This is a genomic window from Micromonospora sp. NPDC049114 (assembly GCF_040648635.1).
Lineage (GTDB): Bacteria > Actinomycetota > Actinomycetes > Mycobacteriales > Micromonosporaceae > Micromonospora.
In genome coordinates this window covers 120,807-236,149 of record NZ_JBEZEA010000002.1, presented here as the reverse complement: position 1 = coordinate 236,149, position 115,343 = coordinate 120,807, and the positions used below count along the sequence as shown (strand labels likewise).

The window sequence follows — 115,343 nt, the reverse complement described above, 5'->3', positions numbered from 1 at the left end:
AACCTCACCACAGTGGTCGCCACCGCCGTCGCCATGGTCGCGCTCTCCTGGCAGCTCTCCCTGGTCTCGCTCGTGGTCCTCCCGCCGGCCGTCTGGCTGACCCGCCGGGTCGCCCGGATGCGCCGCGAGATCACCGACCAGCGCCAGCGTGAACTCGCCGACCTCAACGTCACAGTCGAGGAGGGGCTGTCGATCAGCGGCGTACAACTCGCCAAGACCCTCGGCACCGGCCCCGCCCTGATCGACAGGTTCACCGCCTCATCGGCCCGCCTCGTCGACCTGGAGCTGCGCAGCGAGCTGGCCGGCCGCTGGCGGATGGCCTCGATGAGCATCATCTTCGCCGCCGTACCGGCAGTCATCTACCTCGCCGCCGGCCTGCCCGGCACCGCCGGCACGCTGAGCATCGGCACCCTGGTCGCCTTCACCGCCCTGCAGGGCGGCCTGTTCCGCCCCCTGATGGGCCTGCTCAACGTGGGCGTGTCGCTGACCGCCTCGCTGGCGCTGTTCGCCCGGATCTTCGAATACCTCGACCTGCCGGTCGACGTGGCCGACCCCACCGAGCCGGTCCACCTCGACCCCGCCCAGGTCCGCGGCCACCTGCGCCTGGACGACGTCACCTTCGGCTACCCCGGCAGCGACACCGCAGCCCTCGCCGGCATCACCCTCGACGTGCCGGCCGGCACCAGCCTCGCCCTCGTCGGCGAGACCGGCTCCGGCAAGAGCACCCTCGCCGGACTGGTCAGCCGCCTGCACGACCCGACCGCAGGCCGCATCACCATCGACGGCATCGATCTGCGCGACCTGCGCCTGACCGACCTGGCCGCGATCGTCGGCGTCGTCAGCCAGGAGACGTACCTGCTGCACACCACCGTCCGGGAAAACCTGCGCTACGCCCGGCCGGACGCCACCGACGCCGAGATCGAGGCCGCCGCCCGTGCCGCCCAGATCCACGACCTCATCGCCGGCCTGCCCGACGGGTACGACACGATGGTCGGCTCCCGCGGGCACCGGTTCTCCGGCGGCGAGAAGCAACGACTCGCCATCGCCCGCACGCTGCTGCGCGACCCGCGCATCCTGGTGCTCGACGAGGCCACCAGCGCGCTGGACACCGAGACCGAACGCGCCGTGCAGCGAGCGTTCGACGTGCTCGCCCAGGGGCGTACCACGATCACCATCGCCCACCGCCTGTCCACGATCCGCGACGCCGACCAGATCGCCGTACTCGACCACGGCAGGATCGTCGAAACGGGCGACCACGACAGCCTGCTCGACCGCAACGGCCGCTACGCCACACTCGCCGCCTGAGGCGACATGACAGGCTCTGCACATGGAGAGCGTTCTGACGCAGCTGCCCGCCCTGCTCGGCGTGCTGGTCGGCACCATCGGCACGATGGTCGCCACCACGGTGACGGAGCGTGCCCGATGGCGACGCAGCCAGAACGTCCGCTGGGACGAGCGGCGGTTGGACGCGTACGCCGACTTCACCCGCGCGGTGAAGGAGATCCACCTGGTCTCCCTGGGGATGCTGAGCGGTCACCGCCCCGGCTCCCGTACGCCCATTCTGGACCGCGAGGACGGGCTGGCCCGGCTGGCCGAGGCGGACGTGCGTCATACCCTGACCTGGGAGGCGGTCCTGCTGCTTGGTGACGCGACGACCGTACGTGCGGCCTCCACCTGGCGGCATGCCGTGCGGAACCTGGAGCAGGCGGCGCGGAGTCTGCCGGCCCCACCGGACAACCTGGCCGCCATGGTCGGGCAGGCCGACGAAGCCCGCGACGACTTCTACCAGGCCGCCCGCGACGGCCTCGGCGTACGCGGCGGGACCGTGGAGCAGTTTCGGCGTCCAGTCGAGGGACGGATCCCGACGGCACGGCACTGAGCGGCACGAGCGGATTGCTCGCCGATCGTCGGCCGGCTGCGCTGATCGGCCACGGCGACCGCCCGGGGTGTCCCGGTGACGGCGGAACGACCACAATCATGCCGTGCGGCGTCGAGTGTGAGCCCAGGCGCGGAGATTTCTGTGCCGACAGCGCGCTCGACCCGCGTCGAGATGGCGGTCCTCAATCCCTGCTGACGGGCCCTAGGATCTCTGGGATGCAGGAGGGTCGGTGACGACGGTAACCCGTCAAATGTTCGCGCACGAGCGGAAGGTTGTCGGTCTCTCTTGGACCGTCGTCGTGCTGGAGCACATAGGCGACCGCGCCCTGCTTCGGAAGCTGGACGGCAATGTTGCGATCCGCCGTCTGAGGATTGCGTAGGTGTCGCCACCGTCGGTGGTGATGTCAGTTCGGGGAGGAAACAGGACATGACCACTGTTGACAGGGCGCACGTGCCGGTGTGGACTCTCGCCACGGAGGCTGTGCGGGTGCCGAGCGTGCTCCCTGAGGGTGGCATGACGCCCGCTCGACTCGCGGAACTGAGAACGGCCCTGGCTACACTCGCGGAATCCCCCATCGCCACCCTGGAAGCGCATCCGATCTCGACCAGACGTGACCGCACCAGCGGGATTCCGCTGAGTGCGACGAGCCCACTTGCCAAGCAGCTGTCGCACCTCGTGAATCAGACAGCGAGGTCAGCGCCTCCGACGCTGAACGTCGCCGCTTCCGGTGACGTGCTCTACCGGATGGTGGTGCCAGCGAAGGTCGCTGCCCAGGTCGGTAAGGGACTCGTCACGCCCATGGTTGCGAAGACGATTGCAGGGGGCATCCGTGGGCCGTTGGTCAACTCCACCGGCGGCATCGTGGGCGGCGCCACCTTCGTACCCGTCACCTGCGGGACCGCAATCGCCGGTGCGGCAACCGGCTCAGCCGCCACCGCGGGTGTTGCTGCGGTCGGTGCCGGAGCGTTGACAGTGGCCGCGCCACTCGTGTTGATGGCCGTCGCTGTCAGTGCCAGCGCCTACGCCGATCACCAGCGCCAGCAGGCGATCGAGCGCATCACCGATCTTCTGGAGCAGTTGCACGAGGACAGCCTGGAGAGAGAACGCAACGCGTTGGACGGTTGCCTCGACGCGATCGACAAAGCGACGTCGGTCCTCCTCGACCAAGGCCGTGTTGGCCTGTCGTTGGGATTGGATTCCTCGTCGTACGCGATCAACACGGCGATCGAAGGAACGAAGCGCCGGCTCGTGAAGTGGCAGCAGGCGGTCGCCGCCTTGCCCGACGGTCCGGTGGAACTTGGCGCACTAACGAAGTTGTTCCCCGGCATCAACGACGACGGCGGTACCTTCCGCGCGCACCTGGAACTGGCGCGACTCGCGATCGCGCTCAAGCGTCGAGTTCTCGTGCTTCAGGCGGTGGAGCATTCCCAGATGGTGGATGGAGACAATCCGTTCAAGAGCTTCCTCGCGGGCTTGCGCGACGACGAGCGTCGCGTCGACGAGTTGGAATCCGGCATCTACTCGGTCCTTCTCAGACTGTCGACACTCGAATTGAAGCGTCACGGCGGCATCCGGAACATCATGTTCACACAGGGTGAGGTCGACGAGCTGCTCAGGGCCGCGTATCGCCTGCGCTCATGGGGCGATGGGCTCACCGTTGGCGACCACCACGCTGACGTGGCGATCGAGATGGAACGAGGCGGCGACGGATCGCTCGTGGTGTTCCCTGCAGTTACAGCCTGACCGTACGCCGCATCGTGACGTGTGGAGACGACCGCAGGTCGTGCGGTCGTCCTCCCGCAGAAGTTGCTCGGCCCGGTTGGTGGCCGAGTCACCGAGGCCTCGCCGGTACCGCAGGGACAGCCGAGCAACGGTCACCTTCGGTAGGGTGACGTTTCCGGCGCGTACAAGGAGATGCGGCGTGGGTACGCACTGCAGCGCTTCTTCGTTTTCTGCCAGTGGGGCGACAACGTGACCGAACGTGGGTCCGTCCTGCCGACGTTGGTGGTCATCAGGTACGCCGGCAGGTTCACCGGGCCGACCGAGCGGTCAGACGAGGATCCCGTGCGACTGCAGCGGGATGGCCGGTGACCGGCGGCTTCGAGGTCGACCCCCAGTCGCTGCGGGTCCACGCTTCGGCCGTCGACGACACGTCCGACGCGCTCGACGAATGCCGTCGTGCGGCGTCCTCGATCTCGCTGGGCCGCGATGCGTACGGTCGGCTGTGTCAGCTGATACCCGGTCTGCTGCACCCGACACAAGACGCCATCATCGACAGCTTCGGCGAGACGGTGCGGGCGCTGCAGGAGGCGGCCGACGGGTTGCGCATGGTGTCGGACCGGTACGAGGGGGATGACGAACGTGCAGCCGTCCGGTTCGGCGGAGCCCCGTAGTGGACCACCCGAACCGGCTGATCGCTGCGCGGCAGGACAGCACGACGGCGTTCAGTGGCGTCTTCATCGCCGAGGACATCGACGTCCTGATGGCCGACTATACCTCCGGCGGCTGGATCGATGTCGCGATCGGCGGCGTCGCGACTTCCATGGATGCCCTCGCGTTCGTCACGGATCCGCTCGGGCAACTGGTCGCGTGGGGAGTGGGGTGGCTGATCGAGCACGTCAAACCCTTGTCCGACGCGCTGGATGAGTTGGCTGGCGACCCCGATCAGATCGCCGCGTACGCACAGACTTGGCGCAACATCGCCGAGGCCGCAGCCGAGACGGGCGGCAACTTCAGTGCGATGGTCGGCAGCCAGGTAGCCGGGTGGAGCGGCGCTGCTGCCGACGCGTACCGTCGCGGCACCGAGCAGCACCTTGCCGCGATGAACGCCCTCACCAAGGCCGCGGACGCCATGGCCGAGATCACCAGTGGCGCCGGCTTGCTCGTCGCCATGGTCCGTGGGCTGGTCCGAGACCTCATCGCGGAGTTCGTGTCGGTGCTCGCGGTCCGCCTCTGGGAGTGGCTCGCCGAGGCGGGGCTCACCCTGGGCTTGGCATCTCCTTGGGTGATCACGCAGGTGACTACTCTCGCTGGCAAGTGGGCAGCCCGGATCACCCGTCTGCTACACGGATTGATCGAGAGCCTGCGCCGGCTGGCACCCATCCTGCGGCGTCTCGAACAGCTCGTCTCAGACCTGAGGAGGCTTGTCCGGGGCACCACCCCCGGGGGAACTGCGCGGCCGAGCGCGCTTGATCGGAACACGCACTTTCTCCATGCCGACGCCGATCCGCTTCGGAAGTGGGGCCCGGCGCGACAGACCCACCCCGAGGAGTGGGAGGCCGCGATCCAGGAGGCACGGGACCTGGATGTCGAGGTCACCTTCCGTTCGGACGCGCTGGCCTACGGCCCTTCCCCAGGGCCCGGTCGCCCCGGCCAACTCGTCCTCGATCCCGACGCGTCGTACGGTGCGTTGCTGCACGAGATGCAGCACCTGCGCGACGATCAGGCTGCCGGCTGGGCGGGCATGAGAGGCTGGTTCGAAGATCCGGTCGTACGGTATGACAACGAGGTACGGGCGTATCAGAGGGAGATCGACTACGCGACGTCGATCGGTGATCACGAGTCCGTCGAGCGCCTGAACCAGGCGATACGCGAAGAGTATTCGAAGATTTTTGGAGTCGAACCATGACCGCGCCGCCCCCGCCCAACCTCCCGGTTCCGTCGGTGCGTCAGATGACCAACGGGGAGTTGGCGGATCTGGCCGCGAGCGGGGACCCGTACCGGGGTAAGGCGGTGTTCGAGCTCGTGGACCGGGCGCGCTCCGACGATGACGCCGCGACGAGGCTCGACCAGCTGAGCCGGCTACCGGCCCTGCGCAACGACCGAGCATTTCACCTGGTCTCACTCGCCTGGGCGGCGATCATCGGTCTGCTGGCCGCGGAGACCGCACACGCGCGGGCGAGGGCCTACGCCGCGTTCGAGGCACTGGACAGCACCGAGCAGGTCAACTTTCTCGCCTACGTACGCGCGGAACGCATTGAGGACGCTCATCCCCGGATCTGACGTACGACCGGGGTCTGGATCGTGTGCCCCGTGACCGGGCCGACGACCAGGCGCCGGTGTCGCTCTCATCGACCGGCGCAGGTTGACGGGTGGCATTGACACGGATCGCCTGGCATCCCATGGTCGAGGGATTCATCCCTCCGTCGAAGGGCCGCAGGATGCTCAGCAGTGAACACCGGTACGTCATCGTCGGGGCGGGGCCTGCCGGCCTGCAACTGAGCTACTACCTCCAGCAGCACGGCGCCGACTACCTGACGCTGGAGAGCGGCGACGAGCCCGGCGGTTTCTTCCGGCGGTTTCCGCGCCACCGGCGGCTCATCTCGCTGAACAAGGTGCACACCGACAGCGCCGATCCGGAGATCCGCCTGCGCTGGGACTGGAACTCGCTGCTCAACGACTCCCCGGACCTGCTGTTTCCGCGCTTCAGCGAGGAGTACCTGCCGGCCGCCGACGACCTGGTGCGCTACCTCGCCGAGTTCCAGCGGGTCCATGCGCTCAACATCCGTTTCGGCACGACCGTGGAGCGGATCACGCGCAGCGGCGACGGTTTCGTCGTGGGCACCGACCAGGGGGAGGTGCGCGCGCGCTGCCTGGTCGTCGCGACCGGCTGGGGCCGGCCCTTCGTGCCGGCCATCAAGGGCATCGAACATGCCATCGGGTACGAGGACATGGACGTCGATCCCACGGCGTACGACGGTCAGCGGGTCCTGATCATCGGTAAGGGCAATTCGGCTTTCGAGACCGCGTCGGCAATCCTCGGCCGCGCGTCGATGGTGCACCTCGCCAGCCGGCAGCCCCTGCGACTGGCGTGGAACACCAAGCACCCCGGGGACGTACGTGGCCAGTACGGCGCGATCCTCGACAGCTACCAGTTCAAGACGTTGCACTCGGTGCTGGACTGCACCATCGACGAGATCCGGCCCGTCGACGGGCGGTTCCGGGTGTCCATCACGTACACCCACGCGGAGGGGGAGACCGCCGAACTGGACTACCACACGGTGCTGCGGTGCACCGGCTTCCGGATGGACACGACGATGTTCGACGAGACGTCCCGACCCGACCTGGTGCGTGACGGCCGCATGCCCGGCCTGCGCCCCGACTGGCAGTCCAGCAACATCGACGACCTGTACTTCGCCGGCACGATCGCCCAGGCGCGGGACGCGAAGCACGCGTCGTCGCCGTTCATCGACGGCTTCCGGTACAACCTCCGCACCTTCACCCGGATCCTGCGGGAGCGCTACGAGGGCGTGCCACTGTCGTACGCGACGACGCCGGCCGATCCCGTGTCGCTGACGAAGCTGATGCTCGACCGCGTCAACTGGTCGTCGGCGCTGTGGACCCAGTTCGAGTACCTGTGCGACGTCTTCGTCCGCGACGACGCGACCGGCGACATCCACCACTACGAGGACCTGCCGGAGGACTACGCCGTGGAGCGCTTCGCGGCGGCCACCCAGTGGTACACGCTCGCGTTGCGGTGGGGCCGTGACGACTACGGCGACGTCTTCGCCATCGACCGGCACCCGACGCCCGACCGGGCCCGGGAGAGCGCCTTCATCCATCCGGTGATCCGGCGTTACCGCGGCTCGGAACTCGTCCACGAACAGCACCTGCTGGAGGATCTGCTGGCCGAGTGGCGGCGCCCGGACCGGCACGTCGAGCCGTTGGTCGAGTTCCTGACCGGGGACCTCACCAGCGGATCATGATCTCGTCGAGGGGTTTGCGGGCCAGATCGGGGACGTGGGCGTCCGCTGTGGGATAACCCACGGGCATCACGACGTACGGGCGCTCCTCCGCGGGTCGCTCGCACACCTCGTTGAGGAACCGCATCGGGCTGGGCGTGTGGGTCAGGGTGACCAGGCCGGCGTGGTGCAGCGCGGTGATCAGCAGGCCTACCGCGATGCCGACGGACTCCTTGACGTAGTACGGCTTCGGGCTGTGCGGCCCCTGATGCACCTCGAACACGACGATGACGGCCGGTGCGGTCTCCAGGAACGGTTTGCGCCAGTCGGTGCCGAGCCCGGCGATCGCACCCAGCCACTCCGGCGAGGCACGGCGGTCGTAGAAGGCCCGTTCCTCGGCCTCGGCGGCCTCGCGCAGCCGGCGTTTGCGGGCCGGGTCGGTCAGGACGACGAACCGCCACGGCTGCACGTTGGCGCCGCTGGGCGCGGTCGAGGCCGCCCGGATCGCGGCCTCGACGACCCCGTCGGGCAGCGGGTCACTGGCGAAGTCCCGCACCGACCGGCGCTGCGCCATCCGCTGTGCGAACGCCTCCGCCTCGCGCACCATCTCGGCCGCCGGTCGGCGGTGGTGCTGGATGGGCACCCTGGGTACCAGGTCGGTGTCGTTCACCTGTGGCCTCCGTGCTGACGTGTGCCGGCCTTCCGGTTCGTCCAGCATCTCGGAGCCGACGCCGCCTGTCGTTACGCAGGCGTGCCCTCTTCACGGGCGGGCACGTCGGGGGCGGTCCGGCTGACGAGCTCGTCGACCACGTCGGTCAGACGGCCGCGCACCGCCCGGGCGGCACGCTGACGGGTCGCGCCGTCGCCGTCCGCGGCGAGCCACTTCAGCCAGCCCTGCACCCGTTCGCGGTCACCGGCCGCGTCCAACGCCGGCCGGGCGCGCTCGACGAGCCGCTCGGCCAGGGCGGACGCGGGCAGCAGCCGGCCCGTGCCGACGTCGACGCCGTGGCCGCCCATCCCGTCGCGGGCGGCCCGCCAGTACGCGAGCCGCAGCAGCTCGGGAACCAGCCGCGGGCCCTCGTCGCCCTCATCGACGGCTTTCCCGGCGACGACGACCAGGGCCCGCACCAGGGCGGCGAGCGCTGCGGACTCGGCGGCGGTCACGGGGACGTCGGCCACCCGTACCTCGAGCGTGGGATGGTGTGCGGACAGGCGCAGATCCCAGAAGATCGTGCCGTGGTCGACCAGCGCGCCCGCGTCCAGGAGCATGTCCACGTGGTCGTCGTACTGCCGTGCGGAGGTCAGGTACGGCGGCGGGCCGGCCACCGGCCAGCGCCCCCACGTGATGCTGCGCCAACTCGCGTAGCCGGTGTCGCGTTCCGCCCAGTAGGGCGAGTTTGCGGTAAGGGCGATGAGCACCGGCAGGTGCGCGCGCAGGTGGTTGCCGATCAGCACGGCCCGGTCCCGGTCGGGCTGCTGCACGTGGACGTGCACGGCGCAGATCGCCAGCTCGTCGTGCAGCCCACGGAAGGTGGCGGTGCCCCGATCCTGCCGTGGCCCCTCGGTCAGCGGCGGCGGCACGGCACGGCCCACCACCGGCGAGCCGCTGGCGATCACCCGCAGACCCGCCGAACGGGCCGCCGTCTGTACGGCGGCCCGGCCCTCGACGAGCTGCGCGGCGAGATCGTCGACGCTCTGGCACGGGTCGGTGCGGGTTTCGAGCTGGAGCTTGGTGATCTCACCGCCCACCCGGGCACCGAGCGTCGGGCGCGCGCCGTCGACGACGGTGGCCGCCTCCGGTACGACCTCGCCCCGGTCGGCGTCGACGACGAGGAATTCCTCCTCGACGCCGAGCGGGGGAATGAGCGATTCCGAGTGCTGTCCCGTAGGCATGCCGAAGCCGACCCCTCGCTGCCGGTCACGCACCGGCGAGAAGCACGTTACGGGATGTCGTCGACGGGTCGCACCCTGCCATCCTCCATCGTGGACAGCGCGTCGACGAGTCCGGCGAGCAGCGCCGTCCGTTCGGGCATCCGGTCGAGGCAGACGTACTCGTCGGCGGCGTGTGCCCCGCCGCCGACCGCGCCCAGGCCGTCGAGGGTCGGTACGCCCAGCGCGGCGGTGAAGTTGCCGTCGGACGCGCCGGCCGCGTACGCGCCGGTGAGGCGCGGGATGCCCAGCCGGCGGGCGATCGACTGGGCCACCTCCAGCAGTGGCCGCGCGAGCTCCGGGGCCATCGGGTAGCGGTTGATTCCACCCTGCACGGCCAGCGTCGCCTCGGGCAGGAACGGGACGAGCCCGCGGATGGCGTGATCGACGCGTTCCAGTTCGTCCCTCGTCCAGGCCCGGACGTCGACGGCCAGGCTGGCGCGCTCGGGCACCGTGTTCGTCGTGGTGCCGGCGGAGAGCAGGGTAGGTGTGACGGAGGTGCCGCCGCTGTCGGCCGCGCCGAGCGTGCCCAGGGTGAGCACCTGGTGGGCGACCTCGACCGTCGCGTTGACGCCGCGCTGGGGTTCGACGCCGGCGTGGGCCGCCCGACCGGAGACGGTGAGGCGGTAGACCGAGCCACCCTTGCGGGCCACCTTCAGGTGCCCGTCCGGGGTGGCCGCCTCGCAGACGAGGACCGCGCCCGAGCGCCGCGCCTCGCGCTCGATCAGCTGCCGCGACGAGCCGGACCCGCTCTCCTCGTCGCAGGTCAGCAGCACGCCTACCGACGAGGTGTCCTCGATCAGGCCCAGGGCCGTGAACATCTGCACGATGCCGGCCTTCATGTCGCACACGCCGGGCCCCCTCGCCACGTCCCCGCGGACGGTGAACGGCCGGGACCGGATCGTGCCGACCGGGAAGACGGTGTCGAAGTGGCCGAGCAGCAGCACGCGCTGATCGACGGCCGGCCACAGCAGGTGCGGCAGGCCGTCGATCACGACCCGCTGGGCGGGCCGGCCGAGCACGTCCTTTCCCCAGTCGGCGAGCAGGTTGGCGCAGGACTCCAGCTCCGGCAGCGAGCCCGGCGCCGACTCGCAGGCAACGAGTGTGCTCAGCCGGTCGACCATGTCGGCTCGGAGCCGGTGGGCGGCGTCGAGCAGGAAGCGGGGACGGTCCATCGATCCCTCCTACCGCACGGCCGACGGGCTTCATCAGGCGTGCCCATCGACAATCGCAGGGGGATCGGGGTGCGGTCACCCGTGGTTGTGCTCAGACCGTCGGTGTCGCGGCCGCCGACCCGTAGCCGACGTCGACGATCCGGTGTGCCATCTGCGCGTACGCCTCCTGGCCCTCGGGTGCGAACGTGCCGAGCCCGTCGACGTACCTGTTGAACATGCAGAACGCGGCGGCGATCAGGACGGTGTCGTGGATCTCCAGGTCGGTGGCGCCCTCGGCGCGGGCGTCGGCGACCAGCTCGGTGGTGACGTCGCGGCCACTGATCTGCACCGCGCCGGCGATGCGCAGCAGCGCCCGCAGCTTGGCCGAGATGGGCGCGCTGTCGAGGTCCGCGCGTACCTGGTCGACGAGGGTCATGCCCTCGTCGAGCTGGGCGGCCGCGAACGCCGAGTGCGACGCGCAGCAGAAGGTGCACTCGTTGCGCCCCGAGACGTACGCGGCGATCAGCTCGCGCTCGCCGGGCGGGAGCGTGTGCGGGGCGCGCAGCAGCACCTCGGCCAACTCGTTGAGCGGTTTCGCCGTTTCCGGACGGTACCGCATCGGGCCGGTGACGCCGGGAAACTCCTTCTCGTCGATCCCGAGATCGATGTGCGCCATGGTGATCCGCCCTCCAACCGTGAACCGCGGCCCGACCGGGAGGACACCTCAGCCGGCGTACGACTGCCCGAGCGGGGCGGCGTGACAGGCGCCGCGCAGCCACGATCTCATCCCGTCCGACGTACGTCTTTCTTCATTCATGCTCTTTCCCACGCCGCAACGCGGCCCCGACCACCGCCTACCACAATCGGATGCGACGTGGGTCGTCGTCCACAGGTGTTGTCGCCGTCCACAGGGGCCTCCGGGCGAACACCTGTCGGCGGCAGGTCGGGGCAGGGTCGGTGCCATGGACCCGAGGCCGTGCGACAGGCTCGTGCGTGGCGGCGGGCTCCTCGTTCGTCGGGACGTGGCGCGTGTGGCGCCGGCGTGGACGATCCAGACCGCCTGGCGCGCGGGGCGGATCGTGCGACTGCTGCCCGGGGTCTACGTTGACGCCGCGCTGATCCGGGACCGCACGTCCGACCTGCCGCCTCTGGCCCGGGTCGAGCCCGAAATGGCCCGCCGGGCGGCACTCGCGTACGTCAATGGGCGTGGCGCGCTCAGTCGGCTGACCGCGCTCGACGCGTGGGGCCTGCGCCGGCAACCACCCGGTGAGCCGGTGCATCTCGACCTGCCCACCGGGTCGGGCCTGCGTAGTCGACCGCATCTCGTGGTGCGCCACCGCGTCGGGTTCGCGATTGCGCCGCCGCAGGTGGTGGTACGGGGTGGGATGCCTGTAACGCGACTCGACAGGACCCTTGTGGACTGTTGGTCGCTGCTGGCACCGGTCGACCGGCCTGGGCCCCTCATCAGGGCGGTCGATGACCGACTCACCACGCCACAGCGGCTCGTCGTCGCCCTGGCCGACCTGCCCCGGTCGACCGATCGAGCCGCGCTGCGCGGGCTGCTGGATCGGCTCGCCGCCGGTTGCCGAAGCGCACTGGAGATCTGGGGTCACGACCACGTCTTCACCGGTCCGGACATGCCGGCGTTCACCCGGCAGGCGCGGGTGCGGGTCGGAGCCCGGACCATCTACCTCGACATGTTCGCCGAGGTGGAGCGCGTCAACGTCGAACTGGACGGTGCCACCACCCATGGCGATCCGGCCGAACGCGAGATCGACCTCCGCCGCGATGCCCTGCTGGCCACCGTCGGAATCCTCGTCGTCCGTTTCAGTCACCGTCGCCTTGTGACGAGTCCCGCCCAGGTCTGCGAGGAGACCCGCGCGATCCTCGCCGCCCGCCGTCATCTCTCCATGATCAGGTGATGAGAAGTAGGTTTCAGAAGCTCTCCGGACCTACTTCTCGTCACTTGATCATGGGGGGCTAGGTGGTGGCGAAGGCGAGGGCTCCGCAGCCGATCACCAGTACGAGCACCGTCACCAGGACGATGCTCAGGATGGCGCCCGGACGCTGGATCAGCGGCTTGCCGGGGTCGAGCGGCGCCGGCAGTGACGCCGCGACACCCGGCGTGGGCTGGGGCGGGGCGAGGCGCAGGATGCGACGCAGCCGGAAGCGGTCGACGCCGAGGAAGATCGGAATGCCGATGACACCGACTCCCCACCAGCCGGCGAGCAGGGTCTTGTTCGTGTAGTGACGGAACATCGCGAGACCGCAGCTGCGGCACATCCACCCGCGCTGGGAGGAGACGACGTACAGGATGACGATGCTCGTCATCGACTGGAAGGAGACGTGGGCGGCGGGGTGGCTGCCGCAGAACTGACATTCCCCGTCGGCGGGTGGGCGTAGGGCAGGCGGCGGTACGGGCGCGGGCATTGTCGTCACGGGTCGCTCCGGCTGGCGAGAGGGCTGGCGGGTGAAAGAGCTGGCGAGTGCAGGAGTTGCTGCGAGTGTCGTCAGCCGGCCGGTGCGGGGTAGCGGTCGCCGCCGTACTGGCGCAGGGCCGCCGCGACCTGGTCGCGCGACTGCCTGGTGCTCTTCAGGTCGGCGATGCGGTAGCCGCGCAGGCCGGTCAGCTCGACGTCGGGCGCCAGCGCGCGCTCGGTCTGGTCGCCGACCCAGACGGTCAGGATGCTCGGCTTCTCCAGCTTGCCGGCGTTGGGCCTCTTCTCGATCGCCACCCGGCTCACGTCCGACCAGGCGAAGTCCACCGTCGCCTCGCCCCTGGTCCAGGTGATGCCCTGCGCACCGATGCGGACGGCGAACGCCTGGCGGCTCTCCCGCACCGCGCCCAGCCCGCCGATCAGGGCGAGCAGCGCCATCACGTAGCCGACCCAGCTGCCGAAGGTGAACTCCCGGCCCATCGCCGCCAGGATCTCCGGCGAGAACACCAGGACGACCGCCAGCACGAGCAGTGCGGGGCCCTTGGCGTACGGCTTCCAATTCCGTTCGAGTTCCATCGTGTGTTCCTCCCCCGTGCCTTCCCCGAGCGGAAGGACGGGAGGATGCTAGCCAGCCGGGCCGGCGTTGGCGATCATGGCAGAACGCGCGGATCAGGAACAATCGGCACGAAGGTCGATGCCAACCCGATCAAGATTTGGTAGCGCGGAGATGAAGAAGTTCGCCGATCCACCGCGCGGCCTCCCGCTGGGCGGCGAGCAGGTGCTGGCGGGCGTCGACCACCTCCTGGTCGGCGTCCGCGTCAAGGTGGTCGCCCAGCAGCGTCGTCCACCGTCGGCTCAGTTCCTCGGCGTACGTCGCCCGGCGCAACTGCTCGTCGAACTGGTACTCCAGTTTCACCATCCGGTCGACGTGCGGCCGCAGCGCCGGCATGATCCGTTCGTCGAGCCGGACGGCGGCGTCCGGTCGGCAGGTGATGACGACGTCACCGCGCTGGTAGCGCCACTCGGGCTCGTCGGCGAGCGCCCGCTGCAACGCCACCTCCAGGTCGGCTGCCCGGTGCGGCGGCAGGTCCCGGGCGGCGTCGGCGGCGAGCCGGGTCAGCCGTTGGACGGCGTTCGGTTGGAAGTACTGCACGTACCAGCTCAACACCTCGGCGCGCAGGCTGGCCGGTGAGGACCAGGCGAACGTGGCCCGGACGTAGAACGAGTAGACGTATCCCCGCGCGGGGACCGCGATCGGCCGGGGCGCGTCGCGCTGTTCGATGAGCGGACCCGGTGGGGACGGTCCGGCCCCCGCGCCGACGGGCGCCTCGTCCTGGAGCGCCGCCACCAGCCGATCCCACGTCCGCGCCCACCACCGCCAACCCCGGACACTCACGTCCCGGACGATGGTCAGCCCACGTACGCCCCGCCGACGCCACAGGTCCGCGGGCCTCGGCCTCTCTTCGGGAGCGTCCGTCATGGCACCCCTTCACGGTCACCGATCCGCTTGCCACGCTAACAACCAATGACCGATATGCCCGTAGCCGCGCCGATGGCCCCGGTTGGGTCGGCACTGGTCTGGGCGGGGTGCGCCCGCGGGGCCGTCGTCCGGGGTTCACCGATCATTGTGGAGCAGTTGAGGTGGCGCGGGCTGTCGCTGACGGCCCGCACGGGCGAGACTGGGTCCGGTCCGCCAATCACGCGGATCGATGGATCGGATGGTCTGGAGGCAGCCTGTGTCCACCCTCGTGTCCCCGCTGGCCACGCTCGGCGCGATCCGCCGGCGTACCACCACCCTCGCCCTGCTCCTCACCATGATCGCCGCCGCGCTGGTCGGCCCGTCCGTGGTGGCCCCACGGTTGACCGACTCCGCGTCGGCCGCGGTCTACAGCTCCTGCACCGTCAGCCGCTGCGCGGACGCGCGCACCGCCCGCTCCGGCTGGTCCGCCAAGGGCTTCCCGACCAGCCGCGGCTGGTACTCCTGGAGTGGCGGGCTGTCCAACTTCGCCGGCGGCCGGTTCTACAACAACGAGGGTCAACTGCCCGCCAACGCCACCTACTACGAGTACGACGTGTACCCGCGTACCCAGGGCGCCGCCCGCGACGCGTACCGCATCGTGGTGAACCGCAGCAGCGGCGTCACCTGGTTCTCGCCCAACCACTACACCGACTTCTACCGGCTCTGACCGACCCGAGGGCCGGCCGGTCGCGGTCGGCCGGCCCTCGAGGCGTCGCCCCGGCCGGATCGGCGCGGTCGGTGACGGCCCGCTCGCACGGGTGACCGGGGCTGGACAGCGCCGGGTCGCGCCTCCCGCCGGGACCACGCCAGCCCGACGACGCCCGGGCGGAAACAGCCGGCCCCGACTGTGCGGGTGCTCAGTTCCCGACAGTCCGGGCCGCGTCCGGGCGCGGTGACGCTGGTGGTGACGCTCGGGTGACGGCCCCTTCGCGATCCTCGTGCCCAGCCGGGCGGCGTGCCCTGGCCGGGGCAGCGGGGAGGCCGGTGCGGTGGACTTCGTCGACGGGGTGCTGGTGCGGTTGGCCGATCCGGGCACCCGCGCCGCCGTCTTCGACGACGCGTCGCTGGCCCACCTGGTCGAGGCCGCGTACGACACCGAGGCGATGCCTGTCGCGCCCCCGTACGCGGCGGTCTTCGACGAGCTGACCCTCGGCTTCGCCGCCGCGCCCGCGACGCTGGCCGAGGGGGAGTGGCTGGGCTCCGGCGGCACCACCCGTACCGAGCTGCGCGTCCGGCTGCACGGACTCGGCGGGTCGGCGCTGCGCATCGACGCGCTCTGGCGGGGCAGCCTGGTGGTGCGTACGAGCCTCGCCCGGGACCGGGTCGAGGACCTCGACGTGGCGGTGCCGGCCTTCGACGTCGACCCGCAGATCATCGCCGACCTCGGCGCGTTGCCGACCGACCCGGCGCTGTTGGAGACCGAGCGGCGCACCCGACTGGTGGCCCGGCTGCGCGCCGGCCTGCACCAGCCGGCCGCGTTCACCGACGCGCACCTGGACCGGCTGCTCGCCGGCGTCGGCGCCGCGAACGCGGGTGACCTGGTGGCGCGGATGCGCGGGCAGACCGCCGGCGCCACCGTACGGCTGCGCTACGCGGCGCCGCCGGCCGCGCCGCCCACACCCCGTCCACTGCCGTTCGCCGCCGCCGTGCTGATCCGCGACCGGGGCTTCTCCCTCGCCGACCTGCTCGTCGAGACGCGGCTGGTCCGGGCCCGCGCCGAGGAGTTGGGCCTGGACGTGCCCGCACCCGACGACGTCCGGCGGCGGCACCGGGTGGTCGCCGTCTGGGTGGTCCCCATCGAGACGTTCGACGACGACGGTTGGCCCGGCGGTGACGCCGGGACCGCCGCGCAGAAGCGGGCCACCCGGTTCGCCCGCGCCGGCCAGTGGCTCGCCCGCAGCGGCATCGGACTGGCCGCCGTGTCGACCTGAGAACCCCGACCAGCAGCAACTTCGTCCGGGAGGACCCGTGGCACCGACAGCAGCATTCCCGTTCATCGAGGTCCGGATCGTGCCGCCACCGGCGCCGCTGGCCCAGCGCTCGCCGGGCGTCATCGCCGTGGTGGGCAAGGCGCCGTCCACGGCCGACGGCGGCTCCGCAGCGGCGAACACGCCGGTCCGGATCGAGACCCTGGACGACGCGGTCACCAACTTCGCCCGCCGGCAGGCCGGCAACGTGGTCCGCAACGCCCTCTACAACTCGCTGGAACTGGCGTTCCTGCAGGACCCACGGCCGGCGAAGGTGTACGGGGTCAAGGTCGCCGGCGACGACTACGCCGCCGCGCTCGGCGGTCTGGAGGCCGCCGACGACGTGACAATGGTGTCGCTGGCCAACGAGTCGACAGTCGGCAACCCGGCCGGAGCCGGAGCGCCCACCGGGTTGCAGGCGCTCAAGGCGCACGTCGAGACGATGTCGGCCGCCGGCCAGCGGCGGATCGGCTTCGCCATGGTCAACCCGGCCACCGAGAAGAGCCCCGGCTACGTCGCCGACATCACCACCGCGGCGAACCCGCTCAAGAGCAGCACCAGCCGGATGGTGATGATCGCCGCCCGGGGCGCCGACGGCGACGCCGCCACCGCCGCGATGGCGGCCGTGGCCGGCCTGCCGGTGCACCACAGCATCGTCCTGAAGAAGATCCGTGGGGTGGCCATCCCGGTCGCCAAGCAGTACAGCCCGGCCGAGATCAAGGGCCTCTCCGAGGCCAACCTCACCCCGATCATCGACCCGACGCTGATCACCGGCGAGAGCCTGCACTTCGCCGACGGGCGGCTGTTCACCACCGACGCGAGCCTGCTGCACGTCGATCTGGTCCGCACCCTCGATGCGATCGAGTTCATGCTCCGCGCCGGTCTCATCGGCCTGGTCGGCGACGCCCGCATCACCAAGCCGGGCATGACCCTGCTCAAGACCCAGGTGGACGGCATCCTCGGCCCGCTCAAGCGGCAGGCGGTCATCGACGACTACCGCGTCGAGATCCCGGTGCTCGACATCCTCACCATCCCCGAGGTGGCCCGTACCGCCACCGACACCTCGATCGTCACCGCCGCCCGGGCCGACCGCACCGTCGACCTGGTCGTCACCGTCACGTACGGCCCGGCCGTGAGCCGCCTGCTGGTCACGCTCGTGGCCAAGTTCTGACCGGAGGAACCAGACCATGGAGTGGAAGACCCGCCTCGCGGTGCAGTACACCAAGGGCACCGAGACGGTGTTGATCAGCCCGATCGACTCGTTCAGCCCGTCCTTCTCGCTCAACGTCGAGGCGCTGCACTCGTGCGAGGTGACCCACATGGGCGTCATCCACGCGCCGGTGTCGATGAACTTCACGATGACCGTCAAGGCGATCGGGGACGTGGCCGGCCGGCTCACCAAGCTGGCGCTCGACGGCGAGCTGTTCGACATCGCCCTGCTGGAGCACACCGGCGACGACTGGGCGTTCTCGTCGTTCGTGCTGCGGGACTGCCTGATCACCAGCGCGACACCCACCACCGCCACCATCTCCGGCGCCCCGGCGGCGACCTTCAGCGGTTTCAGCCTGGCCGCCTCGGTCGACCCGAAGACCGGCGACCCGTCCGTCCTGCCGTAACCGACCGACGAGGAACCGGAGGTAGCAGATGGCGACCGGAGCTGGCCGCGCCGCGCGGGTCACCCGTACCGGGCTGGCCCTGGTGCACGCGGGTGAGCTGGTGCTGCCGGCGGCCGGCAGCGAGGCGGAGGCCGAGCAGGTGGCCGAGGACGACCGTGCGGTCATCGCGTACCACTTCCCGGTGGAGATCGAGGTGGTCGCGGCCGGCGGCGCCCTCGACGCCGACGCGCTCGCCGACCTCGCGCTGGCCCGCCTCGCCGAGCACCTGGACGGGCGGTTTTGACGGTGGCCATCTCGGTGCACGTGCCGGTGCGGATCCGGCTGGACGCCCGGTCGGTGACCGAGCGGCCGACGGTCGTGACCCACGCGCTCGCCGCGGCCCTGGCCCGCGCCCTGGAACGCTCCCGGCAGGAGGTGGTCGCGCCGCGCGGCGGCTATCTGGAGGTACGCGCCGCGGCGCCGGACTTCCGGTGGACCGGCGCGGCAGCCGAGCGGGTGTCGCCGGACGATCGGCGGGCCTTCGAGGCCCGGCTGCGCCGGCGCATCGACGAGGTGGTCGGCGCGGCGCGGTTGGACCCGGGGCTGCCCGCCGGGGTGGCCGCGCCGCTGAGCCGACCGGCTACCGAGCTGTTCGACCCGCAGCGGATGCGGCACCTCCTCGCGGTCTACCGGGTGCCGTCCTACGACGACGGTGGTGACGCGGCCGAGGTGCCGGTGGACGGCGACGAGTCGCCTCCGGTGACCTACCAGTGGCTGTTGCGACCAGCCACCTACCTGGCCGATCACTTCGCCGAGCTGGCCCGCGAGGCGGTACGCCAGCACGGCGGCCTGCCGTCGGGCGCACCACAGGGGATCATCGCGCGGGTGGTCGGCCCCGACGGCCGCCCGGTCTGGGCGATCATGGTGACCACCACGCCACTGTCGGTCCTGACCTTCGAGCGGTTCGGCGAGACGGTGTTCCGGGCGACGCCGCAGCCGCACTTCGAGGTGGAGGAGCGGGTGCCCAGCCCGCAGCCCGGAACGGTGCAGCGACGGCCGGTCGCCGACCGGAGCGCCCTGGTCGCCATGGTGGACGAGGAGCTGAGCGCCGACATCCGGCAGCGGCTGCGGACCGCCTCGCCGCGCGGCGAGACCACCAGCGCCGAGGAGTACCAGGCGCAGATCGAGCGGGCCGTCGACGCGGAGGTGACCCGGCGGGTCGACGCGATCCTCGCCTCGGTGGGCGGGGCGACGCCGACGTGCCTGGTGGTGGTCAGCATCGGCGGGGTGTCCCTGCTGCTGGTCGGCACCGAGGAGACCGACGCCACCCTGCACTGGACCGGTACGGCAAACCTGCTGCCGATCACCGTCGAGCAGCACCCGGCGGCCCCGCCGGACCCGAACGCGCCACCCGGCACCGGCACCGGCACCGGCACCGGGACGGGCACGGGCACCGGGACGGGCACGGGCACCGGGACGGGCACGGGCACCGGGACGGGCACGGGCACCGGGACGGGCACGGGCACCGGGACGGGCACGGGGTCGGGTGGGGCCGGCGGCACCGGGGACGGCAGCGGCAGTGGCCGGCGGGGCGGGTTCGTCTTCGACCCGAGCAGCCCGAGCGCGCCGGCCGGCGCCGAGGGCAGCCGGTTCCCCGTCGTCGGCGCCGGGCACTCGACGATGCCCGCGTGTGCGTCGTTCAACGGGGAGCCGGAGCTGGCCGCCCTCGGGCCGGACGGCGACGAGCTGCGTCGGCTGATGGACGACATCGCGTTCCGGCTGCAGATGGGTGAGCCGTGCCGCTACCCGGCGAACTTCTGCCTCCAGGCCGCCGCCGTGCTGCGCGGCCGGGCCGCGGCGATCAGCCTGCTCGTCGGAGCGGCCGAACGCGAGGCGTTCACCCGACCCGTCCCCGAGGGCTCCGGCCGCCTCGGTCCGCTGGACTTCCGGCCGGTCGCCTCGCCGGCCGTGCAGTTCCTGCGCCACCTGGCCGGCGTGGTGCCCCGCCTGGACCACCTCGCCCAACTGGTCATGCGCCGTTACAGCCAGCCCGAGCACTTCGCCCGCGTCCAGGGCGGCTGGATCGACACGTCCGCCTCCTGGAACCTGCACTTCGTCCAGGCGCTCAGCCCGGCCGTCAAGGCCGCGGTGGGGCAGCTGTTCGTCGTCGGCAGCCAGGCCATGCTCGTGCAACTGCTGCTCAGCTCGCAGAGCGGCATCAACGCGCGGATCACCAACTTCGACAGGTACGCGCCGATCTTCGAGCGGTTGATGGTCTCCCAGCTCACCGACTACGCCGAACTGCAGGGGCTGCGCGAGCGGCTGCGCCGGCACGAGGCGGCCCGGTGGACGGCCCAGCACACCGACGCCGGCGGCGGCGTCCTCGCCACGGTGAGCATGGCCAACCCGTCCACCGCCTGGTACGGCGCGGCCCGCGCCATCTCCACCGCGTTCCTGGCCACCGAGGCCGCCCTGACCAGCCCCGGCGCGGCCGGTGAGATCGTCGAACGCGACGGCGTCACCCGCATCCGCGACTCCCACGCGGTGCTGTGGACCCTCGCCGAGATCGAACAGGCGCTTGTCATCCAGCGCGGCGAGGCCGAGGGCGTCGACCCGCTGGTCAAGCAGATCACCGACCTGCCCGACGTGCTGGAACGCTTCGCCGGGAACCGGTCGGCGATCCGCGACGAGTTGTGGCGGGTGCTGCAGGACATGCGGCGCAACAACACCGAGATGCTGGGCCGCGCCCGCACCGACGCGCACTTCGCCTTCCGGTCCAGCCGGATCAGCGAGCACATCCCGTCGGCCACCATCGCCGGCGGACGGTTCGCGTTGCAGGGCATCCACCTGGTCACGCACCAGCAGCTCGGCGAGTTCTTCGGCGGCAACCTCTACTACGCCACGGGCGTCGACAGCCTGTTCAGCACCGAGCTGGGCCGGGAGGCGCTGAGCGCGTTCGCCATCATGGTGGGGATCATCGCGCTGTCGCTGCTCTGCCCGCCGCTGGGCTTCGTGGTCGGGGTGGCAGTCGCCGCCGTCGACGTGGCGCACGCCCACCAGCGGGCCCGCCTCTACTCCTCCATGCTCGACCCGGAGCTGGTGCTCACCCGTACCGAGGTCGAGGTCGAACTGTTCGCCGCGTACCTCGGGCTGGCCCTGTCGCTGATCCCGGAGGCCGGCACCATCGGCGGCGCGGCCGTGCGCGGCGGCCGGGTCGCGCTGCGCTTCGGCGTCCGCGCGGGGCTGCGCGCCGCCCGGGGGTACGTGGTACGCCGGGTCACCCGGCAGATCGTCGAAGCCGCCTCCCGCGATCTGCTCCAGGGGTTCCTCACCGAGATCCTGCTCAACGAGGTGCTGGAACGGGTCGTGCAGAAACTGATGGAGCCGATCCTCGCGTACGTGGAGCGCGAGGCGATGCTCAGCGGCGCGGTCGGCGGCCCGGAGGGCGCCCGGTTCATCCTCATGGTGCTCGACTCGCAACACGCTGCCGGGGCCGGCCCGCGCGTGCCTGTGGTGCGGCAGTGACCGGGCCCCGCCGGTTCCGCGCCGGCCGGTTCCTCGACGCCGCCGCCGTGCACGCCGCCGCCGACGCGAACCCCCGGCTGCGCCGGTTCATGCGGACGATCGCCGAACACAGCGAGGCCGGCGAGGTGCGGTCCCGGCGGCTGCTGGAGCACCTCATCCGCCGCATCGTCGACGACGTGGGTGACCTGCACCTGGGCAATGCGCTGAACCGGCTGGAACGCATCGCCGTCCTGCGGGACAACATCGCCGCGATCCTCGACCACGTGCTGGAGGGCGGCACCCTGCCCGACGGGGTGCGGGTGGCCACCCTCGGGGAGTACTTCGACCAGCTCAGCACCGAGATGCGCGAGCTGAGCCGACCTCGCGAAGGCATCGTCGGCGACGCGCCGCTGCGGTTGGCCGACGACGCCGGCGCGTACGCCGACTCGCTGCTGCGCGAGTTCGACGGCGGCGGCGCGGCCGGTCGGCACGTCGAACCGGCCGCGATCGTCGGCGACGCGTTCCGGGCCATGCCGGCGGACCGGCAGGCGGCGCTGCGCCGCGCCGCCGAGCTGGAACCGGCCGCGCTGTGGCGCGCGGTCGCCGCCGAGAGCGAGGGTGGCAAGCGGGCCGCAGTCGCCGCCCTGGAGACGCGCCTCGGCGGCCGGCTCACCCCCGACGAGCTGGCCCGGCTGCGCACCGCCGTCGACGACCTCGGCCGGGCCCGCTCGCGCGGCCTGCAGATGAGCGACGCCCGCCTCGCCGACGCGCTGGCCCGCATCGGCGATCCGGACCTGCGGGCTGTGGTGGCCGGCGGTGACGTCTGGCTCACCCAGCAACTCGCCGTGCACAACCCGGAGGCCCTGGCTACCCTGTGGCGGCGCTTTCGCGAGCGGGGCGGACGCGCCGACGACGGCCCCGGTTTCCGCGCCTACCTGCGCCACGACATGGTCACCTACGGCCGGGGCGTCCTGGGTGAGTACAGCGCCGCGTTCTCCCTGAGCAGCATCGAGCTGTTCCTCAAGGGACCGGACGCCAACGTCAAGGTCGCCGGCACCGACCTGGTCGGCATCGGCCACGACGGCTGGGTGTGGCTCCTCGACGACAAGTCGCACCGGGCGAGCAGCGTCGCCGGGGTCAGCGCGCTCACCGACAACCTGGCGGTCAACCTGCGCCGCGACGCCGCCGACTTCCGTGACGCCATCGCGCGGCTGCAACGCGACGACCCGGGCTTCACCCCCGACCCGCGCATCCTCGACGCGATCTCCCGGATGGAGGACGCCGCCGCCGAGATCGACCGGATCAACCGGCGCGGCTCCGCGTCCACCCGACCCGCCCGCATCAGCGCGGCGTTGGAGGAACGACGGCTGCGGCTGCGGGTCACCAGCGCCGCGGGCGAGGTCCGCGAGATCACCCAGGCGCTGCGCGACCTGGGCCTGGCCGTCGAGCCCACCGGTACGCCGGTGCCGCTGCCACCTACCGGAGGGCGTTGAGCATGGCCATCACCAGCAGCTTCATGCGCTACGGCACGGTCCCGTCGGCGATCATCAGCGACGGGGTGCTGCCGATCCCACTCTGGGCGGTCACCGCCATCTCCCTCGCCCAGACCTACCACCTGCCGCCGATCGGCTCGACGGCGCACAAGGCCATCGTGGCCACCCACGACGACACCATCACCCTGACCGGCGTGCTGGTCGGCGCGGAACGCTACGCCTGGAAGTTCGCCCTGGAGACGATGGCCGAGGCCAGTAAGCGCGGCACCGCCCTCGCGGCGTACTCCGGGGGCAAGTTCGGCGGGCTCATCCTGGTCACGTCGATGACCATCCGCACCGACATGCAGGTGCAGTCGCTGACCTTCAACGCCTCGGCCGCCCGCCGCGACGTCCTGGACACCACCATCACCCTCGTCCACGTGCCCCGTCCCAGCCTGCTCGGCAAGCTGCTCGACGTGGCCAGCATCGGAGTCGGCGCGCTCGCCGACGGGTTGGGCAACTGATGCCACAGTTTCCGATCGACCGCTACCTGCTGCCGGAGACGCCCATCGAGGTGCCCGACGGATTCACCGAGGTCCGACAGAGCCTCACCGCCGGCCTGCCGCACCGGGTCGAGCTGGGCGCCGGTGTGCACGGGGTGCTGATCCTGCCCACCGGGCTGGCCCGGCAGTGGCTGACCACCGACCCCCTCGCGGTGGTGAGCACCTCCGCCGACGACCTGACGCCCCGACCCGCGCCGCCCGCCACGCCCCGGGCGCCGGCACTGGTCGGCCGGGTGCCGCTGCGCCTGGTCGTCCGCCAGGGCACCCGGATCCTCGGCTCGGTGCCGCTCGCCGCGGGCCTGCGCCGGGTCTGCCCCGACGCCGGCACACCCGTCGACTCCGCCGGGCCCGCCCCGGTCGCCGTCGAGGTGGTCGTGCTCGCCTGGCTGCTGCACGCCGGCACGGTACGCGGCTCCGGCGACTACGGCTCCACGCTGACGGTGGCCTGGCGGCCCGCCGACCGGGCGGTCGACACCTTCGGGCCGCCGCCCATCAACGAGTTCGTCTGGCGTCGCCGCCCACCCGCGCAGCGCGTCGAGTCCGAGCTGGGCCCCGGCAGGCTGCGCTACCGCTACCTGCTCGACAAGAAGATGCGGAGGGTGCTGCGGTGACGCTCACGCCGTTCCAGACCGGCCAGGTGCGCCAGGGCGCGGTCGGCAACGACGCCGGCTGGACCATCACGTTCCACCGGGAGACGTCGACCGGGCTCAGCCCCGACGTCGCGCTCACCCTGTCCAGTGCCGACTACTACGCGGCCATCGACGCCGCGCTGCCCGACGGGCTGGGCCCCGGCGCGTACACGATCACCGTGCAGGGGCTGATCGACGAGCACTTCGCCGCGCTGCGCACCGCCGAGGGGCAGCCGCCGCTGGTGGCGAAACTGCACCTGTACTGGCGCGACGCCAACACCTCCGTCGGCGCGTTCTTCACCAACCTGGTCGGCGTCAACGCCGGCCCGACCCCGGCCGAGTTGACCCAGGCACTGGTCGCCGTGCTGCGGGTCACCAAGGTGCGCCGGCTCACCGGGGAGCGGACGTACGACACCGAGCTGACCCTCGTCGAGCAGGCGTACGCCCGGCTCGGGCAGCGCGTCGCCGAACGGTTCGAGGCGGCCACCTTCACCGCCGCGATCCAGGCCATCGGCGAGCGGACCCGGGTCGACGTGACCGGGTGGGGCGCCAACCCCGACGGCACCATGACCACCGGCGCCACCGAGGCGGCCGGCGACGAGCGGGTCGCCTTCGGGGCGGGGCTGCTCTACCGCGCCGCGCTGGAACGCATCGGCGGCGCGTTGCAGCAGTCGCTCAACGCGTACGGGCGGGGGATGCTGCTGATCCGCGACGGCACCGTGCACGTCGGGAAGCGGCCGATCCCGTACCCGCAGGGGGAGCCGAAGCCGCTGACGCTCGCCACCGGCCTGCTGGAGTGCACCGAGAACGGCACCCAGGACACCGACCCGTACGCGGCCACCGAGGCCGGCGGCACGGCCGCGCCGCGGCGCAGGGCGTGGACGCTGACCCTCAAGGGCCGCCCCGACCTGAAGCCCGGCGACCTGGTGCGCTTCGATCCGCCGGCGACCGACGAGGCCACCACGCTGGGCAGCGTCGGCGCGGCGCTGCTGGGCTCGTTCGCCGCGCCGTTCGCCCCGTCGACGGGGGAGCTGGGCGCGGGGGCGAAGGTGCTCTACCTCAGCGCGGCCCGGCACACCCTCTCGCGTACCGCCGGGTTCGTCACTGTCGTGCAGGGCGTCGAGGTCACCTCGGGCGCGAGCGCGTGGGACACCTGGAGCGACTCGTCAGGTGTGGCCACCGCCGAGCCGGCCGGCCCGGCGTCGTCGCCAGGGGTGGCCGCCGCCGAGGCGGTGCGCCGCGCGGCCCGGGCCGCCCGGGGCGAGACGCGCGGCCTGGAGATCGGCGAGGTGCGCGCCGCCGCCACCAACGCCAGCGGCGCGGTCGAGCCGCCCGCGCAGACCGAGACGGTGTGGGAGGGCCTGGTCCGCCCGGACGGCCGGCCCAACGCCGCCCGCCGCCTGCCGGTACGCCGGGAGCAGCCCGCGCCGCTGCCCGGGGTGACCTACCTGACCCCGTTCGCGTGGGGTGGCTGCGGGCTCATCCTGCCCCGCTACCCGGGCACCCGGGTGGCGCTGGCCTACCGCAACGGCGCCCCCGACGACCCGGTCGAGGTGGGCGCGCTCTGGCCCACCGGGCACGCCCCGGTGTCGCAGCCGGGGGACTGGTGGCTGTCGCTTCCGGTCGGGGTGGCCACGAACAGCCGCTCGTCGATCGGCGACACGGTGGTGCCCGCCGACCACGACGGCAAGGTCACGCACGACCTCACCGACGGCGACGGCAACCGGGTCATCGAGCTGGGCGAGCTGACCGTGCGGGTGGGCCGCGCCCAGTTGCAGGGGCGCGGGCAGCGCCCGGCCCGCGCCGACGAGGCCGACAGCATCACCATCGAGCACGCCGCCGGCGGCTCGTCGATCGTCATGAAGCAGGACGGCTCGATCACCATCACCGCCACCCGGATCGACCTGGACGCCGGCGACGGCGCGGTGAACATCAGCGGCGGCACGGTGAGCATCGCCGCCGACGACGTCGACGTCCAGGTCGACAACGCGATGAACGTCCACTGAGGAGAGCGAGATGGCATTCGTGCTCACCACGTCCAGCGACGTGCACTGCCCCAACCAGGGGAAGGTCTCCCCGACCGGGCAGAGCAAGCTCACTGTCGATCACGTCGCGGTGACCCGGCCGGACGGGATCAGCGGAAAATCGGTGGCCGGGTGCACCATCACCACCAGCAACTCCACCAAGCAGTGCGCCACGGTGACCACGGCTACCGGCTCCGCCGGCAAGCTCAAGGTCGGCGGGGCCGGGGTGGCACTGGACACCCTCAGCGGCGCCACCGACGGCTCCAGCCCCGGCCTGTCGGCCAGCGCCGGGCAGAGCAAGCTGAAGGCGGTCTGAGATGGACCGCACCGAACGCGAACGGCAGGCCGCCCAACGCCGCTACCTCGGCTGGGGCCTCGCCTTCGAACCCACAATGCCCGGCGTCGACCTGGCCCGCGACATCGTCTTCGACGACGGCCCGAACGGCCGGGCGCTGGCCCTCGTCGAAGGAACCGGCAACGTGGCGCAGAGCCTCGCGGTGGCGCTGACCACGCTGCGCGGCTCGAACGTCTTCGACGCCACCTTCGGCTTCGACGGGCTCAACGCCCTCGCCGAGCAGATCGAGCCGAACCTCATCCGCGAGCAGGTCCGCATCGGCATCATCACGCTGCTCGACCGCGACCCCCGCGTCCGCAAGATCGTCGACGTGAACCTCGACGACGGTCGACTCGGCGCGGGCCGCGCCGACGACGCGTCGGCCGCCGCGCTGCGCGCCGCACGCACCCTGCAGGTGCAGGTCCAGTTCGAAACCATCACCGACGACCGGCTCTCGGTGCGCCTCGGGGAGCTGCCCAGTGTCTGACCCGACCCTCCCGGCCGAGCTGGCCGACGTCCTCGCCGTCGACGCCGCCGCGCTGCGGGCCACCGGCTCGACCGGCTTCGGCATCGTCGAGACCGGCTTCGTGCCCAAGTCCTTCGCCCGGCTGCTCGCCGAGAAGCTGGCCACCGCCCGACTGCTCTTCGGCGAGGACGTCGACCTGACCAGCGGCGCGGTGCTGCGCAAGGTCCTCGAACTGGCCGCCCTGGAGGACGCCCGGCTGTGGGCGGCGCTCGGCGCGGTCTACGACAACTCCTTCGTCGTGTCGGCGACCGCCGACGCGCTGACCCGACTCGGCGAGGAACTCGGCATCGCCCGGCCGTACCTACCGGCGCGAGGCACGGTGAAGCTGAAGCTGAAGGCGGCTCTGCCCACCGGCCACACCCCACTCACGCTGCCCCGGGGCGCCCGGCTGTCCACCGCCGGCGGGCACCACGTGGCCCTCGACGAGACAGTGGTGCTCTCCGCCGCCGTCGCCGAGCGCGAACCGGCCGTCGCCGCCTTCTATCCCGGCCCGGCGCACAACCTCGACCCGACGCAGGCCAACCAGAAGATCGACCGCTGGAACCGGGCCGACACCCTGCTGGCCGACCTCGACGACGCCGAGCAGGCCGCCGGCAAGGAACTGGTCGAGATCACCCACACCGTCGCGCTGACCGGGGGTGAACAGCAGGTCTCCGACGCCCGCTACCGGCAACTGCTGCTGGCCGCGCCCCGCTCGATCTGGACGGCCGAGGCGATCGGCCTGGCCGTGGCCACCGTGCCCGGCGTACGTCAGGTGCAGGTCTTCGACGGCCGGGGCGGGCTGGACCTCAACCAGTCGATCTTCGGCAACTTCAACTTCATCGAGCGGGTCTTCAGCACCGAACGCGACCTGGGCAACCCGTACTACGTCACGGTGCTCGTCGCGCCCACCGCCGCCGCGATCTGGGACGGGCCGGACGGGCTGCACGCCGCCGTCGAGTCGGTCATCGAGGACCTGCGCCCGGTGGGCATCTTCGCCTCGGTGGACCGGGCCGACGAGGTCGGCATCGGCGTCGAGGCGGACCTGGTGATCCGCGGCCTGCCGCTGCCCACCGGCTCGAAGGAGACGGTGAACGCGTCCACCGCCGCCACCGAGCTGCGCGCCCGGCTGCACGCGCGGCTGCGCCGCTACGTCGACGAGCTGCCCTTCGGCGAGCCGGTCCGGGCCGCCGAGGTGATCTGGACGCTGATGAACGAGCCGGGCGTCGCCGACGTACGCGGACTGCGCCTCGTGCGCTTCCCGGCCGACTCGGCGGTGGTGGTGACCGGCAGCGCGCCCACCGGCGACGGCGTGCAGCGGTTACCGGTCGGCGACAACGCGGTGCTCGCCGCCAACCAGGTGCCCGTCTACGTCGACCGGGACGATCCCCGGCCGTTCCGGATCGTCTGAGCGGGGGCGCGATGACCGACATCCGGGTGCCTGTGGACGGCGCCGACCCGTCCGTCGAACGCAACCTCGTCGACCAGTTGGAGGGCCCCTACCCGGGAACCGTCCGCCGGGTCGTCGTGCCGCTGGCCACCACCGGGGCCGCCGCGGTGGACTGGACCAGCCGACACCCTGTGCTCACCGTCGTGCTGCGCGGCGACCTGGTCGAGGAGTCGGTCCGGGTGACGGTCACCGTCGACCCGGGCGGCGCGCACGAGCGGGTGCTGCCGCCGGTGGTCTTCGCGCCCTGGTCCGCCGCGGGCGCGTCGGTGCCGGCGTACGCGCCGGACACCGCCGACGAGCCGCTTGTCGCGCCGTTCACCGTCGCCGTGACGGCCGAGCGGGCCGTCGACGGGGCGGCCGCCACGGCGCTCACCGGTGCGGCGCTCACCGCAGTGGTCGAGCTGGCCGTCGTCGAGGGCAACCTGGGCCGGCTGCTGTACCTGGTGTCGTACGAGAAGCACCGGCTGCGCCGCGCGGCGCGGGAGGTGCACGCGTACCGGACCCTCGCGCACGCCCGACGCGACGCGCTGGACCGGATCGGCGCTGACGTCGGGGTGGCCCGGTTCGTCGACGAGCTGGTGCACGAGCCGACCAGCGGCGACGTGTACGCCCGCCGCCTGGCCCCGCCGGCCCGCGAGCCGGACGCCGCGTACGCCCACCGGTTGGGGCTCTACCGGCGGTTCCTGCTGCCCACTCCGGGCGCGATCCGCCGGCTGCTCAACGGCCCCGGCGCGGACACCGACCCGAACGCGGGGCTCTTCGCCGACCTGCCCGGCGGCTCCCGGTTCACGCTGCGCGAGGACGACGACCGGTTCGCGGTGGCGATCCGGCTGGTCGCCGCCGGTGACCCGCAGCACCGCACGAACTTCCTCGCCCAACTGCGCCGCGACCGCCTCGTGCTGCCCGCCAACACCCCGCCGAACAACACCACGCACGCCGCCCGGGCGCTGCCGTCCGGCCGGCTGGCCGAGGTCACGGCGCTGCGCGCCAGCCTGCGGCAGTCGTACGCCTTCGACAGCGGGCACGCCGTCGCGCCGCCGCTGGCCGCCGCGCTGGACCGGGCCGGGCGGGTCTGCCGGGCCCTCGGCTCGACGATCGTGTGGCAGGTGACCCGGGCCCAGGACGACGCCGGTGGCAGCCGCTACGAGCTGGGTCTCGGCGTGGACGTGAGCTGGCCGACCCCCGCGCAGGCCACCGACCTGCGCAACCGGGTGCTGGACACCGGCCGCGCGGTCACCGGCGACCGGACCGCCGAGGCCCTGATCGCCGCGGCCCGCGCCGCCGGCGTGCCCACGGTCGGGGCCGACGGCGAGGTGGCCTGGCTGTGGCGCGTGTGCGGGGTGCAGACCACGCACCGGATCAGCACCACCAGGATGTACCTGTCGCACCTGCCCACCCGTGGGCTGGCCGTGACCGCGCCCACGACCGCCACGGTCGGCGCCGACGTGGCCGTCGAGGCGCAGTTCCACGCGCCCGGCGACCCGGGTGGCAACGCGCTGCTGCTGGCCGGCCTGACCGCCGCCGCGACGGCCTGGACGGGCGCGGGGGAGTCGGCGTGGACGCCGATGACCGACGCGGCGGCCCGGACCCGGTGGGCGGCCGTACCGACCCGGCCGGCCGGGCAGCCGGTCGACGCGGTCCTGGCCGCCGCCGGCCTGCCCGCCGTGCGCGACCCGGCGCCCGTGGTGGCCGCGCTGAACCGCCTCCCCGACGAGCTGGTGGAGACCATCGAGCTGCCGGCGGCGCTGGCGTCCGCGCTGATCGCCGGGCAGCCGGCCGCCGCCGACCGGCTGGCCCGGCTGGTCGGCCTGCTGCGCGACCAGCACCTCGCCGCCGCGCTGCCGCTTGTCGACACCGGCAACCGGGTGCTGCTGGTGTGCAGCGTGATCGGGCTGCCCCAGGCCGGGCTCAACCTGGCCGAGCGGCGGGCCACCGGCTTTCGCTGGTACACCGTGGGGCTCGGCGGCGGCACCGCGGACATCAAGGCGGTCGGCGCGCGGACCACGCTGCGCCCCACCCACGCCGGTCTGGTCGCGGTGGTGGCGCTGTCCTACGTGCGGACCGGACTGACCGACCCGTACGAGTTCCGGGTGGAGCTGCCCGACGGGGTGGCGTTGACCCTGGCCCAGTACGAGCGGCTGATGAACACGCTGACGCGGGTCTGCCCACTCGGCGTGGAGATCAACACCTTCGGTATCCGGCGTGACCACGTCGACCTCGACGCCGACGGCGACGCCGAGCCGCTGCGCCCCGCGGTGGCCCGCACCTTCCGCACCTTCCAGCAGCGCCGGCACCGCGGCGTGTACGACCAGCTCTGAGAGGGACACCACAATGGCGAGCGAGATCAACTACGACGGGGTGACCGTCACCGAGCTGTACGAGGCGTTCACCAAGCACGGCATCCCGGCCTCGGACGCCAGCGTGCTGGTCTCCTCCTGGATCTACGAGAACGTGGGCACCGCGAAGCGGGTGTTCAGCTACGCCGAGCCGTTCGCGGCGGTGGAGCCGGGCTGCGCGCCACCACCGTTCGCCCGCACCTTCGCCCACACCGACTGGGTCGACGGCGAGGACGTCGTGCAGGCCGGGCAGACGCCCGGCGAGCAGGGCTTCAACGAGCGGTTCCACCGCATCGAGCACGACCTGGACCACCTCGGCACCGACCTGGCCAAGGCGTTCTCCTGCATGGCGGCGATGCGGGTGAGCCTGCGCCGGCTGCTCGACGAGATCCGCGCCGAGATCAACCGGCTGCACTCCACGGTGCACGAGACGAAGGTCAGCCCCGGCCCGTACCAGATCGAGCAGATCCCCAACTACATCGGCACGCTCGACTTCGGCAGGTACATGGGCACCACGATGTTCATGGACAAGAAGGTCAGCATCTGGCAGACCAAGGCCGGCACGATCGTGCTGCCGGCCGTCGAGACCCTCGGCGTGGACGTGGTCGCCGGCCCGAAGGTCCGGGGTGCCGCCTACCTCGACAGGTACGCCGTCGAGAACGCCGACGTCCGGCAGCGCTTCCCGCGCGAGGTGAAGGTGGTGGAGTTCATCCGTACCTTCGGCGAGGACCAGGTGGCCGACGGCCGGACGATCCGCGACGTGCTCAAGGTGCTGCCGGCCGACAGCAGCTACCCGAGCCTGGACGCGATGGTCGCCGAGGTCAGCGAACGGGAGGCCGCCATCGTCCGGACCACCGCGGGCGCCCAGTCGGCGGTCTCCGCCGCGCTCGGCATCGACGCGGAACTGGAGAACGTCGCCGACGCCGACATCGCCATGCTCGCCGGGGTGCCCACCAAGGCCCGCGCGGCGCTGACCCGCGCCGGGATCAGCACGCTCGGCAAGCTGGCCGAGGCGCCGGCCGAGCGGGTGCTCGGCATCATGAAGGAGGCCGGCGTACGCGCCGACGTCGGCGACGCCGCCGAGTGGACCGGCTACGCCCGGACGCTGAGCAAGCTGCGCTGAACGGTCGGCCATCGCTCCGGCGAACGGCTGATCCCCGCCGTTCGCCGGGTCGGTGTGACGACACTGCGCTGGCGTGCCGAACGTCCACCCCCGAGCGTGGAACTCCCACACCGGTGATCGGGTGCGAAGGGCGCAGGGATGGCAGTTCACGAGGCGACGCAGGACCTCCGCTCCGGGGCGCAGGAGGCCGGTGTGGCGCGACCAACCCGGTACACGCTGCGTCTGCTCGGCGGGTTCGGGCTGGAACGCGAGGGCCGGTCCGTCGTGGTGCCGCAGGGCGCGCGCCGGCTGCTGGCCTATCTCGGCGTACGCCAGCGGTGCGCCCGCTGGGAGGCTGCCGGCACGCTCTGGCCCGGCTCGCACGAGGAGCGGGCCCGCGCCAACCTGCGCACCATGCTCTGGCGGCTGCACCGGATCACTCCCGAGCCCCTCGTCGAGGAGGACGACCGGCTGGCCCTGGCCGCCGGTGTGACGAGCGACGTCGCCACGCTGGGCGCGGCGTCCGCGGCGCTGCTGGCCGGCGGGGCGCCGGCGGGTGTCGGCGCGGGTGTGCCGGCGCTGGCGACGGGCGAGCTGCTGCCCGGCTGGTACGACGACTGGGTGCTGACCGAGCGGGAGCGGCTGCGTCAGATGCAGCTGTACGCGCTGGAGGCGCTCGCCGAACGGCTCACCGCGCAGGGGCGCTTCAGCGAGGCGGTGCAGGTGGCGTTGACCGCCGTGCAGTTGGAGCCGTTGCGCGAGAGCGCCACCCGCGTGCTGATCGCCGTGCACCTGGCCGAACGCAACATCAACGAGGCGGTGCGCCGGCTGGAGCTGTTCCGTGCCGACCTGGGCCGGGAGCTGGGCGTCGCCCCGACCTCCTGGCTGGAGCACCTGGTGCGCGAGGGCCTGCGCCGGGACGGGTTCGCGCCCGCCCCAGGCGCCGGCGTCTGACGGCCCGCCCAGCGGCTCAGTGCGTGTGGGCCGGCCGGTCCAGGATGGCGCTGAACCGCTCCTCGGCAAGGTCCAGCTGGCCGAAGATGTGGGCCTTCACCGCCGGCGAGAGCGGGGTGTCCGCACGACCGATCAGGTCCCGGAAGAGCGGCACCAACGGCCGGTACTTGCGGGCCGACGAGACGACCTTCGGCCCGACGGTGTGGATCACCCCGACGCCGTTGTCGGTGAAGTCCGACACCTTGATCACCCGCGCCCAGGGCTCCCGGTCCAGGCTGACCGCCAGGTGCTCCCGGTACTGGTCGTTGCGGTCACGCTGCGGGTCGTACACCGGATTGGTGACCGCGGCGACCAGGGTGGCCACCCGCGACCCGAACCGCGCGGCGAGCGTGGCCAGCGCCGCGGCCCTCGGGTCGCCACCGCCCTCGGCCAGCTCGGCCGGGTGGTCCTCCACCGCGTCGTGCAGCAGGCCCGCGACGATCACGTCCACGTCGCGGACCTGGTAGTGGTGCATGAGCCGGATGGCGACCCGCAGCAGGTGGTTGAGGTACGGCTCGCGGACCCGCCGGTCGTCGCGGTGCAGCTCGGCGGCGAGGTCGAGCGCGGCGGACAGGCGGGCGCGTTCGCCGTCGTCGAAGCGTTCGACCTCCAGCCGGAAGCGCTCCAGCAGGCCCGGTTCGCCGTGGATCTCGGTGATCGCGTGCATCGGCATACTGCCCAGGTGCGGCGGGAAGTCCATGCGTCACTTATAGCCGATCTTCCCCACATCGATGGGCTCGTGCGTCGTCGACCCGACCACGGCGAGTCGTCACAGCGGCAGCCGGTCGACGCCCGCGAGCGGACCCACCAGCAGCGGGAGCAGCGCCGCCGGCAGGACCGGGTCGCGGCGCAGGGTCGGTGTCCAGCCGGTGTCGGCGCCGAGGTCGGGCTCGTGCGCCGCGTTGTACGCCGCCAGCAGGTCGACCGGCCGGGCCGGGCCGGCGCCCTGGCGCACCCAGGAGCCCCGCTCGGTGAGCGCGGTGCCGCCCCAGTCGTAGAGCAGGTCGGCCGGGTCGAGACCCGCGTCGAGGGAGAAGAAGTTGTTCTGCGCGTAGATCGCCGACTGCACGCCGACGCCCAGCGCGTACTGGAAGCCGTCGCCGCCCAGCCGGTACAGGTTGTTGTAGACGTCGACCTGACCGAACCGCACCCGGGGCAGCCGTTGCAGATCCCCGTCGAAGAGGTTGTGGTGCAGAGTGACCTTCAGCCGACCCACGTCCGGGCCGACGGTGTTGGACGAGCCGATCAGCATCAGCTTGTCCCGTCCCGTGAAGCGGTTCCACGAGGCGGTGACGAAGCTGGCGGTGTGCGTGACGTCCAGCGAGCCGTCGTGCACCTGGTACGGCCGGCCGAAGTAGCTCGGCTGGGCGCTGTCCGGGTTGTCGCCGTCGGTGAACGTGGTGTGGTCGACCCAGACGTGCTCGCTGCGGCGTACCGAGATCTGGTCGTACTGGCTGTTCCAGTTGCCGGTGTCGCCGTCGGTGGGCGACCACGCGGGGAAGCAGTCCCGGGCGTCGACGAAGGTCAGGTTGCGCACGATGACGTTGGACGCCCGGTCGATCATGAGGGTGAGCCCGGTCAGTCGAGCGCCGCGCAGCCCCACGATCGTGGTGTTCGGCCCGACGTTGATCTGGGTCTGGCGGGTCTGGTTGGCCACCGAGCGCACCCGGGCCTCCTCCAGCGGCCCGGCCGGCGCCACCCGACCCCACACCGCCGGGTCGTACGCGGCCAGATAGGCGTCCAGTTGGTACGCCGGGTCGGCCAGGTCGGCGCAGCTCAGCGGCGTGCCGTCGGGCCCGGTGAAGCCGTCGACGGCGCCGTCCACGTAGATCAGTTTGGGGGTGGCGTCGGTGGCGTTGCCGGCGTTGTCACCGCCGAGGGCGTCGACCAGTTCCGCCCGATCGTGGACCACCCTTGTCCGCTCGGGCGTCGCGGCCGAACCGCCGGTGGTGCCGATGCCCTCGGCCGCCCATCCGTCGCGCTCGGGCAGGGCCTGCCGACCGAGGTGACGGGCCGACCAGGACAGCCGATCGGCGGCGGACGTGTCGGGGCGGGGAGCGGCGGCGGCCGGTGTGGCACCGACCAGGACGGCGATCACCGTCGCCCCGATGAGGGGTGCGCGCATTGATTTTTCCATTCGCTGGTGGTGGTTCGGCATTCACCAGGAACGGTAGGTTCGCGGTTTTGTATCGGTCAATATAAATTGTTTGCAGGAATGTTGCAGTGGTGCCGGCCGCCAGTGGGCGGTCTCATTCCGCGCGAGTCGCACGTGCCCCGAAGGCGACCAGCACTGCGGTGGCGAGAGCAGCCACCAGCAGGACCCTGACGACGATGAACAGCACCGCGTCGCCCGTGGAGTGGGGCGGGAAGATGTCCTTGACGAGCCAGCCGACCCCCAGCCCCAGCCCCAGGCAGGCGTGCATCGCGGCCCGCAGGCGGGGGAGCGGCTGCGGGCGGCCGAAAATCCGGGGTGCCACGGTGCCACCGCGGCTCCTGGCGAGCAGCACGGCGGCGACGACCAGGTTGGCCACGCCGGCCGCGACGGCCAGGGCCAGGTCAACTGCTCCCATGTGGACATACGTTAGCGCACGGACAGTCGCTCCGAGGGCCGTCTCTCCTGACGTCGGTGCTCTGCCCCGAGTGCCGCAGGAGGGGCGGACACTGACCTGTCGCCTCCTTTGCTCTGCTTCAACCCAGGCAACACCTGCGGGGCAAAAGTGTTGCCTCGGTTGAAGCAGAGCAAAGGACAACAGCAGCACCCTCGCCACCGCAGGGCGCCACCACTACGCCAGGTGCGCGCGGTACGCCGGTACGGCCCACGGCACGCCCTGCTCGCTGGGCAGCGCGCCCTGCTCGGCCGCCCGACGCAGTACCTCGACCACGCCACGGATCCGCACCACCCGCTCGTCACGGTCGCCGACCACGTCGACCAGCTCCCCGTCGAGCAGTCGAGGGTCGGGTGCGGTCCGCAACGCGTCGAGCAGGGCGGTGAACGGCGCGGTACGGGCCAGCGGGGCGATCAGCGGCACTCCGGCCGGGTCGACGCGGTGGGCGAGCAGGTTCTCCAGCAGGCCCTGTCGACCGGGGACGCGGCGGGTCACCACGTCACCGGGCAGACGCAGCCGGTCCGTGGGGTACTCCAGCACGGCCTGTCCCGACGTGCCGGTCACCACCACCTCGCCGGCCACGAACTCCTCGGCTGCCAGGGTGACCGCCGCCAGCACCGGTGGGCCGGCGCGGAACCGCACCCGCAGCACCGCCGTGTCCTCCACCTCGATCGGTCGCACCCGGTAGCGCTCCACCTCGATGGCGACCGGCCACGGTGGTGCCCCGCCGAGCGTCTCGGCGACGGCCAGGCACTGCATCACCGCGTGCGCGAGCGGGTTGGCCAGCGCGCCGTCCAGCACCGGCTGGCCGTCCGCGCTGCGGCGACCGGCCCACGGGGAGCGGGCGTAGTAGGCGTCCGGCCGTTGCCACGCCGCGACTGTCGCGATGCCGGTGACCGCGCCGAGGCGGCCGGCGGCCAGCGCGTCGGTCAGCGCGGTCAGCGCCGCCGAACCGAGCGCCTGGAAACCGACCTGGGCGACCCGGCCGGTCGCCGCCAGCGCGCCGGTCAGCTCGTCGTGCTCGGCCAGCGACAGCACCGGCGGCTTCTCCAGCAGCAGGTCCGCGCCGGCCTCCAGGGCGTCCCGGGCGATCGGCAGGTGCGTGTGCGGCGGGGTGCAGATCACCACCACCTCCGGTCGGGTGGCGGCGAGCATCGCCCGGTGGTCGGTGAACACCCCGACCCCGGGCGGCACCGGCGCCTCGCGTTCGTCGCGCACCGGTTGGACGTCGACCAGGGCGACCAGCCGCAGCCGGCCACCGGCGTGCAGCGGCGCGATCACCCGCCGGTGCCAGTGGCCGTGCCCGTTGGCCCCGATCACCGCCACCGTCGGCGGCGGCACCGACCCGTTCACGAGCTACCAGCGAATGCCGACCCGCTCACCGGGCGCCGGCCAGGGTCGCCTCGACGCCGTGTCGTCCGAGCGCGGTCAGCCAGGCGGTCACGTCGGCACGTACCTCGTCGTCCTCGGCCACCTCGGCCGGGATGACCTCGCGTAGCGCGAAGACGGCGTCCACCGCGCCGGCCGGGCTCTGCGCGCCGGCGTCCAGGGCGGCCCGGATCGGTCCCGCGAGGGGGTCCTGCAACGGCAGCGGTCCGCCGTCGTCGGCGTACCCCAGGGCGAAGCGCAACCAGGACGCCACGACCAGCGCGCCCCAGCGCGCGGACCGTCCGGCCGCGCGCAGGTCGGCGATGGTGTGCAGGATGCGCTGCGGCAGCTTCTGCGAGCCGTCCACCGCGACCTGGAGGGTGCGGTGCCGGATCGCCGGGTTGGCGAACCGGGCGAGGACCTGCTCGCCGTAGTCGATCACGCGCACCCCGTCCGGTGGCGTGAAGCTGGCCGCGACGTCCTCGGCGATCAGCCGGCGCAGCACGTCGGTCAGGTGTGGGATCTCCAGGGCGTCGGCGATGGTCTCCCGGCCGGCCAGCGCGCCGAGGTACGCCACTGCCGAGTGCACGCCGTTGAGGGTGCGCAGCTTCAACCGTTCCCACGGTCCGGCGTCGCCGGTGAGCACCGCCCCGGCGTGCTCCCAGCCCGGCCGCCCGCCGGGGAAGTCGTCCTCGATCACCCACTGCGCGTACGGTTCGGCGGCCACCGCGGCCAGGTCGGTCACGCCGAGCGCCCGGCGGGCCGCGTCGATGGTCTCCGGGGTGCTGGCCGGCACGATGCGGTCCACCATGGTGCCGGGGCAGGTCACGTTGGCGACCACCCAGTCGACGAGCCCGGCGGGCACCCCCTCGGCCCGTTCGACCGCCTGGTCGACCAGGCCGCGCAGCCGCCGGCCGTTGGCCGGCAGGTTGTCGCAGCTCACCAGCGCCAGCGGCCCGGCGTCGGCGGCGGCGCGGGCGGCCAGCCCGCGCAGCAGCAGCCCCGGCACGGTCGTCGGGGCCTGCTGACCGGCGAGGTCCGCGGCGAGCGCGGCGTCCGGGGACAGCCGGCCGGTCACCGGATCGAGCTGGTACGCCTTCTCGGTGACGGTGAGCGTCACGACGCGCACCGCCGGGTCGGCCAGCAACGCCACCACGGCGTCCGGGTCGCTGGGAGCATGTCGTACGCCGCTGAGCGCGCCCACCACCCGGGTGGCGGTGCCGGCGGCGGACAGGGCGCTGACGCTGAACAGGTTGTCCTGGGCGGCGAGCGCCTCGACCACTGCGGTGCTGCGCGGGGCGACGGCCACGATGCCCCAGTCGCCGCCGGCCGCGCCGACCGCCGCCTCGGTGTAGACGGCCTGGTGCGCCCGGTGGAACGCGCCCAGGCCCAGGTGTACGACGCCCGTCGGTACGGTGCCCGGCCGGATGAGGGGACGGGACTCGACGGGCAGGTGGCGCAGCACCCCCAGGCCGAGGCGGGACGCGCCGACGGTCACCGCCATGCCGGACCGTCCGGGAAGCGGAACTCGGCGATCGACGACTGTTTCATGGTGGCGCTGTAGCCGGGCCGGTCGGGCAGCAGATAGCGGCCGCCGCGGGTGCGGACCGGGTCGACGAAGTGCTCGTGCAGGTGGTCGACGTACTCGATCATCCGACCGTCCAGGGCGGTGCCCACCCGCAGGTAGTCGAAGATCGCCAGGTGCTGGACGTACTCGCAGAGACCGACACCGCCGGCGTGCGGGCAGACCGGCACCCCGAACTTCGCCGCCAGCAGCAGCTCGGCCAGCACCTCGTTGACGCCGCCGACCCGGCACGCGTCGATCTGCATCACGCCGATCGCCTCGGCCTGGAGCAGCTGCTTGAAGATCACCCGGTTGGCGGCGACCTCGCCGGTGGCGACCCGGCACCGGCCGCCGGTCAGCTCGTCGACGGCGCGCGCGATCCGGGCGTGCCCGAGGATGTCGTCGGCGTGGGTCGGCTCCTCGATCCAGTACGGGTCCACCTCCGCGAGGGCGGTCATCGCCGTGATCGCCTCGTCGACGTCCCACACCTGGTTGGCGTCCATCATCAGCAGTGCGTCCGGGCCGATCTCGGAGCGGATGATCCGGGCCCGGCGTATGTCGTCGGCCAGCGGGCCGCCCACCTTCATCTTCATCGCCCGCCACCCGTCGTCGTACGCTTGCCGCGTCAACGACCGCACCTTGTCGTCGGGGTAGCCGAGCCAACCCACCGAGGTGGTGTACGACGGAAAGCCGTCGCGTTCGAGGGTGGCCAACCGGTCGGCCAGGCCGTCACGTCCCTTGTCAAGGATGGCGGCGGCGTCGTCGGGGGTGAGCGCGTCGGTGATGTGCTTGAAGTCGACGCTGGCGACCAGCTCGCCGGTCGGCAGTTCGGCGAGGAACCGCCACATCGGCTTGCCGGCGATCCTGGCCCGCAGGTCCCACACGGCGTTGACGAGCGCGCCGGTCGCCATGTGGATGACGCCCTTCTCCGGCCCCAGCCAGCGCAACTGCACGTCGGCGCTGAGCGAACGCCAGAACGCCACGGGCTCGGCCGCGATCTCCTCGACCGTCCGCCCCTTCACGTGGTGGGCCAGCGCCCGCACCGCCGCGCAGGTGATCTCGTTGCCCCGGCCGTTGGTGAAGGTGAACCCCGCGCCGACCGGCCCGGCGTCGGTGCCCAGCTCGACGTACGTCGCCGAGTAGTCACCCCGGTTGATCGCGTCGGACCCGTCGCCCCGAGCGGCGGTCGGGAACCGCACGTCGTGCACCTCGACGGACGTGATGGTGACACTCAATGGCCAACCCCTTCGAAGTTGAAGACCCGCTTGGGCAGCCGGTACGCCAGGTCGACGATCGTCTCGGCGGCCTCGTCCAGCGGCAGCCGGTGCTCGGCGACCAGCCGGGCCAGGAAACCGGCGTCGACCCGGCGGGCCACGTCGTGGCGTACCGGGATGGAGCAGAACGCCCGGGTGTCGTCGACGAACCCGGTGGTGTTGTAGAAGCCGGCGCTCTCGGTGACCGTCTCGCGGAACCGGCGCAGCACCTCGGGGGAGTCCAGGAACCACCAGGGTGCGCCGAGCAGCAGCGCGGCGTAGCCGCCCGCGAGGGGCGCCAGCTCGCGGGTGAAGGTGTCCTCGTCGAGCGTGTAGAGCACCACCCGCAGCCGAGGATCGTTGCCGTGGCGCTCCAGCAGCGGCGCGAGCGCGTGCACGTACTCGGTGGCCTGCGGCACGTCCCCGCCGACGTCGCGGCCGTGCCGCTCGTACAGCCAGCGGTTGTGGTTGCGCACCGCGCCGGGGTGCAGCTGCATGACCAGGCCGTCGTCGAGCGACATCCGGGCGAACTCCATCAGCATGTGCGCCCGGAACGCCTCCGCGTCGGCCGCGTCGGCCTCGCCGCGCAGGCCCCGGTCGTAGAGGCGGGCGGCCTCGGCCGGGGTCAGGTCCAGGGTGCGGGCGGTGGGGTGGCCGTGGTCCGACGAGGTCGCCCCGGCCGCGATGAACGCGGCTCGCCGGGCCCGCAGCGCGGCCAGATAACCGGTGTACGTGCCGGTGTCCTCGCCGGTCAACGCGCCGAGTCGCGCCACGTTGGACGACCAGCCCTCGTACTCCATGTCCACCACGTCGTCCGGGCGGAACGTGGTGACCACCCGGCCGCCCGGCCCGCCCCACCCGTCGGCGGCGAGCTTGGCGTGCTGCGCGAGGTCGTCCAGCGGCGACTCGGTGGTCGCGAGCACCTCGATTCCGAACCGCTCGAACAGCGCCCGGGGCCGGAAGTCCGGCTCGGCGAGGCGGGCCGCGATCTCGTCGTAGACGGTGTCGGCGGTGGCCGTGCCGAGCGGGGTGTGCACCCCGAACACGGTGCGGAAGGTCTGCTCCAGCCAGAGCCGCGACGGGGTGCCCCGGAACAGGTGCCAGTGCGCGGCGAAGCGCCGCCAGATCGTCCGGCCGTCGGTCTCGGTCGGGCTGCCGTCGCGGGTCGGCACGCCCAGGTCCGACGGGGGGACGCCCTGGCTGAGCAGCATCCTCGTCAGGTAGTGGTCGGGCACGATGAGCAGCCGCGCCGGGTCGGGAAACGGCTGGTCCTGCGCGAGCAGGGCCGGGTCGACGTGCCCGTGCGGCGAGATGATCGGCTGCTGCGCCGCGAGGGCGTACAGCTCCCGGGCGATCGCGCGCTGCCCGGGCTCGGAGGGCAGGAGCAGGTCGGTGTGGTCGGACGTCGGCACGGGGCTGGGCTCCTCGTCGATGGTCAGCGGGGGGTGAGCAGATCGGCGACCCGCACCGGTTGCCCGGTCTCGAAGGACCGGTTGGCGGCCAGGCCGGTGAGCAGGGCCAGCGCGCCGTCGTCGGCCGTCGCGGCGCGGCCCAGCGGATCGGGCTGGCCGCCCAGGAGCACCGCGGTCATCCGGGCGTCCGCGCCGCCGTGCCCGTGGCGGGTACGACCCTCGACGGGGATCTGCCGGGGCGGTTCCCAGAAGGGGCGCAGGGTGAGCGTCGCGCCGCCCCCTTCGGCCGGCGCCTCGACGCCGTGCAGCGCGGCGCCCTTGACCGCGCCCGCCGTGCCCCGGTCGACGAAGTCGTTCTCGGTCACCTCCAGTTCGAGGCGCCCCCGGCTGCCGTTGACCATCACCCGGTAACCCTCCCAGGGGGCGTACGCCGTGAGGTGGTAGGTCATCGTGGCGCCGGTGGAGTAGCGGGCGAGCACGGCCATGTCGTCCTCGATGCTCACGCCCGGGGCGAACACGTTGCGGTCGCGCTGGTAGCCGTCCTCGGCCTCGGCGTCGAGGTACAGCTCCCGCAGCCGGGGGTGGGCGTCCAGCCGCAACGCGAACGGGTCGTCGACGGCGGCGGGGGAGCCGTACGCCCGCTCGTAGTCGCGGGCGTAGCCGTGCCGGCGACCGGTCTCGCCGTAGAAGAACAGGCGGCCGGCGGCGTACACCTCGACCGGGGTGGCCCCCAGCCACCAGTTGACCAGGTCGAAGTGGTGGCTGGCCTTGTGCACCATCAGCCCGCCGGAGGTGGCCTTGTCGCGGTGCCAGCGGCGGAAGTAGTCGGCGCCGTGCCGCACGTCGAGCAGCCACTCGAAGTGCACCGAGCCGATCTCACCGACGGCGCCGTCGGCGAGCAGGCGCCGGACCTGCTCGTGCAGCGGGTTGTAGCGGTAGTTGAAGGCGACAGTCACCCGGCCGCCGGTCTCGGAAACCGCGTCCAGGATGCGCCGGCAGCGCGCGGCGTCGACGGTCATCGGCTTCTCGGTGACGACGTCCCGGCCGGCGCGCAGCGCGGCCACCACGTACTCGTCGTGGGTGACGTCCACGCTGGTCACCAGCACGACGTCGACCCGCTCCTTGTCCAGCATGGCCCGGAACTCACCGGCCGGGTACGTCGGCACCGGACGGTGACCCAGCTCGGCGAGCCAGCGGTTGTGCGCGTCCATCCGGGCCTGGTTGACGTCGGCGAAGGCGACCAGCTCGGTGGTGTCGGCGTGGTCGAGCACCAGGGCACGGACGAACATCTCGGCCCGTGCGCCGGTGCCCACGACGGCGTAGCGGACGCGGCCGTCGGATCTCGGTGACATGCGATCGCCCCCAGGTGATCCCTGCAAAGGTTTGCAGTGAAGTAACCACGATCAATGCGATGGCGTCAACGGCGACGCCGCAATCGGCGATAAATGTCCGTGTATGCGGCGTTGTATGTCACCACGGGGAGCGTCGACGCAACAGAACCGCAACCATTGACCGTTGACACTGGCGCAACCGTTTGCATTAATTGGCGGCACCCACGTGACCGTCGCCACATCGGACGAAGGGCCCGCCGTGCCAGTCACCATCCGGGACGTCGCCCGCGCCTCCGGGGTGCACATCTCCACCGTGTCCCGCACCTTCTCGGCCCCGCACCTGGTCAACCCCGAGACCCGGGTCCGGGTGCTGGCCTGCGCCGAGGACCTGGGCTACCGGCCGAACCGCGCCGCCCGGGCCCTGATCACCGGGCGGACGCACAACATCGGCCTGATCATCGCGGACATCGCGAACCCGTTCTTCCCGCCGCTGATCAAGGCGGCGGAGAGCCAGGCCCGCCATCGCGACTACCACGTCTTCGTGGCCGACACCAACGAGGACCCGACCGCCGAGGAGGAGCTGGTCCACGCGCTCGCCAAGCAGGTCGACGGGGTGCTGCTGTGCAGTCCGCGGATGAGCAACAGCCTGATCGAGCAGCTCAGCCGGGAGGTGCCGCTGGTGGTGGTGAACCGCCAGGTCACCGGCCTGCCGTGCGTCCTGATGGACGTCGGGCAGGGCGCCCGGGCGGCGATCGAGCACCTGATCGGTCTCGGTCACCGCGGCATCGCGTTGCTCGGCGGCCCCCGCAGCTCGTGGACCAACCGGGAGATGCGCCGCGCCGCAACCACCGCCGCCCGCAGCGGCGGCGTGGAGCTGACCGTGCTCGGCCCCAACGCGCCCACCGAGACCGGCGGCCTCGCCGTCGCCGACCAGGTGCGGCGCAGCGGCGTGACGGCAGTGCTCGCCTACAACGACCTGATGGCGATCGGCCTCATCGAGGGGCTGGACGCGCTCGGGGTCCGGGTGCCGCAGGAGGTGAGTGTCGTCGGGGTCGACGACATCGCCCTGAGTCGGCTCACCCGCCCCAAATTGACGACGGTGGCCACACCCACCGGGGCCGCTGGCCGGACGGCCGTCGACATGCTGCTGCAACAGGACATCGAGTCACCGCGCGGCGCGCGGGGGCCCGGTGCCGGCACGGCGCTCGGCGTCCGTCGTACCACCGCACAGGTAATGCTCCAGACCGACCTGGTCATCCGCGACTCGACCGGCCCGGGCCCGCACGCCCGACCGGCACGTCCCCTGGCCGCGCCGCCTGGCCCGGACCCGCATTGCCCTGCGGGCCCGGGCGTCCCGACCGCGGCCACCGGTGACGCCGTCGCCTCCTAATGCCGAGGAGTGAGCGCACATGCACCCCGCAACGCCCCCCACCACCGACACGTCCGTCGGGCGCCATCACGGTACCCCGGTGCCCCGGCGGCGACTCCTGCGCGGCCTGCTCGCCGCGACCGTCGCCGCGCCGCTGATGTTCGGCGCCGCGGCCTGCGGCGACGACGACGGCGCCGCCGATCCGAACGCCCCGGTCAAGCTCTCGATCTTCTGGTGGGGCGGCGACGCCCGCGCCAAGCTGACCGAGGACGCACTGGCCCTCTACACCAAGAAGCACCCGAACGTGACCTTCGAGAAGACCTGGCAGGCCAACCAGGGCTACTTCGACAAGCTCGCCACGCTCACCGCCGGCGGCAATCCGCCGGACCTGTTCCAGATCGACGACAACTACCTCGCCGAGTACGCGGCCCGCAGCACCACACTCGACCTGAAGAGCTACCAGGACTCCGGCAAGCTCGACGTCACCAAGTTCCCCAAGAGCCTGCTGGAGTACGGCGTGGTCGACGGCAAGCTGGCCGGGGTGGCCGCCGGGGAGAACACCCAGGGCCTGGTCTACAACAAGACCCTGCTGACCAAGCACAACCTGCCCGAGCCCACCACCGGGATGACCTGGGAGCAGCACATCGCCTGGGCCGCCCAGGTGTCGGAGAAGACCGGTGTGCCCGGCACGCAGGACCCGAGCGCCGACTACAAGGCGTACTGGATCTGGCTGCGCCAGCAGGGCAAGGACCTCTACAAGGGCAACGAGCTGGGCTTCGCGGCCGAGGACGTGACCGCGTGGTTCGACCTGTGGAAGGGCGCCCGGGACCGCAAGGCCACCCCGAGCGCCGACGTCATCCACGAGGGCAACTCCAGTGACGTCACCAAGCAGCTGGTGGTCACCGGCAAGGCCGGCACCAGTTGGGTCTGGGCCAACCAGATGCCCGACCTGAAGAAGAACACCAAGGACGAGCTGGGGGTCGTCGCCTATCCCGGTGACCCCAGCGCGCAGTGGGCCCGGGCCTCCATGTACTGGTCGGTGTTCAAGGGCAGCAAGAACAAGGACGTCGCGGTCGACGTGATCGACTTCTTGAACAACGACCAGGAGGCGGTCAAGCTGCTCGGCACCGACCGCGGCCTGCCGTCCAACCTGGACCTGCGCCGGGTGGTCAGCGACGACACCACCGACCCGGCGATGAAGCAGTCCATCGCTGTCGAGACCGAGCTGGCGCAGAAGTTCGGCCAGTCCCCGCAGGTGCCGATCAAGGGACACAGCAAGGTCAAGTCCGAGCTGGTCAAGGCTGCCGAGAACGTGCAGTACGGCCGGGCCACCTCCGCGCAGGCCGCTGCCCAGTTCGTCGAGGCGTGCAAGTCCGCCATCGCCTGACCGCCGCACGAGGCGAGGAGAGGAGCTGTTCGTGGCGTTGACCACGGCGCCCGACCCGACCCGACGCGGCCCCGGATCCGACCGGGCCCACGCCTCGCGGCGTGGGCCCGGCAGCATCCGGCACAGCGAAGGTCTGGCGGGGTACGTCTTCCTGTCGCCGTGGCTCATCGGCCTGATGGGTGTCACGGCGGTCCCCATGCTGCTGTCGCTCTACCTGAGCTTCACCAACTACGACATCCTCACCCCGTTCTCCGAGGTGGAGTGGGTGGGGTTCGCCAACTACGAGCGGATGTTCACCGCCGACCCGTCGTACTGGCACGCGGTGCGGGTCACCCTGACGTTCGCGCTGGTCGCGGTGCCGCTGAAGCTGGCCGCGGCGCTCGGCGTGGCGTTGCTGCTCAACCGTGCCTGGCGCGGCGTCGGCCTGTTCCGCGGGCTGTTCTACCTGCCGTCGCTGCTCGGCGGCAGCGTCGCGCTGGCCATCGTCTGGGTCAACATGTTCAACCGCGACGGCGCGTTCAACTCGCTGCTGAGCCTCGTCGGCATCACCGGCAGACCGTGGGTCAACGATCCCGACTGGGCCCTTCAGACGCTGATGGTGCTCGCCATCTGGCAGTTCGGCGCACCGATGGTGATCTTCCTGGCCGGGCTCAAGCAGGTGCCCACCGAGCTGTACGAGGCCGCCTCGGTCGACGGCGCCGGCAGGTTCCGCCAGTTCCGCAACGTCACGCTGCCGATGCTCTCCCCGGTCATCTTCTTCAACCTGGTGCTGGAGACGATCAACGGCTTTCAGGGCTTCACCGCCGCGTTCGTGCTCAGCAACGGCACCGGCGGCCCGGTCGACTCCACCCTCATGTACACGCTGAACCTCTACATCACCGGCTTCACCGACCTCAACATGGGCTACGCCTCGGCGATGGCCTGGGTGTTCCTGCTCGCCATCGCGGTCATCACCGCGATCTTCTTCAGCACCGGACGGTTCTGGGTGCACTACTCCGACGGGGAGGACCGGTGATGGTGGCGGTGAATCCGGCGGCCGACGTACCGACGCCTACCGCGCCGCCGACAGTCCGCCGGCGGCCCGGCGGCCGGTCCTTGCTGCGGCTGCTGATCCTGGTGGTGATCGTCGCCGTGGTGCTCTACCCGCTGATCTGGATGGTCGGCACATCGGTGAAGTCCCAGGAGGAGATCGTCAACAACATCGGGCTGCTGCCCGAGCGCTTCACCCCGGGCAACTACACCGCCGGGTGGTCCAACTTCGACGTCAGCTTCGGTCGGTTCTTCCTCAACAGCGCGATGGTCAGCCTGCTCACCGTCGTCGGCAACGGGCTGTCCTGCCTGCTGGCCGCGTACGCCTTCGCCCGGCTGCGGTTCCGACTGCGTGGCATGTGGTTCGCCGTCATGATCGGCACGCTGCTGCTGCCCCAGCACGTGCTGATCGTGCCGCAGTACATCCTGTTCCGGACGCTCGGGCTGGTCGGCGGCGACTGGCCGTACCTGCCGCTGCTCATCCCGCAGTTCCTGGCCACCGAGGCGTTCTTCGTCTTCCTCATGGTGCAGTTCATGCGCGGCGTCCCGCGCGAGCTGGACGAGGCGGCCCGGATCGACGGCGCCGGTCCGTACGGCATCTTCCGGCACATCATCCTGCCGCTGAGCCGTCCCGCGCTGGTCACGACCGCGATCTTCTCGTTCATCTGGACCTGGAACGACTTCTTCCGCCAGCTGGTCTTCCTGTCCCAGCTCCAGGACTACACCGTGCCGGTAGCGCTGACCCTGTTCATCGACTCGACCAGCCAGAGCGCGGTCGGGCCGATGTTCGCCATGTCGGTGCTGTCGCTGCTGCCGGTCTTCCTGTTCTTCGTCGCCTTCCAGCGGATGCTCGTCGAGGGGATCAACACCAGTGGCATCAAGGGCTGAACCGGTCGACGCCGTCGGGCGGCGGGACTGGCGCGACGTCGCCCGCGACGCCGCCGACCTCGCGCTGCTCGGCATCCTGCTGACCCTGGCGGCGGCGCCGGTGCTCACCGCCGCCGCGGCCGTCGGCACGGCCAGCGCGGCCGTGCACGACCTGACGCGTACCGGCAGCTGGCCGTCGGCGCGGACCACCGCGCGCCGGTTCGGCCGCGCGGTGCTGCCCGGCGTGCCGGTCGGTCTGCTCGCGCTCACCGTGGCCGGGCTGCTCGCCGCCGACCTGGCGGCGCTGGCCGCCGGCCGGGTGCCGGGCGGCCCGCCGACGCTGGCGGTGACCGCGCTGATCGCGGCCGGTCTGGCCGGGTACGCCGGGCTGGTCGTCGTCGAGGTGGGCGGCGACGGGGGCGGGCGGTGGCGGGTCGCGGCCCGCCGGGCCGCCCGCGCCTGCCTCGACGCGCCGATCCGCTGGGCCGCCCTCACCGGGGTGACCGCGCTGGCCGGGCTGCTCGCCGTCCTCGTCACGCCGGTCGCGGTGCCGATCCTCGCCGGCTACACCGTGGCCGCCCTGCACGCCGTCGCCGGCCGCCGACCGGCCCCCGCCGGTGTCGACGGCGCCCGGCCGGCTTGCGTCGGTGTCCACGGCGCCCGGCCGGCCCCCGCCGGGCCCCGGCCGGTCTCCGCCGCGCCGGAGCTGCCGTGAGCGCCGACCCCGCCGCCGGCGGCGGCGCGGCGGCCCGCACCGGCTCCGACCCCGCCGAGGAGCCGGCGCGGCTGCTGGTCGGCGGGACGGAGGTGGCCCGGTACGTGGTGGACCCGGCGCTGGACGCGCGGCACGGACCCCGGCCGTACCTGCACCCGGTACGCACCCTCGGCGGCACTGTGGTCACCGACGCGCTCCCCGCCGACCACGTGTGGCACCTCGGCGCGTCCCTCGCCGTGCAGGACGTCAACGGCACCAACCTCTGGGGCGGGCGCACCTACGTGCGCGGCGTCGGCTACACGTGGCGCGAGGACCACGGGCGGATCGCGCACGCCGGCTGGTCGCAGCGGTCCCCGGACCGGCTGGCCCACCGGCTGCAATGGCGCGACCCGGGCGGGGCGGTGCTGCTCGACGAGCGCCGCCACCTCGCCGCCGTCGGCCTGACCGGCACGGGGCCGGCGGGGGAGCTGCCGGCCTGGCGACTGGAGGTGGACTACACGCTCAGTGCCCCCGCTGGGCGGGACGTGCGGCTGGGCAGCCCGGCCACCAACGGTCGCCCCGGCGGGGCCGGGTACGGCGGGTTCTTCTGGCGGGCGGTGTCGGCCGAGCCCGCCAGGGTGTTCAGCGCCGGCGCGACGGGGGAGGAGGCCGTCAACGGTTCCGCCGAGCCGTGGGTCGCCCTCGTCGGCACCGGGGCGGGCGGTGGGGCGTACACCCTCGTCTTCGACGGTCTCGGCGACGGCGACCGATGGTTCGTGCGGACCGCGATGTATCCGGGGGTGGGGGTGGCCTTCGCGTTCGAGCGACAGGTGACCATCGCGGCCGGCGCGACACGGCGCGGCCGACACCGGGTCGTCGTCGCCGACGGTGCCCTGGACGTCGCCACCGCCGGTGCCCTGGTCCGATCGGCCGGGGGTCACCGCGTTCGGTAGGCAGCCGCGTGGTCAGGACCGGCCGGCCAGCTCGGCGACCGCCACCTGGTACGCGGCCTGCGTGTGGTAAGGCCAGTGCCGCTCGATCGGGGGCGGCACGGTGTCCGCCGGGTCGATGGTCAGGCTTCGGGGATCGCGGAGCCGGATGTCGACGTCGCCCGCCGCCGGGTCGACGCACACCGGTGGTGCGTCGTCGAAGATCGGCCCACCGATGGGATCGGTGTCCCGCCACAGGTTGCGCCACCGCCACCCGATCCGCTCACCCAGGTCGACGAGCGTCGGCGGTCCCAGGTACGCGGGATAGAGCCGGGCGTACGTGCGCCCCAGCGGCGATCCGTAGGTCAGCAACGAGACCCTGGCCAGCACGGCGGGCGGTAGCTGCAGGATTGTGGCGGCGGCGAGCACCGAGCCGTGGCTGTGCCCCGAGAGGACCACCGGGCCGGCCCGGGCCAGCCCGGTGACCCGTTTCGCCAGCTCCGGGACGGCGCGGGCGGCGTAGCAGGGCGGCGCGAAGGGGTGCACCGTACGCGGCCAGAAGGTGCCGAGGTCCCACAGCACCGCCACCAGCCGCCGGGTCTGGGACGACCGGTACGCGCGAAAACCGAGGATCAGGAGGCAGATCACCAGCAGGCTGATCACCCAGACACCGGCATCGGTCAGATACGCCACGACGAGCCCCGCCGCACCGCCCTCTGCACCGACGTGGGCGGCGAGCTGGGTGGGACCGATCCCGATCACGTCGAGGGCGACGGTGGCCAGGCCGAGTGTCGCGATCACCAGAAACGCGAGCAGCACCGGTCCCAGCTCCTCGGTGATCTGGGACCGGGCGATGGTCTCCCGGACCAGCCGCAGCCGGTGGGCGTCCTCGGGCGACGCGTCCGGGTAGTCCCGTTCGATGATGCTCGCGGCCAACCCGTGCCGCCGCCGACGGCTCAGCAGGAGGGTGGCCGAGGCGGCCGCCGCCCCGATCAGCAGCGCCGCGAGTCCGGCGAGCGCCGCCCACCAGTAGGCGACCGGCGGCTCCAGCGGGCCGACGACCGGCGCGTTGGGTCGCAGCGGGTCGGGGATGTCACCGTGGTCGAGGATGTCGGCGGTCCGGTAGACCAGGCTGGCGGTGAAGGCCGCGCCGATGCTCACCGCCGCCGCTGCCAGGATCGGGGTGCCGAGCCCGCGGAGGAAGGCGCGGTGGCGGCCGCCGCGTTGGCGGGCGTACGTGACGGCCGTCAGGACGATGAGCAGGACACCCTGCACCGCGACCACCCCGGCGGCGGCGCCCTCGTAGCCGGGCAGTTTGCCGGAACCGGACGGCCGCGCGCCGGCGAGCACGGCCGTACCGAGGCACAGCGCGGTCACCGCCACGACGACCGCCCACAGCGGCCGCAGCAGGCGCCGGCCCTGTGCCGTGCTCGTGGGCACGGGCCGGCCGAGCAGGACGACACAGAGCACGAGCAGCCCGACGGCGGCGACGAACTGCACGACGTGCCCGGGTGCGCCGGGGCCGCCCGGCGAGATGCCCGCGAGCAGGCTGACGTCCAGGGTGCCGACGCCGAGCGCGATGTGGATCTGACGCAGCCATCCGATCGTCCGCTCGTCGTTCCAGAAACCGGCGTCGTCGAGATCGTCGGTCCCGCTGGTGGTGTGCTGGGCGGACGACGGGCCGAATCCCTCGAACGCCCGCGTGGACCGGGTGCCGATCGCCCAGACGACCTGCAGCGCGATCAGTGGGACGACCGACAGCAGGGCCAGCCGCGGGCCGGACGGCAGCGCGTAGAGCCAGGCCAGGTAGGGACGGCCGGCGCGGCAACCGGGGTACGGGACGCACTGCCAGCCGACCAGATCCAGGGTGACGCCGACGATCGCCAACACGAAGGTGACGGTGAGGGTGCCGGCGAGCAGGCGGCACAGTATGCCGAGCAGTCCCCACCGGTCCCGGCCGGGCGGCCGCATCCAGATCGCCAGGTTGCTCAGCATGAACGGCAGCAACAGCAGCATCGAGGCCGTCCGGACGGCGGCGCCGGCGGTCAGGGACCCCCAGCGGTACGCCTCGACGGCAACCCCGGCGGCGGCGCCCACGGCGGCGCCGCTGCCGCTGCGTGGTCGGAAGAAGCCCGCGTGCCGGTCCCCTGCGACGCGGACCACCATCGGGTGGTCGAGGATCCGTTCCGCGCTCACCCCGGAGATGCCGTGCACGCGCAGCTCCACCGCGTCGCGCGCCGGCGTCGGATCCACGCCGTCAGGGTCACAGACAATTCACCGGCGCGCTGGCGATACCGCGAACGTCAGCGGGTGGGCAGGGCGGCGGTCACCCGCACGGACTTGACGATGGCGGGGATGGAGCCGATCAGCAGCACCAGACCCCAGACGATGGCCACGATGGCGAAGATCAGCGCCCCCACGTCGTCGAGGATGCTCACCACGATGACCGGGACGAGCCGGTGCAGGAACTCCAGCACGACGGTGCAGAGCAGCGTGGTGAGCGCCAGCAGCACGAGGCCCTTGTTCTGGGCGAACCGTGGCTGGGCGAGCAGCAGCAGCACCGCCCAGACCAGCTTCAGCAGCAGCGCCAGGCCCAGCAGCAGGCTCGCGTCGCCGACCGGGAAGAAGCCCCACAGCGCCAGGTACGCCAGGGTGCCGAACGGCACGGCCAGGAACAGCGACACCATGATGGTCAGCTCCACGAAGGCGATGATCAGCAGCACGAGCGAGCCCAGGATGAGCAGGATCGAGAAGATCAGCGTCGCCACACCCTGGATGCGGCCCTGCACCCGTTCGGGCACGACCAGGCTCAGGCAGAACAGGCCCGTGGTCCACAGCGCCACCACGTCGATCAGCGCCAGGTAGCTCGTACCCCGCCCGGAGGGCTCGCTGATCCCGCCGGCGTCCACCTCCACGCCGAGGTCCGCCGCGCCGGCCAGCAGCGCGCCGGTGGCGTCCCCACCCCCGGTGAGCAGTGACGATCCGACCTCGACGAGGACCACAAGCGTGACCGCGACAAGCGCGAGCAGCAGGAAGGGCTTGCGCAGGTCACCCATGTCGGGCCTCCTCGCGGTCGTGCCGGCCGGCGGGCGCGGGATCGGGCCCGACCGGTGGGCGGGTCAGTCGGCGGCGACGGTGACCGTGCATCCGACACCTCCCGGGCAGCTCAGCAGCACGGTGACCGCACGGTCGACGGCGATCCGGGCGACCGCGTCGCCGCCGTCGTCCGGCTCGACCTCGGAGCGCACGGTGAGGTCGGCGTCGCCGGGCGCCGGAGCGCGCACCACGAACGGGCGACCGCTGCGCAGCACCAGCGTCCGCAGCTCGCCCGGGTCGGCGACCCGCACCGCGCAGCCGCCGACGAAGCTGAGCACGTCACCGGTGCGGTCGCAGTCGGCCTGCACTGTCGCCGGGTCGACGCCCGTGCTCGCGCCGGCGAGGCGGCCCAGCCGCTCGACGACCCCCGGCGGGTCGTCCGCGCGGCCCTGCTCGCCGCCCAAGGCGCCGACGGCGAGGACGAAGAACGCCACCAGCAGCGCCGCCACGGTCACCAGCAGCACCTTCTGCCGACCGCTCATCGCTGCGCGACCGCCCCGGTCACCTCGGTGAACCGGATCTGGTCCACGCCCGCGAAGTACCTGTCGAAGCCCTGCGTCTTGCCCACCGCCACCAGCGTGAGCGTGTGCCGACCCGGCCCGAGCCGGACGGTGCCCACGTCGGTGAAGTCCTGCAGGACGACCTTCGGCGTGAAGCCGAAGAAGGTGCCGCCGAGCTGCGCGCCGTCGACCTGCCAGATCGTGTTGGCGTAGTCGAACGAGGTGGTGCGCGTGGTGGAGAACCGCCAGAGGGCGTCCGCCGGCAGCTCGACTGTGACGCTCACCCGGTCACCGGGCGCCAGGCCGGTGAAGAACAGCTGCTTGTCGCCCGACCAGGTCACGTCGCAGCAGTTCGGCTGCGCCCCGACCGCCGCGGCCGTCTTCGCCGGGGAGTCGATCCGAGCGCCGTCGACCAGACTCTCGGCCTCCACCGTCACGACCCGTGGCGTGCCCGGCGCGGGTGTGCCGTCGGGTCGGGTCAGCAGGTAGCCGACCACGCCGGCGACCACGAGGACCAGCGCCGCAGCGGCGGCGATCCACAGCCACGGCGTCCGCTTCGGCGCGGCGACCGCCCGGACCTCGTACGTCACCCGGCCGCTGGAGCGCGAGCTCTCCTCCGGCGCGGTGTTCGCCGAGTACGCGAACCCGGTCATGTCGTAGCGGCGCGGCGCGGTGCCCGCCGGTACGGCGAGGCGGACCAGGAAGGACACCGAGCCCTGCCCGGGGACCACCCGCTGCGGTTCGGTGACCGTGAACCAGGCCCGCTGGCTGCCCTCGCCGGGTGCCACGTCGAAGACGACGGTGTCCGGCGCCAGGCCCGGGTTGGAGACGGTGAAGGTCAGCTCGCCGTGGTTGGCGGCATCCAGGGTGAACTGCGACGCGGCGGCGACGACGGCCCATTCGGTGGTCATGACGGCTCCTCTGCGGACGGTGCCGCGCTCGGCGGGGTCGGTGGCGACGAAGCGGCGACGACGATCTCGGCGGTGGTCGACGCGGGCTTCTCCGCCTCGACGATTCGGGTGATCACGGCGAGTTGACCGGCGGCGGCCGCCGGCACCCGCACCACGATGTGAAAGGGCCGCTCGTCGGGTTCGTCGATGACGAATCCCGGCAACCCGGTGGCCAGCTCCAGGGCTCGGCGCATCCCGTACGGGGTGCCGCGCCACCGGGCCAGCAACGCGCCGTTGGCCACCAGGTCGCGCAGTCGGCCCACCGGCAGCGGCAGTGGGGCGTCCGGTCGGGGCGAGGCCACCACGTGGTCCATCGCCACCCAACGGGTCAACCGCACGACCAGGTGGTCGGGCGCCCGGTACGGGTCGAACAGGGCGTCCACCTCGGCGAGGATCGCCTCGTCCGGGGCGTGCAGCCCCTCCATGACGTCCAGCAGCGCCCAGAGCACGCTGCCCGGCACGCACGCCCGCTGGTAGGCGGCGGGCAGCAGCCGCTCAATCGCCGAGCGTCGCATCCTGGCGCACCACCTCGATGTCGTGCTCGCCGGAGCAGAGCAGCCACGTGTCCGGGACGGTCACCACGTCGGCGGTGGCCTGGTTGGCGCTGGCAGTCCAGTTGACGGCGTCGGCACTGCGGTACACGCCGCGTTCACCGCAGGCCAGGACCAGTCGGTCGTCCGCCGTGGGACCGTTCGCGCCGAGGGTCGCCGGGCCGCTCACGGCGACGGCGTCCACCGGCACGAACCGGGTCCGGTCGCGCAGCGGCAGCCCGCAGTTGACCGACACCGACTGCCACTGCGGCTGGGCCGCGAGGGTGTCCAGCCGCAGCACCCCACCGCTCTGCGTGGCGGCGAGGACCTGCGATCCGGCGAACGCCAGGTCCCGGCAGGTCCCGCCGATCCAGCCGCTCTGCACGGTCTGCCACTGCACGTCGGACTCGAACAGCCGGGTGCGGTGGCAGCCCTGGCCGGGCTTCTTCGGGTCCGGCTCGCCGGCGCCGCTCCACAGCAGGGTGGCCGGGCCGTCGTACTGCACCGCGAGGACCCGGTTGTCCACGTTGGAGAGGCCGACGTGCGCGAAGCTGCCCGGGCGGCCACCGGCGGTGGACAGGTACACCCCGAAGCCGGCCTGCGCGGCGACCGCCACACCTGGGGCGCCCCGCTCGGAGACGAACGCGCGTACGGCGTAGAAGCCCCGGTCGGCGTCGGACGGATCCACGAGGATCTGCAGCGGCACCGCGCCGGGCAGCAGCGACACCTCGTACAGGCCGGTGTCGGTCGCCACCAGCAGCGCGCCGGCGCCGTCGCGGTCCAGCCACGCCACGTCCGAGATGCGCGAGTCCAGGTCGGTCAGCAGCGACCACGTCTCACCCAGGTCGGTGCTCAGGTGCACCCGGGAGCCGCCCGAGGCGCGCAGCGTCACCACGGCCACCGATCCGGGCCGCGCGACGATGCCCGGTCGCACCGGCGCGGGAGCGGGCGCCACCCGCAGCACCGTCTCGTCGTCGAACCGGCCGGCCGGCTCCCAGCCGGCGCCGGAGTTGCTGGAGCGGAACAGCACCGGGCCGCGCCCGGCGTACCAGGTGCGCGGCTGGTACGCATCGACGGCGAGCGCGCGCACGTCGGCGTCTGGGGCCTCGTCGACGACGAACCGCACCGACTCGACGTAGCGCACGCCCGGCTCGGCGTGCTCCAGCAACCGGTACACGTTGGACGCGCGCAGCGGCTCACCGAACGGCCAGCCGGTCGGGTTGAGCGCGGTGGGCAGCGGGCTGAGCGTCTGGTGCAGCCGGTCGTGGATGCGTCGCCGGACCGCGTCCACGTCCTCCTCCCGGCGCACCACCACCCGGGCCCGCACCGACACCGCCTTGAACCGGGCCCAGGTGGCCCGCGAGCGGGTGCCGACCATCCGGCGCTGTTCCAGGTCCGTCTCGACGCGGTGGCGGGCCTCGGGCACCTCGTGCTCGCGCAGCACCGCCACCGGCAGTCGGCCGCCCGGGCGGGCCGTCGGCGGCACGTACGGCACCAGCACCACCTCGACCTCACCGGGTCGGGCGAAGCTGTAGACGGCCGAGCGGGTGAACGCGCGGGCCCGCGCCACCGCGCCGGAGCTGGTGGCCAGCACCTCGAAGTCGCGGGCGGTGACGGCGCGCTGCTGGGCGAAGAACTCGTACGGGCCGCGCAGCAGCACCGATTCCAGCGCCTCCATCTCCCGGCCGCCGGCCGCGGGCGCGGGGTTGTCGACCCGTACCCCGGGCAGTGGATCGCGCAGGCTGGTGAGGGTGCCGGCCGCCACGTTGCCGGTGGGACCGCCGCCGGAGCGGTACCAGAGCCGGACCTGTCGCCCGGCCGGGGGCACCGCCGCCACCGTCACCGCCCCGGCGGGCCCGGCTGCCTCGCCCGCGCCGGCGGGCGGTCGCAGGTCGAGGGCCGGAGCGAACGTGACGGTCCCCGAGCAGCGGTCGACGAGGTACGACTTGGCCTGCGGGCCGAGCCCGGCGAAGCTGTCCACCGGCTGCCAGATCTCGAACGTGCGGCCGTCGTGCTCGCGGGCTGCCACCCCCAGCTCCACCGAGCCGGCCGGCACCTCCACCCCGAGCAGCAGGTCCAGCGGCTCGCCGGTGTGGGCCAGGGGAGCGTGCGCCGCCCGGAGCACCTGGCCCGGCTGGCCGGTGCCGACACCCAGCAGCTCCGCCTCGACGGGCTCGCAGTGGTGCATCCGTACCGTCACCGACGTCTCCCCGGCGGCCAGCACTGCCGGTTCGGTGGTGACGAACAGGACCGGTCGGGGATCGGCGCCGCGCGCCGCCGCGACCCGCAGGCCGGCCGGGATCCGCACCGCGCCCCGGTCGGTGCCGGCGCGGGTGAACACGACGTCCGCCCAGGCCGCGGTGGGCGCGTGCCGCGCCACCCCGAGCAGGTTCAGAAACGAGACGTACGCCTTCTCCGGCAACTGGTTCAGCCGGTAGATCATCACCTCGGTGAGGTGTGCGAACGCCTCCACCAGTGCCATGCCCGGGTCGTGCGCCGACAGGTCGGTCCAGGCGGGGCAGGATTGTCGGATCTGCTCGCGGGCCTCGGTGACGAGGTCGAGGAACCCACGGTCGTCCAGGTGCGGCACGGGCAGGGTCATGACTGTTCTCCCGGTTCGTCGTCGGCGGGGAGCAGATCCACGGAGAACACCAGCTGCCCGGGCGTCAGGCTGGCCCGCACCCGGTAGTCCAGCCGGATCACCAGCCGCCACGCGTCGTCCGGGTCCGGTCCGGCGTCCACATCGATCACCTCGACCCGGGGCTCCCAGCGGGCGATGGCCTGCCGGACGTAGTGGATGGCCAGCCCGGCCGTCGTGTCGTCGTTGGGCGCGAAGACCAGCCGGTGCAGCCGGGAGCCGTACCCGGGTCGCATCAGCCGTTCGCCAGGCGTCGTGGACAACAACAGAAACAGCGCCTGGCGTACGCTCTCGTCGCCCTCGGTCATGGCCAGGCCGCCGGCAGCGGTGAGCGCCAGCCCGCCGCCCCGACCGGCGTCGAAGCCCGCGCCGACGAAACGGAACGCCCTCATCGGTCCGCCCCCAGGAACCGCTGCCGGGGATCGCGGACGGTGTGGTGGACCATCCCCGGTGGTGTGCCGTCGGTGAACCCCTCGAGGTGTGACAGCACCACCCGGTGGCCGTCGACGCGCAGCCAGTCGCTGTAGCCGACCCGGACGGTCAACGTGTTCGTGCACGGCTTGACGGTCGGGCCGTAGTTCGGACAGGCCTTGATGGTGCGGCCCTGCGGGTCGTCGTCCACCAGCACCGGCACGGCCGTGACGGTCACCCAGAGCTGCGAGGGCTGGTTCTCGACCCGGCCGTCGTGGTCGCAGGTGATCACCGAGTCGCGGTGGATCCAGCGCATCAGCCGCCTCCTTCGTGATGGGCGCGGGCGAGCGAACGGGCCTGCTGCGCCGCGGTGCTCGCGTCCTCGGGCGCGTCGGCGTGCAGGAAGTCCACGCTGCGGGCGCGGATCACCATGGCCCGGCCCGGCGCGGAGATCACCAGGTCGCTCGCCGCGTGCAGGGTGGCCAGGTCGGGGGTGAGCTCCAGCCAACTGCCGCCCTCGGTGGCGAGGCGCAGGCTGCGCTGGACGTCGTCGACGACTATCGACTGCCCGCCGGCGGTGCGCAGCGACCAGCGGCGGGACCTCCCGTCGTCGACACCCGCGTCGTACGGCTCGACGGCGCCGAACAGCGAGCCGAGCACGATGCCCGAGGCGGGCTCGCCGCCGGGCAGCACCACGAGCACTGTGTCGTCTGGATCGGGGAGCGCCACCAGGCCCTTGCCGCGGCCGGCACCGGGACAGAGCACACCGAGCCAGCCGGCGTCCAGATCCCCGTACGCCGGCAGGGTCAGCCGCACCCGACCCAACCCGTCGGGGTCGGTCACGTCGGTGACGGTGCCCAGGGTGACCACCGCCGGGCCCGCCGCCGTGGGGGCGGGAGCCGGTGGCACTGTGGAGAACCGGGTCAGGTGCCCGTCGCCGTCCACGGTGTGCACCACCTCGGTCAGCACGTACGCCCCCGCGAGGGGGTCGGGCACACCGGTCAAATCGATCCGCCGGCCGGGCCGCAGCGCCGGATCACCCTCGGCCAGCCCTTCGGCGGTGGCCAGCGCGGCGGCGCGCAGGTCCAGTCGTGCCTGGGCCAGGGCCGCCAACTCGTCGTCGCTGCGTCCGGGCTGGTCGACGGCGGTGCGGACCCCGTCCGCCCCGACGTCGGCCGGGTCCGGCCGGTCGCCGGCCGGTCGACCGCAGCGCGCCTCGTCGGCCTGCTGGCTGATCGGCTCGGCCCGCTGCGGGTGCCAACCCAGCGCGGCGCTGGCACCGCTGGCCTGGTCCGCGTTGGTGGACAGCCGCAGGGTGTGCACACCCGCGCCCAGGGCCAGCGCGACGGGCTCCCCGTAGCCGGCGAGGGTGATCAGCCGGACGTCGTCGCCGTCGGCGGCCAGGTGCAGTCCGGCCCGGCCGGTGACCTCCCGGAGCAGCTCCAGGTCGCTGTGCCGGTGCTGGAGCAGCCGTTCCAGTCGCGGTCCGTCGCTGTCCGCCGTCACGGTCAGGCCCACCTCGCCGCACAGCTCACGGGCCAGCTCGGCCGCCGTCACCGAGGTGAAGACCCGCAGGTCCTGGCGCTTGCGCAGGCGGTGCAGCGCGTCGTACGCCCGCAGGCGCAGCACTGCCGCGCCGTCGGCGGCGTACTCGACCTCCACGGCGGTGACCTCGCCGGTGAACAGCGCGTCGGGGTGGTCGGCGAGCCGTACGTCGACTGTCGTGCCGGGCCGCGCCGCCGGGTCGAGAGCGCCGGCCCCTGCGGCGGTGGCGAGCACCAGCTCGGCCTGGGTCGGCTGGTCGAGCCGGGCGGCCACCCGCAGCGAGCGGATCCGCTGGCGGGCCGTGGCGTCCAGTTCCACGCCGTCCAGCAGAACTGTCAGCGCGCGGGGCGCGACGCTGGTCATGGCGTACTCCCCGGGCCGGTGCCGGGCGGCGTGCCGTCCGGGTTGGTGCTGGCGGTCGCCGTGCCGGTCGGCGTGGCCCAGCTCGCGGTGGCGATCGAGGCGCCCACGTACGACGCGCCGGCGCCCACCGCGCCGGCCACCGCCCGCGCCATCGAGGCCAGCGTCGACTCCGACCCGCCACCGCCCGGCGCGCTGCTGGGGACCGCGAGCGTCGTGCCGGCGGGCACCTGGAGGGGGTCGGTGATCCGGTTGTGCTCGGCCAGCAACCGCCACCGCAGCGGCGACCCGAGCGCGTCGTTGGCCAGCAGGTCGAAGCGCACCCCGGAGTTGCCCGGCTCGGCGGCGCCGTCACCGGCGGCGACCACGGCGCTGCCCGGGGAGGCGGTCGGGGTGCTCACCGCGGCCAGCTCCTCGGCGAATCCCGCCTGTGCCTGGTCGGCGGTTTCGGCGGCCCGGACCAGCTTCAGCCGCAGCCACGAGCGCCGGGGCGAGCCCGTACCGGTGAACGCGTCGAACCGTTCGGCCACCGCGATGATCACGCCGGGCACGTTCCAGGTCTTGCCCCAGACCAGCCGGACCAGCGGCGGGCGCAGCCACCCGTGCTCGGCGGTGGAGTTCTCGGCAAGCATCCACAGTGGCCGGGTGAGCACCCGGACGTCGGTGGGGCGGACCTGGGCCTGGACGAAGTCGACGTCGAACAGCAGGTCGAGCACCAGCTCCGTACGGCCGCCGCCGGTGAAGACCAGCGGGTCGTCGGCCAGTCCGGCCCCGGTGAGCTGCCCGCCGCCCGCGCCCCGATGGCGTACCCCGGCGAGCCGGGTCACCTGCACGGTCTCCGGGTTGAGCAGGCAGTCCACCCGCTCCCCGGAGGAGTCGATGAGGAAGGCGACACGTTCCATCAGCCGCCCGCCTGTTCCCGATCCAGGCGGTCCACGTGGCGGGCGTCGAGCGCCGCCGGGGGGACCGTCCACAGCGGAGTGTCGTCCGGTAGCTCCGGCCACGGGTCGACGGCCGTGGACGCCGGGCCGACCGGCAGTTGCGCGGCACTCGGCTCGCGCTGATCGCGGTGGCCGCGGTCGTCGTGCCGGTGGTCGGGCTCGCCGTGCTGCGTGGCCCGTACGCCACCCAGCGGTGCGCGTTCGTCCGGGAGGGCGGGCCACAACCCGCTGCCCGCGCCGCCCGCCGTCACCCCGTCGACGGCGGTGGGCGCGGTGGTGATCCGTGGTGGGAAGGTGCCCCTGGAGGGGCCGAGGTCCTTCGCGATCCCGGGCGGGGAGCCGCGCCGGGTGGGCGGGGCGGCGGGCACGCCTGCCCGGGTCGGGTCGGGTGCGTCGGTGGTCGTGGTGTCCCGTCGTAGCGGTCCCGCCGGTGCGGCGGGCGTGACCGCCGTGGTCGCCGCGCCCCGCGACGATGACTGAGGCGCGGGCCATGCCTCCAGGATCCGGCCGGACAGGCGCCGATTCGCCGGTGGGGACGCCGTCGGCACGTCGTGCCCGCCCGGCAGGTGGGTGGCGTCGGAACCGCCGCTCGTGCCGGCGCGGCCGATCCCCGAGCCGCCGGGTCGAGCGCCGAGGCCGGAGTCGTCGGGCACCCGCCCCGACCCACCGGCCCGGCCCGCCTGCCGCGATCCGTCCGGCCCCACCGCACCCGTCCGCCCGCGGGCACCCGTCCCGCCGGGGCGGTATGCCTCGCCCGTCCGGGCGGTGCCAGCTGTCCGGCCGAGGCCGGCGGCCCTGCTGAGGCCGTGGCCCTCGGGTGCGCCGGGACCGTCCACCGTCCTCGGGTCGTCCGTCGCCCCGCGGTCGTCCGCCGTATCGGCTGCCCGGCTGCCGGCAGCGTCGTCGGGCTGGGCGGCCGGGCCGCGAACGCGGCGACCGGTCCGCCCGGCGACACGCCGGTACGTCTTCCAGGCGGAGCCGGCTCCTTCGTCGATCTCGTGAGCCGGAGTGGACGATGGCAGGCCACCGTCTCGCCTGTCGTCGCCGCCCGGCGTCCGCTCGACGCCGGTGGGGGTCGCGTCGAGGTCCAGTTCGCGCAGCAGGCCGGGGGCGTGTGCCGCGACCAGGTTCAGCCAGTGCGCGGGCGGCTCCCCGAGACGGCGCGGCACCTCCGCCGGAGGCGCCGCAGGTGCGCCGGTGTTCTCCACCAGGCCGGCGAGGCGGTGCACCGCGCCGGCCGCCGAGCGGAGCCGACCGGCCAGCCAGCTACGCGGGCGTCGGCGCGGCGGCACCGCCGGTCTCCAACTCCAGGCCCTCGTAGCGCAGCGTCAGCGACGCGATGGCGATCTCGTGGCCGACCGTGTTGAGGTGCGCCCCGCGCCACCGGGTGGGCCACGCGTCGATCAGGTTCCAGCGCAGCACCTCGGCGGTGCCCGCGGAGTCCAGCAGCACCACCGACACGTTGCGGCGGTTGAGGGTGCCCTGGGCGGTGGCGTTCACCCAGTCCCACAGCTCGCGGGACGCGGTGAGGCCGAAGTGCAGGGTCACCGGCTCGTACTCGGCCTGGCCGGGGACCATCCGCGTCGGTCCGGGGCCGTGCTCGCGGTACGGCTGCCCGGGGATGTTCACCTCCAGCCCGCTCATCTCGGTGAAGTGGCCGTTGGTGACGCCGTTGATGAGGAGCCGGAAGTTGTACGCCCGGTACGGGTCGACCGGGGCGCCCGGCTGCGGGGTGGCTGTGGTGGGCATGTGTCAGCCTCCGATCGTCTCGGTCTCGGTGCCGCCGGCCCACTGGCTCAACTTGAACACCACGAACTCGGCGGGCTTGACGACGGCGATGCCGATGTGGGCGATCACCATGCCGGCGTCGCGGACGTCCACCGGGTTGGTCTCCTCGTCGCACTTGACGAAGAACGCCTCCTCGGGGGTGCGCCCGAGCAGCGCGCCGTCACGCCACACGCGGGTCAGGAACGCCCCGATGTCGCGCCGGATCGAACGCCAGAGGGTGAAGTCGTTCGGCTCGAAGACCATCCAGCGGGTGCCGTTGGCGATGGCCTGCTCGATGGCGATGCTGAGCCGCCGTACGTTGAGGTAGCGCCACTCGCTGGCCTCGGCGGCGAGCGTACGGGCGCCCCAGACGCGGATGCCCTCGCCGGCGAAGTAGCGGATCACGTTGACGCCCTTGGGGTTGAGCACGTCGTGCTCCGGGCGGGTGACCAGGTAGCCCAGGTTGACCGCGCCGCGCACGGGTTCGTTGGCCGGCGCCTTGTGCACGCCCCGCAGGGCGTCGGTGCGGGCCCAGATGCCGGCGAGGTGCCCGCTCGGCGGGGTGAGTTCCAACTCCCCGCTGATCGGGTCGCGTACCTCGATCCACGGGTAGTAGAACGCGCCGAACTCGGACTGCCGGGGCCGGTACGCAGGTCCCTCGCCGCCGCCGGACCCACCGGGTCCGGCGCTGGCGGCCGCGCCCTCGGCGGGCTTGGCCGGCTTGCCGGAGGACGGGGTGGCGACCCGGGTCAGCGCGGAGATGTCGTCGATGTCCGGTGCCGGGTCGCAGATCGCCACCATGGTGCGGGTGCGCTCGGCCATGCTGAGCAGCGCCTCGTGGGACACCACGTCGTGAAAGCCCGGAGCGGCGATGATGGAGATCTCGTCGATGGCCTCCAGCAGTTGCAGGCCGCCGCGGCGCTGACCGGCGCCGGTGATGGCGCCGCCCTCGCCGACGTTCACCACCCAGCAGCGGGCACCCCCGTTGTCGAGGAATCCGAACACGGCCCGGGCCAGCGGGGTGCTCTCGACCTGGTTCCCGTCGGCGAACAGCCGCAGGAACTCGGTCCAGTTGTTGACCGGTACGGCCTTGCCCACGTGGGCGCCGCGGTTCGGGGCGACGCCGACGAACGCGGCGATGCTGGTGCTCGCCGGTCCGATCGGTCGGGCGCCGCTGGGGACCTCCTCGACGTAGATGCCGGGGGAGAAGTAGCTGGGCATCGGTCCTCCTGTACGGGTGGGCGTCAGTGGGTCGGTGGCGCGCAGACGATGACGATGTCGTCCTCGTCCGCGTCGACGTCGGCGGTGAGCACGAGACCGCGCCCACGCAGCCGCAGCCGTACCGGGCCGGGGTGGTCGGGGTCGTGCGGGACCCCGGCGATCAGGAACCGGCCGTCGGGGCCGGTGCGGGTCGCGGAGGCGGTGCCGGGCAGCTCGACGCGCATGGCGGCGAGCGGTTGGTCCTCGGGGCCGACGACGCGACCGGCGAGGGTGCGCATCGACAGTTGGCGCAGCCGCAGCGGTTGCAGGACCGGCGGCGCGGCCGGCGTCGGGTGGTCCACCTGCGTCGGCACGTCGATCAGCAGCGCCGGTCGGGGCGGGGCGTCGAACGCGGTCCACAGCGCGGCGTCGCCAGCCTCCAGCACCACCGGGTAGCTGCCGTCGCTGGTGGCGGCGGTGAGCACCCGGTCCAGGACGGCCAGCCCGGCGGGCCCGGCCACGCAGAGCAGGTAGCGGACCGTGAACCGGTACGGCTCGCGGACCGCGCCGCTGGAGCGCGTCTGTCGGGCCGGGCGCAGTTCGAGGGGCCACAGGGTCAGCCCGTCGGCGTCGACGCCCGCGTGGGGCGGGCCGATCGGGACGGGTTCCCCCGCCACGCCGGTCAGCCATGCGGCCAGCTCGGCGGTGGCTGTCTCGATCGGTCCGCGCCCGTCGGTGGTCATCGCGGCGGCGTCCCCTGGATCCGGTACGCGATGGCCTCGTTCCACACGTGCGGGTAGACGCCGATCTCGAAGTAGCGGGTGAACCGGTTGATCGGCGCGTTGGTGTGGTCGTGGTAGAGCAGCCAGACCGGCGCGATGGTGAACAGCACGTAGTTCGCCAGCACCAGCGGGATGTAGAGCGGGCCGAGCAGTCGTGCCTGGAAGATGTGCACGTCCTCGTGGCGCTGGATGCCCGAGCTGGAGCCGGCGCAGACGGTGCCGATGGTGGTGGCGTAGCGGGGTGAGACGCCCTCCACCACGCTGACCCGGCCGCTGCCGGCCGAGGTGGGCCGGTCCAGCGAGTGCCCGAAGATCAGGTGCACGGCCAGGTAGATGGCCCCGACGACAGTGTTGAGCAGGCTCCACGTGTGGTCGACGACGAAGAGGAAGATGCCGCGGGCGTCTGGCGCGTACACCCCGGCGGAGGTGACCGCCCAGCCGAACACCACGCCGACCACCAGGCCCACGACGGCGCCGATGAGCAGGCCGACCGGGCCGCCGGCCAGCAGGCCGAGGACGGCGCCGACAGCGACCTGGATCGCCGCGCTGAGAATTCCGAAGATCATGACGTCACCCCTCAGACCCAGGAGCGGAAGACACGGGGCTCGCGACCGCTCGCGAGCTGGGTGGGCGTCGCCTGCCGGTTGCCGGGCGGGAACTGGTTGACGCCGAGCGCGGCGGAGAAGATCACCAGCGCGTTGAAGAACGCGATGACCCACTTCTCGCCGCCGGCCTCGTCGGCGAAGGCGGCGGTCAGGTAGGACAGCAGCAGCGCGATGACGATGGCGATCCACTTGCGGAGCTTGTCGCCGCTCGGGCCGAGGAGCCCGCCGATGACGTTGGTGGCCAGCAGGGTGGCGGCGCTCGCGCCGGCGATGGTCCCCAGGGCGGCCCAGGTGAAGAGATCGTTCACGGCGATCCCCCTTTTCTGCGATGGTGCGACCGGGATGTGGTGGTGGTGAGGTCCGGTGCTCCCGCTGGGGAGCACCGGCGCCGGTCGCCGTCGTCGCGGGCGGCCGGGGCCGGACGTGGCCGGCGGGGCCGGCCACCGGATGGATCAGCCGGGCCCGGGAGCGCCGGCGGGCGGGCCCGGCGAGGTCGGTCCCGGTGCGGGAGGTCCCGGTGGGGTCGCGCCGGGTGCGGCCGGCGCCGTCGGGCGACGGCGGCGCAGCAGGAGTACGCCCACCGCGGCGAGCACCAGCAGCAGGAGTACGCCGCCGCCGACCAGCAGCCACGGGAAACCGCCGGAGTCGGCGTCGGCGGCTGCCGGTGCGGCCGAGGGGCGGGGCGGCGCCTCGGCGACGGCCCGCAGTTCCATCGGCTTGTCCTGGTTGGAGTCGACCTTCCAGGTGACCGATCGGCCGTTGACTGTGCCATTGGTGTCGATCACGCGGCCGGGAAACGTCACCGAGATCTCGAACGACATCAGCTTGAGGAAAGCCTGCTGTTGTTGGGGATTCTGCTGGGCAATTTTCCCGCCGTATTTCGCCGGGTCCAGCGGCAACGTGAAACGGTAGAATTCGCCGTCTCGGACCAGTTTGACGCTCTCGCTGTCGAAGCTCGCCAGCGGTGCCCTGCGGTAATTGATCTGGGTGCCGAAGAGTTTGCTGTCCTCGTAGCTGGTCTCCTCGCCCGGCGGCAGCGCCGGAATGTTCTGCCGCAGCTCGGCGAAGGCCGCCGGGATGTTCTTGTTCCGCGAGCTGAGCAGGGACTTCTGGGCGGTCAGCAGCAACTGCCCGTCCACCGTGTCGTCGGCGTTGACGGTGAGCCCGATGTTGAGTTGCATGCAGCCGCTCAACGCGGCGAGAAGCAGGATGCACACCGCGACGCGGAGTGCCCTACCGCGGTTGACTCTCCTGTTCATGCGCTCAGTGTGTGTGATCGCTTTCACCATGAGCAGTCAGCGATCGGTCACAAGGCAGTCGCCGATTGTACCGGCGCGCTGTCGTATTCGCCCGCTGTGGAAAGCGGCGCGAAAGAATAAACTGGAGTTTTGCGTCCGGGTGGGGGTGACCCCCGGGCCGAGCCGATGATCGTGGCCGATTGAGTGGCCGCTCAGCCCGCCGGTGGTCGCCAGTCGACCTGCCGGGTCATGCCGCGCAGGACGGTGCCGGCGGGGATCAGGCGCAGCGCGGCACCGCGTACGGCGAGGGCGAGCGGGTTGCGCAGTTGTTGGCCGTACCTGCCGGCGCGCAGCGAGGCACGGGCGATGGCCTGGCTGCGGGGGCGACGCTGCGCGTCGTACGAGGTCAGGGCGGCCGGCAGTCCCTGCGCGCCGCCGGAGCAGGCAACCCCGAGCACTACCGCGTCCTCGATCGCCTGCCCGGCGCCCTGTCCGAGGTTCGGTGTCATCGCGTGGGCCGCGTCGCCGAGCAGCGCCACCCGTCCCCGCACGTACGAGGGCAGCGGTGTGGCCAGGTGGTGGATGTCGTTGCGCAGCACCACCCCGGGCGGGGTCGCCGCCAGGAGCGCGGGAATGGGCTCGTTCCAGGCGCCGAAGTGCTCCCGTACGGCCGCCAACTCGTCCGGGGCATGACCACCCGGCGGAGCGGTGAGTGCCGCGTACCAGTAGACCTGGCCCTCGCCGAGCGGCACCATGCCGAACTCGGCGCCGGGGCCCCAGGTGATCGCCGTCGGGATCGGGTCGGGGAACGCGACGGCGGCCCGCCAGGCCGTCGAGCCCGCGTACACCGGGGCCGGGATCTCCGGCCAGAGGTGGGTGCGCAGCCGGCTGTGCAGGCCGTCGGCGCCGACGACCAGGTCGGCGTCGAGGGTTCGCGGGCCGTCGGGGTGGCGGTAGCGCACGGTGGCCCGGTCGGGTTCGGACTCGACGTGCTCGACCTCGGCGCCGGTGTGCAGCGACGACGCGGGCAGCGCCTCGCGCAGGATGCGGTGCAGGGTGGCCCGGTGGATGCCGAGCGCGCTGGTGCCGAGCTGCCGGATCATCTCCGCCGCGTCCAGCCGGGACAGCCATCGGCCCCGCCGGTCGCGGATCCCGCCGGGGGCCTCAGCGTGCGCGCTGGACCGCAGCGCCGGGCTCAGACCGAGGGCGTCCAGGGCGCGCAGCGAGTTGGCCATCAGGGTCAGCCCGGCGCCCACCTCGCGCAGTTCGGGGGCGCGTTCCAGCACCGTCACCCGCCATCCGTGCCGGTGCAGGGCGAGCGCCGCGCTCAGCCCGCCGATGCCGCCGCCGACCACCACCGCGTGTGGCTCACCCATGTCGCCCGCCCTTCTACACCTGTAGAAGAGTGATACTACCTGCGGACCCCAACGCCGAAGGAGACCCGTGACGGCCCGCGCCAACCGGATCGCGCTGCTGACCGACGCCGCCATCGAGCTGATCGCCGACGGCGGGATGCGGGCGCTGACCCACCGGGCCGTCGACGGTCGCGCCGGGCTGCCCGCCGGCACCACCTCCGCGTACCTGCGCACCCGGCAGGCACTGATCGAGGCGGTGGTGGAACGCCTCGCCGAGCGCGACCGGGTCGACCTGGCCGCGTACGACCTGCCGACCGGGCCGCCCTCGGCAGCGCCGGGTCCCCGGCTCGACGGCGACGACCTCGACCGGCTCGCCGCCGGGGTGGCCGAGGTCCTCGACAGCTGGCTGAGCACCGGACGCAGCCGGACGCTGGCCCGCTACGCCTGCCTGCTGGAGGCGGTCCACCGCCCCGAACTGCGCGGCATCCTGCACCACGGCACCGGGCTGCGGGTGCAGGCACGGGACCTGCTGTCCCGGGCCGGAGCCACCGATCCCGACCGGCAGGGCGACCAGTTCGTCGCCTTCGTCGACGGGCTGCTCTTCGACCGTCTGGTCGGTGCCGGCGCGCTCACCGCCCCGGACCCCGGCGGCCCGGCCAGCCGCGCCGATCTCGCGGGCGCCGTCCGCACGCTGCTGCGCGCCCTGACCGGGAGCTGAGCCTCGGGCCGGTGACCGGCAGGCCGGTGCGCCGGTCCGGCCCTCGATCGGCGGCGCGTGCGGCGGGTCGACCACCGAGCGCGCCAGGACGGCGCGGAGGCCGTCGAGCAGCCCGGTGAGCAGGTCCGGCGCGCGATGGTGGACGATCGCGAGGCGCGCTCCGGGCTGCCGCACGGGCGCCGATGACCATGGGCGGGCCGGCGTGCGGTCGAGGTGGCGGAGGTGGACGATGGCGTGGTTCGGGGGCCTGCGGGTCGCCGGTCACCGGCTGCGGCAGGGCTGGCGGCCGGTGCTGGAGGCGACAGTCGCGGCGACCGTGGCCTGGCTGCTCGCCACCCGCCTGCTCGGGCATCCGCAGCCCTTCTTCGCGCCGGCCGCCGCGCTGATCGTGCTCGGTCAGGCTCGCGGGCAGCGGATCCGGCGGGCCGTCGAGGTGGTGCTCGGGGTGGCCGCCGGCGTGCTCGTCGCGGACCTGGTCGTGCAGGCGCTCGGCCCGGGCAGCACGTGGACCGTCGGCACCGTCATCCTGCTCACCGTCCTGCTCGCGGTCGCCTTCGGCGCCACCGGCGTGACCCTGGTCCAGGCCGCGGTCTCCGCGCTCTACCTGGTGGTGGTCGCACCACCGGACGGGTCGCTGGTGCCGTTCCGCTTCGTCGACGCGCTGGTCGGCGGCGCGGTGGCGCTCGCCGTCAGCCTCCTCGTCGACGCCCGGCACCCGCTCGCCCCGCTCGTCGCCGAGGTGCGGCGGACCTTCGACGAACTGGCCGGTCTGGTGGGCGGGATCGCCGACGCGCTGGACGGTCGCGACGAGTCGGCGGCGATGGCCGCGCTGACGCGGGCCCGGGGCATGGACGCGCGGGTCGGCGGGCTGCGCGAGGGCGTGCTCGCCGCCGGGGAGGCGCTGCGGCTCAACGTGCGCCGGCGCCGGCACATCGGCCGGCTGCGATCGGTGGACGAGTCGATCCGGCAGACCGACTACGTGGTCCGCAACGTCCGGGTGCTGGCCCGCGCCGGGGTGACGCTCAGTCGACTGCGGACCCCCACACCGCCGGAGTTGGGCGAGGCGCTGCGCTGCCTGGTCGACGCGATCCGGGAGGCCGGCGAGGCGCTCGCCGCCGACCTGGACGGGCGGGAGGAGGCCGCCGACCGGCACGCCGCCCGGGCGGACGAGGCGGCGCTGGCCGCCGTCCACACCGCCGGGCAGCTCTTCGGGTCGACCCAGACCCTCCCACTCGCCATGATCATCGGTCAGATCCGGGCGACGGCCATCGACCTGCTGCGGGGCGTGCACCCCGACGACGACGCCGCCGTCCTCGCGCGCGTGGACGAGGCCCTCGGCCTGCCCGCCGTGTGACCGGCGACCCCGTCATCCGGTGAGCCACTCGACGGCGCTCGCGCGGATCGGGTCGGGGACGTCGTGGCCGCCGGGGAACTCCTCGTACGTGACGTCGTAGCCGAGGCCGCGCAGGTGCGGCACGAAGCGGCGGCTGCACACGTCGATCGGCAGGACGCGGTCGTCCACCCCGTGCGAGACGAAGATCCGCGGCCGGCCGCGGACGAGCGGCGGCGCGGCGAAGCCGGGGGAGAAGGCCAGCACCGCGTCCACCAGGTCGCCGTTGGCCAGGCCCAACGAGAGGGCGTACGAAGCCCCGTCGGAGAAGCCGCCAAGCGTCACACCACTGACGGGGTAGCCGTCGAACGCGCTGGCCAGCAGCGCGTCGACGTGCTGCACGTCCACCCCGAAGCCGCCGGCGATCAGGTCCCAACTGGTTCCCGACGACTGCGGGGCGACCAGCAGCAGGTGCTGCGCGTCCGCCACCGACAGCAGCAGGTCCAGGCCCTGCCGTGCGACGCCGCCCGCCCCGTGCAGCAGCACCACCAGCCGGTACGCGGCCCCGTCGGCCGCCGGCTCCGGCACGTACGCCATCGCCGGCCGGCCGCCGTCACCGCCGGGCAGCGGTACGAGACCGGTCGGACCCGACACCACCGGCGGGTGCGCACGGGTGGTCAACCGGCCGTGCCGGGGACCCTGCGCGGACGCTCCGGTCGGCGGCGCGGAGTCGGACACGGACCACCACTCCTCGCGGTCGGCGAACGGTGCGAGGCGCTTACCCGACCGTCCGCCGGTTAACCGGCCGGCCCGCTCAGGCGCTGTCGCGGGTCACGAGGGCGGACGGGAAGAGCGTCACCGGCGCGGCCGGGCGGCCGGCCAGCACGGCGGTGGCCGCCGCGGTGGCGATCCGGCCCACGGGGTGACTCGCGGTGGTCAACGCCGGCGCGGTCATGCCGGCCAGCGGGATGTCGTCGAAGCCGGCCACCGCGACGTCACCGGGCACCCGCACACCGCCGTCGCGCAGCGCCGCGATCACCCCGAACGCGGTCTCGTCGCTGATCGCGAAGATCGCGTCCACGTCGGGCCAGCGGCGCAGCGCCTCGCCGGCCGCCGCGCGGCCACGCGCCGCCGTGAAGTCGCCGTCCACCACCCGCTCCTGCAGGCCGGCCTGGCCCATCAGTTGGCGGTACGCCTGCACGGGGCGCCGCGAGCACGGCAGCCACGCCGGGCCGGTCACCATGGCGATCCGGCGGCGGCCCGTCGCGTACAGGTGGCGCAGCACCGCGCCGGCGCCAGCGGTGTTGTCGACGTCGAACGACGGGACCTCGGCCGAGCCGATGCCGATCGAGGCGATCCGTCCGTGCAGCGACCGGGGTACGGCGTCCAGGAGGGCCTCGGTGGTGTTGACCAGCACGACGCCGCACACGCTGCGGTCGGCGGCGAGCTGGTCCAGGCCGCGTGGGTCGCCCAGCGGCAGCCAGTGCAGCGCCACCCCGACGCCGGCCGGCGCGCACACCCGGGCGGCCGAGCCGACGACCCGGTGGACGTACGGGTCGTCCAGCACCGCCGCGCTGGCCCCGGCGGCGGCCACCACCAGCCGTACGCCGCCGCCGCGCACCAGTGCCCGGGCGGCCGGGTTGGGCACGTATCCCAGCTGGTCGGCGGCCGTCACCACGCGCTCCCGGGCGTCCGGCGAGGCGAACCCCGTCCCGGCGATCACCCGCGAGGCCGTGGACCGGGACACCCCGGCGGCCCGGGCGACGTCCTCCAGAGTCGCCGGCCGGTGTGCCGCTGCCGTCATCGTGCCCTCCCCCCGGCGCCCGCCCGGGGCGGGCGTACGCCTGCCAGGAATCATCCTCCGGCCCGCGCCTCCCCGGTAAGGGGCCAACCCGCTTGTGGTGGTAGCGCTCTCAGGTGTGCGATCGTGCCAGGAGATCACCTGAGAGGAAGAGGACCCACAGCTGTGAGCGCCCCCACCAGCCCGGCCGTCGTCCCGGACGCCACCGTTCCCGAACGGATCGTCCGGCTCGCCCGCAACGGCGTCGCCGTCACCTTCACCCTGAACGGCCTGGCCGTCGGCAGCTGGTTCTCCCGGGTGCCGGCCGTCCGGGAGGCGCTGGACCTGTCCGCCGGGCGCCTCGGCCTCCTGCTGCTGGCGATGAGCGTCGGTGCGCTGCTGGCCATGCCGACCTCCGGGCTGCTCGCCCAGCGTCTCGGCTCGACCCGCACCGTGACCATCGCCACCGTGCTGGTCGCGGTGGGCCTGATCGTGGCCGGGGTGGGCGCCACGGTTGCCGGGTCGGTAGTCGTCGTCGCGGTCGGGCTGGTTGCCTTCGGCTACGGCTCCGGCGCCTGCGACGTGGCGATGAACGTCGAGGCCGCAGCCGTGGAGCGGCGGTTGGGGCGGACGATCATGCCTCGTTTCCACGCGGCCTGGAGCCTCGGATCGGTGGCCGGCGCCGGCCTCGGCGCCGGGGCCGCCCGCCTGGACGTGCCGGTCGGCGCGCACCTCGCCGCCGTGGCCGTGGTGGTGCTCGTCGGCACCGTGCTCGGCAGCCGGCTGTTCCTGCCGGTCGTCGACGACGCGGTCGACGGGTCGACCGATACCAGCCCGGCCGGCCGCCGCCGGGCTCAGCTCGCCGCGTGGCGGGAGCCGCGCACCCTGCTGATCGGGCTGTTCGTGCTGGTGGCGGCGTTCACCGAGGGCAGCGCCAACGACTGGTTGGCGGTCGCGTTCGTCGACGGCCGGGACCTGAGCGAGGCGGCCGGCGCGGCGGTCTTCGGCGTGTTCGTCGTCGGCATGACCCTCGGGCGCACCGCGGGCACGCTCGCCCTGGACCGGTGGGGTCGGGTGCCGGTGCTCTGCGGCACCGTCCTGCTCGCCGCCGCCGGCGCCGCTCTGGCCGTGCTGGCCGGCTCGGGGCCGGTGGCCATCGTCGGCGTGGCGCTGTGGGGGCTCGGCGCGTCGCTGGGCTTCCCGGTCGGCATGAGCGCGGCTGCCGACGAGGAGGCGCACGCGGCGGTGCGGGTCAGCGTCGTCGCGGTGATCGGCTACACGGCCTTCCTGGGCGGGCCGCCGCTGCTGGGCCTGCTCGGTGACCACGTCGGCATCCTGCGGGCGCTGCTGGTGGTGCCGCTGCTGCTCCTGCCGACGCTGGCGCTGGTGCCGGCGCTGCGCCCGCCGCGGGCCGGTGGGTCGGCTCCGGAGCGGGCCGACGAGCAGGCTCCGGCAGCACAGAAAAACTAACCCAGATCGCCCCGTGGCGGTATCGGGTGCGCGGCCGAGTGCGTCGCGCGCCCGCGCTGGCTACGGTCGCCCGATGCCAACCGACGAGATCACCGCCGCCGCGGCGGGCAGCTGGACCCTGGGCGACCGCACCGTGCACCGGATGGGCTTCGGCTCGATGCGGATCACCGCGAACCCCGACCGCGACCGTGCGATCGCGCTGCTGCGCACCGCCGTGGAGCTGGGCGTCAACCACATCGACACGGCCGCGTTCTACGTCTCGCCCGGAGGGACCCTGCGGGTGGGCACCGGCCCCGCCCGCTACGCCACCGAGCTGATCCGCGCGGCGCTCGCCCCGTACCCCGAGGATCTGGTCATCGCCACCAAGGTCGGCTTCGGCTACGACCCGGTGGCCGGATTCACCGAGGCGGAGACCCCCGCGCAGCTGCGCGCCCAGGTCGAGGAGAACCTGCGCCGCCTCGGCCGCGAGCGGCTGGACGTGGTGAACCTGCGGCTCGGCCGGGGGCCGGGCGCGGTGCCGCTGGCCGAGCGGTTCGGCGCGCTGGCCGAGCTGCGCGCCGCCGGGCTGATCCGGCATCTCGGGCTGTCCAACGTCCGGCCCGAGCAGGTGGACGAGGTGGCGGGCATCGCGCCCGTGGTCTGCGTGCAGAACAACTACGGCGTGGACGCGTACCGGGAGCAGGACGCCTTCGTCCGCGCCTGCGGCGAGCGGGGCATCGCCTACGTGCCGTTCTTCGCGCTGGCCGGCACGAATCGGGAGGCGGGTGCGCGCGCCGCGCAGGGCGCGGCAGTCGAGGCGGTCGCCCGGGCCCACGGCGTCACCCCCCAGCAGGTACGCCTGGCCTGGACGCTGCACCAGGGCCCGCACGTCCTCGCGATCCCCGGCACCGGCGACCCGGCTCACCTGCGGGAGAACATCGCCGCCGCCTCCCTGCGCCTGACCCCCGAGGACCTGACCCGCCTGGCCTGACCCTCACCGGAGCCAGACCCGGAGGGGGCCCACGGGGAGGAAGCCGGCTCGGCGGGCAGGTGCCAGGTCGGGGATGGTTTCGTAACCGACCAGGGGCACGCCGGGCAGGGTGGCCACGATCGCGTGCCAGATCTCGTCCGGGTCGTCGCCGTGGCTGAACACGTTGGAGACGCCGGCCGGGTCGTCGCCGCTGACGACCGCCCCGCCGACGACAGCGCCCCGCTCGTCGTGACGGGCCAGCACCCGGATGCGCCTGTCGGCCAGCAGCGCCGGGCGGAACAGCTCCCCACCGCCGTGCGCGCTCGCCCAGGCCGCCAACCCCTGCCCGGTGGTGACCGGGGTGAGCGGGGTGCCGGTCGGCGTGCCGGTCGGCGGGCGGTGGATCCACTGCGCGTCGAAGAGCACCCGGAATCCGTACGCCGAGAGGTCGAGGTCGGCGAAGCTGTCCTTCACCGACGCGCCGGGCCCGACGTCGATCCGCGCCAGCAGCGCCTCGGGGTCGACGCCGGGGCGCAGGGTGACCGCGTCCGGATACCACTGTGGAGAGCGGCGGGGCACCGACCACGCCTCGGCGTCGATCCGACCGGCCAGCCCGTGGCTGGCGCACACGGCGTCGCACCATCGCGCGTTGTCGTGCGCCGCCGCCTCCCGCAGATCCGTCGTCACGCCCGGCAGCCTACGAGGTCAGGACCCGGTGAGGACGACGAGTTTCTGGGTCGCGCGGGTCATCGCGACGTACCTGTCGACAGCCCCCTGGACGCCCTCGCCGAACGCCTCCGGGTCGACGAGGACGACCAGGTCGAACTCCAGCCCCTTGGACAGTTCCGGGGTCAGCGATCGGACGCGGTTCGTCGTCGGCCCGAACGTGGGGTCGCCGATGACGCAGGCGATCCCGTCGGCGTGCTCCGCGAGCCAGCCGTCGACGATCGTGTCCAGCTCGCGTACCGATCCGTGGGTCACCGGAATCCCGTTGCCGCGGATCGAGGTCGGCACGTTCGCGTCCGGGAGCACCGTCCGGATGACCGGCTCAGCCTCGGCCATGACCTCCCGTGGCGTCCGGTAGTTGATGCTCAGCGAGGTCATCCTCACCCGGTCGAAGCCGACGCGCCGCAGTCGTTCCTGCCACGACTCCGTGAACCCGTGCCGGGCCTGGGCGCGGTCCCCGACGATGGTGAAGCTGCGCGACGGGCAGCGCGACAGCAGCATCTGCCACTGCGCGTCGGTCAGCTCCTGCGCCTCGTCCACGACGATGTGCGCGAACGGGCCGGCCAGCAGATCCGCGTCCGCGCTGGGGAGCACGGCCTCGTCGACCAGCGCGTCCTGCAGGTCCAGTTGGCGCAGGCTCGACAGCACACCCTCGCCGTCGTCGTAGGCGTGGGCCTCGATCAGCTCGTCGACGACAGTCGCCATGCGCGCCCGTTCGGCGGCGATGGTGGCCTCGCGGCGGCGGGTACGCCCCGACGCCTCCGGGTCGCCGAGGCGCTGCCGTGCCGCGTCCAGCAGCGGCAGGTCGGACACCGTCCAGGCGCGGGCGTCGACGCGCTGGAGCCGGCGGATGTCCTCGGGGCCGAGCCAGGGGGCACACCTGCGCAGATAGGCGGGCACCGACCACAGGTCGGCGACGATGTCCGTCGCTTCGAGCAGCGGCCAGGCGCGGTTGAACGCCGTGCGCAGCTCCCGGTTGCGCACCAGCGACCCGCGCACCAGGTCGTCCGACTCGTCGCCGTCGTACCTCCCGAGCAGGATCGCCAGCAGCTCCTGAAAGATCTCGTCACGCGCCTCGTTGTGCGGCGTGCCGGGTCCGGGCGCCTCGAACGCCTGGGCCCAGTCGTCCGCGCTCAGCCGCACGTCGGTGTCACCGGCCGTGACCGTCATCGCCGTGGTCGGCGGCTCCTCGTAGAACCGCACGGCCGCCTCGATCGCCCGCACCAGGTCCGCGGAGGACTTCAGGCGGGCCACGTCCGGGTCGGCCTCGACCGTCGCCGCGGCACCCTCGGGTACGAGGTCACGCAGGGTGCAGGTCTGCACGTCGTCCTCGCCGAGGCTGGGCAGCACGTCGGCGACGTACGCCAGGTAGGGCTCGTGCGGGCCGACGAACAGCACCCCGCCGCGGCGGTGCCCGAGGCGGGGGTCGGAGTAGAGCAGGTACGCGGTGCGGTGCAGCGCCACGACGGTCTTGCCGGTGCCCGGCCCGCCGTCCACGACGAGAGCGCCCCGCGATCCGGCCCGGATGATGGCGTCCTGGTCGGCCTGGATGGTGCCGAGCACGTCGCGCATCCGGGCCGACCGGTTGCCGCCGAGGCTGGCGATGAACGCGGACTGGTCGTCGAGCGCCGCGTGCCCCTCGAATCCGTCCGGGGTGAACACCTCGTCCCAGTAGTCGCTGATGCGGCCGAGCGTCCAGCGGTACCGACGCCGGCTCACCAGGCCCATCGGGTTGGCGTGGGTCGCACCGAAGAACGGCTCGGCCGCCGGGGAGCGCCAGTCGAGCAGCAACCGCCGGCCGTTGCCGTCGGTGAGGCCGAAGCGTCCGATGTAGACGGGCTCGGGGTCGTCCGCGCTGACGATGCGCCCGAGGCACAGGTCCAGACCGAAACGACGCAGGGCACGCAGGCGATTGGTCAACCGGCGGATCTCCTCGTCCCGGACGACCGCCTGGCGGCCCTTGCCGGCCGGTGCCCGGCGCTCGACGTCGAGGCGGTCGGACAGGTCGGCGATCGACCGCTCCAGGCTCGCCGCGATGACCGCGAAGTGCTGCTCGTCGCGGGCGATCAACGCCGGGTCGGCCTTGGCGGCGAGGTTGTCGGGAAGATCAAACACGCTGGTGTTCAGCGGGTTCACGTCAGGTTGCTCCGATCTGGGGTGCATGTGCCGAGCGGAGTCGGGCCGTTGCTCAGCGTGCGAGAACGTGGTCCGGCCGGCAATTCTGCGGTACGACCCGGGTCTTGCGGCAAGGCCCCCATTGCGGTATACGTTAAGAGTGGCAGGGATTGAGTGCATTCCTCTCCCTTGATCAACCCTCCTTCGAGCTACCGCCCGTTTCTGTCGGGTGCGCGTCTCGTCAGCCTGCTCTCATGCGCCGTGCAGCGTATTGCCAGGAATCGGTGCTGAACTGGAGAGGCGTCCGAGGAGAGGGGCTGGGCATGGGCTGGTTCAACCGGCGGTCACGGGGCACCGAGGCGACCCCGACGAAGCTGGACCGCGAGGCCACCCGGGACGATCTCGCCGCGCTGGAGTCGTTCGTCGCCAGCCGGCGGGGGGTGGAGTTCTACCTGGAACCGGAGACCACCGCCACGGACACCACGGTGGTGGCGATCGCCCACGACGGCGAATGGATCCGTCGCCGCACCGGCACACCCCGCGCGGCGGGCGCCATCGCCCGCAAACACGCCGTGCCGCTGTACGAGGCGGCCCGCACGGGCTACCCGGAGCGGATGCGGGTGTGGAATCGGGCCCACCCGGAGCGCCACGCCCGCTGATCGGGCCTGCTGTCCCGGTCAGGCTGCCGCACGCGCCAGCGACCGCTCGACGAGCGTGAGGATGTCCGGCAGCAGCAGATCGTTGCCGCCGACGGTGGTGGTCGCACGGGTGCTGTGGGCAGTGCCATCGAGGTCGACCACCTGAGCGCCAGCCTCCTGAGCGATCACTACACCGGCGGCGGTGTCCCAGGGCTTGTTGTTGAGCATGATGAACGCGTCGATCCTGCCCTGGGCCAACCACGCGAGGTCGATCGCGGCGGAGCCGTGCATGCGTACTCGCTGAACGTGCCGGGTGAGTTCCTCGGTAATGGCGAGTCGATCGGCGTTCTTCCGGCTGGCGTCGGCACCGACGGCGTAGTCGCCGATGGCGACGACGGCGTCCTTCAGGTCGCTGACTCGGCTGGCGCGGATGCGGTCGCCGTTGGCGTACGCGCCATGTCCCTCAACGGCGTGGTAGCGGGTGCCGAGGAACGGCAGGTCGATGACGCCGAGGACGGATCGGACGCTTTGGACGAGACCGAGCGAGATTCCGCACAGCGGTGAGCCGTGGATGAAATTGACGGTCCCGTCCACCGGGTCGAAGGTCCACGTGAGTGTGCTGGTGTTACCACTGGTGCCGTACTCCTCGCCGAGGAACCCGATGTCGGGTGCCTTCGCGGCCAGGAGCTCGCGAACCTCTCGCTCGATGGTGTAGTCCAACTCGGAGGCCATGTCACGGTCGTCCTTGAAGGTGAGAGCACCAGGCTGGACGGTCCGCATAAGGCCATGCGCCAGATCGATGGCCTCGTGTGCGAGCGGAAGGAGATCGACGTAGTCATTCATGGCTGGCTGCTGCGCTCCCAGAGCGAGGTGAAGATCCCGTCGAATACCGCGTACAGGCCGGAGGTGTGCACGGTGCGTTCGATCACCATCGTCGGGCAATCGACGCCGCGCATTCGCGGCAGATAGTGCTGGACGACGCAGAGCCGGTCGTCGATCAGGAGGACGTTGGCACGGATCGACTCGTCGTACACGCGCACGGCGAGACGGTCACGCGCGCCCGACGTGAGCTGGGTGCGGATCCGGCGCGTCAGGTTCTGAATGTTGAGGTCGGTGAGCGCGCTGAGATGCCCCTGCGGATAGTCGTCCTCGCGCTCCTGCCGTCTGATCGCCTCGCCCCCGGGGTCGAGGAAGAGGCAGCGGAGGTGACCGCCACCGTCGAGGAACCTCAGGAGCTGAGTGTCGGCGTACTGCTGGCAGATGATGTTGAGTGACAGGCCGGCCGCCCGGATGTCCCTGGCATTGTCGAAGAGGACGTGCGGAGGAAGTTCGGCGGTGAAGTCCGACCGGCTGGCGAAGATCGCGGCAACATCGGCATACCGGCCCGGAACAGTCATGTCGAATTGTCGTTCATCGACGTCGTGTATTGCGGAGGCCGATTGATGCTCGCCCAGAAGGAGTGTCATCTGAGCGTGCCGGGGCATGGACAGGCCGGCGCAGATACGGGTCAGGACGTCAATGCTGCTGACCCGTCGGGCGCCGCTGGTGATCTCGCTGACCTGAGCCTGGCTGAGGCCGGTGGCGCTACCCAGAGTGGTCTGGCTCGCTCCGGTGGCATGCTGCACGAGCCGGAACACCTGAGCGATGTCCCGGGCGGCCAACGCGTCGAGCAGGTCCGCGCTGTCCCAGAGTGACTGGGGAACGGTGAAGGGTCCAGTCGTTCGGACGGGCACGGTGGCTCCCTTCCCGTGTGGGACGAGGGTCACTGTAACCAGCGGCCGAAGTGAACTGCCGTGGCGACATCCGGAGGAAGGATGAAAAGTATCCGTCGAGGAACCACCCGCCGTGATGGGATGCGACGGCTACGGCCAGCATGGTCAGGGGGTGAGACTTCCGTGCCGCCCGCACTTGCCGATGCGACCCGCTTGGCTGTGCCGCAACTGTGCCGCCCCGTGGCCGTGCTCTCGGGCGCAACTCGACCTCGTCGGGGAGTTCTACGGTCATTCCCTCGCGCTTGCCCTCTATCTGGCGTCCTGCATGAACGAGGCGATCCAGGACCAGTTCAACCTGGGCGGTCATCCCGACCTCGTCGAGATGCACGCGCGTTTTCTCGGCTGGCTGTCTCTGACTCGTCGACCCCGCCACCGTCGGCCCGAGCGGTGAACCTCGCCGGCAACACCTCTGATCGCAATATGTCGATTAATCGTGGCCGTTGGCGTGCGCAGGGGTGGCGTTGACCGGCAGCCGACCGGTGTGGCAGCATTCGCGGCCTGACGGCAGTGAAGGAAGTCGGTGCGAATCCGACGCGGTCCCGCCACTGTCACCGGGGAGCGATCCCCCCTCGTGAGTCACGGCCGTGTGTCTGCGGTTGGAAGGCCGGGGGAGAGCGTCGATCCGGAAGCCAGGATACTTCGGCCGTCGGGACGTACCCCAGGGCGTGGACACCCGAGGAGGACCCGATGACGCTTGGCGTCTCCATCATCATCGACGGCTGCTGCCGTCTTGCGCACCGCGGCCGTGCCGTCGCCGCGATCGGCATCGACTCCGTTCACCGCTGAGTTCCGGACCGCCCCGCCCGTCGCTCCCGGCCGCAGGCCGCTGAGCCGGCCGGATCGCGGCGTCCGCTGAACCCTGCGCCCATCCCACGTCGCCAGGCCGCTCTCACGAGCGTGCCGACGTTACCCTCCGGAGCCTGCCGTGCGCGTTCTGCTGCTCTCCACCGCCGACACCGACCTGCTGGCCGCCCGCGCCAGTGACGCCGACTACCGGCTCGCCAACCCGGCGCGGGTGGCGGCCGACGAGGTGCCCGCCCTGCTCGACGGCGTCGACCTCGCCGTCGTACGCCTGCTCGGGGGTCGGCAGGCGTGGCCGGACGGCCTCGCCGCGGTCCTCGCCGGCGGCGTGCCGACTGTCGTGCTCGGCGGGGAGGCGGTGCCCGACGCGGAGCTGATGGCGGTCTCCACCGTGCCGTCCGGAGTGGTCACCCAGGCCCTCGCCTACCTTGTGGAGGGCGGGCCGGACAACCTCGGACACCTGGCCCGGTTCCTCTGCGACACCGTGTTGCTCACCGGCGAGGGGTTCGCCCCGCCCGCGCCCACCCCGGCGTACGGCGTCCACGGCGACCACCCGATGGACCCGCGGCGGCCCACAGTGGGGATCGTCTTCTACCGGGCGCACGCCCTCGCCGGCAACACCGCCTTCGTCGACGTCCTGGCCGAGGCCGTGCGGGAGGCCGGCGGCAACCCGCTGCCGATCTTCTGCGGCTCGCTGCGGGGCCTGACCACGGGCGCGGGCCCGCTCGGGCTGTTCGCCAGCTGTGACGCGCTGCTGGTCACCGTGCTCGCGGCCGGCGGCGCGGTCGCCGCCGACGCGTCCGGGGGCGGTGACGAGGACGCGTGGGACGTCGGCGCGCTCGCCGCCCTGGACGTGCCAGTCATCCAGGCACTCTGCCTGACCAGCACCCGGGAGCAGTGGGCCGCCAGCGACGCCGGGCTGTCCCCGTTGGACGCGGCGATGCAGGTGGCCATCCCCGAGTTCGACGGCCGGATCGTCACCGTGCCGTTCTCGTTCAAGCGCATCGACGCGGACGGCCTCTCGGTCTACGCCGCCGACCCGGAGCGGGCCGCCCGGGTGGCCGGCATCGCGGTGCGTCACGCCCGGCTGCGGTACGTGCCCAACGCGGACAAGCGGGTCGCCGTGGTGCTCAGCTCGTACCCCACCAAGCACTCCCGGGTCGGCAACGCCGTCGGGCTGGACACCCCCGTCTCGGCGGTCCGACTGCTCGCCGCGCTGGCCGAGGCGGGTTACCACCTTGGGGACGCGCCGCCGCCCGACGACGGCGACGCGCTGATCCACGCCCTGATCGCCGCGGGCGGGCACGACGTGGAGTGGCTCACCCCGGAGCAGTTGGCCGCCGCCGAGGCGCGGGTGCCCGGCGAGACCTACCGGCGGTGGTTCGATCAGGTGCCGGCCGGGCTGCGCGAGCGGATGCGGGAGCACTGGGGTGAGCCGCCCGGCGAGTTGTACACCGACGGCGGCGACATCGTGCTCGCCGGACTGCGCTTCGGCAACGTGGTGCTGCTCATCCAGCCGCCGCGCGGCTTCGGGGAGAACCCGATCGCCATCTACCACGACCCGGACCTGCCGCCCAGCCACCACTACCTGGCCGCGTACCGCTGGCTTGCCACGCCCGTCGCGGACGGCGGGTTCGGCGCGGACGCCGTGGTGCACCTGGGCAAGCACGGCACCCTGGAGTGGCTGCCCGGCAAGGGCCTCGGCCTGGCCGCCGACTGCGCCCCCGACGCGGTCCTCGGTGACCTGCCGCTGGTCTACCCGTTCATCGTCAACGACCCCGGCGAGGGCACCCAGGCCAAGCGCCGCGCGCACGCCGTGGTGATCGACCATCTGGTGCCGCCGATGGCCCGCGCCGAGACCTACGGCGACCTGGCCAAGCTGGAACAACTGCTCGACGAGTACGCAACCGTGCAGGCCCTCGACCCGGCCAAGGTGCCCACCGTGCGGGCCCAGATCTGGGACCTGGTGCGCGCCGCCGAACTGCACCACGACCTGCACGCCGAGGCGATGCCCGACGCCGACGACTTCGACGACTTCGTGCTGCACCTCGACGGGTACCTCTGCGAGGTCAAGGACGTGCAGATCCGCGACGGGCTGCACATCCTCGCCGACGCGCCGACCGGCGAACCCCGGGTCAACCTGGTGCTCGCCGTCCTACGCGCCCCGCAGATCTGGGGCGGCGCCCACGCCCTGCCCGGCCTGCGGCAGGCGCTCGCCGCCGCGTACGGCCTCGACGAGCAGGAGCTGCTCGCGTCGCCCGGACAGCGGATCGCGGTGCCCACGGCGCTGACCGACGCGGTGGACGGGCCCGCCGGCACGGCCGCCGACGCCGTCGACCTGATCGAGGCGCTCGCCCGGCGGCTGGTCGTCGGCATGGAGACCCTGGACTGGGCCGTGGACGCGGTCGGCGCGGTGGTCGCGGAGGTGACCGGCCAACCCATCCCGGACGCCGCCGCGGTGCTGCGGTTCGCGGCCACCGAACTGGTGCCCCGGCTGGCGCGCACCACCGACGAGCTGAGGAACACCCTCGGGGCGCTGGACGGGCGGTTCGTGCCGCCCGGCCCGTCCGGTTCACCGACCCGGGGCCTGGTCAACGTGCTGCCCACCGGCCGCAACTTCTACTCCGTCGACCCGAAGGCCATCCCCAGCCGCAACGCCTGGGACGTCGGGGTGGCCCTCGCCGACTCGCTGCTGGCCCGGCACCTCGCCGACACCGGCGCGTACCCCCGCTCGGTGGGGTTGACCGTGTGGGGCACCAGCGCCATGCGCACCCAGGGCGACGACATCGCCGAGGTGCTCGCGCTGCTGGGCTGCCGTCCGGTGTGGGACGAGCGGTCCCGGCGGGTCACCGGCGTCGAGGTGGTGCCGACCGCCGAACTGGGCCGGCCCCGCGTCGACGTGACAGTGCGCATCTCCGGCTTCTTCCGCGACGCGTTCCCGCACGTCGTGGCGCTGCTCGACGACGCCGTGCGGCGGGTCGCCGCGCTCGACGAGCCGGACGAGGAGAACTACCTGCGGGCGCACGTCGCCGCCGACCTGGCCGAGCACGGTGACGAGCGCCGGGCCACCGCCCGGATCTTCGGCTCCAAGCCCGGGGCGTACGGCGCGGGCCTGCTGCCCCTGATCGACGCCCGGACGTGGCGCAGCGACGCCGACCTGGCCGAGGTGTACGCGGTGTGGGGCGGCTACGCGTACGGCCGGGGCCTGGACGGGCGGGAGGCGCGCGCCGACATGGAACGCTCCTTCGCCCGGATCGCGGTGGCGGTGAAGAACCAGGACACCCGCGAGCACGACATCGTCGACTCGGACGACTACTTCCAGTACCACGGCGGGATGGTGGCGATGGTCCGTCACCTCACCGGCACGTCACCGGCGGCGTACGTGGGTGACTCGGCGATGCCGCACGACGTGCGCACCCGCACGCTGGGCGAGGAGACCCGGCGGGTGTTCCGGGCCCGGGTGGTCAACCCGAAGTGGATCGCCGCGATGCGCCGGCACGGCTACAAGGGTGCGTTCGAGCTGGCGGCCACAGTGGACTACCTCTTCGGCTACGACGCCACGGCCGGCGTGGTCGACGACTGGATGTACGAGCACCTGGCCGCCGCGTACCTGTTCGACGACACGACCCGGGAGTTCCTGGAGCGGTCCAACCCGTGGGCGCTGCGTGGCATCACCGAGCGGTTGCTGGAGGCCGCCGACCGGGGGCTGTGGGCCAAGCCGGAGCCGGCCACCCTGGACCGACTCCGCGACACGTACCTAACCAGTGAGGGCGACCTGGAGGACCGGGTGTGAGCGCGAGGAGTGAGCCGGTTTTGCGAGCCCCGCAGTCGCGAACGAAGGAAGGCCCAGTGAGCGCGAGGAGTGAGCCGGTTTTGCGAGCCCCGCAGTCGCGAACGAAAGAGGGCCCAGTGATCACGTACCCGTTCAGCGCGGTGCTCGGCATGGCAGACATGCGGTTGGCGCTGCTGCTCAACGCTGTCTCCCCGGCGATCGGCGGGGTCCTCGTGCGCGGCGAGAAGGGCACCGCCAAGTCCACCGCCGTGCGGGCGCTCGCCGCGCTGCTGCCCCCGGTGCTCCGCGTCGCCGGCTGCCGCTTCGGCTGCGATCCCGCCGATCCCGACCCGGGCTGCCCGGACGGGCCGCACCCGGCCGACGCCACCGCCGAGACCCGTCCGGCCCGTCTCGTGGAGCTGCCGGTCGGCGCCGCCGAGGACCGGGTCGTCGGCTCGCTCGACCTGGAGAAGGCCCTCGGTGCGGGCGTACGCGCCTTCGAACCGGGCCTGCTCGCCGCCGCGCACCGGGGCGTCCTCTACGTCGACGAGGTCAACCTGCTGCACGACCACCTCGTCGACCTGCTGCTCGACGCGGCGGCGATGGGCCGCAGCCACGTCGAGCGCGAGGGTGTGTCGGTCAGCCACGCGGCCCGTTTCCTGCTGGTCGGCACCATGAACCCGGAGGAGGGGGAGCTGCGCCCGCAGCTGCTGGACCGCTTCGGGCTGACCGTCGAGGTGGGTGCCAGCCGCGATCCGGAGGTGCGGGTCGAGGTGGTGCGTCGCCGGCTCGCCGCCGACGCCGACCCGGCGGGCTTCGCCGCCCGGTGGGCCGACGCGGACGCCCAGGTCGCCGCCCAGGTGGCCGCCGCCCGCCGCCGGCTTCCCGGGGTACGCCTTCCGGACGCCGCGCTGCGGCAGATCGCCGAGGTGTGCGCCGCCTTCGACGTGGACGGTATGCGCGCCGACATCGTCACCGCCCGTGCCGCTCTCGCCCACGCCGCCTGGCACGGCCGGGACCGGGTCACCATCGACGACGTACGGGTCGCTGCCCGCCTCGCCCTGCCGCACCGCCGCCGCCGTGATCCGTTCGACACGCCGGGCCTGGATGAGAAGCGCCTCGACGAGGCGTTGCAGCGCGCCCAGGACGCCCACCCCGACGAGCCGGACGACGAGGACGGCCCGCACGACGGTGGCCCCGCCGGACCGCGTCCCGAGGGGCCGGACCCCGACGGCGGTGGCTCCGGCGGGCACGGCGGCCCGGACGACGGCAGCTCCGACAGTCGCGGCCTGGACGGCGGCGACCCGCGGAGCGGTGCCGACGGCGGCGGCAAACCCGTTGACCAGGCTGCATCCGGCGCGGCCGAGCGCGCGAGGGCAGGTGCCGACGCCGGCCCGGACGGACGCGCCGAGTCGCCGAACGGGCGGGACGACGGATGGCCCCCCACCGACGACCCGGGCGGGCGCCGTCGGAGCGCGGGGGCGCAGGTCGGCGACGACGATCCGACCCGGCAGCGGGGCTCCGGTGGGCAGGGTCAGCCGGTGGCCGTACCCCAGGGTGGCCTGCGGGCCCGGTTGCTCACCGCGCCCGGCGTCGGTGACGGCGTGCCCGGGCGGCGGTCGCGCGCCCGCACCGGGCGGGGACGCACCACCGGCGCCCGGGTGCCGGCCGCTCGGGTCGGCGCGCTGCACCTGCCGGCCACGATTCGCGCCGCCGCGCCCCACCAGGCGGCCCGGGGGAGGGTGACCGGCCCGCTGCGACTGCGCCCGGACGACGTGCGGGAGGCGGTCCGGGAGGGGCGGGAGGGCAACCTCGTGCTGTTCGTGGTGGACGCCAGTGGGTCGATGGGCGCCCGGCAGCGGATGACCGCCGTGAAGGACGCGGTCCTCGCCCTGCTCACCGATGCCTACCAGCGGCGGGACAAGGTCGCGGTGATCGCCTTCCGGGGCAGCGGTGCGCGGACGCTGTTGCCGGCCACCTCGTCGGTGCTGGCCGCCTCGACGCGGCTGGCCGAGCTGCCCACCGGTGGTCGGACGCCGCTGGCCGAGGGCCTGCTCGCCGCCGCCGACCTGCTGCGGGTGGAGCGCCTGCGCGACCCGAAGCGCCGCCCCCTGGTCCTCGTGGTGACCGACGGCAGAGCGACCGCCGGGCAGCGTCCCCTGGACCGGACGGCAGGAGCGGCGGCGGTCCTCGCGGCAACGGGCGCCCCCTGCGTCGTCGTGGACTGCGAGTCCGGCCCGGTCCGCCTGAACCTCGCCCGCCGCCTGGCCACCCAGCTCAACGCCCCACTGCAACCCCTGACCACCCTCACCCACCCCCGCGATCTTGCACGTTAGGTGCCGACATGAGGGGACGAGCTACGCAGATGAGCAACCGAAACTGCACGATCGCGCAGACGAGGGAGGACGGCTGATGCCGCAGGGACAGCCGAGCGTGGTGCCCGCTGACGGGTTGACGACCCGGCAGCGACGGCACCGGCCACTGCTGATCGTCCACACCGGACAGATGAAGGGGAAGTCGACGGCCGCCTTCGGGTTGGCGCTGCGGGCGTGGACCGCCGGCCTGCCGGTCGGGGTGTTCCAGTTCGTCAAGAGCGCCAAGTGGCGGGTGGGGGAGGAGAACGCCTTCCGGGCGCTCGGCGAGGTGCACGAGCGTACCGGCCAGGGCGCACCTGTCGCCTGGCACAAGATGGGCGAGGGCTGGTCCTGGATCCAGCGCGGCGGCGAGGCCGACCACGCCGCCGACGCCCTGGAGGGCTGGCGGCAGATCCAGCGCGACCTGGCCGCGCAGCGGTACGGGCTGTACGTGCTGGACGAGTTCACCTACCCGATGAAGTGGGGCTGGGTGGACGTCGACGAGGTGGTCGCCACCCTGACCGACCGCCCCGGCTTCCAGCACGTCGTCATCACCGGCCGGGACGCCGACCCGCGCCTGGTCGCCGCCGCCGACCTGGTGGCCGAGCTGACCAAGGTCAAGCACCCGATGGACGCCGGCCAGAAGGGCCAGAAGGGCATCGAGTGGTGAGCGCTCCCTGGGCGCTGCCCCGAGTGGTGGTCGCCGCGCCGGCCAGCGGCCACGGCAAGACCACTGTCGCCACCGGGCTGCTCGCCGCGCTGCGCCGTCGCGGCCTGACGGTCAGCCCGCACAAGGTCGGCCCGGACTACATCGATCCCGGCTACCACGCCCTCGCCGCCGGGCGGCCCGGCCGCAACCTCGATCCGTTCCTGATCGGGGCCGAGCGGATCGCCGGTCTGCTGCGCCACGGCGCGAGCGTGCCGACGCCCGCCGACATCGCCGTGGTGGAGGGTGTGATGGGCCTGCACGACGGCGCGGTGGGCCGGCGCGACTTCGCCTCCACCGCGCACGTCGCCCGCCTCCTCGACGCGCCGGTGCTGCTGGTGCTGGACACCACCGCGCAGGGCCGCTCGGCAGCCGCGCTGACCCTCGGCATGGCCGCCTTCGATCCGGCCGTGCGCATCGGCGGGGTGATCCTCAACCGGGTCGGCTCGCCCCGGCACGAGACGCTGCTGCGCGACGCGCTCGCCGAGGTGGGCGTACCGGTGCTCGGAGCGGTCACCCGCGCCGCCGAGGTCGCCGCGCCGGCCCGGCACCTCGGGCTGGTCCCGGTGGCCGAGCGGGCTCCCGAGTCCCTCGCGATCGTCACCGCCCTCGCCGAGCTGGTGGAGGCCACCGTGGACCTCGACGCCGTCCTCGACCTGGCCCGCACCGCCGCGCCGCTGACCGCCGCGGCCTGGGACCCGGCCGTCGCCGTCGGCGGTCCGGCCGGCGACGACCGCCCGCTCGTCGCGCTCGCCGGTGGTCCGGCCTTCACCTTCTCGTACGCGGAGACCGCCGAACTGCTCACCGCCGCCGGCGCCGACGTCGTCACCGTCGACCCGCTGCGCGACCAGGCCCTGCCCGCCGGCACCCGCGCGGTCGTGATCGGCGGCGGTTTCCCCGAGGCGTACGCGGAGGCCCTCGCCGGCAACGGCACACTCCGGGCCGAGCTGGCCGATTTCGACGGGCCGATCGTGGCCGAGTGCGCGGGACTGCTCTACCTCGGGCGGGCACTGGACGGCGTACCGATGTGCGGTCGGCTGGACCTCACCGCCCGGATGACCGGCCGGCTCACCCTCGGCTACCGCGAGGCCCGGGCCGTCACCGACTCCCCGGTGGCCCGCGCGGGCGAGTCGGTACGCGGCCACGAGTTCCACCGCACCACCACCGACCCCGCGCACGGCGAGGCGCCGGCGTGGCGCTGGAATGGCACCGACCACGGCTTCGTCGCCGGCCGCGTGCACGCCTCCTACCTGCACACCCACTGGGCCGGCCACCCCGCCGCCGCCCGCCGGCTGGTCGAGGCGTGCCGATGAACGCGCAGCGCGCCGACGCGCGGCCGACCATCGACGCGGGTCCCACCGACGCCACGCTGACCGGCGTCGGCGTCGGACCGGGTGACCCCGAACTGCTCACCGTCAAGGCCGTGCGGACCCTGCGCGAGGCCGACGTGGTCTTCGTACCCGTGATGGCGGACCGGGTCGCGCCGACCGCGACCGGCGGTGCGACGCCGCCGGGCGCGCAGGCCGGGCGGGCCGAGGCGACGGTCCGGGAGTACGTGCCGGCGGACCGGCTGCGTCGGCTGCCGTTCGCCCTCGACGACCGGGGTGGGGTGACCGCCCGCCGGGCGGCGGCCTGGGACGACGCCGCCCGGAGCGTGGTCGACGCCCTCGACGCGGGCGCGCGGTCCGTCGCGTTCGCCACCATCGGCGATCCCAACGTCTACTCCACCTTCGGCTACCTGGCGCAGGGCGTCCGCGCGCTGCGCCCCGCCGTGCGGGTGGCGACAGTGCCCGGCGTGACCGCCATGCAGGAGTTGGCCGCCCGCAGCGGTGTCGCGCTGTGCGAGGGACGCGAACCGCTCACGCTGCTGCCGGCCACCGCCGGTCTGGCGCTGTTCGCCGACGCCCTCGCCGGGCCGGGCACCGTTGTCGCCTACAAGGGCTGGCGGCGGCACCCGGAGCTGCTCGCCGAACTGCGCCGACAGGGCCGCCTCCACGACGCGGTCCTCGGGCGCAACCTCGGCCTGCCCGGCGAACACGTCGGCGCAGTCGACGACACCGCGCACGACCTGCCGTACCTGTCGACGTTGCTGGTGCCCGCCCGCCGCGACCACCGAGGAGGAAAGCTGTGACCAGCAACGGCAAGGTGTGGTTCGTCGGGGCCGGCCCCGGTGCGGCGGACCTGCTGACCCTGCGGGCCGCCCGGGTGATCGCCGCGGCGGACATCGTGATCTGGGCGGCCAGCCTGGTGCACGCCGACGTCCTGCACCACGCCCGCCCCGACGCGGAGATCGTCGACTCGTCGCAGCTACCCATCGAGGGCGTGCTCCCGCTCTACCAGCGCGCCGCCGAGCAGGGGCTGACAGTGGCCCGCATCCACTCCGGCGACCCGGCGCTCTGGGGCGCCGTGCAGGAACAACTGGACCTGTGCCGGACGCTCGACCTCGCCGTCGAGATCGTGCCCGGAGTGTCGTCGTTCACCGCCGTCGCGGCGCTCGTCGGGCGGGAGTTGACAGTGCCCGAGGTCGCCCAGTCGGTGATCCTCACCCGCCTCGAAGGCGGCAAGACCCCGATGCCGCCCGGCGAGCGGGTCCGCGACTTCGCCCGGCACGGCACCACCATGGCGCTGTTCCTCTCCGCCGCCCGCTCCGGTCAGGTGCAGGCCGAGCTGCTGGCCGGCGGCTACCCGGCGGACACCCCGGCCGTCGTGGCGTACCAGGCGACCTGGCCCGACGAGCTGGTCGTGCGCTGCACGGTCGGCACGCTGGAGGCCACTGTCAAGCAGCACAAGCTGTGGAAGCACACGCTCTTTCTGGTCGGGCCGGCGCTGGCCGCCGAGGGCACCCGCTCGCACCTGTACCACCCCGGGCACTTCCACACCTTCCGTCGCGCCGAGCCGGTCGCCCGTGCCGAGCTGCGCCGCCAGTCCGGCGTCCGCGCCGGGGGAACAGGCACACCATGACGTACGCCGAGCCGCCGCTGCGCGAACCGGACCTGCCGCGTACGGCGAAGGTCCGGCCCACCGCGCTGCGGACCGGCTGGACCACCGGCGCGTGCGCGACGGCGGCGGCGAAGGCGGCGGTGACCGCCCTGGTCACCGGCGAGATCCAACCGGACGTGGAGATCGGGCTGCCCGCCGGTCGCCGGGTGCGCTTTCCGGTCGAACGCTGCCAGGTGACCGGCAGCCCACCGGTGCACGCCGAGGCGGTGGTCGTGAAGGACGCCGGTGACGACCCGGACGTCACCCACGGCGCCGAGCTGACCGCCACCGTGGACTGGACCGACGTCCCCGGGCTGCGCCTGGCCGGCGGGCCCGGGGTCGGCACCGTCACCAAGCCGGGCCTCGGCCTCGCGGTCGGTGGTCCGGCCATCAACGACACCCCACGCCGGATGATCGGCGACGCGGTGGCCGAGGTCGTCGACCTCACCGAGGTCGGGGTCCGCGTGGTCATCAGCGTGCCCCGGGGCGAGATCATGGCCCGCAAGACCACCAACCGGCGGCTCGGCATCCTCGGCGGCATCTCGATCCTCGGCACCACCGGGATCGTCCGTCCCTTCTCCACCGCCTCCTGGCGGGCCAGCGTCGTGCAGGCCGTGCACGTGATGGCCGCCCAGGGGGAGCGGACGGTGGTGCTGTGCACCGGCGGGCGTACCGAGCGGGCTGCCCGCGCGCTGCTGCCCGAGCTGCCCGAGGTGTGCTTCGTCGAGGTGGGCGACTTCACCGGCGCGGCCGTCACCGCCGCCGTGGGCGACGCGATGACCGGTGTGGTCTTCGTCGGCATGGCCGGCAAGCTCGCCAAGCTCGCCGCCGGGATCCTGATGACCCACTACACCCGCTCGAAGGTGGACCTGTCGCTGCTCGGCGCGGTGACCGCCGACGCCGGCGGCGATCCCGCACTGGTCGCCGCGGTGACCGAGGCGAACACCGGGCGGCACGCGTACGAGCTGTGGGAGGCCGCCGGGCTGCTCAGCCCGGCCGGGGACCTGCTCTGCCAGCGGGTCGGGCAGGTGCTGCGGCGCTTCGCCGGGCCTACGGTCACCGTGGACGTGGCGATGGTCGACTTCGCCGGCACGCGGGTGGTCGCCTCGTCGGGCCGGTGGCCGCGATGAGCCGGCCGACCGCAGCGCCCTCCGACCGGCCGGCGACCGTGGCCGCTACGGACCCGCCGGTGACCGTGACGTCCCCGGACCCGGTGGTGACCGTGGCGTCCCCGGATCCGCTGGTGACGGTGGTCGGGGTGGACGCGGCCGGTGCGCCACCGCACCCCGCAGTCGTTCCCGCGCTGGCCGTGGCCGGGCTGGTCGTCGGAGCGGCCCGGCACCTGGCCACCGTCTCCGTGCCGCAGGGCGTGGACACCGTCGTCCTCGGGCCGCTCGCCCCGGCCGTACGGCGGCTGAGCGCCGCCGTGGCCGCCGGCGTGCCGGCGGTGGTGCTGGCCAGCGGCGATCCCGGACTGTTCGGCATCGTCCGGCGGCTGCGCGCGGCCGGGCTGCCGCTGCGGGTCGCGCCGGCGGTGTCCAGTGTGGCCACCGCGTTCGCCCGTGCCGGGCTGCCCTGGGACGGCGCAGCCGTGGTCACCGCGCACGGTCGCGACCCGCGACCGGCCCTGAACGCCTGCCGGGCGCTGCCACTGGTCGCGGTGCTCACCGCGCCGGGCGTCGGCGCCGCCGAACTGGGCGCCGGACTGATCGGCTGGCCCCGCCGTCTGGTGGTCGCCGAACACCTCGGCACCGACGCCGAACGCGTCCGGGCGGTGACCCCCGAGCAGGCCGCCGCCGGCGCCTGGTCCGACCCGCACGTCCTGCTCAGCATCGCCGTGCCCGTGCCCGTGCCCGCCGTGCCCGTGCCCGCCGTGCCCGTGCCCGCCGTGCCCGTGCCCGCCGTGCCCGTGCCCGCCGTGCCCGTGCCCGCCGTGTCTGCCGCGCCCGCGACTGCCGTGCCCGCCGCGTCTGCCGGGCCCGTGAACGCCGCGCCGGGCCCGGTCACGCCGGTTGGGATGCGGGTGGACAACCAGCCGGCCGCCGCGCCGGCCGGCGGTTGGGCGCTGCCGGAGGACCGGTACGCCCACCGCGACTCCATGATCACCAAGTCCGAGGTGCGGGCCCTCGTCGTCGCCCGGCTGCGGCCTCGCCTGGGCCGGCTGGTCTGGGACGTCGGCGCGGGCAGCGGCTCGGTCGGCATCGAGTGCGCGCTGCTCGGCGCCGCAGTGCTCGCCGTGGAGCAGGACGTCGCCAGTGCCGCGATGATCCGGGACAACGCCGCCGTGCACGCCGTCGACGTGCGGGTCGTCGTCGGGCGGGCCCCGGCGGCGCTGGCCGGGTTGCCCGAGCCGGACGCGGTCTTCGTCGGCGGTGGCGGCGCCGACGTCCTTGCGGCAGTGGTGGCCCGCCGACCCGAGCGGGTGGTGCTCACCCTGGCCGCGCTGGACCGCGTCGTGCCGGCCGTGGGTCTGCTGCGCGCCGCCGGCTACACGGTCGAGGGCAGCCAGCTCTCCGCCGCCCGCCTCGCCGACCTGCCCGGCGGGTCGATCCGCCTCGCGGCCACCAACCCGGTGGTCGTCCTCACCGGGGAGCGCCCGTGCCCGACCTGACCGTCACCACCCGCGTCGGCCTGGTCGCGGCCACCGCCGCCGGCCGACGACACGCCCACACCGTCGCCGCCGCCTGGCCGCACGCGCGGCTCGTCGAGGGGGAGAGCGTCGCCGACGCGCTGCGGACCGCCTGGGCGCGCTGCGACGCCGTGGTGGCGTTCCTGGCCACCGGCGTGGTGGTGCGCATCCTCGCGTCGCTGCTCGGGGACAAGCGCACCGACCCGGCCGTGGTGGTCGTCGACGAGGCCGCCCGGCACGCGGTGGCGCTGCTCGGCGGCCACGCCGGCGGCGGCAACGACCTCGCGGAAGCCGTCGGCGCGCTGCTGGACGCCCGACCGGTGATCACCACCGCCACCGACGCGGTAGGGCTGCCCGGACTGGACACCCTCGGTTGGCCGGTGCAGGGCGCGGTCGCCGCGGTGTCCCGGGCCATCCTGGACGGCGAACCGGTCCGGCTGATCGCCGACGCCACCTGGCCGCTGCCCGCCCTGCCCCCGAACGTGCGCGTCATCACCCCCGGGGCAGCCTCCGACGACCCGGCCGGCCACCACGACCCGGCCGGCGATGTCGCCGCCCCCGGCGACCCCGCCAACGACGGCCCTGCCAACGACGAAGCGGCCGACGACGACGGGTACCGGGTGCTGGTCACCGACCGGGTGGTGCCGCCCGACGGGCGGACCGCCGTGCTGCGGCCACCGTCGCTGGTCGCCGGGGTGGGCGCGAGTCGGGGCGTACCGGCCGCCGAGGTGGCGGAGCTGCTGCACCGGGTGCTGGCCGAGGCCGGCCTCGACCCGGCGAGCCTGCGCTGCCTGGCCAGCGCCGACGTCAAAGCCGACGAGGCGGGCATCCGCAGCACCGCCGACGCGCTCGGCGTACACCTGGTGACCTGGCCGGCGACGCGGCTGGCGACTGTCGACGTGCCGCATCCCAGCGAGGTGGTCCGCGCCGCGGTCGGCACGCCGAGCGTCGCGGAGGCCGCGGCGCTGCTCGGCCCGGACGGCCGGTCCGACGACGCGACGCTGCTCGTGGGCAAGACCGCGACGGCGATGGCCACCGTCGCGGTGGCGCGGCACGCGCCGCGCGGCCGGCTCGCGGTCGTGGGGCTCGGGCCGGGCGCCGCCGACCTGCGGACCCCCCGCGCGGTCGCGGAGCTGCGCCGCGCGGCGGTGGTGGTCGGCCTGGACCAGTACCTCGACCAGGTGCGGGACGTGCTGCGGCCGGGCACCCGGGTGCTGTCCAGCGGGCTGGGCGCGGAGGAGGCCCGGGCCCGCGCGGCCGTCGCCGAGGCCACCGCCGGCCGGGCGGTCGCGCTGATCGGCTCCGGCGACGCCGGGGTGTACGCGATGGCGAGCCCCGCCCTGGAGTACGCCGACGAGCGGATCGACGTGGTCGGTGTGCCCGGGGTGACCGCCGCGCTCGCCGCCGGGGCGCTGCTCGGGGCGCCGCTCGGCCACGACCACGCCTACGTGAGCCTGTCCGACCTGCACACCCCGTGGGAGGTCATCGAGCGGCGGGTGACCGCCGCCGCCGAGGGCGACTTCGTGACGCTGTTCTACAACCCGCGCAGCCGTGCGCGTGACTGGCAGCTCGGCAAGGCGCTCGGCATCCTCGCCGCACACCGGCCACCGGCCACCCCGGTCGGCGTGGTGCGCAACGCCAGCCGACCCGGCGAGCGGCTGCACCTGGCGACGCTGGCCACGCTCGACCCGGGCATCGTCGACATGTACAGCGTGGTGGTGGTCGGCAACAGCGACACCAGGCTGGTCGCCGGCCGGATGGTCACGCCCCGGGGGTACCGGTGGCGATCGTGACCATCGACGCCTGCCAGGGCTGCGGCGCCTGCCTGCTGACCTGCCCCACGCACGCGATCCGGCCGGTCGCCGGCGGCCTGACGGTACGCGCCGACCGCTGCACCGGCTGCCTGGAGTGCCTGGAGATCTGCCCGGTCGACGCGATCCGCGTGGCCGAGCCCTGGGAAGGAGACCGATGAGCCGGGTGGTGCATCCGATCGAGGTCGAGTCGTACCGCATCCTGCGCGAGCGGGTCGACCTGTCGCACCTGCCGCCGCTGAGCCGGGCGGTGACCGAGCGGGTCGTGCACGCCAGTGCCGACCTCGCGTACGTCGACGAGCTGGTCTGCGACGAGGCCGCCCTGGAGAGGGGGCTGGCCGCGCTGCGCGCCGGCGTGCCGGTGGTCACCGACGTGGCGATGGTCGCCGCCGGCATCACCCGCGCGGGCCTGGAGCTGGTCTGTCCGGTCGCCGAGCCGGCCGCCGCCGAACTGGGCCGCGCGGCCGGCATCACCCGTTCGGCGGCGGCCGTGCGGATCGCGCGGGACCGGGTCGGCCCCGGCGCGGTGTGGGTGGTCGGCTGCGCACCCACCGCGCTCGTCGAACTGCTCACTCTGGACGCCGCGCCCGCGCTTGTCGTCGGCCTGCCGGTCGGCTTCGTGGGCGCAGCCGAGTCGAAGGCGGCGTTGCGGGCCAGCGGCCTGCCCGGGGTGTCCAACGTGGGCGAGAAGGGTGGCTCGGCGGTCGCCGCCGCCGCCCTCAACGCCCTGCTCTACATCGAGGAGAAGTCATGACCGGTCTGGTCATCGTCGGGCACGGCACGCGCAGCGCTGCCGGGGTCGACCAGTTCGCCGCGCTCGTCGAGCGGGTCCGCCGTCGCGGTGCCGTCGCGGACGTCGAGGGCGGCTTCATCGAGCTGTCCCGCCCGCCGCTGACCGACGCGGTCGGCGCGCTCGTCGCCCGCGGGCACCGGGCCCTCGTCGCGTTGCCGCTGGTGCTCACCGCCGCCGGGCACGGCAAGGGCGACATTCCCGCCGCCATGGGACGCGAGCAGCAGCGCCACCCCGGGCTGACCTACCGCTACGGACGCCCGCTCGGCCCGCACCCGCTGCTGCACACCGCCCTCGAAGAGCGCATCGACGCGGCGCTGGCGGGTGTCGACCGGGCCGGTACGTGGGTGGCGTTGATCGGGCGGGGGTCCACCGACCCGGACGCCAACGCCGAGGTGGCCAAGGTCGCCCGGCTGCTCTGGGAGGGACGCGGCTACGCGGGTGTCGAGCCGGGCTTCATCTCCCTGGCGCAGCCGTCGGTGCCGGAGGTGCTGGACCGGTTGCGCCGGCTCGGCGCGCGGCGGATCGTCGTCGCGCCGTACTTCCTGTTCGCCGGCGTGCTGCCCGACCGGATCGTCGCCCAGTCGGCGGAGTTCGCCGCCGCCCACCCCGACCTGGACGTCCGGGTGGCCGAGGTGATCGGCGACTGTGCCGCCCTCGCGGAGCTGGTGCTCGAACGCCACGCCGAGGCGCTGGGCGGGGACATCCGGATGAACTGCGACACCTGCGCGTACCGGGTGTCGATGCCCGGCTTCGCGGACAAGGTGGGTCGCCCGCAACGCCCGCACGACCACCCCGACGACCCGGTCGGCCACCACCATCACCACGGCCACGACGGGCACGACCACCACGACCACGGTTCGGTCGCCGTCGTCGGCGGCGGGCCGGGGCCCGACGACCTGATCACGGTACGCGCACAGGCCCTGCTCGACGCCGCGGACGTCGTCGTTGTCGACCGGCTCGCCCCGCAGGGGTTGCTCGCCGGGCTGCGCCCCGACGTCCTGGTCATCGACGCCGCGAAGGTGCCCCGCGGCCCCTCGATGGCCCAGGACGCGATCAACGCGGCCCTGGTGTCGCACGCCCGCGCCGGCCGTCGGGTGGTACGCCTCAAGGGCGGCGACCCGTACGTCTTCGGACGCGGCCACGAGGAGGTGCTGGCCTGCCGGGCGGCCGGTGTGCCGGTGACGGTGGTCCCGGGGGTCAGCAGCGCCCTCGCCGCGCCGGCCCTCGCCGGCGTGCCGGTCACGCACCGGGGCGTGGCGCACGACGTCACAGTGGTCTCCGGGCATCTGCCGCCCGGGCATCCCGACTCGCTCGTCGACTGGGCCGCGTTGGCCCGTGCCCGGGGCACCGTCGTGCTGCTGATGGCCGTGGACACCATCGCCAAGATCGCTGCGGTGCTTGTCGAGCATGGTCGCCCCCCGGAGACCCCGGTGCTCGCCGTGCAGGACGCGGGGCTGCCCGGCCAGCGGTCGGTGCCCGCCCGGTTGGACGAGATCGGCGCGGTCGCCGCCGCCGAGGGCATCGGCCCGCCCGCCGTCTTCGTGCTCGGCCCGGTGGTCGGCGTCGCCGCCACCGGGCCGAGCGCCTGACGGCTACTCGCTGCGGGCGGTCTCCGGCCCGGTGACGCGTTCCAGCAGCGGCATCGTGGAGGCGATGACGCCGAGGCAGGCGACCAGCCCGACGACGACGATCACGTAGAAGCCCGGCTGCGGAGCGACGAGCGTGTAGCCCATCTGCGCCCGCAGGAACAGGTGCGCGGCGAGCAGACCCATGCCGATGGCGACGGCGGCGACGGCCAGCATCGGTACGGCGCTCTCCAGCGCCACCACCCGACGCAGGACCCGCACCGGAGCGCCGCTGAGGCGCAGCAGGCTGAACGGACGGCGGCGTTCGGTAAGGCCACCGATGACGCTTACCGCGAGGCTGCACCCGCCGAGCGCCAGGCTGGCGATGATGATGACGTTGGCCAGTTGTTCCCAGCCGCGCAGTGTGTCGGCGAAGTCCGACTCGAAGTCGCCGGGCACGTTCGGCCCCACCCAGAAGGTCGGGAAGGCGACCTCCAGCACGGTGCGGACGCGTTCGATGGCCGCAGCCGAGCCGTCCGTGCCCACGACGACCGAGCTCACCGGCAGCCGCTGGAGCTCGTCGAGCGTGATCGACGCCGCGCGCCACTCCGTTGTGGACGACGCCGACTCCTCCCAACGGCTCAGACCCGTCGGCACCTCGATGACGACAGCGCCCTGGGCGCACCTGCCGTACGCGCTCGGCAGGTCGGCGCAGGCGATCACCCCGCCCTCGCCGCCGGTGTTGACGTCCGGGGCCTCCCGGATGGCGGTCACGGACCGCACGCCGGTGATCGCGTGCAGTTCGGCGAAGAGCGTGTCGGGCACCGACGTCGTCTTCTCGTCGAAGACTGTGGTGACAGTGCCCGCGTCGGTCGAGCCGATCGGGGCCGGGCCACGTTCGTCGACGATCGTGGTGATCACGCCGACGGCGACACTGGTCACGAAGAGCGCGAGCATGATGCCGCTGATCGCCCGGAAGCCGGCCTTGGGGTTGTCGGCGAGGCGTCGCGCGGCGATGAGCGTGGCCGGACGGTTGGCGTACCGGGCCATGACCCGGGCGCCCACCATCGTCAACCACGGGCCGGCGAAGACGAGACCGGCCATGATGAGAAGCAGGCCGGGCAGGAAGATCGCGGTCTGACCGTCGGACGTCTCGGGCCGGTATCCGAGGGCGAACACCAGCACGGCGACGCCGAGCAGCATCGGGATCAGCCGGTACGCGCGCGGCGCGCGGGGGGTGACCCGCCGGGTGACGCCCAGCGGCGAGATCCGGACCTTGCGGAGCGAGATCTGGGCGGCCAGCGCCGCGCCGGCCGGGACGCCGAGCGCCACGAGCAGTATGTTCAGCAGGCCCAGGGACATGTCGCCGGGGAAGAACGGCATGCCGGTGAACGGGATACCCGCGAGCGGCTCGCGGAAGGCGTAGAACAGGCCGAAGCCGACGGCGGTGCCGGCGACGGCGGCGGTCGCCGCCTCCACCGCGGCGACCGTCGAGATCTGCCGGGGTGTCGCGCCGACCAGGCGCATCGCGGCGAAACGCTGCTCCCGGCGGGCGGCGCTGAGCCGGGTGGCGGTGCCGATGAAGATCAGCACCGGGAAGAGCAGCCCGCCGGCGATCACGCCCAGGATCAGGTTTACCGTGGTCTCGGGGAGGGCGGGCTTGTCATCGATGGTGTCGACCTGCCGGGAGTTGGGCAGCTTGCCCACGCTGTCCGGCGTGCCGCCCACGATGGCGAGCAGCGTGTCCGGTGAGGTCAACCCGGACGGTCCGACAGTGCCGAGGTCCCGTCCCGGGTACCGGTCGGCCAGCTGGTCGGCCGGCTGTGCCGCGAACAGCTTCCGCAGCGCCGGCGAGACGTAGAACTCACCGGGGCCCGGGGCGGCCGGGATGCCGGCCGGGATCGGCGCGCTCGGCCCGGTGGCGGCGACGTCGATCCGGAGGATCGGCTTGCCGTGGAAGAAGTCGTCCCTGGTCGACCACCACAGTGGATCGGCTGCGCCGGCGGTGGAGGCCTGGGGATAGATCGACGCGTACCGGGTGAGCTGGGCGTCGACCGCGTTGACCCCGGCCAGGGTGGTCAGCAGCAGCCCGCTGCCGATCGCGACGGCGGCGGCGATGACGAGCAGGCGGGTGAGTGCCTCCCGGCCGCCGGCCAGGGCGAGGCGGAGCCCGAAGCGGATCATGAGGCGATCCGGTCCGGCGCGTTGACGCGCCCGTCGCGGACCATGACCTCGCGGTCGGCGTACGCGGCGATCCTGGCCTCGTGGGTCACCAGGATGACAGTGGTGCCCTGCTCGCGGGCCGCGCTGACCAGCAGGTCCATGACGTGCTCGCCGGTGAGCGAGTCGAGCGCGCCGGTCGGCTCGTCGGCGAAGAGCACCTGCGGCTCGGCGACCAGGCCCCGGGCCAGGGCGACGCGTTGCGCCTGCCCGCCGGAGAGCTCGCCCGAGCGGCGCTGCTCCAGGCCGTCGAGGCCGAGGCGCGCGAACCAGGCGCTCGCCCTGGGCAGTGCCTGCTTGCGGTGTACGCCGTTGAGCAGTAGCGGCAGCGCGACGTTCTCCACAGCGGTCAGCTCGGGGACGAGCTGGCCGAACTGGAACACGAAGCCGAACCGGTCGCGGCGCAGGCTGCTGCGTTGGGTCTCGGGCATGGCGTCGACCCGGGCACCGTCGAACAGGACCTCGCCGGAGCTGGGCACGAGGATGCCGGCGAGGCAGTGCAGCAGGGTGGACTTGCCCGAGCCGCTGGGCCCCATGACAGCGAGGATCTCGCCGGCCTCCACGGCGACGCTCGCGCCGCGCAGGGCGGGTGTCTGGCCGAAGGAGAACGTCACGTCGCGTGCTTCGAGCACCACGCTCATGGTCGTACCTCTTTCCGCAGGGCGTCCAGGCGGGCGCCGGTCATCTCGATCCATCGGAGGTCCGCCTCCAGGTGGTACAGGCCGTGGTCGGCGAGCAGCGCGTCGACCAGGTTGCCGGCGCGCTTGATCTCGGTCAGCTCGCGCATCCGGTGCAGGTGCGCGCTGCGCTGGGTGTCGAGGTATTCGGCGGCGGGACGGTCGAGCATCAGCGCGAGCACGACCTTCGCGAACAGCACCGTCTGCAGGTGCGGCTCCGGGTCGACCGGCTGGGTGAGCCACTGCTCGACCTCGGTCGCGCCGACATCGGTGATGACGTAGCGCTTGCGGTCGGGGCCGGAGCCGGGCGCGACGTCGCTGATCACCACCTTTCCGTCGCGGGCCAGGCGGCTGAGGGTGGAGTAGACCTGGCCGAACGGCAGCGGCTTGCCCCGGCCGAAGAACGCGTCGTAGTCGCGCTTCAGGTCGTAGCCGTGGCTGGGCTCTCGTTCGAGGAGGCCGAGAAGGGTCAGTGGCACGCTCATGCCCAGGAGACTACACCGGGGGTATACCTCGCGTATATACCCTCGGAGTATTCGCGGTGGGTCCCCTGTTCCGGGAAGGACTTTCCGAAGGTCAGCCCAGCAGGGCGCGGGCCAGGGCGTAGCCGACGGCGGCCGCGGACAGCCCGGCGGCGACGCTGCCCAGCACGTTGGCCAGGGCGAGGAACCGGTCGCCGCGCCGGGCCAGCCGCAGGGTCTCGTAGCTGAAGGTGGAGTAGGTGGTCAGGGCGCCGCAGAACCCGGTGCCGAGCAGCGCGCCGACCGCGGGGTCGACAGGCCACCCGACCAGGGCACCGAGCAGCAGCGACCCGGCCACGTTGACGCTGAACGTGCCCCACGGGAACGCCGAGGCGTGGCGGGACTGCACGGCCCGGTCGGTGAGGTAGCGCAGCGGTGCGCCGACCGCCGCGCCCAGGGCGATGAGCAGCACGGTCATCGGACCGCCCCGCGCCGCAGCAGTCCGGTGGTGACGGCGTCGCCCAGCCCGACCGCGACGAGAGCCCCGAGCACCGTCGCGGCCAGGTACGCCAGCGCGACGCCGGGTGCGCCCGCCACGAGGGCCTGCTGGACGTCCACCGCGTACGTGGAGAACGTGGTGAAGCCGCCGAGCACCCCGACACCGAGGAACGGGCGGGCCAGCGGGTGCCCGCCGCCGAGGTGCCCGAGCACCGCCATCAGCACGCCGATCAGCAGGCAGCCGGACACGTTGACGCCGAACGTCGCCCACCCGAAAGCGGTGGGCGCGTGCGGGACTAGGTGTTGCAGGCCGGCCCGGCCCAGCGCGCCGAGCACCCCGCCGGCCGCGATCGTGGCGAGAACCGTCGCGGGTCGCGCGCCGAGTTCCCGGCGGTCGGCGGTGACCCGCAGGTCGACGTCGGGGTCGGTACGCGGTTCGAGCGGCTCTGACACGGGTCCTTCCTACCAGCACGAACGCCGCGACGGCTGGTCAGCGTACCGCCGCGACGGCGGCGTCCGTTCCGCCGCGCCACACCGTGCCGACCTCGCTGAACCCGGCCTCGGTGAGCGCCGCCAGATGCCAGGAGACCGGCGGGTTCCACTCCGGGCTGTGCCCGGTCGGGTAGATGGCGTGTCGCTGGGCGACCAGCGGTGCGAGCGTCGGGTCGGCGGCGGCCCGCTCCCACCAGTCGGACCAGGACAGCACCGAACCGGCGGCGTAGCGGGCGTCGCGCCGGCCCCGCGCCCGGTCCAGCAGCCGTTTGGTCAGCTCCGGCAGGGTGTCGTCGGGCATGTGGTCGGCGTTGACGAAGATCCCGCCCGGTCGCAGCACGTCGCGCAGGTCGGCGTAGAGCGCGCGGAGCCGGTCGGCCGGCAGCCAGTGCAGGGCGGTGGCGGTGAGGACGGCGTCGTACTCCTGATGGGGGAGCGTCTCGCGCCAGTCGGGTGTGGTGAGGTCGGCGGTGACGATCGTGGCCCGCCCGGCCAGCGAGGCGCCGGCGATGGCGAGCAGCGCCGGGTCGAGGTCCACCAGCGTCACCTCGGCGTCCGGGAAGCGCGCCAGCGTTCGCAGCGAGATGGTGCCGGTGCCGCCGGCCAGGTCGAGCAGGCGCGGACGGCGGCCGTCGACTACCGCGTCGACCGCGTCGAGCATGGCGGCGAGGCGGTGTTCCCGATCCGGTAGGTAGGCCTCCTGCTGACGGTCCCAGCTCTCCTGCCAGGCCGACGGATCCATGATGTAAGGACTCATGATGGTCAGGCTAGTTACTCGAACGGGCCCGGTCCAGACCTTGTTGCACATCTTTTGCAATTGCAGGATGATGGCGGGGCGATGATCGGAGTGACGCCGGGTCGGGCATCCCGCCCGACCCGGCGCCCCTCACCTCGCGCCCTTGGCCGACGGCCGGCGTACGGTACCCGCAGCCCGCACCGGGACCGTCGCGCAAGGAGGCAGGCGATGCAGGACCGCACCCCTCGTCCGCACGAGCTGGAGCCGATCGAGCGTGCCGACATCGACGAGCTGCGCGAACTGCAACGCGAACGGCTGCGCTGGTCGCTGCGGCACGCGTACGACCACGTGCCGCACTACCGCCGGGCGTTCGACGCCGCCGGCGTGCACCCCGACGACTGCCGCGACCTCGCCGACCTGGCCCGCTTCCCGTTCACCGGCAAGGCGGAACTGCGCGACAACTACCCGTTCGGCATGTTCGCCGTACCCCGGGAGCGGGTCGCCCGACTGCACGCCTCCTCCGGCACCACCGGCCGGCCCACCGTCGTCGGCTACACCCGCGACGACCTGCGGACCTGGGCCCGGCTGATGGCCCGGTCCATCCGCGCCTCCGGCGGCCGTCCCGGCGACCGGGTGCACGTCGCGTACGGCTACGGGCTCTTCACCGGCGGCCTGGGCGCGCACTACGGGGCCGAGGAACTCGGCTGCACGGTCATCCCGGTCTCGGGCGGCATGACCGAACGGCAGGTGCTGCTGATCCGCGACTTCGAACCCGAGGTCATCATGGTCACGCCCAGCTACATGCTCGCCATCGTCGACGAGATGCAGCGCCAGGGCATCGACCCCCGCGCCACCTCGCTGCGGGTCGGCATCTTCGGCGCGGAGCCGTGGACCGAGGACATGCGCCGCGAGATGGAACAGCGGTTGGACATCCACGCGGTCGACATCTACGGGCTCTCCGAGGTGATGGGCCCCGGCGTGGCCACCGAGTGCGTCGAGACCAAGGACGGCCTGCACCTCTGGGAGGACCACTTCTACCCGGAGATCATCGACCCGGTCACCGGGGCGGTGCTGCCCGACGGCGAGCGGGGCGAGCTGGTGCTCACCTCGCTCACCAAGGAGGCGATGCCTGTGGTGCGCTACCGCACCCGGGACCTCACCCGGCTGCTCCCCGGCACCGCGCGGCCGATGCGCCGGATCGAGAAGATCACCGGCCGAACGGACGACATGATGATCGTGCGCGGCGTGAACGTGTTCCCCACGCAGATCGAGGAGCTGATCCTGCGTACGCCGCAGCTGTCGCCGCACTTCCAGTGCGTCCTGGACCGGCGGGGCCGGCTGGACACCCTCACCGTACGGGTGGAGCGGCGCGTCGGGGTCGCCGCGGACGCCGCCGAGCGGGCCGGCGCGACGCTCGTCGAGCTGGTGAAGAACACCATCGGGGTGAGCGTCGCGGTGGCCGTGCTCGCCCCGGACTCGGTGGAACGGTCCATGGGCAAGATGCGCCGCATCGTCGACCAGCGCGACCGAGGCTGACCACCATCCGCCGAGGTGCGGTCAACGGGGCAACGCGCCCAGCGGCGTCGACATAGGATCCGCGAGATGCGCGTGCTGGTGGTGTCCGCCCCGCTCGTCGGGCACGTCTTTCCCCTGGTGCCCCTCGCGGTCGCGCTGCGCGACGCCGGCCACGACGTGCTGGTGGCCACCGGCGGTGCGGCGATGGCCGCCGCCGACGCCGGTCTGGCCGTGCACGACGTCGCGCCGGGCTTCGACTTCGGCCGGATCGCGCGGCGGGTCCTGCTCCGCCATCCGCTGATCGCGCGCGCCGAACTGGCCGGCACCGCCGGCACCCGGGGCGCCGGCCTGCTCTTCGGCGCTCTCAACGACCAGCTCACCGACCCGGTCGTCACGCTGGCCACCCGGTGGCGGCCGGATCTGGTGGTGCACGAGCCGTTCGCGGTCGCCGGCGCGGTCGCGGCGGCGCGGCTCGACGTGCCGGCCGTACGCCAGGAGAACACCCTCTTCGACGGCCGGGACCTGGTCGCCGCGACCACCGCCCGACTCGGGGCCGCGCTGCGCCGGCACGGCCTCGCGGAGCTGCCACCGCCCGCCGCCGCCCTCGCCGTGGCCCCGCCCAGCGTGGCCACCCAGGCCGGCTGGCCGATGCGCTACACGTCCTACGTGGGCGGTGGTGAGCTGCCGGCCTGGCTGCGCGAGCCGGGCGAGCGACAGCGGATCCTGGTCACCCGCAGCACCCTGACCGGCCCCGGCGACCGGGGTCCGATGCCCGCCGTGGTGGCCGCCGCGGCCCAGGTGGACGCCGAGATCGTGCTGGTCCGGCCCGATCAGCGCTCGGCCCGTTCGCTGCCCGGCAACGTCCGGGTGGTCGACTGGATCCCACTCGCGGAGGCGTTGCCGGCGAGCGCGGCGCTGGTGCACCACGGCGGGGCGGGCAGCGCCTTCGGCGCCCTCGCCGCCGGCCTGCCGCAACTGGCCACCGTGGGCCCGGGGGACCGGCGGCACAACGCCGAGCTGGTGGCCCGCCGGGGCGCCGGCCTCGCGCTGCGTCCGGCCGACATCACCGCGCGGACACTGACCCGGCTGCTCACCGACGAGAGCCTGCGCACGGCCGCCGGGCAGGTCAGCCAGGAGATCGCCGCGATGCCACCGCCGGCGGCCCTGGTGGCCCGGCTGACGGCGTTGCTCTGACGCCCTCCCGCGTGCCACAGCCGGGTCCGCGCCCGGCTGCGGCAGGATGGCCTGATGCGACACGTCGTGCTGTTCCACTCCGTGTACGGGCTGCGGCCCGCCGTTCGTGCCGCCGCCGACCGGTTGCGCGCCGCCGGGCACCGGGTCACCGCCCCCGATCTGTACGGCGTCCCGGCCGCCGACACCGTCGAGGAGGGTTTCGCGCTGCTCGACAAGATCAGCCACGAGGTGGTGCTCGACCGGGCCCGCGCGGCGCTGCGCGACCTGCCGCCGCAGACGGTCCTGGCCGGCTTCTCGATGGGTGCCGGCGTCGCCGGGGCGCTGCTCGCCGAGCGTCCCGACGCCGCCGGCCTGCTCCTGCTGCACGGCACCGGTGGCGGGCCGGACACGGTCCGGCCCGGGTTGCCGGTGCAGCTGCACGTCGCCGACCCGGACCCGTACGACGCGCCCGACGAGGTCGACGAGTGGCAGCGGGCGATGACCGACGCCGGCGCCGACCTGAGCGTGTTCCGCTATCCCGGCGTCGGGCACCTGTTCACCGACCCGGACGTCACCGAGTACGCCCCGGACGCCGCCGCGCAGGTCTGGCCCCGGGTGCTGGCCTTCCTCACGGGGTGCGGAAATGACGACAACAGCCTTCGATGACCACGAGCGGTCGCGCTGGGCCGGGCGGGCGGCGGCGTTCGACGGCAGCTTCGCGCTGCTGTGCGCCCATTCCGCCCCGGCACTGTTGGACGCCGCCCACGTCGAGGCCGGAACCCGGATGCTCGACGTCGGCACCGGTTCCGGGACCGTCGCCGGGCTGGCGTGCGCGCGCGGCGCCAGCGTGGTGGCCGTCGACGCGGAGCCCAGCATGGTCGACCTGGCCCGCAGCCGGCTCCCGTTGGCCGACGAGGTTCTCCTCGCCGCGCTGCCCCGCCTCCCGTTCGAATCCGGGCAGTTCGACGCGGCCGTGGCGAACTTCGTGATCAACCACGTGGGTGATCCGCTCGCCGCGATCGGCGAACTCCGACGGGTCGTCCGGACGGCCGGACGAATCGCGGTGACGGTCTGGCCCGACCCGCCGCCCGAGGCGCAGAGCCTCTGGGGCGAGGTCTTCGACGCCGCCGGGGTCGACCGTCCGACGTCGGTGCCGCGGGTGGACGCGGAGAAGGACTTTCGCCGTACCGTCGAGGGGTTCGCCGGGTTGCTCGAGGCCGCGGGCCTCGCCGACGTGCGGTGCGAGACGATCACCTGGGTGCACCGCACCGACCCCGAGGCCTGGTGGAGCGGGCCGGCGAACGGCATCAGCAGACCGGGGCTGCTGATGGAGACCCAACCGGCGGACGTGATCGTGCGGATCCGTGCGGCGTACGACGAGCTGACCGCCCCCTACCGCGACCCGGACGGCAGGCTCGCGCTGCCCACCGCGGCACTGCTGGCCTCGGCGTCCGTGCCGTAGGACGACTCGGCGGCGCCCGCCCCCGCAGGCGGTGGGGCACGGCGTCGAGAATGGGTGGCATGGAATTCCTGTGTTACCACCGCGACCGGCCCGACTCGGCGGCGTTGCGCGACGAGCTGCTGGCCGAGCACTGGACCTACATGGACGGGTTTGCGGCGGAGATGATCGCCCGCGGCCCGACCCTGTCCGGCGACACGGCCACCGGCAGCGTGCACATCGTCGACCTGCCCGACGCGGGCGCCGCGCGGGCGTTCGCCTTCGACGAGCCGAACTACCAGGCCGGCGTGTACCGGGATGTGCTGGTGCGCCGGTGGCGCAACACGCTGGGCCGCACGATGTGGGACTTCGCCGGCGGCCGGACCGGCGGCAACCGGTATCTGGTGCTCGGCCTCGGCGCGGGGCCGGCCGTCGACCTGGCCGTGCCGCCGGACCCGGACGAACTGATCGCGTACGGGCCGCTGCTGTCCGACGACGGCGACACCTGGCTCGGCACCGCCGCGCTGGTGCGGGCGCCGACCCCGGACGCGGCGCGCGCCATCCTGACCGTGGACCGGTACGCCGACGTCGAGGTGCACCACTGGCAGTTCGGCGGGCGGCCGACCTGACCCTCAGGCGGCGGTGGCCAGGCCGTTCGGCCAGTGGATCAATGGCGGACGGGGTGCGGCGCGCACGACTCCGGCCGGTGGGCCGACACCGACCGGTCCGCCGCGCTCGGGTGGCCCCGGCACGGTAGGCACCGCTCGGATCGTCGCCGGGGTCCGGGCCACGTCCGCGGGCCGGGGCCCGGCCGTGCTGCTCGCCGTCGCGCACCCTCGCGTCGGTGGCCCGTCGCTGGCGGACGCGACGGCGCGCAGGCGGCGGGTACCCGCCGGGTGGTTGGTTCCGCGACCCGGCTCGGCCGGCGCGGTGGTCGTCGTCGCCGCAGGAAGACGTCGGCGCGGCGGTGCGGTTTGGCGCGTTGAGACCGTCGGGGCCACCACCGCGAGGACGGCGCCGGAGCGGCCTGCCCGGGGGTGAACGACGTCGAGACGCACCACGTCGGCGGGACGGTCCGCGACCGGGTGAGCTGCGGCGGAACGGCCTGCGGTGGGGTCGAGGGCGTCCGGGCGGACCGTGTCCAGGCGCGGCGCTTCGGCGGCACGACTGCCGAAGACGGCCCGCAACGCGCGGGGCAACCGCTCGGCGGCGACCTGGCGCAGCGCGGGCGCGGCGAACACGTACCCGTCGGTGCGGCGGGCGAGCAGCAGTCCGGCCGCGACCAGTCCGCGTAGGGCCGGTGCGGATCGGCCGGGCACCCAACCGAGGGTCCGGTCGACGGCGTCGCGGGAGACCGGCCCGCCGATGGTGGCGGCGGCCATCAGCACCGCTCGTCGTTCACCGTCGAGGTGGTCCAGTTCCGCGCCGACGGCCCGGCGGACCGCGTCGGGCAGCGGAAGCGTCAGCCGGTCGGCGCCCTCCACGATCGACCGCACGTACGCCGCCGCGTGGCCGGGTCGGCCCGCCACCAGTGGCAGCAGCCGGTCGACCAGGGCCACCGGTTGCCCGGCCCGGGTGAGCAGGTGGCGCAGCAGCCGCCCGGACTGCACCGTGGCCAGGGGACGGATCGGCACGCGGCGGGCCGGGCCGGGTCGGGTGTCGGCCCACTGCGGCTGATGCACGGTGAGCACCGCGAGCGGCAGCCCCCGCGCCGCCGCCGCGGTGAACAGCGCGTGCAGGAAGTGGCTCACGGCCGGCGCGGCGCGGTCCACGTCGTCCACGGCGACGACAAGCGGTCGGTGGGCGGCCAGGCGCAGCAGCGCGTCCCGGCAGACCGCCGCGGCGGCCAGCGTCCCGGCCGAACCGTCCGGGGTGGTCAGCAGCGATTGCAGCGCCGCCACCGCCGCCGCGACCCGGTTCGGCGGGTACAGCGGTGTCAGAGCGTCGGTCAGGCGGTCACGGACCGCCGCCGGGCCGTCGCCGTGTCGGATGCCGGCGACGCCGCGGACCAGTTCGGCGACCGGCGCGAGCACCTGGTCGGGGTACGGCGGGCAGCTCACCACGCACCAGCGCACCGGCATCCCGTCCACCGTGCGCAGCGCGCGGGTCAGCTCGTGCAGCAGTCGGCTGCGGCCGCTGCCGCTCGGGCCGACCAGGGACACCCAGCGCGGGTCGTGGTCGTGCAGCGCCCGGGTCAGCTGGTCGGTGACGCTGGCCAGTTCGCGGCGTCGCCCGATCAGCGGGCCGTCGTGCCGGTCGGCGCCCGGTCGCGCCAGGCCGGCGGCATGCCACACCGGCATCGGCGGCACCCGGCCGGCGACCGGCACCGGCGCCAGTTGACGCTGCACGATGAGACCGGCGGTGGCCCGTGCCGTGGCGGCGCAGAGCGCGACGGTGCCGGGTGCGGCGTACTCCTGCAGGCGGGCCGCGGTGGTGATCACCGCGCCGCTGGCCACGCCGTGGCCGCCGCTGACCGCGTCGCCCAGGTCGACCACCGCCTCGCCGGTGGCGACCCCGACGCGCAGCCGCAGGGTGATGTCGCCGAGGATGGGCCGGCGATCCAGCGCGGCCTGGATCTCCAGCCCGGCCCGCACCGCCCGGTACGCGTCGAAGCCGTCGGAGTGTCGCGCCCCGAACAGTGCCATCACCGCGTCGCCGACGTACTTCTCGACCACGCCGTGCCAGCGGCGCAGCACGGCGGCGACCGTGTCGAAGTACGCCCGTTGCAGCGCGCGGACGTCCTCCGGGTCGAGCCGGTCGACAAGCGCGGTGGAGCCGACGATGTCGGCGAACAGCACGGTGACCGTCCGCCTCTCCTCGGGCACCGGCCAGTGTGGGCGGTCGGTCCGCTGCGTGTCGGCGACGACAGTGATCATGGGTGCGCACCGGTCCTTCCCCCGCTGGTGGCTGACGACCCTCGGAGATTGGCATTCCTGGGCTGACGGGGGATCGGCAGAACGACGTATGTCGGCCACTCGCAACCATTAGTCGCAATGTCGACGCGAGGAGTACCACAAGCAGCAGATGGCCGTAGAACGGTACGGGGGCGTGTGATTAGGCTGCGTCCCATGGCCAGCGATGTGGACACCGCACCGCTCGTGGGCCGGGCCGAGCTGGTGCAGACGGTTCGGTCGGCGTTGCTCGGTGACGTGGCACAGGGGCAGACGGCCGCCGTCTTCCTGACCGGTGAGAGCGGTGTGGGCAAGACCCGCCTCCTCGGTGAGATCGGTGCCCGATTGTGCGACCAGGGCGCATTGGTGCTCACCGGCAGTTGCCTGGACATCGGCGACGCCTCGCCGCTGCACCCGTTGCTGCAGGCGTTGCGGCGTTTCGACGCGGACCTGTCCGCGGCGCAGGCGCGCACCTCCTCGGCGGTGCGCGGGCTGTTGCAGATGTTCGCCGACGAGACGGGCGGCCCGGACGGCGCCGGTGCCCTGCTGGAACGCGTCTCCAGGGGCCTGCACCTGATCGCCGAGGGGCGACCGCTGGTGCTGATCCTGGACGACCTCCAGTGGGTCGACCGCAGCACCCGCCAGCTGCTGCTCTATCTGCTGGCCGGTCTCGGTGACCTCCAGCTGTCGGTGCTGGCCGCGGTGCGGGCCGAGTCGTTGCAGGGCGCGCACCCGCTGCGCCGGGTGCTCACCGAGCTGCGCCGGCTGCGGACGGTCCGGGTGCTGGACCTGTCCCCGCTGGACCGCGCCGGCACCGAGCAGCTCGCCGCCGCGGTGGTCGGGCGGACGCTTGCGCCCGACGCCGCCGAGCAGGTGTGGCAGCGCAGCGGCGGCAACCCGTTCGTCATCGAGGAGTTGGCCCGCGACCTGCGCGACGGGCGGGACGGGCTGTCCGAGACCCTGCGGGAGATCTTCCTCGATCGGGTCGACGCGCTGCCGCAGCACGCGCACGCCGTGGTGCACGCCGTGGCGGCGGGCGTCGAGCCTGTGCAGCACTGGCTGCTGGCCGAGGTGCTGCGGCTGCCGGAGGACGAGCTGATCGACGCCGCGCGCGCCGCGGTCGCGCACCGGCTGCTGGTCGGCGCCGATGACGGCTACCGGCTGCGGCACCGCCTGGTCGCCGAGGTGCTGTCGCACGAACTGCTGCCGGCTGAGCGCTCCGGCCTGCACCGCCGCTACGCCGAGGCGCTGACCGCCGCGCCGGGCGAGCTGCACCAGGCCCGGTTGGCGTATCACTGGCGGCTGGCGGGTGAGCCGGCGCGGGCGTTGCCGGCGGCGGTGGCCGCCGCGCAGGAGGCCGAGCGGCTGCAGGGTTACGCCGAGGCGCACCGCCACTGGACGGCGGCGTTGCACCTGGCCGGCGACTCCGGCTCGGTGGAGGTGGACCGGATCGAGCTGCTCGGCAACGCCGCCGAGGCGGCCCACCACTGTGGGGAGCACGCCCGCGCGTTGGCCCTGCTGGAGGAGTTGGCCGCGCTGCGGGGCGGTGAGCCGAGCTGCGCGCTGCACATCCGCCGGGCCCGTTACCTGGCCGCCGCCGGTCGCTCGGCGCTGGCCGAGGAGGAGTACGAGCGGGCGCTGGAGGCGGCGGACTGCTCGCCGCGGGACCGGGCCGCCGCAGCGGCGCGGCTGGCCGAGCTGTTGCTGCACCTGGGCCGCTACGCCGACGCCGGCGCGCGGGCGCGCGAGGCGCTGGCGCTGGCCGAGAACGCGGAGGGTTCCGCCACCGAGGTCGTGCTGGCCAGCTCGGCGCTGGGCTTCAGCGACGCCTTCCTGGAAGACCCGGACGCCGGTCTGGCGGTCATGCGCGACGCCCTCGACACCGCCGAGCGCGCTGGCCAGCCCGAGGACGTGGCGTGCGCCTACCTGCACCTGGCGGAGCTGCTGACCGGGCCGCTGAACATCCTCGAAGAGGGCGTGGTGGTGGCACGGCGCGGCGCCGAACGGGTGGCCGAGCTGGGGCTGGGGCGTACCTGGGGCACCCGGCTGCTGGCCATCGCCATCAACGGGCTGTTCCGGGTGGGCCAGTGGGCCGAGGCGGAGAAGGTGGTCGCCGTGGCCCTGCGGCACCGACCGTCCGGCGCGGACGCCGTCGAGTTGCTGCTCGCCCGATGCCGGCTCTCGGTGGGCTACGGCGACATCGAGGCCGCCGGCCGGGACCTCGACGCGGTGGCGACCCTGCTCGCCGGCGGTGGGGCCCGCCACGTCATCCCGCTGCTCACCCTGCGGTCCGGGTTGGCGATGTGGGAGGGCCGGCACGACGTCGCGCGGCTGGCGGTCCAGCGCGGCCTCACCGAGAGCCGCTCCGACGACGTGATGATCCTGTCCGCACTGGTCTGGCACGGGCTGCGCGCCGAGGCGGAGGCGCACGCCAGCCGCGCCGTGGCCGTGGACCCGACGGCCGTACGCCGGCTGCGGGACGTCGCCGACCGGATGGCCCGCAAGAGCGCCGGAGCGGCCCGACCGGTGCGCTCGGTGGTGGAGGGCTTTCTGGCCCTGTGCGCCGCCGAGGTGAGTCGTCTCGACGGCAGCGACCCGGAGCTGTGGGCCACCTCGGCCGCCGAGTGGGACCGTCGTAACCACCCCTATCCGGCGGCGTACTCCCGGCTGCGGCAGGCGGAGGCTCTGCTGGCCCGGCGCAGTCGGGTGGCCACCGCGGGCAAGCTGCTGCGGGAGGCGTACCGGGTGGCGCAGGGGTTGGGCGCGGTGCCGTTGACCTCGGAGATCCGGGAGTTGGCGGGGCGGGCCCGGGTGCCGCTGGCCGAGCGCGACGCCGACGGCGCGCGGCCCGTCGCGTCGGCCGAGCCGGTCGACGACGAGTTGGCGGCCCTCACCGCGCGCGAACGGGAGGTGCTCGCGCTCGTCGCCGAGGGGTTGACCAACAAGGAGATCGGGCAGCGGCTGTTCATCAGCGAGCGGACCATCGGTGTGCACGTGTCGCACATCTTCGACAAACTCCAGGTCCGCACCCGCGTCCAGGCCAGCGCGATCATGTTGCGCAACTCCCGCGGCTGACGGCACCGGTACGTATCCCGGCGCGTGTGCGCGCCGGGATACGTCGTTCTACTGATCCGGGCGGCGGCCCTCGGCTGAGAGGCTGAGCCCCGTCGACGGCGTCACGGGGGCGTCACGACCACTATGGAGGAGAGATGACCGAACCCGTCTGGGGGCCCGTGCACCGGGACATCGTCGACCTGTTGGCCGACCACCCGGCGGACGTGCCAGCGGTGGTCGATCACCTCACCAAGCTCCAGGACATGCTGGTGCGGCTGCCACCGCTGGAGGCGAGTTGCCCGCTCGCCGACTTCAACAAGCTCTACCTGACGATCACCAGCAGCGTGCTGGACGGCCTGTACGACGACCGTTTCGTCGACCCGGTGTTCCTCTCCCGGCTGGACGTCGAGTTCGCGGCCCGCTACTTCGACGCCCTGCGGCTGTGGACCGACTCCAGCCCCGGGACGCCGAAGGCGTGGTCGTGTCTGTTCTCGCGGATGCGCGGGCCGGACGCCCGCCCGTTGCCGTCGGCGGCGGCCGGTGTGAACGCGCACATCAACTTCGACCTGCCGTTCGCGTTGGTGACGACGTTCGACCACCTGGAGTCGGAGCCGGTCGACGGCACCGACCAGCACCACGACTACCTCGAGATCAACAACATCTTCGCGGACAAGATCCCCGGCCTGCGGCGAGGCTATCTGGAGCGGTGGCAGCTGCTCATCGACATGCTCAACGGCGACATCGACGACTGGTACCAGGGGGAACTGGTCGAGTACACCCGCGATGTCGCCTGGCGCAACGCGCAGAAGATCTGGCGGTGCCGGCACGATCCGGAGGCCCGCGAGTGTGAGCGCACGCGGCTGGACGACAACGCCGCGGCGCTCGGCCGGTTGCTGCTCTCGCCCCTCGGGGCGTTCCTGCAGTAGCCGGGACGGGGGGTCCCCGCGCTCCGCCCGTGGGGGCGGCGGAGCGCGGGGGCGCGTCCGCCCCACCAGCTCCACCACCCGCGAGTCGGCCGGTGCTCACCGGCGACGGCGGGGAGTCAGCCGGTCGGCCCGGGGGGTGTCGACCGTCCGCCGCCGTCGGCCGGCCCGGGGGGTGCCGGCCGGCGGCGGGGGAGCCGGTGCGGGCCGGGCTCGCTGGGCCGGCCGGCGGCGACGGGACGGGTCGCCGGCCGGCCCAGCGGCCACGCGGGGGACGCCCGCCGGCCGGTGGCGGGGGATCAAACCGGCCGCGGGGCGTTCGGTGGTCGACAGGACACGGCCCAGGGGTGTCGGTTGGCTCGTACGGGGTACGCCCGCGCCATGACCGTCCTGGCCCGGCGCCGCCCCGCCGCCCGACCCCGACCCGCGCGGCCCGGCCCGCTACGCCCGGGCGGCCCGGTGCCGCGACCCGATGTCCGGCCCGGGGCGCGATGAGCGCCGCTGCGGCCCGGTTCCCGTTCCGCTTCGACCCGGCGTTCCGTCCACCGTTGGCGCTGCTGGGCGTCCGGCCGGCGACGGCCTGGGTCACCGTCACCGACCAGGACCTGGTGATCCGGTACGGGCCGTGGCGGCTGCGCACCGGCCGGGACAACGTGATCGGCGCCGAGCTGAGCGGTCCGTACCGCTGGTGGCGGGTGATCGGCCCCCGCCTGTCGATGGTCGACCGCGGCGTGAGCTTCGGCAGCAGCACGGCGGGCGGGGTCTGCCTGCGCTTCGGCGTACCGGTGCCGGCCCTGGCGCCCGGCGGCCGGCTCCGGCATCCGGCGGCCACCGTCACCGTCGCCGACCCACCGGCCCTGGCGCGGCTGCTCGCCGGATGAGGACCTGCCCTGAGTAGGCCATCCGCGTACCCGGTTCCGCCGGTCGGACCGCCGCGCACCACCTACCGTCGGAGCAGGACCTGCGAGGGTGGGACGGGCGATGGCTGACGAGCACCGGGCGAGACCGCGACGCTGGAGCGGACGCCGCCATACGCCTACCGGACCGGACCCGGCGCTGCGCGCCGCCCGCGACCCGGCCCGCCCGCACTCCGGCGGCCGTCAGGGTGTCGTGGTGCCCGAGCGGGTCGACAGCCCGGCCCGGTCGGCGCCGCCGGCCAGCCCGCTGCGGCGGTGGCTCTTCGAACACCAGGTGCAGCCGCCGGGCCCGGAGACGGCCGAGGGGCAGAACCGCAGGCACGCGTGGTGGCAGGTGATGTGCCTGACCGGCGTGGACTACTTCTCGACCCTGTCGTACCTGCCGGGCATCGCGGCGGTGGCGGCCGGCGCGCTGTCCCCGCTGGCGACCCTGCTGATCGTCGCGCTGACCCTGTTCGGCATGTTGCCCATGTATCGCCGGGTGGCCCAGGAGAGCCCGCACGGGCAGGGCTCGGTGGCGATGCTGGAGCGGCTGCTGCCGTTCTGGCGGGGCAAGATCTTCGTGCTCGTGCTGCTCGGGTTCGTGGCCACCTCGTGGATCATCACGATCACCCTGTCCTCGGCCGACGCCACAGTGCACCTGCTGGAGAACCCGTACCTGCCGGACGCCCTGCACGGCCCGGCGGTGCCGGTGCTGGTCACCGTGGCGCTGCTGCTCGTCCTCGGCGGCGTGTTCCTGCTCGGCTTCCGCGAGGCCGTCGTGGTGGCCATCCCGCTGGTGGCGGTCTTCCTCGTCCTCAACGCGGTGATCGTGGTGGTCGCGGTGACCCGGATCGTCGAGGACCCCGCCATCGTGTCGGACTGGACGACCGCGCTGACCGCCGGCGGCGGGCCGGGTCACGTCCTGCTCACGGCAGTGCTGGCGTTCCCGCTGCTGGTGCTGGGGCTGTCCGGCTTCGAGACCGGTGTCAGCATGATGCCGCTGGTGTCGGCCGACGGCCCGGACCGGCCGGCCCGGCTGGCCGCCCGGATCCGCAACACCCGCCGGCTGCTCACCACCGCCGCGCTGATCATGTCGGTGTACCTGATCTCGACGACCTTCGTGACCACCGCGCTCATTCCCGCTGCCGAGTTCCGCCCGGGCGGCCCCGCGAACGGTCGGGCGCTGGCCTTTCTGGCGCACACCTATCTCGGCGAGGTGTTCGGCACCGTCTACGACGTGAGCAGCGTGCTCATCCTCTGGTTCGCCGGCGCGTCGGCCATGGCCGGGCTGATCAACATCGTGCCGCGCTACCTGCCCTCGTACGGCATGGCCCCGGAGTGGGCGCGCGCGGTACGCCCGGTGGTGGTCGTCTACACCGTCGTCAGCGTCGCCATCACGATCGCGTTCCGGGCCGACGTCAACGCCCAGGCCGGGGCGTACGCCACAGGCATCCTGGCGATGATGGTCTCCGGCGCGGTGGCGGTGACCATCTCCGCGGTCCGGCACCGCCAGCGCGTCGCCGGCATCGGCTTCACGGTGCTGACCCTGGTGCTGCTGTACGCGCTGCTGGAGAACGTCGTCGAGCAGCCGGACGGGATCACCATCTCGGCGCTGTTCATCCTCGGCATCATCGTGGTGTCGCTGATCTCCCGGGTCACCCGGACGACGGAGCTGCGCGCGGAGCGGATCGAGTTCGACGAGCCGGCCCGCCGGTTCGTCGCCGAGTCGCTGGCTCATGACGGGCAGCTGCACCTCATCGCGAACAAGCGCCAGAGCGGCTCGGTGAAGGAGTACACGATCAAGGAGCGGGCGCAGCGGGGCATGAACCCGGTGCCCGGGGCCGCGGACGTGCTGTTCCTGGAGATCGACGTGGTGGATCCGTCGGGGTTCAGCCAGGTGCTGCGGGTGCACGGCGTCGAGGTGGCGGGCTTTCGGGTGCTGCGGGCCAGCAGTCCGGCCGCGCCGAACGCGATCGCCGCGATCCTGCTGGCGCTGCGCGACGCCACCGGGGTACGCCCGCACGCGCACTTCGAGTGGTCCGAGGGCAGCCCGATCGCGCACCTGCTGCGCTACCTGATCCTCGGCCGGGGGGACACCCCGCCGGTGGTACGGGAGATCATCCGCCGTACCGAGCCGGACCCGCTGCGCCGGCCGGGCATCCACGTCGGCGGGTGACCGCACGCACCGTCTGGTGTCGTTAAAGATGAATGGCAGCACTATTCACGTTCACACCTTCCTGTCCGTATTGCGGCCATATGGTGACCTTTGGTGGTCGACGGCACGTCGAGCACCCCACGCCCCGATTGGCGTGGACCGTCACGTACCCAGGAAGGCAGGCACCTGATGTCCACGTACCGAGGAGGAGACCGCCCGGCACGACCCCGACGGCGGTCCCGATGGTTCTTAGCCGGCGGGCTCCTGGCCGGGAGTCTGGTGGTGGGAGCGGCCGGCGCCGCCGCCGCGGCCGACCGCGACCTCTCCCTCCCGGGCCTGGACAGGTTGACCAGCGCGGCCAGCCGCGACGACGACCGGCGGGACGACGACCGGTCCGGGCCGGAGCGTGACGGCGACGACGCCGAGCGGGCCCGACCGCACACCCCGGGCACCGGCAAGCGGGGCGTGGTCGAGGTGCCGTGCGACGCGGCGAAGCTGGTGG

General features: G+C 73.4%; 103 protein-coding genes, 1 pseudogene and 1 riboswitch (2 of these 105 cut by a window edge). Of the genes and pseudogenes, 58 read left to right on the top strand and 46 right to left on the bottom strand.

Going from position 1 to position 115,343, the window contains the following annotated elements; all coding sequences use genetic code 11:
- The 7 genes from AB0B39_RS08745 to AB0B39_RS08715 all read left to right on the top strand — a co-directional run.
- Positions 1–1,305: the 3' portion of an ABC transporter ATP-binding protein gene (locus AB0B39_RS08745; RefSeq protein WP_357574369.1), read on the top strand. 474 nt of this gene lie to the left of the window's left edge; the window shows 1,305 of its 1,779 coding nt (coding positions 475–1,779); its start codon lies beyond the left edge, outside the window; its stop codon occupies positions 1,303–1,305.
- 22 nt (positions 1,306–1,327) lie between these two features.
- Positions 1,328–1,879: a hypothetical protein gene (locus AB0B39_RS08740; RefSeq protein WP_357573897.1), complete on the top strand. Its 552-nt coding sequence runs from the start codon at positions 1,328–1,330 to the stop codon at positions 1,877–1,879.
- Between the two features lie 426 nt (positions 1,880–2,305).
- A complete protein-coding gene (locus AB0B39_RS08735) occupies positions 2,306–3,622 on the top strand; it encodes a hypothetical protein (protein WP_357573896.1) in 1,317 nt (438 codons plus the stop codon).
- Between the two features lie 344 nt (positions 3,623–3,966).
- Positions 3,967–4,272 carry a type VII secretion target gene (locus tag AB0B39_RS08730; RefSeq protein ID WP_357573895.1) on the top strand — a complete coding sequence of 102 codons (306 nt, stop codon included), beginning with the start codon at positions 3,967–3,969 and terminating at the stop codon, positions 4,270–4,272.
- Positions 4,272–5,507, top strand: coding sequence for a hypothetical protein (locus tag AB0B39_RS08725; protein WP_357573894.1), 1,236 nt, complete (start codon positions 4,272–4,274; stop codon positions 5,505–5,507). Before AB0B39_RS08730 ends, AB0B39_RS08725 begins: the two co-directional genes overlap by 1 nt.
- The gene (locus AB0B39_RS08720; RefSeq protein WP_357573893.1) at positions 5,504–5,881 is read left to right on the top strand and encodes a hypothetical protein; all 378 of its coding nucleotides are present in this window, start codon (positions 5,504–5,506) and stop codon (positions 5,879–5,881) included. Before AB0B39_RS08725 ends, AB0B39_RS08720 begins: the two co-directional genes overlap by 4 nt.
- A 158-nt stretch (positions 5,882–6,039) precedes the next feature.
- Positions 6,040–7,584, top strand: coding sequence for an NAD(P)-binding domain-containing protein (locus tag AB0B39_RS08715; protein WP_357573892.1), 1,545 nt, complete (start codon positions 6,040–6,042; stop codon positions 7,582–7,584).
- On the opposite strand, the gene AB0B39_RS08710 is transcribed toward AB0B39_RS08715, so the two are convergent.
- The 4 genes from AB0B39_RS08710 to AB0B39_RS08695 all read right to left on the bottom strand — a co-directional run bounded on the left by AB0B39_RS08710 (position 7,568) and on the right by AB0B39_RS08695 (position 11,319).
- Positions 7,568–8,167 (bottom strand): nitroreductase family protein, encoded by a 600-nt coding sequence (locus tag AB0B39_RS08710; protein ID WP_234582562.1) that lies wholly within the window; start codon positions 8,165–8,167, stop codon positions 7,568–7,570. The genes AB0B39_RS08715 and AB0B39_RS08710 overlap by 17 nt on opposite strands.
- 134 nt (positions 8,168–8,301) lie before the next feature.
- The gene (locus tag AB0B39_RS08705) at positions 8,302–9,453 is read right to left on the bottom strand and encodes a glutamate--cysteine ligase (protein ID WP_357573891.1); all 1,152 of its coding nucleotides are present in this window, start codon (positions 9,451–9,453) and stop codon (positions 8,302–8,304) included.
- Between the two features lie 47 nt (positions 9,454–9,500).
- Positions 9,501–10,664: a M20/M25/M40 family metallo-hydrolase gene (locus AB0B39_RS08700; RefSeq protein ID WP_357573890.1), complete on the bottom strand. Its 1,164-nt coding sequence runs from the start codon at positions 10,662–10,664 to the stop codon at positions 9,501–9,503.
- A gap of 91 nt (positions 10,665–10,755) precedes the next feature.
- On the bottom strand, positions 10,756–11,319 hold the full coding sequence (locus tag AB0B39_RS08695) for a carboxymuconolactone decarboxylase family protein (RefSeq protein ID WP_357573889.1): 564 nt from the start codon (positions 11,317–11,319) through the stop codon (positions 10,756–10,758).
- Between the two features lie 139 nt (positions 11,320–11,458).
- Between AB0B39_RS08695 and AB0B39_RS08690 the strand changes: the two genes are divergently transcribed.
- Positions 11,459–12,565 carry a DUF559 domain-containing protein gene (locus tag AB0B39_RS08690; protein ID WP_357573888.1) on the top strand — a complete coding sequence of 369 codons (1,107 nt, stop codon included), beginning with the start codon at positions 11,459–11,461 and terminating at the stop codon, positions 12,563–12,565.
- A 58-nt stretch (positions 12,566–12,623) separates the two neighbouring features.
- On the opposite strand, the gene AB0B39_RS08685 is transcribed toward AB0B39_RS08690, so the two are convergent.
- From AB0B39_RS08685 to AB0B39_RS08675, 3 genes are all read right to left on the bottom strand, one after another.
- Entirely contained in the window at positions 12,624–12,974 is a 351-nt protein-coding gene (locus AB0B39_RS08685) for a hypothetical protein (RefSeq protein ID WP_357497145.1), read from the bottom strand.
- A 179-nt stretch (positions 12,975–13,153) separates the two neighbouring features.
- Positions 13,154–13,657 (bottom strand): hypothetical protein, encoded by a 504-nt coding sequence (locus tag AB0B39_RS08680; RefSeq protein WP_357573887.1) that lies wholly within the window; start codon positions 13,655–13,657, stop codon positions 13,154–13,156.
- 130 nt (positions 13,658–13,787) lie between these two features.
- Entirely contained in the window at positions 13,788–14,477 is a 690-nt protein-coding gene (locus AB0B39_RS08675; RefSeq protein WP_234582450.1) for a hypothetical protein, read from the bottom strand.
- A 340-nt stretch (positions 14,478–14,817) separates the two neighbouring features.
- Here AB0B39_RS08675 and AB0B39_RS08670 point away from each other — a divergent pair, with 340 nt between their 5' ends.
- From AB0B39_RS08670 to AB0B39_RS08595, 16 genes are all read left to right on the top strand, one after another.
- Entirely contained in the window at positions 14,818–15,267 is a 450-nt protein-coding gene (locus AB0B39_RS08670) for a ribonuclease domain-containing protein (protein ID WP_234582449.1), read from the top strand.
- Positions 15,268–15,589: 322 nt separating this feature from the next.
- Complete coding sequence (locus AB0B39_RS08665; RefSeq protein WP_357573886.1) at positions 15,590–16,531, top strand: hypothetical protein; 942 nt, start codon at positions 15,590–15,592, stop codon at positions 16,529–16,531.
- A gap of 37 nt (positions 16,532–16,568) precedes the next feature.
- Positions 16,569–17,738 (top strand): hypothetical protein, encoded by a 1,170-nt coding sequence (locus AB0B39_RS08660; protein WP_234582447.1) that lies wholly within the window; start codon positions 16,569–16,571, stop codon positions 17,736–17,738.
- Between the two features lie 16 nt (positions 17,739–17,754).
- Positions 17,755–18,183, top strand: coding sequence for a hypothetical protein (locus AB0B39_RS08655; protein ID WP_234582446.1), 429 nt, complete (start codon positions 17,755–17,757; stop codon positions 18,181–18,183).
- 28 nt (positions 18,184–18,211) lie between these two features.
- Positions 18,212–18,466 carry a hypothetical protein gene (locus tag AB0B39_RS08650; RefSeq protein WP_088989350.1) on the top strand — a complete coding sequence of 85 codons (255 nt, stop codon included), beginning with the start codon at positions 18,212–18,214 and terminating at the stop codon, positions 18,464–18,466.
- A 2-nt stretch (positions 18,467–18,468) separates the two neighbouring features.
- Positions 18,469–21,687 (top strand): hypothetical protein, encoded by a 3,219-nt coding sequence (locus AB0B39_RS08645; RefSeq protein WP_357573885.1) that lies wholly within the window; start codon positions 18,469–18,471, stop codon positions 21,685–21,687.
- On the top strand, positions 21,684–23,159 hold the full coding sequence (locus tag AB0B39_RS08640) for a hypothetical protein (protein WP_357497134.1): 1,476 nt from the start codon (positions 21,684–21,686) through the stop codon (positions 23,157–23,159). The genes AB0B39_RS08645 and AB0B39_RS08640 overlap by 4 nt, the downstream gene beginning before the upstream one ends.
- A gap of 2 nt (positions 23,160–23,161) precedes the next feature.
- Positions 23,162–23,662 (top strand): hypothetical protein, encoded by a 501-nt coding sequence (locus AB0B39_RS08635; RefSeq protein WP_053659787.1) that lies wholly within the window; start codon positions 23,162–23,164, stop codon positions 23,660–23,662.
- The gene (locus AB0B39_RS08630; RefSeq protein ID WP_357497132.1) at positions 23,662–24,312 is read left to right on the top strand and encodes a hypothetical protein; all 651 of its coding nucleotides are present in this window, start codon (positions 23,662–23,664) and stop codon (positions 24,310–24,312) included. The genes AB0B39_RS08635 and AB0B39_RS08630 overlap by 1 nt, the downstream gene beginning before the upstream one ends.
- Positions 24,309–26,336 carry a hypothetical protein gene (locus tag AB0B39_RS08625; RefSeq protein WP_357497130.1) on the top strand — a complete coding sequence of 676 codons (2,028 nt, stop codon included), beginning with the start codon at positions 24,309–24,311 and terminating at the stop codon, positions 26,334–26,336. The genes AB0B39_RS08630 and AB0B39_RS08625 overlap by 4 nt, the downstream gene beginning before the upstream one ends.
- A 10-nt stretch (positions 26,337–26,346) precedes the next feature.
- Complete coding sequence (locus AB0B39_RS08620) at positions 26,347–26,670, top strand: hypothetical protein (protein ID WP_357497128.1); 324 nt, start codon at positions 26,347–26,349, stop codon at positions 26,668–26,670.
- A gap of 1 nt (position 26,671) precedes the next feature.
- Positions 26,672–27,175, top strand: coding sequence for a hypothetical protein (locus tag AB0B39_RS08615; protein WP_357497126.1), 504 nt, complete (start codon positions 26,672–26,674; stop codon positions 27,173–27,175).
- Positions 27,168–28,604 (top strand): baseplate J/gp47 family protein, encoded by a 1,437-nt coding sequence (locus tag AB0B39_RS08610; protein ID WP_357497124.1) that lies wholly within the window; start codon positions 27,168–27,170, stop codon positions 28,602–28,604. The genes AB0B39_RS08615 and AB0B39_RS08610 overlap by 8 nt, the downstream gene beginning before the upstream one ends.
- An 11-nt stretch (positions 28,605–28,615) precedes the next feature.
- Complete coding sequence (locus tag AB0B39_RS08605) at positions 28,616–30,961, top strand: hypothetical protein (RefSeq protein ID WP_357573884.1); 2,346 nt, start codon at positions 28,616–28,618, stop codon at positions 30,959–30,961.
- 13 nt (positions 30,962–30,974) lie between these two features.
- Positions 30,975–32,102, top strand: coding sequence for a hypothetical protein (locus AB0B39_RS08600; RefSeq protein ID WP_357497120.1), 1,128 nt, complete (start codon positions 30,975–30,977; stop codon positions 32,100–32,102).
- 138 nt (positions 32,103–32,240) lie between these two features.
- A complete protein-coding gene (locus tag AB0B39_RS08595; protein ID WP_357573883.1) occupies positions 32,241–33,035 on the top strand; it encodes a BTAD domain-containing putative transcriptional regulator in 795 nt (264 codons plus the stop codon).
- A gap of 16 nt (positions 33,036–33,051) precedes the next feature.
- On the opposite strand, the gene AB0B39_RS08590 is transcribed toward AB0B39_RS08595, so the two are convergent.
- The 8 genes from AB0B39_RS08590 to AB0B39_RS08555 all read right to left on the bottom strand — a co-directional run bounded on the left by AB0B39_RS08590 (position 33,052) and on the right by AB0B39_RS08555 (position 42,629).
- The gene (locus AB0B39_RS08590) at positions 33,052–33,774 is read right to left on the bottom strand and encodes an HD domain-containing protein (RefSeq protein ID WP_357573882.1); all 723 of its coding nucleotides are present in this window, start codon (positions 33,772–33,774) and stop codon (positions 33,052–33,054) included.
- Between the two features lie 69 nt (positions 33,775–33,843).
- Positions 33,844–35,199 carry a polysaccharide lyase family 1 protein gene (locus tag AB0B39_RS08585; protein WP_357573881.1) on the bottom strand — a complete coding sequence of 452 codons (1,356 nt, stop codon included), beginning with the start codon at positions 35,197–35,199 and terminating at the stop codon, positions 33,844–33,846.
- A gap of 124 nt (positions 35,200–35,323) precedes the next feature.
- The gene (locus tag AB0B39_RS08580; protein WP_357497112.1) at positions 35,324–35,644 is read right to left on the bottom strand and encodes a hypothetical protein; all 321 of its coding nucleotides are present in this window, start codon (positions 35,642–35,644) and stop codon (positions 35,324–35,326) included.
- Between the two features lie 213 nt (positions 35,645–35,857).
- On the bottom strand, positions 35,858–37,033 hold the full coding sequence (locus AB0B39_RS08575; RefSeq protein ID WP_357573880.1) for a Gfo/Idh/MocA family oxidoreductase: 1,176 nt from the start codon (positions 37,031–37,033) through the stop codon (positions 35,858–35,860).
- Between the two features lie 25 nt (positions 37,034–37,058).
- Positions 37,059–38,552: a mannitol dehydrogenase family protein gene (locus AB0B39_RS08570; protein ID WP_234590864.1), complete on the bottom strand. Its 1,494-nt coding sequence runs from the start codon at positions 38,550–38,552 to the stop codon at positions 37,059–37,061.
- Positions 38,543–39,847 (bottom strand): enolase C-terminal domain-like protein, encoded by a 1,305-nt coding sequence (locus AB0B39_RS08565; protein ID WP_357573879.1) that lies wholly within the window; start codon positions 39,845–39,847, stop codon positions 38,543–38,545. Before AB0B39_RS08565 ends, AB0B39_RS08570 begins: the two co-directional genes overlap by 10 nt.
- Entirely contained in the window at positions 39,844–41,277 is a 1,434-nt protein-coding gene (uxaC, locus tag AB0B39_RS08560; protein ID WP_357573878.1) for a glucuronate isomerase, read from the bottom strand. Before uxaC ends, AB0B39_RS08565 begins: the two co-directional genes overlap by 4 nt.
- Positions 41,278–41,300: 23 nt before the next feature.
- Positions 41,301–42,629, bottom strand: a complete 1,329-nt coding sequence (locus AB0B39_RS08555; protein ID WP_357573877.1) for a Gfo/Idh/MocA family oxidoreductase — start codon at positions 42,627–42,629, stop codon at positions 41,301–41,303.
- 238 nt (positions 42,630–42,867) lie between these two features.
- Between AB0B39_RS08555 and AB0B39_RS08550 the strand changes: the two genes are divergently transcribed.
- The 6 genes from AB0B39_RS08550 to AB0B39_RS08525 are packed head-to-tail and all read left to right on the top strand — an operon-like array spanning position 42,868 to position 48,907.
- Positions 42,868–43,998 carry a LacI family DNA-binding transcriptional regulator gene (locus tag AB0B39_RS08550; protein WP_357497102.1) on the top strand — a complete coding sequence of 377 codons (1,131 nt, stop codon included), beginning with the start codon at positions 42,868–42,870 and terminating at the stop codon, positions 43,996–43,998.
- A gap of 19 nt (positions 43,999–44,017) precedes the next feature.
- Positions 44,018–45,364 carry an extracellular solute-binding protein gene (locus AB0B39_RS08545; RefSeq protein WP_234590843.1) on the top strand — a complete coding sequence of 449 codons (1,347 nt, stop codon included), beginning with the start codon at positions 44,018–44,020 and terminating at the stop codon, positions 45,362–45,364.
- A 31-nt stretch (positions 45,365–45,395) separates the two neighbouring features.
- Positions 45,396–46,379: a sugar ABC transporter permease gene (locus AB0B39_RS08540; RefSeq protein ID WP_357497100.1), complete on the top strand. Its 984-nt coding sequence runs from the start codon at positions 45,396–45,398 to the stop codon at positions 46,377–46,379.
- Positions 46,379–47,281 carry a carbohydrate ABC transporter permease gene (locus AB0B39_RS08535; RefSeq protein WP_357573876.1) on the top strand — a complete coding sequence of 301 codons (903 nt, stop codon included), beginning with the start codon at positions 46,379–46,381 and terminating at the stop codon, positions 47,279–47,281. Before AB0B39_RS08540 ends, AB0B39_RS08535 begins: the two co-directional genes overlap by 1 nt.
- The gene (locus tag AB0B39_RS08530; protein ID WP_357573875.1) at positions 47,265–47,975 is read left to right on the top strand and encodes a hypothetical protein; all 711 of its coding nucleotides are present in this window, start codon (positions 47,265–47,267) and stop codon (positions 47,973–47,975) included. The genes AB0B39_RS08535 and AB0B39_RS08530 overlap by 17 nt, the downstream gene beginning before the upstream one ends.
- Positions 47,972–48,907 (top strand): PmoA family protein, encoded by a 936-nt coding sequence (locus AB0B39_RS08525; RefSeq protein ID WP_357573874.1) that lies wholly within the window; start codon positions 47,972–47,974, stop codon positions 48,905–48,907. Before AB0B39_RS08530 ends, AB0B39_RS08525 begins: the two co-directional genes overlap by 4 nt.
- A 12-nt stretch (positions 48,908–48,919) precedes the next feature.
- Here AB0B39_RS08525 and AB0B39_RS08520 read toward each other — a convergent pair whose 3' ends face one another.
- The 18 genes from AB0B39_RS08520 to AB0B39_RS08435 form a co-directional block, all read right to left on the bottom strand.
- On the bottom strand, positions 48,920–51,136 hold the full coding sequence (locus tag AB0B39_RS08520; RefSeq protein WP_357573873.1) for a hypothetical protein: 2,217 nt from the start codon (positions 51,134–51,136) through the stop codon (positions 48,920–48,922).
- A gap of 50 nt (positions 51,137–51,186) precedes the next feature.
- A complete protein-coding gene (locus AB0B39_RS08515; protein WP_357497090.1) occupies positions 51,187–51,939 on the bottom strand; it encodes a hypothetical protein in 753 nt (250 codons plus the stop codon).
- 63 nt (positions 51,940–52,002) lie between these two features.
- Complete coding sequence (locus AB0B39_RS08510; RefSeq protein WP_357497089.1) at positions 52,003–52,461, bottom strand: hypothetical protein; 459 nt, start codon at positions 52,459–52,461, stop codon at positions 52,003–52,005.
- Entirely contained in the window at positions 52,458–53,390 is a 933-nt protein-coding gene (locus AB0B39_RS08505) for a hypothetical protein (RefSeq protein ID WP_357573872.1), read from the bottom strand. Before AB0B39_RS08505 ends, AB0B39_RS08510 begins: the two co-directional genes overlap by 4 nt.
- Positions 53,387–53,944: a phage tail protein gene (locus AB0B39_RS08500; RefSeq protein ID WP_357497085.1), complete on the bottom strand. Its 558-nt coding sequence runs from the start codon at positions 53,942–53,944 to the stop codon at positions 53,387–53,389. The genes AB0B39_RS08505 and AB0B39_RS08500 overlap by 4 nt, the downstream gene beginning before the upstream one ends.
- Complete coding sequence (locus tag AB0B39_RS08495) at positions 53,925–56,561, bottom strand: putative baseplate assembly protein (RefSeq protein ID WP_357573871.1); 2,637 nt, start codon at positions 56,559–56,561, stop codon at positions 53,925–53,927. Before AB0B39_RS08495 ends, AB0B39_RS08500 begins: the two co-directional genes overlap by 20 nt.
- Positions 56,558–56,989 (bottom strand): GPW/gp25 family protein, encoded by a 432-nt coding sequence (locus AB0B39_RS08490; protein ID WP_357497081.1) that lies wholly within the window; start codon positions 56,987–56,989, stop codon positions 56,558–56,560. The genes AB0B39_RS08495 and AB0B39_RS08490 overlap by 4 nt, the downstream gene beginning before the upstream one ends.
- A complete protein-coding gene (locus AB0B39_RS08485; RefSeq protein WP_357497079.1) occupies positions 56,986–57,324 on the bottom strand; it encodes a hypothetical protein in 339 nt (112 codons plus the stop codon). Before AB0B39_RS08485 ends, AB0B39_RS08490 begins: the two co-directional genes overlap by 4 nt.
- On the bottom strand, positions 57,324–58,916 hold the full coding sequence (locus tag AB0B39_RS08480; protein ID WP_357573870.1) for a contractile injection system protein, VgrG/Pvc8 family: 1,593 nt from the start codon (positions 58,914–58,916) through the stop codon (positions 57,324–57,326). Before AB0B39_RS08480 ends, AB0B39_RS08485 begins: the two co-directional genes overlap by 1 nt.
- Positions 58,913–59,815, bottom strand: a complete 903-nt coding sequence (locus AB0B39_RS08475) for a hypothetical protein (protein ID WP_357573869.1) — start codon at positions 59,813–59,815, stop codon at positions 58,913–58,915. Before AB0B39_RS08475 ends, AB0B39_RS08480 begins: the two co-directional genes overlap by 4 nt.
- On the bottom strand, positions 59,815–61,146 hold the full coding sequence (locus AB0B39_RS08470) for a hypothetical protein (RefSeq protein ID WP_357573868.1): 1,332 nt from the start codon (positions 61,144–61,146) through the stop codon (positions 59,815–59,817). Before AB0B39_RS08470 ends, AB0B39_RS08475 begins: the two co-directional genes overlap by 1 nt.
- A complete protein-coding gene (locus tag AB0B39_RS08465) occupies positions 61,121–61,603 on the bottom strand; it encodes a phage tail protein (RefSeq protein ID WP_234589447.1) in 483 nt (160 codons plus the stop codon). Before AB0B39_RS08465 ends, AB0B39_RS08470 begins: the two co-directional genes overlap by 26 nt.
- A gap of 3 nt (positions 61,604–61,606) precedes the next feature.
- On the bottom strand, positions 61,607–62,842 hold the full coding sequence (locus AB0B39_RS08460) for a phage tail sheath subtilisin-like domain-containing protein (protein WP_357497071.1): 1,236 nt from the start codon (positions 62,840–62,842) through the stop codon (positions 61,607–61,609).
- A gap of 23 nt (positions 62,843–62,865) precedes the next feature.
- Positions 62,866–63,564 (bottom strand): carboxypeptidase-like regulatory domain-containing protein, encoded by a 699-nt coding sequence (locus tag AB0B39_RS08455; RefSeq protein WP_357573867.1) that lies wholly within the window; start codon positions 63,562–63,564, stop codon positions 62,866–62,868.
- Positions 63,561–64,169 carry a glycine zipper family protein gene (locus AB0B39_RS08450; protein ID WP_234589458.1) on the bottom strand — a complete coding sequence of 203 codons (609 nt, stop codon included), beginning with the start codon at positions 64,167–64,169 and terminating at the stop codon, positions 63,561–63,563. Before AB0B39_RS08450 ends, AB0B39_RS08455 begins: the two co-directional genes overlap by 4 nt.
- Before the next feature lie 11 nt (positions 64,170–64,180).
- Positions 64,181–64,516: a hypothetical protein gene (locus tag AB0B39_RS08445; RefSeq protein WP_357497067.1), complete on the bottom strand. Its 336-nt coding sequence runs from the start codon at positions 64,514–64,516 to the stop codon at positions 64,181–64,183.
- A gap of 144 nt (positions 64,517–64,660) precedes the next feature.
- Complete coding sequence (locus AB0B39_RS08440; RefSeq protein WP_357573866.1) at positions 64,661–65,467, bottom strand: DUF3153 domain-containing protein; 807 nt, start codon at positions 65,465–65,467, stop codon at positions 64,661–64,663.
- A 191-nt stretch (positions 65,468–65,658) separates the two neighbouring features.
- Entirely contained in the window at positions 65,659–66,822 is a 1,164-nt protein-coding gene (locus AB0B39_RS08435) for an FAD-dependent oxidoreductase (protein ID WP_357573865.1), read from the bottom strand.
- Positions 66,823–66,889: 67 nt separating this feature from the next.
- Here AB0B39_RS08435 and AB0B39_RS08430 point away from each other — a divergent pair, with 67 nt between their 5' ends.
- Together AB0B39_RS08430 and AB0B39_RS08425 are read left to right on the top strand one after the other, a co-directional pair.
- Positions 66,890–67,519, top strand: coding sequence for a TetR/AcrR family transcriptional regulator (locus tag AB0B39_RS08430; protein ID WP_357497061.1), 630 nt, complete (start codon positions 66,890–66,892; stop codon positions 67,517–67,519).
- Between the two features lie 229 nt (positions 67,520–67,748).
- Complete coding sequence (locus AB0B39_RS08425; protein ID WP_357497059.1) at positions 67,749–68,873, top strand: FUSC family protein; 1,125 nt, start codon at positions 67,749–67,751, stop codon at positions 68,871–68,873.
- A 12-nt stretch (positions 68,874–68,885) separates the two neighbouring features.
- Here the strand turns inward: AB0B39_RS08425 and AB0B39_RS08420 are convergent, their stop codons facing one another.
- Entirely contained in the window at positions 68,886–69,587 is a 702-nt protein-coding gene (locus AB0B39_RS08420) for a phospholipase (protein ID WP_357573864.1), read from the bottom strand.
- A gap of 76 nt (positions 69,588–69,663) precedes the next feature.
- Positions 69,664–70,653 carry a LacI family DNA-binding transcriptional regulator gene (locus AB0B39_RS08415; RefSeq protein WP_357573863.1) on the bottom strand — a complete coding sequence of 330 codons (990 nt, stop codon included), beginning with the start codon at positions 70,651–70,653 and terminating at the stop codon, positions 69,664–69,666.
- 162 nt (positions 70,654–70,815) lie between these two features.
- Between AB0B39_RS08415 and AB0B39_RS08410 the strand changes: the two genes are divergently transcribed.
- Positions 70,816–72,099, top strand: coding sequence for an MFS transporter (locus AB0B39_RS08410; RefSeq protein WP_357497053.1), 1,284 nt, complete (start codon positions 70,816–70,818; stop codon positions 72,097–72,099).
- Between the two features lie 73 nt (positions 72,100–72,172).
- Positions 72,173–73,069 (top strand): aldo/keto reductase, encoded by an 897-nt coding sequence (locus AB0B39_RS08405; RefSeq protein ID WP_357497051.1) that lies wholly within the window; start codon positions 72,173–72,175, stop codon positions 73,067–73,069.
- A gap of 3 nt (positions 73,070–73,072) precedes the next feature.
- Here the strand turns inward: AB0B39_RS08405 and AB0B39_RS08400 are convergent, their stop codons facing one another.
- Complete coding sequence (locus AB0B39_RS08400) at positions 73,073–73,735, bottom strand: hypothetical protein (RefSeq protein ID WP_357573862.1); 663 nt, start codon at positions 73,733–73,735, stop codon at positions 73,073–73,075.
- Positions 73,736–73,753: 18 nt separating this feature from the next.
- Positions 73,754–75,937 (bottom strand): RNA polymerase recycling motor ATPase HelR, encoded by a 2,184-nt coding sequence (gene helR, locus AB0B39_RS08395; RefSeq protein ID WP_357573861.1) that lies wholly within the window; start codon positions 75,935–75,937, stop codon positions 73,754–73,756.
- 275 nt (positions 75,938–76,212) lie between these two features.
- Between helR and AB0B39_RS08390 the strand changes: the two genes are divergently transcribed.
- Positions 76,213–76,548: a hypothetical protein gene (locus tag AB0B39_RS08390; protein ID WP_234589536.1), complete on the top strand. Its 336-nt coding sequence runs from the start codon at positions 76,213–76,215 to the stop codon at positions 76,546–76,548.
- Positions 76,549–76,566: 18 nt separating this feature from the next.
- Here AB0B39_RS08390 and AB0B39_RS08385 read toward each other — a convergent pair whose 3' ends face one another.
- Positions 76,567–77,370, bottom strand: a complete 804-nt coding sequence (locus tag AB0B39_RS08385) for an inositol monophosphatase family protein (protein ID WP_357573860.1) — start codon at positions 77,368–77,370, stop codon at positions 76,567–76,569.
- Complete coding sequence (locus AB0B39_RS08380) at positions 77,367–78,260, bottom strand: DUF5919 domain-containing protein (RefSeq protein WP_234589541.1); 894 nt, start codon at positions 78,258–78,260, stop codon at positions 77,367–77,369. Before AB0B39_RS08380 ends, AB0B39_RS08385 begins: the two co-directional genes overlap by 4 nt.
- 304 nt (positions 78,261–78,564) lie before the next feature.
- Between AB0B39_RS08380 and AB0B39_RS08375 the strand changes: the two genes are divergently transcribed.
- From AB0B39_RS08375 to cobA, 13 genes and pseudogenes are all read left to right on the top strand, one after another.
- Positions 78,565–78,690 carry a hypothetical protein gene (locus AB0B39_RS08375; protein ID WP_255787813.1) on the top strand — a complete coding sequence of 42 codons (126 nt, stop codon included), beginning with the start codon at positions 78,565–78,567 and terminating at the stop codon, positions 78,688–78,690.
- Between the two features lie 119 nt (positions 78,691–78,809).
- A riboswitch (cobalamin riboswitch) is annotated at positions 78,810–78,939 on the top strand.
- A gap of 285 nt (positions 78,940–79,224) precedes the next feature.
- Positions 79,225–82,893, top strand: a complete 3,669-nt coding sequence (gene cobN, locus AB0B39_RS08370; RefSeq protein ID WP_357573859.1) for a cobaltochelatase subunit CobN — start codon at positions 79,225–79,227, stop codon at positions 82,891–82,893.
- A gap of 149 nt (positions 82,894–83,042) precedes the next feature.
- Positions 83,043–85,208, top strand: coding sequence for a VWA domain-containing protein (locus tag AB0B39_RS08365; RefSeq protein ID WP_357574368.1), 2,166 nt, complete (start codon positions 83,043–83,045; stop codon positions 85,206–85,208).
- Positions 85,209–85,284: 76 nt separating this feature from the next.
- Entirely contained in the window at positions 85,285–85,896 is a 612-nt protein-coding gene (gene cobO, locus AB0B39_RS08360; protein ID WP_357497039.1) for a cob(I)yrinic acid a,c-diamide adenosyltransferase, read from the top strand.
- Entirely contained in the window at positions 85,890–87,245 is a 1,356-nt protein-coding gene (locus AB0B39_RS08355; RefSeq protein ID WP_357573858.1) for a cobyrinate a,c-diamide synthase, read from the top strand. Before cobO ends, AB0B39_RS08355 begins: the two co-directional genes overlap by 7 nt.
- Positions 87,242–88,063, top strand: a complete 822-nt coding sequence (cobI, locus tag AB0B39_RS08350; protein WP_357573857.1) for a precorrin-2 C(20)-methyltransferase — start codon at positions 87,242–87,244, stop codon at positions 88,061–88,063. Before AB0B39_RS08355 ends, cobI begins: the two co-directional genes overlap by 4 nt.
- Positions 88,060–88,893, top strand: a complete 834-nt coding sequence (cobM, locus tag AB0B39_RS08345) for a precorrin-4 C(11)-methyltransferase (RefSeq protein ID WP_357497033.1) — start codon at positions 88,060–88,062, stop codon at positions 88,891–88,893. The genes cobI and cobM overlap by 4 nt, the downstream gene beginning before the upstream one ends.
- A complete protein-coding gene (locus AB0B39_RS08340; protein ID WP_357573856.1) occupies positions 88,890–90,041 on the top strand; it encodes a cobalt-precorrin-5B (C(1))-methyltransferase in 1,152 nt (383 codons plus the stop codon). Before cobM ends, AB0B39_RS08340 begins: the two co-directional genes overlap by 4 nt.
- A gap of 110 nt (positions 90,042–90,151) precedes the next feature.
- Positions 90,152–91,522, top strand: a pseudogene (cbiE, locus tag AB0B39_RS08335) (precorrin-6y C5,15-methyltransferase (decarboxylating) subunit CbiE); the annotation flags it as partial.
- On the top strand, positions 91,510–93,333 hold the full coding sequence (gene cobJ, locus AB0B39_RS08330) for a precorrin-3B C(17)-methyltransferase (RefSeq protein ID WP_357573855.1): 1,824 nt from the start codon (positions 91,510–91,512) through the stop codon (positions 93,331–93,333). The pseudogene cbiE and the gene cobJ, both read left to right, overlap by 13 nt.
- Positions 93,321–93,512, top strand: coding sequence for a 4Fe-4S binding protein (locus AB0B39_RS08325; RefSeq protein ID WP_357497027.1), 192 nt, complete (start codon positions 93,321–93,323; stop codon positions 93,510–93,512). Before cobJ ends, AB0B39_RS08325 begins: the two co-directional genes overlap by 13 nt.
- The gene (locus AB0B39_RS08320) at positions 93,509–94,105 is read left to right on the top strand and encodes a precorrin-8X methylmutase (RefSeq protein ID WP_357573854.1); all 597 of its coding nucleotides are present in this window, start codon (positions 93,509–93,511) and stop codon (positions 94,103–94,105) included. Before AB0B39_RS08325 ends, AB0B39_RS08320 begins: the two co-directional genes overlap by 4 nt.
- Positions 94,102–95,733 carry a uroporphyrinogen-III C-methyltransferase gene (cobA, locus tag AB0B39_RS08315; RefSeq protein WP_357573853.1) on the top strand — a complete coding sequence of 544 codons (1,632 nt, stop codon included), beginning with the start codon at positions 94,102–94,104 and terminating at the stop codon, positions 95,731–95,733. Before AB0B39_RS08320 ends, cobA begins: the two co-directional genes overlap by 4 nt.
- Positions 95,734–95,736: 3 nt before the next feature.
- Here the strand turns inward: cobA and AB0B39_RS08310 are convergent, their stop codons facing one another.
- The 6 genes from AB0B39_RS08310 to AB0B39_RS08285 form a co-directional block, all read right to left on the bottom strand.
- Positions 95,737–97,893: an FtsX-like permease family protein gene (locus AB0B39_RS08310; RefSeq protein ID WP_357573852.1), complete on the bottom strand. Its 2,157-nt coding sequence runs from the start codon at positions 97,891–97,893 to the stop codon at positions 95,737–95,739.
- A complete protein-coding gene (locus AB0B39_RS08305; RefSeq protein WP_357497019.1) occupies positions 97,890–98,570 on the bottom strand; it encodes an ABC transporter ATP-binding protein in 681 nt (226 codons plus the stop codon). The genes AB0B39_RS08310 and AB0B39_RS08305 overlap by 4 nt, the downstream gene beginning before the upstream one ends.
- Positions 98,567–99,091, bottom strand: a complete 525-nt coding sequence (locus AB0B39_RS08300; protein ID WP_234590435.1) for a PadR family transcriptional regulator — start codon at positions 99,089–99,091, stop codon at positions 98,567–98,569. The genes AB0B39_RS08305 and AB0B39_RS08300 overlap by 4 nt, the downstream gene beginning before the upstream one ends.
- 91 nt (positions 99,092–99,182) lie before the next feature.
- Positions 99,183–99,545 carry a fluoride efflux transporter CrcB gene (gene crcB / locus AB0B39_RS08295; RefSeq protein ID WP_234590438.1) on the bottom strand — a complete coding sequence of 121 codons (363 nt, stop codon included), beginning with the start codon at positions 99,543–99,545 and terminating at the stop codon, positions 99,183–99,185.
- On the bottom strand, positions 99,542–100,018 hold the full coding sequence (locus AB0B39_RS08290; protein WP_234590440.1) for a CrcB family protein: 477 nt from the start codon (positions 100,016–100,018) through the stop codon (positions 99,542–99,544). The genes crcB and AB0B39_RS08290 overlap by 4 nt, the downstream gene beginning before the upstream one ends.
- A gap of 37 nt (positions 100,019–100,055) precedes the next feature.
- Positions 100,056–100,814 (bottom strand): class I SAM-dependent methyltransferase, encoded by a 759-nt coding sequence (locus tag AB0B39_RS08285; protein ID WP_357573851.1) that lies wholly within the window; start codon positions 100,812–100,814, stop codon positions 100,056–100,058.
- A gap of 207 nt (positions 100,815–101,021) precedes the next feature.
- Between AB0B39_RS08285 and paaK the strand changes: the two genes are divergently transcribed.
- The 5 genes from paaK to AB0B39_RS08260 all read left to right on the top strand — a co-directional run bounded on the left by paaK (position 101,022) and on the right by AB0B39_RS08260 (position 105,548).
- Positions 101,022–102,329, top strand: a complete 1,308-nt coding sequence (gene paaK / locus AB0B39_RS08280; protein ID WP_357497014.1) for a phenylacetate--CoA ligase PaaK — start codon at positions 101,022–101,024, stop codon at positions 102,327–102,329.
- 66 nt (positions 102,330–102,395) lie between these two features.
- On the top strand, positions 102,396–103,502 hold the full coding sequence (locus AB0B39_RS08275; protein WP_357497012.1) for a nucleotide disphospho-sugar-binding domain-containing protein: 1,107 nt from the start codon (positions 102,396–102,398) through the stop codon (positions 103,500–103,502).
- A 54-nt stretch (positions 103,503–103,556) separates the two neighbouring features.
- Positions 103,557–104,147, top strand: a complete 591-nt coding sequence (locus tag AB0B39_RS08270) for a dienelactone hydrolase family protein (RefSeq protein WP_357573850.1) — start codon at positions 103,557–103,559, stop codon at positions 104,145–104,147.
- Positions 104,125–104,943 (top strand): methyltransferase domain-containing protein, encoded by an 819-nt coding sequence (locus tag AB0B39_RS08265; RefSeq protein WP_357573849.1) that lies wholly within the window; start codon positions 104,125–104,127, stop codon positions 104,941–104,943. Before AB0B39_RS08270 ends, AB0B39_RS08265 begins: the two co-directional genes overlap by 23 nt.
- Before the next feature lie 59 nt (positions 104,944–105,002).
- Positions 105,003–105,548, top strand: coding sequence for a YciI family protein (locus AB0B39_RS08260; protein ID WP_357573848.1), 546 nt, complete (start codon positions 105,003–105,005; stop codon positions 105,546–105,548).
- Positions 105,549–105,551: 3 nt separating this feature from the next.
- Here the strand turns inward: AB0B39_RS08260 and AB0B39_RS08255 are convergent, their stop codons facing one another.
- A complete protein-coding gene (locus AB0B39_RS08255; RefSeq protein WP_357573847.1) occupies positions 105,552–107,795 on the bottom strand; it encodes an adenylate/guanylate cyclase domain-containing protein in 2,244 nt (747 codons plus the stop codon).
- A 192-nt stretch (positions 107,796–107,987) separates the two neighbouring features.
- On the opposite strand from AB0B39_RS08255, the gene AB0B39_RS08250 reads away from it, so the two are divergent.
- The 5 genes from AB0B39_RS08250 to AB0B39_RS08230 all read left to right on the top strand — a co-directional run.
- On the top strand, positions 107,988–110,885 hold the full coding sequence (locus AB0B39_RS08250; protein ID WP_357573846.1) for an AAA family ATPase: 2,898 nt from the start codon (positions 107,988–107,990) through the stop codon (positions 110,883–110,885).
- A gap of 134 nt (positions 110,886–111,019) precedes the next feature.
- The gene (locus tag AB0B39_RS08245) at positions 111,020–111,790 is read left to right on the top strand and encodes a DUF5995 family protein (RefSeq protein ID WP_234590474.1); all 771 of its coding nucleotides are present in this window, start codon (positions 111,020–111,022) and stop codon (positions 111,788–111,790) included.
- Between the two features lie 488 nt (positions 111,791–112,278).
- Positions 112,279–112,668, top strand: coding sequence for a hypothetical protein (locus tag AB0B39_RS08240; protein WP_234587034.1), 390 nt, complete (start codon positions 112,279–112,281; stop codon positions 112,666–112,668).
- Positions 112,669–112,768: 100 nt separating this feature from the next.
- The gene (locus AB0B39_RS08235) at positions 112,769–114,862 is read left to right on the top strand and encodes an amino acid transporter (RefSeq protein ID WP_234587036.1); all 2,094 of its coding nucleotides are present in this window, start codon (positions 112,769–112,771) and stop codon (positions 114,860–114,862) included.
- 168 nt (positions 114,863–115,030) lie between these two features.
- A protein-coding gene (locus AB0B39_RS08230) for a hypothetical protein (protein WP_357573845.1) crosses the window boundary here: on the top strand, positions 115,031–115,343 show its 5' end (the start). The gene runs 1,196 nt beyond the window's last position; the window shows 313 of its 1,509 coding nt (coding positions 1–313); its start codon is at positions 115,031–115,033; its stop codon lies beyond the right edge, outside the window.

Coding starts and splice junctions, on each gene's coding strand:
- AB0B39_RS08740 (WP_357573897.1), top strand. CDS start 1,328: ATGGAGAGCGTTCTGACGCAGCTGCCCGCCCTGCTCGGCGTGCTGGTC.
- AB0B39_RS08735 (WP_357573896.1), top strand. CDS start 2,306: ATGACCACTGTTGACAGGGCGCACGTGCCGGTGTGGACTCTCGCCACG.
- AB0B39_RS08720 (WP_357573893.1), top strand. CDS start 5,504: ATGACCGCGCCGCCCCCGCCCAACCTCCCGGTTCCGTCGGTGCGTCAG.
- AB0B39_RS08715 (WP_357573892.1), top strand. CDS start 6,040: ATGCTCAGCAGTGAACACCGGTACGTCATCGTCGGGGCGGGGCCTGCC.
- AB0B39_RS08710 (WP_234582562.1), bottom strand. CDS start 8,167: ATGGTGCGCGAGGCGGAGGCGTTCGCACAGCGGATGGCGCAGCGCCGG.
- AB0B39_RS08705 (WP_357573891.1), bottom strand. CDS start 9,453: ATGCCTACGGGACAGCACTCGGAATCGCTCATTCCCCCGCTCGGCGTC.
- AB0B39_RS08700 (WP_357573890.1), bottom strand. CDS start 10,664: ATGGACCGTCCCCGCTTCCTGCTCGACGCCGCCCACCGGCTCCGAGCC.
- AB0B39_RS08695 (WP_357573889.1), bottom strand. CDS start 11,319: ATGGCGCACATCGATCTCGGGATCGACGAGAAGGAGTTTCCCGGCGTC.
- AB0B39_RS08690 (WP_357573888.1), top strand. CDS start 11,459: ATGCTCTTTCCCACGCCGCAACGCGGCCCCGACCACCGCCTACCACAA.
- AB0B39_RS08685 (WP_357497145.1), bottom strand. CDS start 12,974: ATGACGAGCATCGTCATCCTGTACGTCGTCTCCTCCCAGCGCGGGTGG.
- AB0B39_RS08680 (WP_357573887.1), bottom strand. CDS start 13,657: ATGGAACTCGAACGGAATTGGAAGCCGTACGCCAAGGGCCCCGCACTG.
- AB0B39_RS08655 (WP_234582446.1), top strand. CDS start 17,755: ATGGAGTGGAAGACCCGCCTCGCGGTGCAGTACACCAAGGGCACCGAG.
- AB0B39_RS08650 (WP_088989350.1), top strand. CDS start 18,212: ATGGCGACCGGAGCTGGCCGCGCCGCGCGGGTCACCCGTACCGGGCTG.
- AB0B39_RS08635 (WP_053659787.1), top strand. CDS start 23,162: ATGGCCATCACCAGCAGCTTCATGCGCTACGGCACGGTCCCGTCGGCG.
- AB0B39_RS08630 (WP_357497132.1), top strand. CDS start 23,662: ATGCCACAGTTTCCGATCGACCGCTACCTGCTGCCGGAGACGCCCATC.
- AB0B39_RS08620 (WP_357497128.1), top strand. CDS start 26,347: ATGGCATTCGTGCTCACCACGTCCAGCGACGTGCACTGCCCCAACCAG.
- AB0B39_RS08615 (WP_357497126.1), top strand. CDS start 26,672: ATGGACCGCACCGAACGCGAACGGCAGGCCGCCCAACGCCGCTACCTC.
- AB0B39_RS08605 (WP_357573884.1), top strand. CDS start 28,616: ATGACCGACATCCGGGTGCCTGTGGACGGCGCCGACCCGTCCGTCGAA.
- AB0B39_RS08600 (WP_357497120.1), top strand. CDS start 30,975: ATGGCGAGCGAGATCAACTACGACGGGGTGACCGTCACCGAGCTGTAC.
- AB0B39_RS08595 (WP_357573883.1), top strand. CDS start 32,241: ATGGCAGTTCACGAGGCGACGCAGGACCTCCGCTCCGGGGCGCAGGAG.
- AB0B39_RS08590 (WP_357573882.1), bottom strand. CDS start 33,774: ATGGACTTCCCGCCGCACCTGGGCAGTATGCCGATGCACGCGATCACC.
- AB0B39_RS08585 (WP_357573881.1), bottom strand. CDS start 35,199: ATGCGCGCACCCCTCATCGGGGCGACGGTGATCGCCGTCCTGGTCGGT.
- AB0B39_RS08580 (WP_357497112.1), bottom strand. CDS start 35,644: ATGGGAGCAGTTGACCTGGCCCTGGCCGTCGCGGCCGGCGTGGCCAAC.
- AB0B39_RS08570 (WP_234590864.1), bottom strand. CDS start 38,552: ATGGCGGTGACCGTCGGCGCGTCCCGCCTCGGCCTGGGGGTGCTGCGC.
- AB0B39_RS08555 (WP_357573877.1), bottom strand. CDS start 42,629: ATGTCACCGAGATCCGACGGCCGCGTCCGCTACGCCGTCGTGGGCACC.
- AB0B39_RS08545 (WP_234590843.1), top strand. CDS start 44,018: ATGCACCCCGCAACGCCCCCCACCACCGACACGTCCGTCGGGCGCCAT.
- AB0B39_RS08535 (WP_357573876.1), top strand. CDS start 46,379: ATGGTGGCGGTGAATCCGGCGGCCGACGTACCGACGCCTACCGCGCCG.
- AB0B39_RS08515 (WP_357497090.1), bottom strand. CDS start 51,939: ATGGGTGACCTGCGCAAGCCCTTCCTGCTGCTCGCGCTTGTCGCGGTC.
- AB0B39_RS08510 (WP_357497089.1), bottom strand. CDS start 52,461: ATGAGCGGTCGGCAGAAGGTGCTGCTGGTGACCGTGGCGGCGCTGCTG.
- AB0B39_RS08505 (WP_357573872.1), bottom strand. CDS start 53,390: ATGACCACCGAATGGGCCGTCGTCGCCGCCGCGTCGCAGTTCACCCTG.
- AB0B39_RS08500 (WP_357497085.1), bottom strand. CDS start 53,944: ATGCGACGCTCGGCGATTGAGCGGCTGCTGCCCGCCGCCTACCAGCGG.
- AB0B39_RS08495 (WP_357573871.1), bottom strand. CDS start 56,561: ATGACCCTGCCCGTGCCGCACCTGGACGACCGTGGGTTCCTCGACCTC.
- AB0B39_RS08490 (WP_357497081.1), bottom strand. CDS start 56,989: ATGAGGGCGTTCCGTTTCGTCGGCGCGGGCTTCGACGCCGGTCGGGGC.
- AB0B39_RS08485 (WP_357497079.1), bottom strand. CDS start 57,324: ATGCGCTGGATCCACCGCGACTCGGTGATCACCTGCGACCACGACGGC.
- AB0B39_RS08480 (WP_357573870.1), bottom strand. CDS start 58,916: ATGACCAGCGTCGCGCCCCGCGCGCTGACAGTTCTGCTGGACGGCGTG.
- AB0B39_RS08475 (WP_357573869.1), bottom strand. CDS start 59,815: ATGGAACGTGTCGCCTTCCTCATCGACTCCTCCGGGGAGCGGGTGGAC.
- AB0B39_RS08465 (WP_234589447.1), bottom strand. CDS start 61,603: ATGCCCACCACAGCCACCCCGCAGCCGGGCGCCCCGGTCGACCCGTAC.
- AB0B39_RS08460 (WP_357497071.1), bottom strand. CDS start 62,842: ATGCCCAGCTACTTCTCCCCCGGCATCTACGTCGAGGAGGTCCCCAGC.
- AB0B39_RS08455 (WP_357573867.1), bottom strand. CDS start 63,564: ATGACCACCGACGGGCGCGGACCGATCGAGACAGCCACCGCCGAGCTG.
- AB0B39_RS08450 (WP_234589458.1), bottom strand. CDS start 64,169: ATGATCTTCGGAATTCTCAGCGCGGCGATCCAGGTCGCTGTCGGCGCC.
- AB0B39_RS08440 (WP_357573866.1), bottom strand. CDS start 65,467: ATGAACAGGAGAGTCAACCGCGGTAGGGCACTCCGCGTCGCGGTGTGC.
- AB0B39_RS08435 (WP_357573865.1), bottom strand. CDS start 66,822: ATGGGTGAGCCACACGCGGTGGTGGTCGGCGGCGGCATCGGCGGGCTG.
- AB0B39_RS08425 (WP_357497059.1), top strand. CDS start 67,749: ATGGCGTGGTTCGGGGGCCTGCGGGTCGCCGGTCACCGGCTGCGGCAG.
- AB0B39_RS08415 (WP_357573863.1), bottom strand. CDS start 70,653: ATGACGGCAGCGGCACACCGGCCGGCGACTCTGGAGGACGTCGCCCGG.
- AB0B39_RS08405 (WP_357497051.1), top strand. CDS start 72,173: ATGCCAACCGACGAGATCACCGCCGCCGCGGCGGGCAGCTGGACCCTG.
- helR (WP_357573861.1), bottom strand. CDS start 75,937: ATGCACCCCAGATCGGAGCAACCTGACGTGAACCCGCTGAACACCAGC.
- AB0B39_RS08390 (WP_234589536.1), top strand. CDS start 76,213: ATGGGCTGGTTCAACCGGCGGTCACGGGGCACCGAGGCGACCCCGACG.
- AB0B39_RS08385 (WP_357573860.1), bottom strand. CDS start 77,370: ATGAATGACTACGTCGATCTCCTTCCGCTCGCACACGAGGCCATCGAT.
- AB0B39_RS08375 (WP_255787813.1), top strand. CDS start 78,565: ATGAACGAGGCGATCCAGGACCAGTTCAACCTGGGCGGTCATCCCGAC.
- AB0B39_RS08365 (WP_357574368.1), top strand. CDS start 83,043: ATGGCAGACATGCGGTTGGCGCTGCTGCTCAACGCTGTCTCCCCGGCG.
- cobO (WP_357497039.1), top strand. CDS start 85,285: ATGCCGCAGGGACAGCCGAGCGTGGTGCCCGCTGACGGGTTGACGACC.
- cobI (WP_357573857.1), top strand. CDS start 87,242: ATGAACGCGCAGCGCGCCGACGCGCGGCCGACCATCGACGCGGGTCCC.
- AB0B39_RS08340 (WP_357573856.1), top strand. CDS start 88,890: ATGACGTACGCCGAGCCGCCGCTGCGCGAACCGGACCTGCCGCGTACG.
- AB0B39_RS08320 (WP_357573854.1), top strand. CDS start 93,509: ATGAGCCGGGTGGTGCATCCGATCGAGGTCGAGTCGTACCGCATCCTG.
- cobA (WP_357573853.1), top strand. CDS start 94,102: ATGACCGGTCTGGTCATCGTCGGGCACGGCACGCGCAGCGCTGCCGGG.
- AB0B39_RS08310 (WP_357573852.1), bottom strand. CDS start 97,893: ATGATCCGCTTCGGGCTCCGCCTCGCCCTGGCCGGCGGCCGGGAGGCA.
- AB0B39_RS08305 (WP_357497019.1), bottom strand. CDS start 98,570: ATGAGCGTGGTGCTCGAAGCACGCGACGTGACGTTCTCCTTCGGCCAG.
- AB0B39_RS08300 (WP_234590435.1), bottom strand. CDS start 99,091: ATGAGCGTGCCACTGACCCTTCTCGGCCTCCTCGAACGAGAGCCCAGC.
- crcB (WP_234590438.1), bottom strand. CDS start 99,545: ATGACCGTGCTGCTCATCGCCCTGGGCGCGGCGGTCGGCGCACCGCTG.
- AB0B39_RS08285 (WP_357573851.1), bottom strand. CDS start 100,814: ATGAGTCCTTACATCATGGATCCGTCGGCCTGGCAGGAGAGCTGGGAC.
- paaK (WP_357497014.1), top strand. CDS start 101,022: ATGCAGGACCGCACCCCTCGTCCGCACGAGCTGGAGCCGATCGAGCGT.
- AB0B39_RS08275 (WP_357497012.1), top strand. CDS start 102,396: ATGCGCGTGCTGGTGGTGTCCGCCCCGCTCGTCGGGCACGTCTTTCCC.
- AB0B39_RS08270 (WP_357573850.1), top strand. CDS start 103,557: ATGCGACACGTCGTGCTGTTCCACTCCGTGTACGGGCTGCGGCCCGCC.
- AB0B39_RS08265 (WP_357573849.1), top strand. CDS start 104,125: ATGACGACAACAGCCTTCGATGACCACGAGCGGTCGCGCTGGGCCGGG.
- AB0B39_RS08260 (WP_357573848.1), top strand. CDS start 105,003: ATGGAATTCCTGTGTTACCACCGCGACCGGCCCGACTCGGCGGCGTTG.
- AB0B39_RS08255 (WP_357573847.1), bottom strand. CDS start 107,795: ATGATCACTGTCGTCGCCGACACGCAGCGGACCGACCGCCCACACTGG.
- AB0B39_RS08250 (WP_357573846.1), top strand. CDS start 107,988: ATGGCCAGCGATGTGGACACCGCACCGCTCGTGGGCCGGGCCGAGCTG.
- AB0B39_RS08245 (WP_234590474.1), top strand. CDS start 111,020: ATGACCGAACCCGTCTGGGGGCCCGTGCACCGGGACATCGTCGACCTG.
- AB0B39_RS08240 (WP_234587034.1), top strand. CDS start 112,279: ATGAGCGCCGCTGCGGCCCGGTTCCCGTTCCGCTTCGACCCGGCGTTC.
- AB0B39_RS08235 (WP_234587036.1), top strand. CDS start 112,769: ATGGCTGACGAGCACCGGGCGAGACCGCGACGCTGGAGCGGACGCCGC.